The organism is Alteromonas sp. a30 (assembly GCF_026788005.1).
Classification (GTDB): domain Bacteria; phylum Pseudomonadota; class Gammaproteobacteria; order Enterobacterales; family Alteromonadaceae; genus Paraneptunicella.
Genome location: NZ_JABEPE010000007.1, coordinates 57672 through 173014, shown reverse-complemented (window position 1 = coordinate 173014; position 115343 = coordinate 57672). Strand labels below are relative to the sequence as shown.

Genomic DNA, 115343 nt, shown 5'->3' with positions numbered 1-115343 from the left:
CAGCTTTATGCAGATATTAACGCCATAATTGAATGATTATTTGTAGGAAATACAGTGCTGATTTTCAGGTTTTTCAAAAATGCTGTGCTCATTGAGTGATGCCACAAATACACCTTGGCGGCTTCGAATCAACTTGGTGATGCCAGTGTTAACCAAGGTCCAATTCATTTGCATTAGGTTTTCTTTAGGCACGCCTAAATAAGACTGCGCCAAATAAGAAATAGGACCACCGGAGGTAAAAATAAGCACGTTTTCTTTGGCCTGCAAATCGGCAATAACGCTCTGTATCCCAGACTGTAATCGAGCGGTAAATTGTAACCATGTTTCGCTATAGTCAGTATCATGCTCGCCGCTCATCCAGCGAGCCACTGCGGCATTAAATAAGTTTAAGAAGGTTTTTTCTGGGTGAGAGCTGTGCTGCAAATGCGCTTTTATACCTGCTGCCGTGGCAAAACGCGTATCATATGCACCCAGAATTTCTTGGTGTGCGTATTCGTTCCAGCATGCTTGAGAAACTGGTTCAGGCAAATCCACGTCATCTTGAGCAAACGCTGCTAACGCCTGTTGTGCCGTTTGTTGATGACGCAACATGGTGCCAGTCAAAATACGTGAAGGCCGCGCCATTTTTGCGCGCAAGCTTTCACCCACCAAACGCGCTTGCACTTCCCCCAAACTTGAGAGCTTGTCATAGTCATCATCACCAAAACTTGCCTGCCCGTGACGGATCAAATACACGCTTGCCATTAATTTCCTCGCTTAATTAGCACTTCTTTTTAATTATCAGTCACCTACGGAGATTTAGCTCTTGTTTTTAATGACGCGTTTTGCTCGCCACAACAAGTAATGAACAAACACCCAAAAGTGCTTATATGCCGGGTTTCGGGTTTGTTTATGGTGATAACGATAGTAAATCTGCTGCACAATCACCGCTAAACGAAACAAGCCGTAGACTTCATAAAAGGTGAAGTCGCCTTTAGGCACATTCATTTTGTCGCAGTAATATGTCACCACCTCGTCGCGCGTCATCATACCTTTTAAGTGCGTAGGCTGTCGGCGTACCATTTGCGACATAACGTCATCGTCAGCTTGCACCCAATACGCGAGGGTGTTACCTAAATCCATAAGAGGATCACCAAGGGTTGCCATTTCCCAATCTAAAATGCCGCGAACTTCGCTTAAATCGTCTGGGTTTAACACTGCGTTATCGAAGCGAAAATCGTTGTGGATCAAGCAAATACGCTCTTTTTGTGGCATGTTATTTTGTAGCCATTGAATCACGTAGCGCCCTGACGGTACATTCCATGTTTTCGCTTTTTGATAGCGTCCTACCCAGCCGTCAATTTGACGCTGCGCATAGCCGCTACCTTTGCCCAAATGCCCGAGGCCGGCGGCTTCGTAATCCACGCTATGTAATTCAATTAAACAATCTAAAACCGCGCGACACATCGCTCGAATGCTAGCTTCATCGGTTTTTAAATCGCGTGGCAAATTCTTACGTGGGATCACTCCGCTAAGTTTTTCCATCACGTAAAATTCAGTACCAATAACAGAGGCATCATCGCAGCAAGCCAGCATGGTTGGTACGTAATGATAATGCGGCTTTAACGACTTTTGAATACGGTATTCACGCCCCATATTGTGCGCGCCTTCGGCTTTGGTGCCAGTGGGCGCACGACGTAAAATCAGCTCGAATTTGGGATAAGCCAAGCAGTAAGTCCAGTTCGACGCACCACCAGAATACTGGGTGACGTTAGGCAACTCGCTAAAGTCGTAATCGCTGCCTTGCATCGTTTGTTTCAGCCAATAGTTGACGGCGTCAATATCTAACTCTTCACCTACGCGAACTTGGCCGGCTTTATCCAATACGCCTTTTCCTGTGTTGTTTTGCTTGGTATCCGCTGTTGGCGCTGCGCTACTCATGCTTTATCTACTCGCTATATTTATCGTGTTTGAATATGTTTATTTAACAGCCTTTTTAACGGACTTAGTGCGGCCACCTTTTTCTCTGAACTTCGATGTTTGTTTTTCCATCATGCGTAAATACCATGATTGCGGCAACCAACGGCGCAACCGTGTTGCACGCCGACCTTCTTTGTGAGTTTGTATCATAAACTCACCCTTCTGTACGCCCTGAAACGCCATTTCTGCGACTTGTTCGGCTGTTAACGTACCACGCTCCAAAAGCTTGTTAACCACGCCATGCATCACAGGGTTGTCGCTACGCATGGATTCATGCAAATTGGTTCGGAAAAACGCCGGACACAGTACACTCACACCGATATTGTCATCGACCAACTCTAAACGCATCGATTCGGAAAAGCTGACCACCGCCGATTTCACCGCGCAATAGCTGCCCATTAATGGCATGGGCGTTAACCCCGCTTGCGAAGCCACATTGAGAAAATAGCCACGGCCTTGCTGCTGAAAAATTGGCGCAAACACTTGGGTCATGCGAACCATGCCAAATAGATTAATTTCAAACACCCATTGCCACTGCGGCATGGGCTCGTCGGCAATCGAACCGCCGGTAGCAACACCCGCATTGTTGACAACTACATCAACGCCTCCCCACTCCTGCATCAGAGTGTCACGCAGGGCTTCTACGTGAGATTGCTGAGTAATATCGCACTGACAAAACAGCACATCCGCAGCGCTATTTTTCAGTTCGGTCATGGTGGCTTCGCCACGCTCGGTGTTGATGTCGGCAATACACACTTTTGCGCCAGCATCGGCCCATCGATAAGCCAGAGCCTTGCCTAAACCTGAGCCGCCGCCCGTAATTAATACACGTGTTGGTGAGGATGTTTGCTTCATTGGTATTTTTTCAACTCCAGTCTGGAAACCATGCCCATATGAACTTCATCAGGTCCATCGGCTAATCGTAATGTGCGCGCCATGGTGGCAAAGAAACTCAGTGGCAAATCGCCTCCCACACCTGCGCCACCATGCATTTGAATTGACATATCAACCACGCTTTGCAGCATATTTGGAACAACCACTTTAATGGCAGAGATTTCTGTCATAGCGTGTTTTACCCCAAGATTGTCTATTTTCCACGCCGCATTGAGCGTTAATAAACGCGCTTGGTCAATGGCCATTCTAGCTTGTGCAATGCGCTCCTGATTACCGCCTAATTTAATGATGGGTTTTCCAAAAGCGATACGTGACAAACCACGCTTTATCGCCAACTCCAAGGCGCGCTCGGCTGCACCAACGGCTCGCATACAGTGATGAATTCGACCCGGGCCTAAACGCCCTTGAGCAATCGCGAAACCTTTGCCCATGCCCATAATGAGGTTGGATTTTGGCACGCGTACGTTATCCAAAAGCATTTCACCGTGACCTAAATGCGCGTCGTAATCGCCACACGCAGTCAGCATACGCTCAACGGTTAACCCCGGTGTATCGAGTGGCACAAGCACCATCGCATGACGACTGTGTTTTTCCGCATCTGGATTGGATAACCCCATAACGATGGCGATTTTGGCGTTCGGATGCCCCAAGCCTGTGGTCCACCACTTGCGGCCATTAATCACTAATTCATCGCCATCTTCTTCGATTCGACACGCCATATTCGTTGCATCCGATGACGCCACTTCCGGCTCAGTCATGCCAAATACTGAACGTATTTCACCCGTTAACAGTGGCATTAGCCATTGTTGCTTTTGCGCATCATTGCCAAAGTGATACAAGACTTCCATATTACCGGTGTCGGGCGCATTACAGTTGAACACTTCGGACGCAAACGACACCTTGCCCATTTCTTCGGCCAATGGCGCATAATCCACGCAAGATAAGCCTTTCGCCAAATCGGCATCAGGCAGAAATAAGTTCCATAACCCCGCTGCTTTTGCTTTTTCTTTTAGGGCTTCGATTTGCGGATGGATCACCCATTTACGCCAGTCGCCATGCCCATTCATTTCGTGGTTTTCGCGGGTGATTTGCGCTTCCACCGGAAAGATGTGCTCTTGCATAAAGGCTTTTACTTGGGAGAGATAATCTAAACAACGTTCGCTGTGCTCAAAGTTCATGACAAACTCGTTAGTAATTTTATTCGCGTATTGTCATATTACTGCGTTTATATCATGAATGAAGTGAAATATACTCTCACCCAATAATGAATTATATTCACAAAGAGTAAAGCATTTAACGAACGGATAAAGGCCAACTATGCAACAACTGGATTTAAATTTGCTCAAAATATTTGAAAGCCTTTATCAACAACGCAACATGACACAAACTGCACAAGTGCTTAATCTCACGCCCTCGGCGGTAAGCCATGCCGTAAAGCGCCTGCGAGAGTCGTTAAACGACCCGCTATTTGTTCGGCAAGGCAGTAAAATGCAGCCGACCCCCGCGTGCAGACGTTTAGCGCCACAACTGTTGGCTCATTTACATCAGCTTCGGCAAACCTTACAACAATTTACCCATTTCGAACCTGCTAACACTGAACAAACGTTTCATATTGCTATTCATCGCGCTCTTGAGCCGCTCATTGCGCCAGTTGTTTTTCGTGAAGGCCGTATGGCTGCCCCTAAGGCAAACTGGGTATTTATGGGATTGGACCGACAACAGGTGAAGCGCCAAATGACCGCCGGACAAATCGATTTCGCTATTGATATTGCCCAGCCGCTAGGCGCTCCGTTTTTGCATCAGCCGTTATTTAGCGACCCGTTATGTGTGATGTTTGACCCTGCGCAGCAGCCATGGCAAGCGGATGCTTTTTCGCAATCGGTGTATTTAGCGGCTGAGCATATTGCGGTATCGAATCGGCCGACTGGGATTGTGATGGAAGATTTTGAGCTGCAACAGCAAGGGTTTGTGCGCCATATTGCGCTGCGATGCCAGACGTATTTGGCAGCGACGCAGATGTTGCAGCAGACGTCTTTGTTGCTCACTCTGCCTCAAGGTATGGCGCAAGATTATTTGTTGAATGAACAACGTCATGAGGCAAATTCAACGTCTTTGGCGGTTTTGCCGTTGCCTTTTGCAACCCAACCGATAGAAACGCATCTTTATTGGCATGAGAATGCGGAACATGATGCTTCGTTGAAGTGGCTGAAGGATGTGTTGGTTGGCTGTTTGAATATGCGCTTGTGATGAATGGCTGAGCGCTCGACCTTCGCCTTGTTCTACAGTGTTCCTGTGACTCTGTATTCTGGTGAAAGTTAGCCATAGAAATTTGTCGCTGACTCGCCGTAAACCCACACTGGCTGCAAAACCTTTCGTATTCAGCCTTGTGAAACTTGCGCTGACTACAAGTTCTTTCACCTTGCTCAAAGCAATTCCAGTGTTCCTGTGACTCTGTATTTTGTGAAAGTTAGCCATAGAAATTTGTCGCTGACTCGCCGTAAACCCACACTGGCTGCAAAACCTTTCGTATTCAGCCTTGTGAAACTTGCGCTGACTACAAGTTCTTTCACCTTGCTCAAAGCAATTCCAGTGTTCCTGTGACGCTGTATTTTGGTGAAAGTCAGCCATAGAAATTTGTCGCTGACTCGCCGTAAACCCATCCATGGGGGCTCCACAGCCGCTTCCCTGCGGCTGAGGGTCTGCTCTCAATTTTCTATGGCTAACTCATGGTTGGGTGCTGATTCTAGCTTCAAAGCCTTTCGCCCTCGTGCTTGGGAAACTGGTTCTAGCCGCAAATAATAAGCTAGAAGAAGCACCTAAATTTGTATATAAATCAAAATATTTAACGTCATTGACTTATCGACAAAGAAAAATAAACAACCTTTTCAAATTTGATCGCCTTTCAATCCAACAAAACAAAGGAAAAAGCTTATATCTCACTAATTGCTCGAAGCGCTTCACTCTGTATTGCGTAAATTGGAATACTCTCTGCTACTTTTGTTGCAAATTCAATATTTCCTCTTTCCTTTGCCTTTAAAGCTAAAATTTTGAGCGAATCACTACGAACGTCATATAGCGGGATTGACTTTGATATTGTATAGGAAATATTAAAGTCTCCCCTATCTTCTGCTTTGCGAGACAGCTTCTCTAACGCAAAACTTCTATCAGAATACAAAGATATTTTTAATGCCGCTTCATATTTAAGTTGTATTTCCTGCCTTACTTCCGCATCCGGTACTTGCTTAGTTCCGTCTTTAAAATGATCGCCGTTATTCTTGATAACTTCAGACTCGGAACTATAAAAGGTAGCCACCGTAAAACCAGTTCCGATAATGGCTGAAATAGCGGCCAAATTTGATAAATATTTCATTAAAGCTCCATATAAAAAACAACCCCCTTAACTCTAGGCTAACTAACGTTGAGAGGTTTAGCTCATTGACAGACGCTCGAAAACTACTTGGAACACCAACAATTGGATAATAATAATGGCAAATCTACAATTATCAAAGGCAACAACTAGGTAAACTATTCAATTTTAAATTTACAAACATAATCAAATAAATAATGCCTGACGGTTCAGGATAATGGGAAATCGAAAAATATTGGCGAAGACTTCAATAAGAGGCTTCCTGCCGATCTCTAACCAAGAACGATAAAGCGCTCACTTTTAAATCTCAGTTCTATGACATTCTTAATATGAACCAGACAAATTGATCGAGCTTTTAAATACCACGCTTGATGTCTCGATAAAAGTTTTTATGGGAGCCTAAAACCATGAGTTTTAGTATCAATTTACTTTCATCAAAACTAGAGCCAAGCAAGGTTAATTGTTTATTCATTTTAAATTTATAAATATGCAAAAAGGATAAATCCCCCTTTTTCTGGTCGCCTAGTTTTGGTTCATCTATTAACGCCCTAATTGCGGCATCTAAATCTTTCTTTTGATTTGACTTCAACTTTTTTGCTGCTCTGCTAGAAGAGAGTACCCGAAAACGGCTGAAACCTTAGCCAAAATCGTATTCCTCTAGTTTTCCAGCTTCTTTCTTTGCTTTAGCAATAATAACTTGTTTAACAAATTCATAGGGTAAATCGGGATTCTCTTCCATCATCTCGCCAATTTTAGCCCAATGTTCAATTTGTTTAGGCGGTGTTGTATTCAACAAGATCTCGTTATCGGTTTCACTGGCATTTATAAAACTCCCCCTACACTTTCTTCTCTTGCAAAAACGCTTTGAATGCTTCCACAAATTGCGCTACGTGATAGCCATCCATGAGGGCGTGGCTTACCGACACTGCCACTGGCATAACACGCTTGCCATTTTCTTCTCGCATTTTGCCGAAGGCAAATTTGGGCACGGATTCTTTTTCGCCTAACACCGCTTCTTTGTGTCCAGTGAAGTTTAGCCACGGCAGCGCTGAGCAATATACGCAGTCTTGGGAATTACGCGGCGGGAAAAGGTCGTTGCTTTTAAATACACGCTGTTTTTCTGCCTGAAACGCTTGGTGAAATTCTGGCAAGTTTTCGCTGTATTCGATAAAGGAAAAACCAAAGGTGTTATTGGGGCGTAATACGGTTGTTGAAGCGTGAATAACGTCGTGAATGACCACAGTATCTTCGCCTTCAATGCGATAGCGAAACGGCTCGATGGCGTTCACAGCGCGCAAGCAATCGTGCAAATAAACGCTGAAAAAGCCGATGTCGTTGGCTTTTGCAAAGGTATAAGCTTGAGTGACATCTAATTCGACAGTTACCGCGAAATAAGGGTCTTGAAAGGTATTATAAAATTCGAAGTGGGCTTTACGATTCCACTGTTCAATGTTGAGGGTTTTCATAAGGCGACGACTTTGCTGGCGTTAGTTGTTTAATATTCGCTATTTGATTTTAGCCAATTGAAAATGACTGAATACGGCGGTTCGAAAACAATTCACATTCTCACTTTTTGAGCTGTGTGCCTATGCTACTGTTTTCAGTTGGCTTTCGCCATGCTGTTATTCAGCGTTAACTTTTTTGACTATTACCCTCATGACGCGAACTACGCCGACATTGCTTGTCACGTTTTGTTGGTTGAAACCCCTTTCGCATTTTGGAAAAATGCCTCACATATCATTGGAAAACCAGTTAATTCAACACGGATTGAAATACGTCATGTTTAAAAAACTCCTTGCTTCTGTGGGCATTGGTAACGCCAATGTCGATTTAATCATTCTCAGCCATCACCTTATTCCGGGTGAAAATTTCGATGTGGAAATTCGCTTCAAAGGCGGCAATGTCGCTCAAGAAATTAACGGGATTACACTGGCGTTAATGACCCAAGCCAAATACGAGGAAGAAGATGCTGAAGGCGAAGAATATAGCGCCTACAAAAACCTGATTTTACAGCAGTGGGACATCGAATGGGCTGGCACAGTTGAGCCGCATCAGGAATACGCCGAACGCTTTGAGTTAGACTTACACCCCGAAACACCGCTTACTACCATCGGCGACAAGCTCAACCAATCTCGCGTTTGGATTGAAACGGGCTTAGATATTCAAAGTGGCTTAGATGCCTCCGACAGAGACTTCCTTGATGTTTCCCCGCTTCCTGTGCAATACGCGCTGTTAGCCGCAATGGAAAGCTTGGGCTACTATCTGAAAAAAGTCGACGTTGAATTGGGCCAGCTTCGTTATTCCGGTGCAAACTCATCACTTAATTGCTATCAAGAAATTGAGTTTGGTTTACGAGGTTCTGGTTTGTTTGGCATCAAAGAAGTGGAAGTGACCTTTATTAACGACGGTCATGAAACGGAAGTTGTACTAGAAATCGATCGAACCTTTGGCAGCGACACCTACCGAATGTTAGTGCTGGATAATCATCTAACCGACATCAACGAGATCACAAGGAAATTACAAAGCGCGTTAGCATAATAGATGGCTGCTAATCCGCTAAAGCAAGGAAGGTTCCGCTATTTTGACGAGCCATGCCATAAAGACATGGCTTTCAATATTGCCCTACGTTGACAAGGGGTGTCTTTGCGCTAACTTCCTGAGAAGCACTGCCTGTTGTATTGGTTACTTCAGCAGGCACCAACAGCCTCGGCAGCCGATGATTGAGCTGAACCCATACAGCGCGTGAAAGCGTCTATCGCTTCCAGCTCTACTTGGGTGCAGTCGTAACATAATCCAGCTTCTTGGGATTGTGCAATACCGCAACAAATGGCGATAAATGTAAGAGAATTAAATGAGAAAAAACGCCTCGTGATACCTACTAGCTCTACCGATAATCACCCGAGATAGGAGATTACTGCCTCATATTTTGATAATGATGTAGGTCAACTGAACTTACAATAAATGTGAGGCGTAGTTTCACGCTTTTTCATAAAAAAACGGGCTATAAAAGCCCGTTTTGTATACTTCGCTGACAACCTAACCTTATTTTGATTACTATCCAATAAGGTCATTAGCCCAATTTAGGATGCAAAATATTTAGCTAATTCTTCGCTTCCCCCAATGAGCTTACCACCAATAAATACTTGGGGTACGACATCGGAACCGGATACCGCTTTCAAAGTGGTTAGTGTCGCGTCATGGCCCACTGAAATTTCTTCATATTTCAAGCCTTTCTCATCTAACAAATGCTTAGCATTTGTGCAGTATGGGCAGCCATGTTTAGTGAACACGGTGATTGGCTCAGGTGCTTTAGCCTCTTCATTGATGTATGCCAGCATGGTATCGGCATCGGAAACCTCAAACGGGTCGCCTTCTACATCTGGTTCGATGAACATTTTGTCGATCATACCGTCTTTAACTAGCATAGAATAACGCCAGCTACGCTCACCAAAACCGAGTTCTGTTTTATCAACTAACATGCCCATGCCGCGAGTAAAATCGCCATTACCATCAGGTAATAGGGTCACGTTTTGCACGCCTTGATCATCCCCCCAAGCGTTCATAACAAAGGTATCGTTTACCGATACACAGACGATTTCATCTACACCGTTTTCTTTGAATGTTGATGCCAGCTCTTCATATCGCGGCAAATGTGTAGATGAGCAAGTTGGCGTGAATGCACCCGGTAAGGCAAAAACAATAACAGTACGACCACTGAAAATACTATTGGTTGTGCGTAAGTGCCATTCGTCATTATCGCGAATTTTAAACACCATTCTTGGAATGGGTTGGCCTTCTTTGTTGTGTAAATTATGCGTAGTCATACAAGTTCCTCTTTAATTGCACCGAAGTAAATTTTAAACACGAGTACAGTGTAGTCAATCTTTCTAATTTAAGTTAGAGATTAATAACTATCTTATTAATCTATTTAAACAATTAAAACATCATTCGCCAATTTGTGAAATATTCTAAGCTTTCAACATTGCAGTTCCGCCTTGAGACTCTTACACTGAGTGAAAAAGCAAACTCGACTCCACCTTTATGAGTACCTTAATTACAGATATTTCCAGTTTTGTTGGTTTTAATTTATGTCGTAAGCTGCTATCAAAAGGTGAAAATGTTATTGGTTTATACGCCAATCCAGCACGGATTGAAACCTTAACTAACTCTGCTAACGCACATCATTTGACCCTTATCAACGTTGCACTGAATGATGAGCAAAATCTGCAACAAATCGTACATGAATACCGCCCCTCTACTCTATTTCATTTTTCCGATTTTGGTAGAGTATCCGCTCAAGCCGCGAGCGCCTTATCACATTTAATGACCGTGCTAGAAGCCTGTAAAAACAGCAGTGTGACACACTGTTTATTAAATTCCAGCAATGCGGTTTATTTGCCTCACCAATATTCAACCATGGCTTCCAATGAGTTGAGTGAGCATCCGCAAAACTTGGCCGCAGCAACCGCTCGCTCGTGCGAATTACTCAGTCACGCTTATAGTTTTCAATATGCGCTACCCTGCACTGTCGTGCGATTTTTCGAAGTGTATGGAAACGCCGCTGACGAGGATAATCTGGTTCACTCACTGTGGCAAAAAGTAGCACAGCATCAATCCATCGATTTGAATGATTACCCTATTGATTTGCTTGATTTTACTTATATCGACGATGTGTGTAATGCGCTACTGCGCTTACAAGAACACCCAGCCAAACCCAACCCAGACTGGCAACTAGACGAAGACTTCATGGACAGCAGCACTGCCCCGTGGCGCATTTACAACATTGGCACTGGCGTGGGCACACCTGTACTGTCATTGTTAGAAATGATCGCGGAAGTGCAGGGTCAACCTTTGCACTTCACAACACAACAAACAGCTACAGCGCCATTTCGACGAATTGCCGATGTTAAGCCCCTGCTAAGAGAAACCGGTTATCAACCGAGGACCAGCCTTTACGCTGGCCTTCGCCAAATGTTAGCTCGATCTTACTGATGCTTAACAATTTCGTTAATGATATTGGTGGTTGAAATGCCATCCTCAAAATTCAGCACTTTGACTTCACCGCCATTAGCAATCACTTGTTTTCCACCAGCGATGTCTTCAGGTTGGTAATCACCACCTTTAACTAACAAATCTGGCAAAATTTCACTGATTAAACGTTCTGGGGTTTCTTCGCTGAATGGCACCACCCAATCAACCGAGGCTAACCCCGCTAATACCGATAAACGGCGCTCAAGATTGTTAATAGGACGCCCTGCACCTTTTAAACCTCTTACCGACTCATCGCTGTTAACGGCAACAATCAGCCTGTCTCCAAGCTGCGCAGCATTTTCTAGATAAGAAACATGCCCTGCGTGGAGAATATCGAAACAACCATTAGTCATCACGATTTTCTCGCCGCGCAATTTAGCAGTTTTCACCGCCATTTTCAGTTGCGATTCCGTCATCACTCCAAGTCCGATGTCTGTGTCGGCAGCCACCGCTTGCGTTAACTCATTAACATTCACTGTAGACGTACCCAACTTGCCAACAACCACACCTGCTGCGGCATTAGCTAACACACACGCATCTGGCATCGATGCCCCTGCCGCCAAAGACGAGGCAATAGAAGCCACAACGGTGTCGCCAGCGCCGGTCACATCGTAAACTTCTTTCGCTTTTGCAGGTAAGTGCAATTCGGTTTGGTCTTTTTGAATCAATGTCATGCCATGTTCTGAGCGAGTCACTAGAATGGCATCGAACTCATAGGTTTGAATAAGCTCTTGAGCCCGAGCCACGATGGTTTCCTCATCTTTACAAAAACCAACCACGCCTTGGAACTCACTCATGTTTGGCGTTAATAACGTGGCACCACGGTAACGAGAAAAGTCTGTGCCTTTGGGATCAACAATGATGGGCAAACGGTAGGATTTTGCTAGCTGAATAAAGGCTTGCGGCTCACTCAAACACCCCTTTGCGTAATCGCTTAGTACCAGTGCGCCAGCTTCTTTCAGTTGTTTTTCTAACAAGGCTATGAGCGGCGCTTTACTGGTACTTTCGAAACTTTGTTCAAAATCAAGACGTATAAGTTGTTGGTTGCGGCTCAGCACGCGCAATTTGGTAATGGTATCTTGACCTTCGACTCTATCGAAGAAGCATTCAATACCCACAGATGACAACACGGTTTGCAATGTTTGCGCGGCTTCATCTTGTCCGCATAAACCGCCCACCGCTACATTCGCGCCCAAAGCGGCAATGTTTAAAGCGACGTTAGCTGCCCCGCCCGGCCTATCTTCATTGCCTTCGATTTTAACAACAGGAACAGGGGCTTCAGGGGAAATACGGCTAGTCGGGCCGAGCCAATATCGGTCGAGCATAATATCGCCGACCACCACAACATTGGCTTGAGAGAAAGCAGGTATTTGCATGATAAATCCGCTTGAGGGTGTTTATAAACAAGAATGGCGGGAGTTTACCACGGGGACTTCAAGACTCAACTGCATTGCACGTTCTTGATTTCCATCAAAGACGGTTTCTAATACTTGCTGCGCCCAAAGTGGCAGGGATTGATCGATTTCATAATAAAGCCAAAGTTCGCATCTGCGCTCTTTCACCACGCCTTTGTTACGCAATAAAACCAGATGCCGGGATACCGTTGATAACTTCTCGTCCAATGCTTGCGCTAAGTCGCACGAACATAATTCGCCTTCATGCATTAACATCAAGACAATATTTAAACGCAGAGGATCAGCCAAACATCGGAAGAATTGTTCAGTATGTAATTTCATCATTTTCGCCAAAAATTAGAAACCACTTACAGCCAACTACAGTGGTTTATAAAGCTTTTACTTTCTGGATGCCATCGCTAAATACCTGTTCCAAATTATCATTCACTGACTACAGCGAGTTTGCGATAAATCGCCGTAGGTGACTGACAATGAAACACAACTATTTAGGCGTACTCCTAAATTAGTGGGCTGAAAAGTACGCGAGAAATATGAAAGTTATATGAAATGTAGCCAATTTAACGCATAATTTTGTATATATTTTTTCTCTTTGCGGGACTAATGCACGACATTTCAGCAGTTCGGTACAAGGTAATCGAGCCCTAAAATTTATTTCACACCAGCAAACCGCGCAAAATTAATGCGATTCCAAGGCTGATTGTCAGCTCAATGCTGGCCACACCAATATTATGTTGTTGATCTATTTCTTGCTCTAAATTTACACGGTACAACACAATACGTTTAGATAACGCCGCAAGAATAGCCTGAGTAATGGCCAACCCTAAACCTAAGATAAACCAACTCGTAACATTGCTAACGTAACCATGAGGCAAATATTCCAACATATGTCCGGTTGCCGTCACAGCCATTGCGGTTCCAAGTAAATTCCCTGAATGTTGGATGGCAACTGCCAACTGCCCCTTTTCCAATGCAGCTTGCAATGCGCCAGAACGATTATGCTCGGAAAAGCGACGCTCAAAAATACGAGTCATAGTTAATAGAATGGCTTGTGTTACAAAGAAGCCTGAAATCACAGCAATCATTGCGTTTGCGTCCAATCCTTTAGCCCATAACATGACGCTTTGAATGATTAACGCCGTAGCAATGGAGCTAGACGCATCAACCATCGCAACAGCAACGTTTCTATCTTGAATGTTCTGCTCTTTATCAAAGCGGTTTAGAATAATTTTATCGTGGGCAAAGCGTCCGATTTTAATCAACACGATGCCTATCACACCGTAAGTTAAAATAGTGATAGTGGACTCTAAAAAGTCATCGGTTTTGGAATTCATTACGGCACCAACCAGCACAATACATAGCGCTAACATTCGGCCGGCAACACTAATTCCATAAGCGAAATTGTCTTTCTTGGTCAGCTCGTTAGTGGCTGAGCCACCTTGCAATAAGGAGGAGACCCACCACATGGCGCTCAACAATATGATGGCTATGCCTATATCAATGGCAAAATACCAGATGAGATCCGAAGAAACAGGTATCAGGTTAACTAGTGTGCTCATTACAACCTAACTTCTTAATAAAACGTTATTTTTTGATTTAAGTCATTTAACAGAAACGTGTCAAATAAAACCGCTTTTTATGGCCACGATTCATTGACACATTGGCGTTTTCTCGGTTTGATAACAGCAGTTTTAACTCGAGTACCGCTGATCATGTCACCATTGCTTAAAAACCTTGCCCAAACTCACTGGGAAAAGCTCGCAGCAGTTGCCGACCTGTCAATATTAACCCATACACAGACGCAACAACTCACGCATGTTCTGGCGTTAAGTGACTTTGTGGCCCGTCAGCTTATCTCGGCCCCACACACCCTGCCTCAGCTACTCGAAATCACCCCGGAAACTTGCACATTTGAACATTATTATCACAGCATTTCCAAGCAATTGGAGGAATGCCAAGACGAAACTTCCGGGCATGGCGTCATAAGACGCTTTCGGCACTTACACATGATGGCAATTGCGTGGTGGGATCTAACTAACATGCAAGAAATTGACACCTCTTTACTGCAAGTCTCCCATTTAGCCGATGCCATTATTAAAGCAACTTACGACTGGTTATATCAAATGCTGTGCGAGAAACATGGCACTCCGATGGGCGAGTTGGGCCCGCAACCCATGTTTATTATTGCAATGGGTAAGCTAGGTGGGCGTGAGCTTAACTATTCTTCCGATATTGATTTGATCTTTTGTTACCCGCAACAGGGTGAAATAACGTCGGGCAGAAAACCGATGGAGCATCAAACCTTTTTTACCCGGCTTGGACAGCGGCTGATTACGGCTCTCAACCAAACCACAGTTGATGGACAAGCTTTTCGTGTAGACATGCGATTGCGCCCATTTGGAGAAAGCGGCCCACTTGTCACTCACCTCGCCGCTATTGAAGACTATTATCAGGAACAAGGCCGTGAATGGGAGCGTTACGCTATGGTCAAAGCGCGAGTTGTTAACGAAGACTCGCCTTATGCCCAAGAGTTACAGGATATATTGCGTCCCTTTGTTTTTCGCCGATACATCGACTTTGGTGTGATCGACTCACTCCGTAATATGAAGCGGCTTATTCAACAGGAAGTACGTCGACGAAAACTGAATAACAACATTAAATTGGGACGTGGCGGCATTCGTGAAGTGGAATTTATCGTACAGAGTTATCAATTAATTCGCGGCGGCAGAGAACCCGAATTGCAGGAAAAAAGCCTGCTTCGCGTACTACAACAACTGGTCGATAAGCAGATTATGCTCTCTGATGAAGCGGAGTCCTTACGCTATGCTTATTTGTATCTGCGTAAGGTAGAGCATTGTCTGCAACAGTTTAACGATGAGCAAACCCAAGATTTACCGCAAGATGAGATAGCACAAGCGCGCTTAACCTTTGTTATGGAGCAGGAGAGCTTTCCGCGTTTATTAGAAGAAATAGACAAGCAAACCACTGTCATCAGTAATGCATTCCAAACCATCATTGGCGAAAACGACGAAGAGGACGACGACCCTGAACTTGAACACCTAAAAGATTTATGGGTACTGACCGTAGATAAAGAATTAGAAGAAGAAGCCGCTCACGACATTTTGGCAAACTGGCTGCTTCAAGAACAGCAAGTGCAGTGTTTTCAGGTGTTAACGCAATTCAAATCCGAGCTTGGGAAAAAACCAATTGGCACTCGCGGAGCAGAAACACTTGATAAACTCATGCCTAAGCTCCTGTTGGAAACCTTCAAATTCTCCCCTAAAAATGCCAGTAACTTGTTAAGTAGCTTAATTCAAGTCATGGATCAGATTCTACAACGAACCGCCTATATGGAATTGCTGCTAGAGAACCACGGCGCACTGCAACAACTGGTGAAGCTTTGTGACTGTAGCCCGTGGATTGCCAATCAGCTACAGCGCTTCCCTATCTTGTTAGATGACTTGCTAAACCCTGCCGATTTGTATAATCCAACGCCTCCAGAACAGTACCCTGCCATGTTACGTCAGGTGTTATTGCGTGTGCCGCAAGAAGATTTGGAACTGCAAATGGAAACGTTGCGCCAGTTCAAACTTAGTCAACAATTACGTATTGCAGCGGCAGATGTCACAGGCGCACTGCCGATTACTCAGGTTAGTGATCATTTAACCGCTTTGGCAGAAACCTTGGTAGCAGAAACCGTTAATTTAGCTTGGCACCAAATGCTCGAGCGCTACGGGTTGCCCGACAACGCCACGCAGGATAACAAAGGTTTTGCGGTAATCGCCTATGGGAAATTAGGCGGTATTGAACTGGCCTATGGCTCAGATTTAGATTTGGTATTTTTGCATGATTGCACTAGCCAAGCCCAAACGAGCGGACCGAAAACAATCAGTGCGAAGCAATTTTATGTCAAGTTATCGCAACGTATTATTCATATGTTTACCACCAAAACGTTGTCTGGAGATTTATATGAGGTAGATATGCGCTTGCGACCTTCTGGCAATTCAGGTCTGCTGGTTTCGCACATCGATTCCTTCGAAAATTATCAGCAAACAGAAGCGTGGACATGGGAACATCAAGCCCTAATGCGAAGTCGTTGTATTCTTGGGGATGCCGCCTTGCGAACACGATTTGTTCACGTCAGAGACAGTATTTTGCAACGTCAACGGGACCTTTCCACGTTGCGTCAGGACATCTTGTCCATGCGCGAGAAAATGCGAACACACCTTAACAAGGGTAACGCTACGCAGTTCGATTTGAAGCAGGATATTGGCGGCATAACCGATATTGAATTTCTAGTGCAATATTGGGTTTTGGCGCATGCACATGCGCAACCAGCGCTAACCAAGTGGTCAGATAATTTACGTATTTTGAAGCAACTTAATCAGTTGGGGATAATTGAGGCGGATGAAGAGTCTGTTTTAATTGAAAGTTATCTGGATTACCGTCGCCGAGGTCATCGCTTGTCTTTGGCGCTTCAGCCTGCTTTGGATGATAAAGACGAATTCACATCGCAGCGTCAACACATCGCCCACATTTGGAATAAATACCTTGGAAATGATTTAACGATAGCGGACTAATCCACGCGCTTATTAATCGCCGCTAGGTCCGGCTAATACACAATAGGTTTTAAGATAATCGGACTCTTTTTCGGTGATGACTAAAGAACGATTACGAGGGCAAATGTAAGCTCGCACAGTCCCATCAAAATTGCTGTCCACGGTGCGCGCAATTTTATGTAACGAGCCCACGATAGTGTCATCCATTTGGAAATGATCTTTGACGATAAAATCCTGATCCAACTCCCAAATGACCTGCATTCCTTCTCGCTGAGCAAAATTGGTAATCGACTCTCGTAATGTGCTACCTGCTTCAAAAGTGCGAAATTTATGCTCACCCACCCAACGTCCTGTTACCGGTGTTTGTGTGCTTTCCATATCTTTTAAACGCGCCCCCAGCGGTTGATCATCGGTATCATTGAGCTGCATGACAAAGTCGCTTGTTTCTTCTTCGATAGGCTTGGTTGATGACTGACGGTATTCACTGTAAAAGTCACTGACATTCGCAGAGATTTCCTTTGGCTTAGATGGATCAGCCGCTTGCGGCTCATTGTCTCTGGAGCGCTGCATACTAATAACAACCACTGCAACGATAATAAGTACCGCAGCAAGACCAATGTGCCTCGCCCAAAATACAGCATTGGAAACACGCTTAACCGTCATATTACTTATTGCCCGCCTTTGTCATTTTCACATGCACTCTTTATATCTGATACACATTGAATAAACCAGTTCCAATTTTCTCAACTATGAATACAACGACGCATCTTCTTTTTTGGGTCGTGTTTTGTAGCGTTTATGCATCCACAAATATTGCTCAGGGTATTCAAGGATCATTTGCTCAATCTTCTGATTAACCTTCGTCATATCTTTTATATCGTCCTCACTTGGGAAGTCCTTTAGGCCGGGATAAAACTTCACTTTGTAACCTGTTTTGGTTCTGATTGAAGCAATAAATACAGTTTCACAATTCGAACGACTCGCGATAATTTTCGGTCCCAGTGTCGTCGCCACCTCCGGTACCGCAAAAAACGGTACAAACACACTGGAGCGCGGACCATAATCTTGGTCCGGTAAATAGAAACAGATTTCCTTATTATTTAAGGCAGTAAACAACGACCTTAAATCGCGTTTATGGATCAGGTAACGATTTGAGCGGGCTCGCCCACGATATTGTAGAAATTCAATGACGGGATTATCATGACGCCGATAAAATGCCACAGAAGGCTGTTTTAGTCCCGCCACCCTACAGCCAACTTCTAAAGACATATTGTGTGTAGCTAACCCCAAAACCCCTTTTCCTTTAGCGAGGACAGCTTCAACGTGTTCAAATCCTTCCACTTCGCCAATCCGACGAATACGCCAATCAGGCCACCACCACCCCATAATTGTTTCAATCATGGCAAGACCAGCACTTTCAATGTTGGCCTGTAAAATAGCCTCTCGTTGCGACTCTGGCATATCAGGAAAGCTCAAAGCCAAATTTCGGCGCGCCACTTTTACCCGAGACTTAGCTAATTTTTGCAATAATTTTCCCAAGCCCTTGCCCAAGTATTTAAGTATGGGGTAAGGCAACCATGAAATTAAATACGCCAATCCAACGAAAAACCAAGTTAACCAATGTTTTGGATGCAACAATTTCATTTCAAATGGCGGGGGCTGAATATGCAAAGAAAACCTCTAAAATAAAATACGGATAACAATAAGGCGCTAATCATAATCGAAGCGTTGTCCCTATCCAATAAGGAGAACGGACTTCGTGTCTGTTTATTGACTAAATCCTTTAAGAATCTCACTGGTGGCTTTACATGAGAGGAACTTGCAGTAATATCCTAAGTACGGATGGCGATGTTTCGATAGCCGAAGCTCCACTATACGGATCCAATTTAAAGCGAGTATCAGCGAAAAATGACCCACGAAAGCACCAACAATGTGCAAGCTCTGTCGCAACTCAAAACCATTATTGATCACACAGCATCAGGTGTGATGCAACTTGACCGAAAAGGCACGATTTTATTCGCCAACAAGTCCGCATCTCGCTTATTTGGATATGAAAGCCAAGAATTGTTTGGCCTTCCCTTAGACACCCTCATTCCGGGTCAGTTTGTTGGAGCAAGTGAGGATGTATATCACAACTTCCTCGCTCAATTCCCCGTTGAAAAAATCGGTCAAGGTACCTCTTTAAACGCCTTTAAGAAAAATGGCGACATAATTTTTGTGTCTATCGGCGTGTCTGTTGTTCCCTCAACAACGGATGCATCAAGCGCGGATGCCATTGAAGAACAACTTGTGCTAACCGTACAAGAAGCATCTCAATTACGTGTTGCGGAAGAGCGCTTATTTAAACTCAACAAGAAATTTGCCATCGCCAAAGATTCAGCCGGAATTGGCCTTTGGGAATACGATTTAGTAAGCGGTTCCCTTGAGTGGGATGATCAGATGAAAACCTTGTACGGCGTTAATGATCTGATGTTTTACGGCAAACTTGAGAACTGGATAGAAAGAGTTCATCCAGCAGATATAAACCGTGTTGAAGTCGCAATTGATGAGTGTATCGAAACCGAGCAAGTTCTTGATATAAGCTTCCGCATTCTGACGCCGACTGGAGCTGAAAAATACATTAAGGCATACGCAAAAGTAAACCTTAATGATTATGGTGAACCACAAAGTATTATTGGCGTTAATTACGACCTCACTGACCGTTATCAGGCAGAACTGCAACTAGAAAGTAGCACCCGGGAAAATGCCCTGTTAGCCACCGTTACCCGAGAAATGAACGATGGCGTGATTGTAACTGATACTGAACATCACATTATATGGGTTAATCCGGGCTACGAAAAAATTAGCGGCTTTGATATGCGCGATATTATTGGTCTGCCAATTGAACAGCAACTTTATGGCGATTTGACTAACTCGGAAACCAAAGCACGTATCAACGAAGGGTTACTTGACGGCACAGGCTTTATCGAAGAAATCATCAATTACAATAAAAACCACAAACCTTATTGGATTAAGGCTAACGGTCAACCCGTTTATACTAACGGGGTTATCTCCGGTTTTATGTGCCTTGTTAGTGATATTACCGACCAGAAGAATGCTGAGCTCAAAGTTGTGTCGATGAATCGCCTGCAACAAGCTATTTTGGACAGCGCCAACTTAATGCTGATTTCGACCGACGCCGAATTTATCGTCAAAACCTTTAACCGCTGCGCTGAAAATCTACTTGGCTACAACGCAAGCGAAGCGATTAATCAACTTAATTTAATGGACTTTTTCGATCCTCAAGAGTTGATTATGGGAGCTCAGAAATTAAGCCGAGCACTCAACATGAATCTAAAACCGGGCGTTGATACTTTCATGGAAAAGGCCAGACAAGGCATTAATGTTGAACAAGAGTGGCAATTAACCGCTAATAATGGTCGATCTTTTCCAGTCATGATGTCCATCGTAACATTGAGTGGAGAAGAAGGTAATGCAGGTGGATACTTAGCCATTGCCCGCGACATCAGCCAGTTAAAAGCCGTCGAAGCAGAAAAACAACGTAACCAAGATTTGCTCGAAACCACGGGAACAATGGCCAAACTCGGAGGCTGGGAATTTGACCTGCGCTCGAATCAGCTAACGTGGTCAAAAGAAGTGTATCGAATCCACGAACTGCCTGTCGGTGAACCTATTGATTTGGGTGATTCCATCAATTACTTCGCCCCTGAAAGTCGTCCCATTATCCAAAGAGCAATAGAAGACGGCATTGTTGAAGGCCGAGGCTGGGACTTACAACTCCCCTTTATCACCGCTAGAAATCGACGCATTTGGGTACGTTCGGTTGGCTTCGTAGAGTACGCCGATGGCGAACCCGTGGTATTGCGAGGCGCGTTCCAAGATATTACCCAACTTAAACGCGCGGAAGAGAAAGCCAAGGATGCCAGCCGTATTAAAAGTGAGTTTCTAGCCAACATGAGCCATGAAATCCGCACACCGATTAACGGCATCATCGGTATGAATGATTTATTGCTCAAAACACAACTTAATGAAAAGCAACGTCATTACGTCAAACTCGCGCAAGCAAGTGGCGAGTCCTTGTTACATCTCATTAATGACATTCTGGACTTTTCTAAAATTGAGGCAGGGAAACTACAACTGGAAGAAATTAAGTTTGATTTATACAAACTATTAGCGGAGATTGCCGACACTTTTGCACTCAAAGCGGAAGAAAAGCGCCTAGAGTTTGTTTACTTTATTGATAAGTCAGTACCGCAATATATACGCTCCGATCCAAGCCGCATCCGTCAAATCATCACCAACTTGGTCTCCAACGCCTTAAAGTTTACTGAAACCGGTGAAGTTATCCTCAAAGTTAAAGAGGTGGGCTTAAATCGACTGCGTTTTGAGATCATTGATACTGGCATTGGCATTCCACAAGACAAACTCGATAACTTGTTTAACAAGTTTGTTCAAGTTGACGCCTCTACAACGCGAAAATTTGGTGGCACCGGTTTAGGCTTGGCAATCTCAAAACAATTATCCGAGATGATGGGGGGACGCATAGGCGTTACCAGTGAACATGACAAAGGCTCAACATTTTGGTTTGACATTCGATACGGCGAAATCCTAGACGAAGTCATACTGGAAAGTTTCGTACCAGACCTCGCCAACATTCGTTTAATGTTGTTGGACGATAGAGAGATTAATCACGAGCTCGTACAATACCTATTGCAATCAACAGAGGTTGATCTTGTGTGCGTGCGTTCTGCCCCTGAAGCCATGAAAACCCTTCGCGCGGAAAATGCCGAGGGAAACCCAATTGATTTAGTTTTGCTCGACACCAATATCCCAGGCATTAACGGTATTCAATTAACCAAAGCGATTCGTCACGACACTTCATTACAGCAACCGCTTATCATTTTAATGACGCCGGTGGGCTCATCCCACAGAGAAAGTACATTAAAAGGATTAGACATTAATGGTCGTTTCCACAAGCCCATTAAACCCCATAACTTTTATCGAGCATTGGGCAATGTGATGGGCCAGTATGTAGAATTAGAAGCCGACCCTGATGATGAAGATGCACCTACCCCCACCTTAGGCGAACATCGTATTTTGTTGGTTGAAGATAATTACATTAACCAGCAAGTCGCCATGGAAATGCTCAAAGACTTGGGCTGCTTTGTACAAGTGGCGGAAAATGGAGAACAAGCTTTAGAAGCACTAAAAAGCACATCAGAACCTTTCCAGCTTATTCTGATGGACTGCCAAATGCCGGTGATGGATGGTTACGAAGCCAGCCGAATTATTCGCGCCTCGAAGCACCCTAATATCGATCCGAATATTCCCATCATTGCGCTAACAGCCAACGCAATGAAAGGTGATGAAGAAAAGTGCATAGAAGCGGGAATGAATGATTACATGGCTAAACCCATTGTAAATACCGCCTTGCGTAAAGGTATTGATAAATGGTTGAACCAGAAAAACTCGGCACCTCCGATAGCTGTGCAGACGGTAATAAAATAATCATCGAGGTATTTATGCTTGCCTCGCTATCACCGCACCTTAGAAATGTGTACACTTGCCTGAGCGCGCAAAACGCTGACATTAACAATCCCTAAACTTTTACGAAAGCTCAAACCACGATTATGTCTGAAGATAGACTCTTTTTCCTTATGCATCTCGGCCACCATGCCATGTTTAAACTTGCTGATAAACGATGCATGACCCGTTTAAATATTAGCTGTGTGCAATTGTCAGCGTTATTGTTTTTACAGAAAAACGATGGCTGCTTGCTTAAAGACTTAAGCGCTGGACTCGCACTCAACAATTCAGCCATTACGGGCTTAGTAACGCGAATGTTGAATACCGACCTAGTGAAAAAAAGCCCCTGCAAAGACGATGCTCGCTCTTACCGCATTTATTTGTCCGATAAAGCTAAGGACATCTTACCCAAAGGCTACGAGTTACTGCGCGAATTTAATCAAAAAATTGCAGCTACTTTTTCCCCAGAGGAAATGCAAGTCGTCACCCGCTTTTTAGCCTCACTCACCCAAGTTGAAGATCGCTTCCCTGAAGAATCCACATTAGATAACTGAGAATTGCTACACAAAACATTGAAAATGCACGCGACAACCGCTATTCAATGCCCTATAATTTGCGCCGAATTTTGCACTCAAGGCAATGATTAATCGTTAAATTGGCGGGAAAAGTGATTTTAGCCGCGCTATATCTCAGACAAGGAATCTATTGTGAATAAAAAACCACCTGAATCGTTGATCCGCACTTGGGTTTGGATGATGGCAGAGTCTAATAATCCTGACCTTATCGAACGTGGTAGAAACAATCTTATCTCGGCTTTTGGTAGCATGAAAGAAGCCATTGAATATATAGAAAAAGAAGCCAGCAAAGAAGCAGCCGACTAAGGTCACGCTAGCCTCTTTTCTGTAAGACTGAGCGTTTAGTAATTTTCATCTATTCGCTTGAGTTTTAGTTCGAATTGATGACGTTGTTCTTCATTACTGTACTGAAAGTGATATTGGTTATGGAAACCAAATTGCAACGTCACATTTGCATCATTGATGTAAAGCGTATAGCCGTCGAAGTCTGTGGTAGCATAAATGCCTTCCAACAAATACTTATCTTCTGTCTTTTCTCCATGCTCACGAATCTTTTCAAATACACGTAAGATCAGTTTATTATCGAGCTCATTTTTCATTGTTCCCCCTAGACAGATATAAAAAATCTGACATATTGATAAACTTTATTCATAATAGCGAAGAGTTCAGCTTCATATTTCTTTATTAGACAGGCTAGGTTACGGAAAAAGCACTAATAGGCGAAACGGACTATGATAAGACAACGACCGATCGTATTATCGCTGACTAACTTATTGAAAAAGATAGCAGAATATAGCATTTTTGCACTTATTCTGTTGTCTCCTATTGCGCATGCTGTCAACACGACATCCACCACCAAACTTCCAAAATCATTGACCTTTAGCACTAGTTCACATGCGGCCGTAGAGCATTATTATCAACCTCTTATTCAAGCAGCTTATCAACGCTTAGGAATTGATATTGAATTTTTACAGCTCAATGAAGAACGCTCAATCCGATTGCTGGACCAAGGTTTATTGGATGGCGATACTATTCGAACAGAAAATATCCATAAATCAAATAGCCACTTTATTCCTGTGCAAATGCTGGGAGAAGCCAGAATCTACCTTGTTTGCCAACCCCATATTGAGTGCAACGCAAACCTGCTGGAACAGAAGAAATTCTCGCTAGGTTCTGTAGGAGGTAGCTCACATTTTGATGATTTATTGGCCGACAGCGAAATCACTCAATTGCGCTATACCAATTACCACTTACTCAAAACCTCTTTTGAGCAGGGTAAGATTGACGCTTATATTGAGATCATTAGCGCTCATTACCACCAACAAGCTTTTCCCCAAAAAGCGAACACTGCATACTTAGAAACCATCCACGGTTTCCATTATTTACATGAATCGCATGCGCGTTTAGCACCTCAAGTGGCCGCTGCCATTAAAGAGATTCAGAACCAAATTCACAAAGAAGACGATAGTTGCTGGAAAGCGTTTCAGAAACCCAGCAACTAGCCTGCTTTAATACGACGGAAACCCTAATCAATTAGCGCCGTTAAAAATAGTATTCTAAATTTAGCTGTATAAAATCATCTCGCCTAAAGGCATACACTAAATCTGTCGGTTCATCAGCACTAAAGAACCAAGCATCCAAACTCCATTTAAGCTGGCTATTGATTCTGCTTCCAGCTTCAATGAAAGCGGAATAACTGGATGAGTCGTCTAAATCTTGTACATATCCCAGAAGCACTTCGGTTCCATCAACATCATTAAAAACGATGCGACTCCCAACAAATAAGTCATTTTGTCCCGGCCCAGTTGCGCTTTGGTCACGGTCGTCAAACTGATACTCCATTAACCAGCCTACATCCATTACAGAATCCATAATGCCGACCTGCGTATATTCAAACCCACCTGTCATAGCAAAAAAGCGGCCTTCGCTGGTATCCCGGCTTATTCCTTCAAACTTTAATAACCATGAATCCACTACTGAAAGCAGGTCCACGCCTATCTGTGTCATTTGTAAATACCAAGGACGCAATACCGGTGCGGCTCCGCTGGTATCTGCAATAAAGAATGGCTCTCTAGAGGTGCCATCGAAATACGATAGTCCAACATCCCAATCACCAAGGGTATGGCTGTAACGCGCGGCCCAATCAATATGGTGTCGCTCCTGAGAAGATTCATAGATGGGATTATCTGTATCCACTAACAGTTGTGGGCGTATTCGTCCTTCAATGCCCGGAAATGTTCGCTCTCTAAAATAAGGTAAGACAAACAGCGATGTTGTTCCCCAATCTCGAATCAAGGTGCCACTCACCATTGGTTGACCGAGTTTATCCTCGCCATCCACCGCTTCAATAGAGTCGGTTTGGTTGATCACATCCACTAAATGTTGCGATTCGGTTTGCCCCCAAAAGACCTTGCCCATCCCGGCTTTAACTTCCCAATCTGAACCAAACTGAAACCAAGTAAGTTCGCGAATGTCGCCATGCGTTCGCTCCGAATCTTGTTCATCTAAGCGTATGAAGGGTTTAAAAAGCAAGGCGTTGTCGCCGTCATTCCACTGGGTGTAGATTTCTGGTTCAAACAGTATTGACGTTTGATTATCGCCTTGTCTTGGTTCGGCTGCATCTTGTAAGAAAAAGCGGTGCTCTAAAATGACTTTACCGGTTAGTTCAATGTCGGCCTGAGCCGATGAAACATGGCCCAATAACAAGCATTGCACAGCCATTGCAGCGAAGGTATTGAGCCTACCCGCTACACTCGAATGAAAAAAAGCACTCATTATTTCTCCGTTTTATAGACTTCTCATAGACAGTGTTACACGAGCTTCACGGTGAGTTAACTGTCCTAAGGTGCATCATATTCCACTTGATTAACGAGATAAAATTCTTTATCACTACCATCTCGGTTATATTCTCTTTCCAAATAATGAATAAAAATTCATGAACATACTCGTGAAACACAACATCCAAACTTTAGCGACACTTATGCTGGCAAGTGCTTTGACGGCCAATGCTGCGCCAAGCCAGGAAGCTATCGCCCTATCACAGCACAATATCATTATCGACTCGCATATTGATGTGCCTTACCGCCTCCATAAAACCTGGGGTGACGTAACACAAGCCACTCAGGACGGTGACTTTGATTATCCTCGAGCAATTTCTGGCGGGTTAAACGCTCCTTTTATGTCAATTTATACACCTGCGTCCTTAGACAATTCCGCACAATCAACGGCAATGGCCAATGAACTGATTGATTATGTGGAGGCGATTGTAGGTCGTGCACCCAATAAATTTGCGATTGCAAAAACCGTCACAGATGTCCGTTCTCAATTTGATAAAGGATTAATTTCCCTTCCCTTAGGCATGGAAAATGGTTCGCCGATTCAAGGCGATTTATCGCTACTATCGCATTTTTATCACCGAGGTATTCACTACATTACTTTGGCTCACTCCCAAAGCAACCATATTGCCGACTCTTCCTATGATTTGCGTCGCAAATGGAAAGGGCTCAGTCCCTTTGGAAAAAAGCTGGTTAAAGAAATGAACGATATTGGCATCATGATTGATATTTCTCATGTGTCCGATGACGCTTTCTATCAAGTTATTGAATTAACCAACGTTCCGGTTATTGCTTCGCACTCTTCTTTACGCAAATTCACACCAGGGTTTGAACGCAATATGGATGACAAAATGCTGAAAGCCATTAAGCATAATGGCGGGGTTGTCATGATCAACTTTGGGTCAAGCTTTGTCTCTGCTTCATCAAATTCATGGGTTTCTCAATTCAACAAAAAACGCGATGAAGTAAAAGAAAAGAACAGCAACGACGAAGCGCAAGTGAAGGCGTTTGAAGACAAATACCGCCAAAATAACCCATTCCCATTTGCTGATATTGATGTGGTATTAGATCACATCGACCATGTTGTAGAAGTCGCGGGGATTGATCATGTGGGCATTGGCTCTGATTTCGACGGTGTGGGTGACTCTCTGCCTGAAGGATTAAAAGACGTGTCGACCTACCCTAATCTTGTGCAAGGTTTGCTAGATAGAGGCTACAGCCATAAACATATCAAACAAATTTTGGGTGAAAACTTCTTAAGAGTTTGGTCAGCAGTAGAAAACTACGCGCAAGCCCACTAACTTTTGTTTTCCCATTTTCCCATAGAGTAGCGAGCTAACCCTTGTGTTTTAGCTCGCTGCCAAAACGGCTTTCTCAGCTTTCTCTTTCAACTCCTGACTTAACACTTCTAACTCAAGCACCTCACTGTACTGCTGAAAGATGTGTTGCTGCTCGCCGCCAAGACGTTGATCTTTTAGCAAATCATAGGCTCTGGCTGCATTCTCTTTTTGTAAGCTATCAAGCATCCCTTGCTCTTTGAGCGCAGAAAGCACTTTGAGGACATTCATTGCGATAGGTTTGCTGTGGGGTGAGAGAACAAAGGCTTTGCTAAGCTCCATATAAGCAGGCATATAACGCTTATTGCGGTAGTGCTCGGTTGCCATTTCAGTTAATTCTTTGGGTGAGAAATGGATGTCTTTACGTTCAAGCGCTTCTTGCTCGATGTATTGCTTAATCACACTCCCTGCAAACGAATCATCTGCAATTTGCGCTTTCAATTCATCTAATAAACGCAAACATTCTTCTCGATAACCCAGTGCATGAAATGCCTTCACTTTATCAAGGTTATCTTCCAAAGACTCCAACAGCTCTTTACCCACTTCTTCTTTGAGTAACGCTTCGGCTTTTTTCTTTTCATCACGTAAACACATCATACGAACTTGAATTACATTGATCTGTTCTTTCAGCTCAGCTTTTCCGTATTCTGCTTCAAGTTGTGAAATCAGCCGCTCAGATTTTTGCAATATTTTTGATGCTTCCATTTCAGAAAGTGTAGATGCTAGATCGAGTCCTGAACGAATAACATTTAACATTAGCTCAGGTGAGTCATGAATGGAGTTTTTGGCATATTTGGCCATGTTTTGTGTCGCAACGTACTGGCCTTTCTTATCGTGATTTAACCGCGCCAAATTACACGACTTTTTATTCCTATCAATATTACGAGGCGCCAATTCAGTAGCCATTTTTATTTCTTCATAGGCTTGTGCATAATTCTCGTGCTCAATGTAATATTGCGCTAGTAAATCGTAAGCCATGAAACAGGTATCTTTACGCCCTTTTAATTCTCCAATTAGCGCTGCCGCTTCTTGCTCTTTTTCTTGCTTTAGTAACGCCCTCGCTAAGGCAATTTTTACCCAACCATAATCTAAATCTTGCATTAAGTTTTGATAGAAAATTTCCGCATCATGATATTCACGTAAATTCATCAAACATTCGCCAATTAAGCGTTTAATGTGTGGATGATAAGTAGCAATAGAATTATCGGTGAGTTGCCTTTCTCCGATGTAAATAGCCGAGGCGTATTCTTGGTGATCAACACAATAGTGCAAACGATAGAGCTTTCGTTTAACCAACAGCACTTGCTTTAAGCGCTCCAATACTTTTTTACGGTCCAGCGGTTTAACCCAAAAGTCATTAGGTTGTAGCTCTATCACGCAATTGACTAAAGATGATGAGGTTTCTGCGCTTAAGAAAATCACCACGGTACTCTTGGTGATATGGCCTTTAAGCTTGAGTTCTTCAAGAAGATGAAAACCGTCTTTATCGCTCTTAACGTTGAACGAAATGATAATAATATCGAAGGTTTCTTCAGCACATAAACGTGCTGCATAGTAAGCATTTTCAGCCGTACGAACCGAGCCGATGCCCAATTCAAGCAATGCTGATTTAATCACATCATGCACCAAGCTTTGATCATCGATCACCAAAGCTTGTTGCTCGCTAATTTGTTTAATCGGAGGAATTTCTATCAACCTACCCAACCCTACGTTACTACCATCCTGTCCCTTTTAGTGGCAATATTTTTAACATCCTGACACTCGTCACATACCGAGCACTAATATTGCCAACCACCTATTTTCGATTGGCTTATGATCACCAACCTACTTAAGTATTTATCGTTTAAAATATAGAAGTATTTAACTAAATCGTCATTAAATTTGTTTATTGAAGCATCCCGCTTGCGAAACAAAGTTTTACATATTGAAAAAGTCACTACCTATATCCGTTATAACCAATTTCAGGCAAAATAGCGGCCCCTACGATTTGAATTTTAACGTCATGGCTCAACTTTATTTTTACTATTCAGCGATGAACGCTGGCAAATCCACTACCTTGTTACAATCAGCATATAATTACCGGGAACGTGGAATGCGAGTAGAAATATTTACTGCCGCACTAGATGATAGATATCACGTTGGCAAAGTGGCTTCCAGAATCGGCCTTCAAGCTGATGCCCATTTATACTCTGACGACACCGATATGCTTGCGGCGGTAGAAAAGATTCAACCCAATGAAAACAAACGAATTGATTGCTTGCTCATTGATGAAGCACAATTTCTCACCAAGCATCAGGTACAACAGTTAACCCATTTAGTGGATGATTTAGGCATTCCTGTATTGGCATACGGTCTACGTACTGATTTTCAAGGTGAAACGTTTGAGGGCAGCAAGTATTTGTTAGCTTGGGCTGATAAACTTGTGGAGCTAAAAACGGTGTGTCATTGCGGACGTAAAGCAAATTTTGTTGTTCGTAGAGATGAGACCGGAAAACCCATTCGAGACGGTGAGCAAGTTCAGGTAGGTGGTAACGATAGCTACGAGTCAATGTGTAGAAAACACTTCAGAGAACTTATTTGGTAGCCCCATTTTAATGGGATTTATCAACCAGCTAACGACACTTTACTTCATACTTACCGTTTAATTTCAGCATAGTAAAGCTTTAATACAGGTAAAAAACTTGATGTCCCGAAAATCTGCATTTTCCCCTATTGCGGTTGCATTAGTTGTTGTTATCGCACTTTTGATTTATCTGAATCTTCCAGAAGCTCAGAAGCAAGGTAATCAGAATCGACCTGCTCCTCCAGTAAAATTGGCGGCAGCGTCAATGAAAGCGCTTCCTATTGTTGTTGAAGCGCTCGGCACAGCCCGAGCCAATGAAGCATTGACAATTACTGCACAAGAAACCGATACAATTTCGCAAATTTTGTTTGATGATGGCGATTTAGTTAAACAAGGTCAGGTGCTTGTTAGGCTTAACTCTAATGAAGAACAAGCTAAAGTAGAAGAGCTTCGAATTAACTTAAAAGAACAAAAACGCCAGTTAAAACGTATTGCCGACTTAGCTCAAACTAATTCCGCTTCTGCGCAATTGCTCGATGAACAACAAGCTAACGTGGACGCCTTAAAAGCCCAATTGGAAATTGCCAAATCACAAATTTCGGACCGTATTATTTATGCTCCATTTTCTGGACTTTTAGGTATTCGCCAAGTGAGTCAAGGCGCACTGGTGCGCCCCGGAGATGTTATCACCACATTGGATGATCTCAGCACAATCAAACTGGACTTTACTATTTCTGAAGAACATCTACCAAGCTTGGCTCGCAATCAATCCATTACAGCAACCTCCGTTGCTTATCCCGGAGAGATATTTGAGGGCAAAGTTAGCAGTATCGCATCCCGTATTGACCCTGTGACTCGTGCAGTACAGGTACGAGCGTTAATTGCAAACCCAGAACTCAAATTACGCCCGGGCATGTTGCTCAAAGTAACCGTCGAAAAACGTGTGCTGGATGCATTAATGATTAACGAAACCGCGGTAGTGCCGATTGGCGACAAACAGTATGTTTACCGAGTTGATACAGATAACAAAGCTCAACGCGTGGAAGTGGTTGTTGGTGAACGACGCCCCGGTAGCGTGCAAATCATTTCAGGCTTAAATGAAGGCGATAACATTGTTGTAGAAGGCGCTTTCCGTTTAAGCGATGGTGCGCCTGTTAACCCTGTAGGAGAGTAATCACATGCTACTCTCCGATATTTCTGTAAAACGTCCGGTTTTTGCAACGGTTGTTAACCTCATTTTGCTGGTTTTCGGCATTGTTGCTATTAGCTTGCTTTCCTTACGTGAATACCCCGACATCGACCCTCCCATTGTATCAATTAATACTAATTATCCGGGAGCATCAGCCAACATCGTTGAGTCCCGAATTACGCAGCTTCTCGAGGACCGCATTAGTGGTATTGAAGGCATAAAGAATATTACGTCGACTAGCCGAAATGGGCGTTCGCAAATCAGTATTGAATTTGACTTATCACGCGATGTAGACGCCGCAGCCAATGACGTACGCGAACGTGTCAGTAGAGCGCTAAACAACTTACCCGAGCAAGCTGATCCGCCAGAAGTGTTCAAGTCGGATTCGGATGAAGATGTCATTGTCTGGTACAACCTACGTAGCACCAATTTAGACGTCATTGAACTCACCGATTACGCTGACCGTTTTATTGTTGATAAATTATCGACGGTGGATGGTGTCGCCCGAGTACGTTTGGGTGGCGGACGCGAATACGCGATGCGTGTTTGGTTAGATCGTGATGCAATGGCTGCTCGTGGCATTACAGTGACCGATATTGAGCAAGTGATTCGCTCTGAAAATGTGGAACTTCCTGCCGGTGAAGTCGAGTCAAACTCTCGTGACTTTGAAGTAAGAGTTGCCCGTACTTTCTTGACTCCTGAAGACTTTGCTCAACTCGCCATAAAACAAGGCTCAGATGGCTATTTAATTAAATTGGGTGAAGTGGCCCGCGTTGAGCTAGGCGCCGCAGACGACGAAACCGAATTCCGTGGCGATGGCAAGAATATGATTGGCCTTGGCATTATCAAGCAATCTAAAGCCAACACGCTAGCCGTGGCAAAAGCGGCAAAAGATAAAATTGCTGAAATTCAGGCTGGACTCCCGGAAAACATTTACATAGTTGAAAGTTACGATTCATCTATTTTTATTCAAGAATCCATTGATGAGGTATACAACACCCTAGGCATTGCCATGGCAATGGTTGTTTTGGTGATTTTCCTTTTCTTAGGTAATGTTCGCGCCACTATTATACCGGCGATTACCGTGCCAATTTCCTTGGTTTCCGCCTTTATTGTGATGTACGCCTTAGGCTTCTCGATTAACTTGTTAACATTGCTTGCGTTGGTCCTTGCTATCGGCTTAGTGGTCGATGATGCGATTGTTGTACTAGAAAACATTTACCGTCGTATCGAAATGGGGGAACCTCCTATCCTTGCGGCTTACCGTGGCGCACGAGAAGTGGGTTTCGCGGTTATTGCTACCACGCTTGTATTAATTGCGGTATTCGTTCCGCTTGTCTTTCTGGAAGGGAATATTGGACGGCTGTTCACTGAATTTGCTCTCGCCATCGCCGCTGCCGTCGCTTTTTCCAGTTTTACGGCGCTGACTTTATGTCCCATGTTGTCATCCAGAATTCTTTCGAAGAAGAGTCGCGACAGTGGTCTTAGCGGCAAAATGGACATGCTGTTCAATCGATTAGAAAAACGCTACTACAACACATTGGGTAACACCATTCATCAACCCATTATTACCGTGTTACTTATTGTTGGCAGCATAATTGCCCTCTACGGCTTAGTAAAAGAAGTACCTACTGAGTTTGTTCCCAAAGAAGATAGAGGCAACTTCTTTATTTCAATGCAAGCAGCAGAAGGCGCAAGTTTTGAGAGCAATGCTGAGAATTTGAAAAAGATTGAAGCCATATTGCTTGAGTACGGCGAACGCGATGAAATCGAACGCGTGATTGTGCGCACGCCCGGCTTCGGTGGAAGTGCCGGTATTGCTATTGTCGGCGGGCTATCTTGGGAACAACGAACACGTTCTACTTTCGACTTAATGCAAGAGATCAGCGCTAAGTTGTCAGTTTTCCCAGAGATTCAAGCCTTTACTATTATGCGTTCCAGTCTAGGTGGTAGAGGATTAGGCCGCCCAGTTCAATTTGTGCTGCAAGGTAATACTTATGAGGAACTGGCTCGTTATCGCGACATTATTTTGAAAAAAGCTGCTGAAAACCCCGGGTTACAGCGTTTGGATTCCGACTACAAAGAAACCCTGCCACAACTTCTAGTCAATATTGATAGAGAAAGAGCTGCAAACTTAGGAGTCTCCATCGGCGATATTGGTCGCACATTGGAAACCATCTTAGGTCAACGCCGGGTCTCTACCTATCTTGATAGAGGGGAAGAATACGATGTCATTCTACAAGGTGAGAAAAGCGATTTTCAAAGCCCAAACAATATAGAGAACATCTACGTTCGATCTAGTCGAAGTGGGCAATTGATCCCATTAGATAACCTGTTAACTCGCAGCGAGAGAGCAACATCATCGAGTTTAAACCGCTACAATCGTATGCGTAGTATCACTATCACAGCAAACCTTGCAGATGGTTACACGTTAGGCGAAGCACTCGAATATTTGAACCGACTTGCGAAGGAGAACTTGCCAGAATCCGTTGGCATTGACTACCGTGGTGAGTCTCAGCTTTATCAAGAATCAGGTAACTCCATCTTATTTGTTTTTGCACTGGCTTTAACGATCACCTTCCTTGTTTTAGCGGCACAGTTTGAGAGCTTTATCCACCCTTGGGTGATTATGCTTACCGTACCACTAGCACTATTAGGCGCATTTGCCGGTTTATATTTCGCTGGTATGAGTATCAACATCTACAGTCAAATTGGTTTAGTTATGCTCATTGGGCTGGCGGCGAAAAACGGTATTTTGATTGTGGAGTTTGCCAATCAATTACGCGATGAAGGCTATGAGTTCGAAGAAGCCTTGCGTAAAGCATCTGCCTTACGTTTACGCCCAATCGTAATGACAGGCTTCACGACCGTGTTCAGTGCAATTCCACTTGTATTGGCTTCTGGCCCGGGCTCTGAAAGCCGAGCCGTAATTGGCATGGTTATTTTTGCCGGCGTATTAGTGGCAGGGTTTATGACATTATTTGTTGTGCCTACGGCGTATTACTGGCTAGCTCAGAAAACGGGCTCACCCAATAAAACCGCTAATGAAATTGCGGCGCTAGAGAAAAAACACCCGTACACTAAAGGGGAATTGAAGTAATATTACTTTAGGCTGTGTCACTCTGGCACAGCCTTTCACTTAGTTGCGACTAATATAGCGCTGCATCGCTTCGGAAAAAGTTTCTTTAAAGCGTCCATCTGGCAACTTCTCAATAAACAATGCGGGGATATTTTCCTTATTCGCCAGTGCCATCGCTTTTTCGTGCCCTAAAACCATAAAGCTGGTTGAAAGGCCATCGGCGATCATACAGGAAGGATGAAGCACCGTTACCGAGACTAACCGGTGATTAATTGGCTGGCCGGTTTTTGGGTCAATAATATGGGAATAACGCTTACCGTCCCGTTCAAAGAAATTACGATAGTCCCCCGAAGTGGCTACGCCGTTATTACCCGGTTGCAAAATACGTTGCACGGTTTGCACGGTTGATATCGGCTTTTCGATAGCAACACGCCAAGGTTCCGCATGCGCTTTGGTTCCCTTCACTCTTATTTCGCCACCAATTTCAACTAAGTAGTGGTGAATACCATTTTGCTCCAGTACCTCAGCAACCTCATCAACACCAAAACCTTTCGCGATAGTCGATAAATCAACATATAACAAAGGTGTTTCTTTACTAAGCTTGCCGTTTTGTAAATGCAACTTACTAATGCCTGAACGCGCCCTTGCTTGCGTGATCTCCTCTGGCGACGGCGTTTTGTTAGGCACTTTATCGGGGCCAAATCCCCACAAATTGACTAATGGACCCACTGTCACATCCAAGGCTCCGCCAGTAAGCTCCGCCAAATTAATCGACTCTGCGACCAATGTATTTAAATCTTCTGATAATGCGACAGGCTCATCACCCAAGCTTTGATTAAATAGCGAGAGTTCCGAATCAGGAATATAGGTTGATGCAACCTGATTCACTTCTAATAAACGCTGCTTAATTTGCTGATGAACATCGGATGTGACTTCATCATCACTCATCTCGGAATTCGTGGGGTAATAACTAATGCTGTATGTGGTTCCCATTGTTTCTCCATGGAAAACCACACGTTGCTGGGTCGATGGCGAACACGCATTCAGGAAGCTAAAGCTAATAATTAGTAGAAGAAAGGCATATTGCCGATATTGATTAAAACAGGAGTGAAACCGATACATTACGCGTGATCCAAATTCAAAAGTGCCATAATCTTAAGGACAAATAACGTAAAGTAAACCTGAGAATGTAGTAAGCCCAAAATAGGCTTGTATCGGATCATTTGCGCCAAATCAAATCAAAGATACACACCAAAGCTTCTGAGTTTATTCATCTCTCATCAAACGGCTAATGCATCGAAACACTTGTTGCCAAGCGACTTCGAGTTCTTTAGAAAAAGTCTCACCTTGAACGTCTTGTAGCATCATGATTAATGCCTTTTCGACGATCTTATAATGCGCTCTTTGCACCCCATAACCTACATGGCGCGCCCCTAAGATTCGAAGATCATCGGCAATAGAATCCAAGTCATACAAGCTATTCACCGCCATCGCTAAGACCTTCATCAACATAACACCTTGCACATGAATGTCGTTTTTAAAAAGTGCTTTTAAACTGGGGTCGAGTTCGAATAAGCGTCGGTAAAACGCAGCAGAGCAGGAAACGGCATGAGGCGCAACTTGTGTAAAAGAGCGCTGAACAAGTTCAATTTGCCGATGATTGATGGATAGATGACTCATATAACAACTACATTCCCTTATATAATGTAAGTTTAGCAGTAAATTTTTAGTTCACTCGTTGCATTTCCAAGATTTGTGTTTGTCATTATTTTGCAATATAGATAATAAAAGATTAGTGAAAGCTCACATTGATAAGACAGGATCATTTTGTGTCTGATAAACATCAACAACAAAAGCAAGCCACACTGCTTAAGCATCTTTCCCAAATTAAACAGGAATTGGCGTTGCAAGCGCATTTAATGACTTTAGAAGTAAAAGATGAGTGGCAAACCATCGAAAAGCGTTTACATGAAATTGAGCGTCAAGCAGAGCACTCTTTAGAAGAGCTGATTCAGAAAGTAGGACAAGCAGAAGAGCGCTTCTTCGTAGCTAACGAGCAAGAGCTCGATGCTTTAGTTGAAGAATTAAAGGCACTGAAATCTAAGCACGAAAAACCAAGAACTTAATCCCACCTCTCCTTTCAATGAAAAACACAAAAAAGCCAGTATCAAAGTACTGGCTTTCGTATGTCATCATGCGCTTTTATTTTTCACCAAACGACTGACCCAGCGAAGCTAACTTAATCGCGCCTAAGTCTATTTGAGTCGCTTCTCTTTCCACATTTTCTGCTTGGCGAAGGTTTTCTTGAGACACTTCATGAATATTGTGAATGTTGCGGCCAATTTCTTGTGACACGGTGCTTTGTTGATCCGCCGCTGCTGAGATCTGCATGGTCAAATCAGCAATATCAGAAATGGCACTATAAACTTTCGACACTAACTTTTGTGTAGCCTCTGTATCGGACAGACATTCGTCGGCAGCATCTTTACCTGCCCGCATTGTGTTAGACCACTGTAATAACGTTTGCTGAATTTCGTTAATGGACGATTGAATTTGTTCGGTTGCATCGTGAGTACGTGATGACAGCGCACGTACTTCATCTGCCACCACAGAAAACCCGCGACCATGCTCCCCTGCTCGCGCAGCTTCAATTGCCGCGTTAAGTGCAAGTAGGTTGGTTTGGTCTGCAATCCCTTGGATTTCTTGCATTACCGTCCCGATACGCTCGGCTTCTTCGGCTAATTCCGCCGCTGCTGATGCTGACTTAGCTACTTCTGATGCTAAGTTCACTACTTTGCCCATGGTTTGATCCATAGACGATGAAGCGGAGTCACAGTCGGCATGTGCTTGTTTTGCTTTTTGAGAAGTATCCGATGTGCTTCGAGCAACGTCTTCAATCGTGGAGACCATTTCTTCGATTGACGTCGCCACTTGATGTAATTCATGCGACTCATCAGCAACACCCTGTTTGGCTCTGACCGCTGCACTTTTTAAATTATGAGCACCGGCATTAAGCCCTTTGGTGCTATCGACCACGCGACCAATGATGGTTCTAACTTTCCCTTTTTGCATAAACAAATGGTAATCAGACACACTTTTGGCATCACTACCGCTATACACAAGGCGAGAAACACTATCGTACTTCTGCAACAAGTCACTGTTAAAAGACGGTACTGAGATGATTTCTTGTCGGTAAATAAGGAAGGGTAAAATTGGAGCAACCAGTAATGGCAACCAACTGCCAGATAATGCACCGATGACAATTAATGCAATACTAATTGCTGCAAAAACACTGTGACGCGCTTTAATGGAATTTAATGGACTAACTAGGCTCTTACCATTGTTAACCGCTTTATAGGCACTTTCCGCGCGTTGGCGAATTTTTGGATCTAGCCTGCGACGTACAGATTGATAGCCAACGAGTTTGCCCTCGTCGTAGATAGGGGTAACGAATGCGTCAACCCAATAATATCGGCCATCTTTGCAACGGTTTTTAACGGCTCCACGCCACGGAACACCAAGTTTAATACGATCCCATAGGTCCTGAAATGCCGCTTTTGGCATGTCGGGATGGCGCACGATATTATGATTCTTGCCAACTAACTCTTCGACTGCGTAGCCCGCAACTCTGCAAAAGACATCATTGGCATAAGTAATCACACCTCGAAGATCAGTTGTAGAAACTAATTCTTCGTCTAAGCCAAACGTGACTTCCTCGTCGATCACATTTTGATTTCTTCGATTCATATGTACTTACCGAAAGCTCCAAATATCAATGAGTGGACTTTAAGTGGTAGGTTTGCCCCAAGCTATTATGAGGAGCAAACTTACGTGCCACATTGCGTGCGTTTATCATGCACTCTATTTTTGTTTTAAGTTCGCAAAAGGCGCTTCAATCAGCACCATTGGGACCAACCATTACAGCGATTCCAACAAGAAACCTCTAGTCCCTCACCGTCCACTACAAAATAATTGTTATATGCGGCAGCGGTCATACAAGCATGGTTAGGCATTATGCGCACCAAACTTCCGATAGCCAATATATCAAACATCGCTTCGTCCGTGGTGTTAATCACTCCGTGCTCCTGATTAACCTGACTCACAATCAAATTAGATAGTATTGGCTTTGCGTCTACGCTACAAACCAATCCATAACCAAAATCTTGCTTTTGGTCGCAAGTACTCCTATCTTTAGATAAAGCGAGCCCACCTGCATCAATAAATATGCGATTCTGTTTACGGTGATGACCAATAACACGGGCCAAAACCGTCAAGGCAATGTCGTCCATACTACATACCCCTAATCCCATTTGAAACAGGTCGAAGAACACATACACGCCTGGGCGAATTTCCGTTACATTCTCGAAGCTTTGTGCCGCCACAACCGTTGGTGTTGAGCCAATACTAATGATGGGGCAATGAATTTCCGCTTGCCGTATTCGCTCAGCGGCTTTTACACATTGCTCTCGCTCCAACTCAGCATGCTGTCTGGCCTGCTGCATATCGGCGCAATAATAGGCCCCGCCACCATGTGTCATTACACCGGATAATGTAACATGAGAAGCTTCTGCTAGAATACGCGCTAATACTAACAACTGTGCATCATCGGCTGCAATGCCTGCTCTATGTCCATCTGAGTCAATTTCTATCAAGCATTCTACAGGACACGTTTCAGCGCTAGCCCACTCTGCCAATTTTCTTGCCACTTCTACATCGTCAAGAATGACCTTGAGCTTGATACCTTTTTGATAAAGTTTTTTAACTCGGAGAAATTTACTAGGCTCGATACTGACTGCATACAGAATGTCGTCATATCCAGCTTCAGCGAAATACTCAGCCTCTGTTAACGTCGAAACCGTTACACCGGTATGGCCATATTTCTTCAGCAAAGCGGCGACATCAACGCTTTTCGCGGTTTTCAAATGCGTTCGAAGTTGAACATCATGACTCAATGCTTTGTTATGCATTCGTTCAATATTGCGCTCAAGTATGTCTTTATCCAATAACAAACATGGCGTAATAAGCTGCTCGAAAGCCTCAGGATTCACTTTGCCCACTTTTTTAAAGTCTCAATTAGTTAATGACCCGTTTCAACGGGATGAGCCTCATTTGTACCCCATTCTGACCATGAGCCATCGTAAACAGCGATATTATTGTAACCGGACTCACTGGCTGCAAGCGCCAAAATACAAGCGGTTACACCTGAGCCACAGCTAAAAATGAGTTTGTCGTCGGATGCGACCCCTAATTTGATAAACCGCGCTTTTAAGTCTTGTGCGGGCAACAGATGCCCATCTTTTTGTAATACAGAAAACGGCAAATTTTTTGCTTTTGGAATGTGTCCTGACTTTACATTCGGACGAGGATCTGGCTCCTCACCCGAAAAGCGCGCAGCAGAGCGAGCATCTAAAACCAATGCTTCCTGCGTATCCAAGTTGGCTTTAATCTCAGCTAACCCAAGCATCTTGTTTGCTTGAGGACGACTCGCAAAATTTCCCAAGGTGGCAGTTTCTTCAGACAGGCGACTCACTGGACCATGAATCGCTTTCCACGCTGGCAACCCACCGTTAAGCACATAAACCGACTCACACCCCATAGACTTCAACATCCACCAAGCACGAGGAGCGGAGTACACCTCCATATTATCGTAAACCACCACAACGCTATCTTGGTTCACTCCTAGCGCCCGCACTTTTTCTTGAAAATACGCTGCCGTTGGCATCATGCAAGGTAAGTGAGAATCAAGATCACAGATGTTAGTTTCGAAATCAAAGTGCCTTGCGTGAGGAATAGACTCCTCACCGACTTCATTCGTTTTCCCCGGCAACGGGCGTTTCATACTCGCTTCGAGGATAACCAGACTTGGGTCGTTTAGATGCTCCAGCAACCATTCTGCTGAAACGAGGTTTCCGTTTGGTTTCATAGGGCCTCTCTTATGAAATGTCATCACACTATAGAGATTTATCGTGCAAAGTGAATGCTCGACTTCATGATAAGTGAAAACAAATACATACTCTTGAGTTAAAATGTATAACTATATGGAAGCAAAGAGCATTGACGCTTATCTGTAGCGCAACTTTAAGGTTTGTTAACACAGCTCAACCCTTTAACATATGCACCTTACACTGAAATGATTTTTACGCTCGAAGTCATCGGTTTTTCAGACACTCCCTGAATACGATAAATATATGTTTTTGTTTCGTTAACAACAGGGAATAAACGCCCTACCGCGCCCAAACTAATATAATCGCCAGCTTTTAAAGCTTTGTTGTGACGTTTTAATTCGGAAATTAACCAAAGAACGGCATTGAAAGGATGTTGCATTAAGTTTTTTAACGGTGCTGCCTGAATTACATTGCCAGAATCATCAACAAACTCTGTCTGAGCAAGAGCGAGCTTTTCCACAAACTCAGGAGTGGCTTCTATTTTTACGCCTTCGCCGAGTATCATTTTAGTTGCCCCAACATTCAGTGAGATCAGGTCATTACTAGTGAATAGTTTGCCTAAAGGGAATTGAATCGTTGGCATTTCAATAAACGCATGTAGGGATTCCAACCCTTCGGCAACATCAAGTAAGGTAGTTGCTTGCATAATATTTTCACTTTTTACCCTAACCATTAAATCAGGCTCAATCATGGGGCGATAACCAAAATCAAATTTAATATCGCTTTGACCGTTTTCAATCATGCCTTGCATTAACACGCCATAAGCAGGATGCGGTATGCCAAACTTTTCTTGCCCAGCTTTACCCGTAAAACTCACTTTATAACCAACAATTTTTCCTTGCTCACTGCCAAGCTTTTTAGCCAATGCTTCAACATACATTTGCTGTGAGCAATACGCCTCTTCTAGGTTCTTCGTTTTGGGTAAATCAATGACGGGGTGATGAGGATAGGTGGAAACTAGGCGCTCTGCGTCTTCAACATTCATGCACTCAGAAAGCGCCGAGCTAGAAAAGAACATAAAAAAGGCTGATATGAAAAGCTTCTTGGTTGGCGACATAGCATTAAAAATCAGTATTAGGAATAAACCTATCCTACTCAATTACGCAATCTTTACCACCCTGTATAAGCGTTTTTATCTCTAAAACTAAAAAGCCGTTCGTGTTAGTTCGTGTTACCTAAGTCGGTACAAACGGCTTATTGCTATAGTGAGCAAACTATGCAGCTCCACCAGCTTCTTTTTTTAACATCTCGTAAAGTGAATCTTTTAAAAATAAACGCTTTTTCTTGAGCTCTTCTAAGTATTCATCGGATGTATTCTCTACGCCACTTTCAATGCGATGAATTTCGTGATCGACCTCGCCATATTCATCATGAAGACGACTAAAGTGGTTATCAGTCATTTTCAAATTATGAATTTGCGTCTTAAATTCTGGAAGTTCATTCGCAAGACTATGGTTAGTTACTGGCATTTCCTGCCTCCTTACACTGTATTTCTATTAACGGGGTCTGCTTGAGTTGATGAGTAACCTCCAACTCTTAGCTTAAAAACAGTGTAACCAACCTCAACCATTCATAATTTGATTCAGGTCAGAAAAGCAAACATGAAATGATAAAAATAACGCTACCTAGCGGATTTGACCTTTTCTAGCTCAACCACTTCAGCTTCGTCATCTTTTAGCACAGAAGCTACATCTGCCCCTTTATACAACTTAGCCACGTTATCCTTATTCTTAGACAACATAACGGACAATTGTTCCATAACCTTTTCTTCGAGAGAAATGCCTTTTGCCTCAATAAATTCAGCTAGATTGTCGGCCACTTCCAACATTTTGTCGTACTTATCTGCTTCTTTTTTATCCGTTGTTACCAATTTCTCAACTCCTTTGTGTTCAACCACATATTTGGTAATCACCGCCATAATTATGCTCCCAGATTCGTTTTAGCTGTACCTACCGACTACAGATAGCAGTCGCAATAGTGAAACCATAACACACACTGTTTATTTGTACAGTTAAAATTTAATCAATTATCCACCTATCGCATTTGCACTTTATTTGCCTTCGTTGGTAGGCGTAAACCCAACCTTGGTACAGGTAACTCATTAAAATATTTACATTTGTTTAACACTTCTTATTATTGTTGATTACTTAGCCATAAAACACTGAAGGACACGCCAAACATGTTGGATAACTCTACTGCTATTACGCATACCAAAGTCGTCACGCCTGAGGGAGTGAATAACCTTGCTGACCTACTTGAAGACAGCTTTCAGAAGTTTGCTACATTACCTGCCTACACATGTTTGGGAACCAGCTTAAGTTATGCCGATATTGATAAACAGTCGCATTCACTTGCCTGCTGGCTGCAACACCATTCGGGTTTACAAGCTGGCGATAGAGTTGCCATACAACTTCCCAACTTATTGCAGTATCCCATAGCGGCTTATGCTGTGCTGCGGGCAGATATGGTTATTGTCAATACAAACCCGCTTTACACCCCCTCAGAAATGCAGCATCAGTTTAAAAATGCAGGGGTTAAAGCAGTGATTATTTTGGATGAACATGTCTCCAAATTAACGCAAATTATTGACGACACCGATATTGATACCGTTGTTGTAACCCATGTCGGGGAACTATTGGACGACTCAAAAACGGCTCCAAAAGTGGCACCTATAAATGCAACTAGCAGCAGTATTTCGTTTACTCAGGCATTACTGGATGGGCAAGGTCAAACGCTTGCCCCCAGAAACGCCGGAATGGATGATATTTGCTTATTACAGTACACAGGTGGAACAACAGGCGTATCGAAAGGTGCCGCGCTTGATCATCGCAACATGTTAAGCAATGCGGTGCAGTTAATTGATCGCTTTGGCGAACATTGCCAGCAAGGCCGAGAAACGTATATCTGCCCTCTACCGCTTTACCATATTTACGCCTTTATGGTGAATGTCATCACAGAAGCCAGCATGGGCAATCATACGGTACTGATTCCAAATCCTCGTGATCTAGACAGTTTTATTGTTGCCATGAGTAACGTTAAATTTACTGGCTTTGCGGGCATCAACACCTTGTTTGTGGGGTTATGCCAACATCCTGAATTCCCCAAATTAGATTTTTCCCATTTAAAACTCACCATTTCGGGAGGCTCAACATTAACCAGCGCTACCGCCGAGCTATGGCGAAAAGTCACCGGTTGTACGATTTCCGAAGCTTACGGATTATCCGAAACCTCTCCTGTATTAACGTTTAACTTCCCCGGAAAAGAAGAAATTGGTTCTGTAGGATTTCCCCTTATTGGTACCGAGATCCAGTTTTGGAATGACGATGATGAAGCCGTTGCGGATGGCGAAGAAGGGCAACTTGTTGCCAGAGGACCACAGGTAATGCGAGGCTATTGGAAAATGCCAACGGAAACCGAAAAGGTGCTCACGGCAGATGGTTGGTTCAAAACAGGCGACATTGGCAAACGCTTACCTAGCGGGGCAATAAAAATTGTTGATCGATTAAAAGACATGATCATTGTTTCCGGTTTTAATGTGTACCCGAACCAAGTAGAGGACGTTCTCACTCAACACCAACACGTGCTTGAAGCCGCCGTCGTGGGAGAACAAGATGATAAAACAGGTGAACGTGTATGCGCCTATATAACCGTATCTCAACCCATTTCCCAAGAAGAAATGATCGCTTTTTGTCGTGAACAACTAACGGCATATAAAGTCCCGAAAAAAGTCATCATTTTGGACGAACTTCCAAAGTCCACTGTAGGTAAAATATTACGTAGAGCACTTCGTTCTGAATAAATCTTAAGGAATTCTTAATAATTTAAACTCATTATTTGCTTAACCGAAACAGCATTTTCCGGCAAGTAACGTGAACTTAATGTATTCTTGAAATATCTATTTATATACAAAGTCTTATGAGTTAACTAATGAGAATTCTCCTCGTCGAAGACGATCTGCAACTTGCAGAAGGACTAAAGCAATCTTTGAACCGCGAAGGATTTATTATTAATCATGCGGTTAAAGGGAGCAGCGCTATTACCAGTATTGCTGCTGGCGATTGCGATATGGTTATTCTGGATTTGGGTTTACCCGATATGGACGGTATGCAGGTTTTAAAAAGTGTTCGGGATAAAAAGTGCCATTTACCGGTTCTTATATTAACCGCACGTGATTCAATTGACGAAAAGGTAAGAGGATTAGATACAGGGGCCGATGATTACATTATTAAGCCCTTTGACATGAAAGAGCTACTTGCTCGCTTACGCGTAATTGAACGACGCCTTGGCACCGCTGAGCAGTCTATTATTTCCGTAGGCAATGTGACCGTAGATATCGCATCCCACAGTGTATCGGTTGATAACACACAAGTTGAGCTCTCAAAAAAGGATTACATCGTTTTGCGTGCCTTGATGGAAAATGCCGGTCGCGTGGTTTCAAAAGACAAGTTGGAATCACGAGTGTATGAGTGGGGGGAAGAGATCGCCAGTAATGCCATCGAGGTGCGCATTCACCACCTTAGACGTAAACTGCCAGAAGGGTTTATTAAAACGATTCACGGCGTTGGGTACACTATCCAAAAGTCATGACCTCGATTACCCGCTTTTTGGTCGTTATCATCATTGCCATTTTTACTCTGGTTACGTTTTCAGCGGCTATTCGTGGTTACAAGGAAAGCATGCTGCAAGCCACCACTTTATTCGACCAAGATTTAGAAGCACTCGCGGCAACATTAAGCGTTATGCGACATGATTCTGCTTTAGTACCTGTGCCCAATCAAAGTCATTTTGCGTTCCAAGTTTGGCAAGATGAGCAACTCGTTTCTCGCACCGAAAATACCACGCAAACCGCTATTGCAGCATTCCAAGGCCGTTTCACCGAACAAAATTTTAGCGGCAAACGTTGGCGCGTTTTAGCGCATCATAATCCAGAAAAACAACAATGGATATTGGTGGCACAATCCATTGCAGATCGCTTTCAAGTGGCAGAGCAGCTTATTATTGTATCGATGCAACCACTGGTCATTAGCATTCCAATTATTGCGATTCTAGTGCTTTTATTAGTTAAAGCCGGGTTGCGCCCACTGAAGAACCTATCGAATTTACTTGATAAAAAAGCCTCCGATGACTTTAGTCAGGTAGATGTTGGCACCACTCCCGTTGAACTCAACCAAGTCATTAAAACGTTAAACTCACTATTGAACCGTTTAGGTGCTGCATTCAACCGGGAAAGGCGCTTTGCCTCAGATGCAGCCCATGAATTACGTACACCACTAAGTGTATTGAAAATTTCTTTACACAACTTAGAGCAAGCGTTGAAAGAAGCCAATTTGAATTTGCAACAAACTCAAGCGCTAGAGCAAGGCGTGGAGCGGATGGGCCACGTAATTGAACAAATTCTCATGCTAAATAGAACCAACCCAGAAACCTTGCAGCTGCGCTTCAAACCTGTCAATCTGACCGCCGTTTTACGACAGCAAGTTGGCGACATCTATCCTCGATTGGCGCAAAAAAACCAGCACGTGTCGGTTCATGGAGATGAATGGAAAGTCATCGGTGACGAATCCGCTTTAAGCATTTTGGTTTTTAATTTAATCAGCAACTGCAATAAATACATTCCCGATAACGCCGAAATTCGACTGAGTATCATGCAAACAACGGATACCGTCCGTTTAGTAGTAGAAGATAGCGGTCCGGGCATCGCTGAACCGGAAAGAGAGAAAGTCTTTCAACGATTTTATCGAGTCGGCGGCGATCAACACACCTCAAATACAGAAGGGTGTGGTTTGGGTTTAGCCATCGTCAAACAAATTGCCGATCTACATCATGCTGCAATCACCTTAAACCGCTCTCAAACGCTTGGCGGCTTACAGGTCATACTCGATTTTCCGATACCCAAGGAGGATGCTGCATGACGCGCAAGTCGCAACGCCTCTATTTACTTCAAGTTTTGCTCTACTTGAGCACGCCTGTTTTTGCTGCCATTCCAGAATTCAGGCTAACCATTAAAAATAACCTGTTTTACCCCACAGAAATGCAGGTACCTGCAAATGTGAAATTTCGTCTGGTTATTGATAATCAAGACAACGAGCCCGAGGAATTCGATAGTTTCGATCTCAATCGCGAAAAGGTTATCTTTGGAAAACGTAGCGCCACAATCTATGTTGGCCCACTAAAACCCGGTGAATACCACTATTTCGGTGAATATAACCCAAATACCGCACGCGGAAAGCTCATTGTTGTCGCGCCGGAAGCAATGCCAAAGGAAGACGTTCAAAAAGGAGAATCCCATGTTAATTAACACGGTTGTTCTACTTCTACGCGACGCTTTGCCTACCTTCGTATTAATCGCGTTACTGTTAAATACGGCTAAATCGCCGTTAAATCAGCCTCTACTATTAACTGTTAGCAGCATTCTTGGCGCTGTGTTTTCCATCATTTTGATGCAACTTGTGGTGACAACAGCAGATTGGTGGGCAGGGACCGGTAATGAAATTCTCTTTAGCGCCATTTTACTTGTCTTCTACGGTATTGCCTGTTTACACCTTGTGAGTCGTCAAGCCTCTCCACAATGGTATGAATTTGCTTTAGTGCTCTCACTCATCAGCATTAGCATCGCACTAAACGGCTCAAGCCTATATACCTATTTATACAGTTATTGGTCTCGAGGTGAGGGCAATATCATGATATTAGGCACGTTACTTGGAATTGGTATAAGCCTCTGCGTTGCAGTCATTCTGTACTACATCGCACAATGGCTAACCCACATACAGCCTTATGCCGCCAAAGCACTCTTAACCTTCCATGTTGCTGGGCAGATGAACCAAATCATCTTGTATTTAGAACAAGTTGGCTGGGTTTCCATTAATACCCCGATTTGGGACACCCAGTGGCTAGTTTCGGAACGTTCAGAGCTTGGACACCTACTCACTGCTCTCATCGGTTATAAGGAAGCGCCTTCTGCTTTCTATCTTGGGCTATTTGTCCTTTGGATTGCCATTCCAACCTTGTGGCACATGTTGTATCAATATAGGAGTCGCACCTTATGATTTTGCTTCGCCTGATCTCCCTTGCTGCAATTATGCTAGCAATAGGTTTTCCCGCATTAGCCGACGATGCCATCGTCGATAAAGTGTATCACCCGTATGTGCTGCCAAACGAAAGAGAGTTGGAATGGCGACTGGTTTCGCGTCAGTTAGATTCAGGTAATGTACTCATGCAACGATTGGGTTATGGCTATGCCGTGCGTGAAGATTTATCCATTGAAGTTTATTTAATTGGTGAGCGCGATGATAAAGAAAACTTTGATTTGGAAGGTTACGAAGTAGAAGCACGTTGGATGCTAACAGAACAAGGTAAATACTGGGCAGATTGGGGCATGCTGTTTGAGGTTGAGAAAGAGCATGAAGAAAGTAACTGGGAAGCATCCGCTGCATTACTTTTCGAGAAAGAATTCGGTCGTACTAGCCTAACGGCAAACGTTTTCGCTGAATATGAATGGGGAAGCAGCATAGAAAATGAATTCGAAACCGAGCTAAGAGTGAACTATCGCTATCGTTGGAAACCGGCCATTCAACCTGCCATTGAAATATATGTGGGCAAAGGCTTTGTTGGCATTGGCCCCGCCATCACAGGCTTATACCGCTATGAAAAACAAAAGCAATTGAAGTGGGAACTAGGCTTTATCACTGGCTTAAATGGCAATGACAAAGATCACACCCTAAGGCTTGCACTTGAATGGGAATATTAATACTCCTAATTAGTTAATTCAATTAGACGTACGTATTTTTCGATATGTTGTTTTTCTCCACAACTAAACCAACACCATAAAAATCAAGTAATCATCACACTTTACGCTGCACAAACTATTCTACTAAAACGAACAATACTGCCAAATTAATCCACTATTTTACTATTTTAAAAATCTTTATAGTCAGTTCACATCTATCCAAGAACAATTAAATGGTTAATTTTTTATGCGAAAGGTATTATACTCCATTTCGATTTTGTGAAGGATAGGTAAAAATTTATCTTAATCTAACTTTCAATTTCAGAGTAAAAAAGAGCGAAGCATATGGGTTTATTAGTCGAAGGCAAATGGGTTGATAAGTGGTACGACACCGATTCTACTGGTGGTCGTTTTGAGCGCGATATCAGCCGTTTCAGAAACTGGATAACGCCGGATGGCAGTGCAGGTCCTACAGGGCAATCGGGTTTTAAAGCCGAGGCTGACCGCTACCATTTATATGTATCTTTAGCGTGTCCTTGGGCCCATAGAACATTAATTTTCCGCAAATTGAAAAAGCTAGAATCCTTCATTCCCATCACCGTTGTGGAAGCGCATATGCTAGAAAATGGCTGGGAATTTAAGCGTCCTGCGGACAAGTTCAACGGTATCCATGTTCCGGGCGCACAAGAAGAGCCCTTGTATGGCTTCGAATTCACCTATCAGCTTTATCAAAAGGCACATTCCGAATACAGCGGTCGGGTAACGGTTCCCATCCTTTGGGACAAAAAGAATGAAACCATTGTCAGCAACGAATCTGCCGACATCATTCGCATGTTTAACAGCGCCTTTAATGATGTGACAGGCGATCAAACCGACTTTTATCCAGAAGCATTGCGCGCGGATATTGATAGCATCAATGATTTTGTTTATCACAACGTAAACAATGGCGTGTATAAAACGGGGTTCTCAACGACGCAAGACGTTTATGAAGAAGAATTCAGACGCCTATTCTCTGCTCTCGACGAGCTCGAATCCCGACTTGGTAAAAATCAATGGCTTGTTGGCGACACTCTAACCGAAGCCGATTGGCGTTTATTTACCACGCTGGTCCGTTTTGATGCCGTTTATGTTGGTCACTTTAAAACCAATAAGAAACGCATTGAGGACTACCCCAACCTATCGAATTATACACGAGCGTTGTACCAACATCCGGGCGTAGCAGAAACCGTCAGTATTGAGCATATCAAAGAGCACTATTACTACAGCCACGACATGATTAATCCAACTCGCGTTGTTCCAAAAGGCCCGGAATTAAATTTCGACGCGCCTCACAACCGCTTTGATTAAAGGTCAGTATTCATGCTCATTACCCGTTCAGGCGAAAAACGAGGTCTCAGCCAATATGGTTGGCTTAAAAGTTACCACTCTTTTTCATTTGCAGGTTATTACGACCCTCGCAATATGGGAGTGTCGGTTTTACGCGTTATTAATGACGATACTGTCGCGCCGGGTGCCGGTTTCCCAACACACGGACACCGCGACATGGAAATTATCAGTTACGTGATCGAAGGTAGTATTCGCCATAAAGACAGTGATGGGCATGAAGCTGTGTTGTCCGCCGGTCAATTCCAAGTGATGACCGCAGGTACGGGCATATCGCACAGTGAATACAATGATTCAAATGTTGCCCCGTTGCACTTCCTGCAAATTTGGATTTTACCCAACGCGCGAAACCTTGAACCGCGTTATGAGAAAAAATCCATTGAGGATACACAAGGCATGACATTAGTCGCTTCTGGACAAGCCCATAGCAATGCCCTTTTTATCAATCAGGATGTCAATTTGCACCTTATCCGACTTTCTGCGGGCACCTCTCAAACAATCACGCTTGATCCTGAACGCATCGCTTATTTCCACATTGTGAAAGGCGACGCCTCACTAGAATCGCAACGTCTACTTGGGGGAGATGCCGGCATCATAATCGAACAGCAACAAACAACCCTTCATGGTGAGCAAGATGTTGAAGCCATCTTGTTTGATCTTCCAAGGGCATGAACAAACTGACATCAATTTAATATCCAATACATTACCCCAATTGGGGACGGGAAACTTAGACATGACATCAACAACGCAGCAGTACATTCAATTTATTGAATTTATCACTGACGATTTTGAAAGCATCCGTCACACGATGGAGCAGCTTGGCGTAAATTTAGTTGCTTCACATCGTTTCAAAAAAATCTACTTATTTGAAGCGAACCACGTGGCACTTGTGGTGAACTGTGAGATGCAAGAGTATGCCAAAAAGCACTTTGAGTCTCATGGCTCTTCCATTTTAGGTGTAGGATTGGTGTTAAATGAACCTGAAAAGGTACTCGAAACGGCTCTATACACAGGCTACCAAACTCAAAATTCCGTTAATTCGTTATCGGGCTTGAGTATGCCTTCTATTCAAGGTGAAGGTGGTGTGCTCACGTATGCGTTTAGTCCTGAGCAGTGGACGGCAATGATGCAAGAGGAGTTTGACTACACGCCAAACCAACCTCAAGAGGGCGCCACTATCAAATCCATCGATCACATTGCGATTAATGTGAAAAAAGGTCAGTTAGAAAAATGGCGTTACTTCTACGAAGTTGTGCTTAATTTGAAAGAAACATCGAACTTCATTATCGATGGCAAAAAGACCTCTTTCCGTTGTAATCCACTCGGCTCGGAATGTGGCAACATTCGGGTAGTGCTTAACGAAGACTTTGAAGATGGTTCACAGATTTCTGAATACATCAAAGTGAACAATGGTCCGGGTGTTCAACACATCGCCTTTGATACTACCGATATTTACCACGCCATTGAAAGCCGCAAGCATAGCCAAGTGCGCTTTATGACAACACCTGACACTTACTACAACTTAATCGACAAACGTATTAAGCATCATGGTGAAGACCTAGAAAGAATGCGTAAAAACCACATTTTGATTGATAACGACAAAATGAATCAGGACAAAATACTCCTGCAAATTTTCACCGATACTATGATTGGTCCTATCTTCTTTGAGTTTATTCAGCGCAAAGGTAACAATGGCTTTGGTGAAGGAAACGTTAAAACCTTATTCGAAGCGGTTGAAATCGACCAAATGGAACGAGGCGTATTAGCTTAAGTATTAAGATAATCAATGCCGCATATTGCGTAAATAAACAACAGGGGTAGAAGGAATCATTTCACACTACCCCTTTTTATAAATTAATAACTTATTGTTTATAAAAGATTTTATAAACTCCACCTCTCTTTTCTCCACGCTTTTTACACATATTTATCTCCCCTAAGATTTACTTAAGAAGTCTTCACTATTCTAGCTAACATCAACTGATACCGAGTGAACTTCACATGTTTGATGCAGCTTTACATTACCACGTTAACACCTTGTCTAATGACAGAGTAAAAGTACCGACTAACGAGAATATCGAACCGGTGCTCTTAGGTGTTGCCGGTAAAAATCACCCGCTGCGAGAAGAAGTTGAAAACTTTATCCAAGCTGGCTTTAAACGCGCCCACAGTGCAGAAATTCACTCATTTTTGCCGAATTTGTTCTATTTGAAATTCGGCAAAATAAAAACCGCGTTGGGCGTAAGAAGTGCCAAAGAAACATTGTTTCTAGAGCAATATTTACCCTCCCAACATAATCCATCAACACTGCCTAACGTTGCCGCTAAATCCGAACTTGAGTTAGCACTTCAGGAAAAAGGCATTGTCGCCGCGCGTCACCAGATTGTGGAAATTGGCAACTTACACAGCACATCTAGCCGCTTCACTCAGCAATTGTTACTTTGCACCGTGTTAACGCTTGCCCTATGCGACAAAACGCACATTGCATTCACCGGCGTTCCAAACGTGATTCGCATTTTCGATAAGTTTGGCATTCCACTCACTGCATTATGCCAAGCGAGCGAAACCGCAGTAAAAAGCGGCCCGGACAAGTGGGGAAACTACTACAAAGAGAACCCTCAGGTAATGGTATTGGATATTGCCGATGCCGTGAACGCCATTGAACAAACGCCAGCTTTGAAGTCATTACGTCATACATTGAGCTTGCAAATTTTTGCCAATCACCAACAACTCAAAGAGGTGCTTGCGTAATGTTTCCAATGCAATCATGGGTTAACAACAACAAAACCGCTTTCACCGAAGTGAGTGCCTCCGGGAAAACGCTGGAAATCAGCTATCGCGCATTTTATGACTTGGTGCAATCTCGCGCTAAGTGGCTAAAAGAAGTCGACGCTAAATCCGTTGCTTTAGCGCTAGATAACACTATTGAATGGGTGGCTTTCGATTTAGCTTGCCTGCAAACTGGCACACTTTGTACCCCTTTACCAGCGTATTTTTCTGACGCACAAAAACAACATGTGCTTGAGCAGAGCCAAGTTGAGTGGATTATTTCGGCGCAAACATCGCCGCTTAAACGCGCGGTAACAGGTCGAGCCAATGCCCCCGAAGGGACACAAAAGATCACCTTCACATCAGGCTCAACAGGAACCCCAAAAGGCGTATGTTTAAGCACGGAACAACAATTAAATGTCGCTCGAGCCATTAGCCAACGAGTGGGCTTAACAGCCCCCACATTTTTAAGCCTTTTGCCACTCCCGACCTTGTTAGAAAACGTGGCGGGCATTTACGGCACCTTATTGGCAAATGGTCATGTTGTGCTGGCAGATGAAGCCTCACGAGGTTTTGAAGGCAGCCGATTAACCAATCCAGACAACATGTTGACGTTGTTAAGCCATTTTGAGCCTAATGCCATCAACTTAGTACCCGAATTACTACTGATTCTAGTGGGTGCGTGTCGTCAAGGCTGGCAGCCTCCTAAATCATTGAACTTTATTGCCGTAGGCGGCAGTCGAGTTGACTCCAACCTATTAAACCTCGCACAACAATGCGGCTTACCGGTTTTTCAAGGTTATGGCTTATCGGAATGTGCATCCGTCGTGGCGTTAAATTCGCCTGCACATAACAACCCTCTTAGCGTTGGCAAGCCACTAGATCACGTCAATGTTGACATTGAAAACAACGAAGTAGTCGTTACAGGCAACACCTTCTTAGGTTACTTAGGTGACGAAGCATCTTGGTATCCAACCAAAGTTAACACCGGCGACTTAGCACGTTGGGAAGGCGACGACTTAGTGATCGAAGGTCGTCGTAAAAACTTGTTAATTAACTCCTTCGGTCGAAACATTGCCCCAGAATGGCCAGAGTCGGTGTTAATGGCATCGGGACAATTCAAACAGGCTTTTGTTTTTGGCGATGGTAAACCTGCATTGGTTGCCTTAGTCACGCCAATCAACCCAGCAGCAAGCGACGCGGAAATTCAACGCGTCATCACTCATATTAATCAACAACTACCCGACTACGCGCAAGTGAAGTATTGGCTAAATTTAGGCACTGGACTCACCCCTGAAACGGGCTTAGTCACGGATAACTTCCGTCCGAAAAGACCAGCCATTTTGGCGCATTTTGAATCGCAAATCGATTCCCTTTATTCCAATTCTCATTGACCCAAATAGGATGTCGAATCATGAGCCTATATTCCCGTTTAGTGAACGAAACTCAAAATGAAAAAGCCTACTTATTGTCAGCGCCAATTATTAAGCGCTGTTTTCAAGGCAACATTAATGTAAATGACTATGTTGCGTTTTTGCAGCAAGCATTCCACCACGTTAAGCACACAGTACCGTTGTTAATGGCTGTGGGCGCTCGTATTCCATTTGAAAAAGAATGGCTGCGCGATGCAGTCGCCGAATATATTGATGAAGAAAAAGGCCACCAAGAATGGGTGCTAAACGACATTGCCGCTTGTGGATTTGATAAAGAGCAAGCGCGCCATAGCCAACCAGCTATCGCCACTGAGCTAATGGTTAGCTACGCCTACGACTCTGTGCATCGTATCAATCCGCTTTGCTTCTTTGGCATGGTATTCGTGTTGGAAGGCACCAGTATTGAAATGGCCGATGCTGCCGCAAGCAGCATTAATGACAACACCAGAGTACCCGCAAAAGCCTTTTCTTACTTGCGCTCACACGGCGCACTAGATCAGGAGCACATTGTGTTTTTTGAAAATTTGATGAATCAAATCACCGATGAGAAAGAGCAAGATTTAATCATACACAGCGCCAAAGTGTTCTTCCGTTTATACGGCAACATTTTCCATGAATTAACCGCAGAGCATGGGTTAGCGAGCGCGGCATAACCCGCTTCTCTCCCATGCAACACAAGGCAGGCTTAATATAATGCAGTGGAATCAACAAATATGCTTTTTAACCGGAGCTTCTGGCGGCATTGGTCAGGCTATCGCTCATGCCTTAGTCAATAAAGGCGCAAAGCTCATTTTAAACGGACGCAATGAATCCCAGTTGCGTGCGCTTTGCGCCAAACTACCGGGCACTCACGAATACCTTGCGGCAGACCTTTCCGACAAAGCACAACGCGAGATGGTGATTGCTGAGCTAAATGCGCGAGACGATGTCACCATGCTAATTAATAACGCTGGTGTAGCAGGGTTCAACCCTATTGAAAACGTCACTGGCGACAACTTAGAAACGTTACTCAACATTAATTTGAACAGTCCTATTCAACTGATTCAAGGCGTTTTACCCAGCCTAAAGCGCCGCGATAAAGCTAGCATTATTAACGTAGGTTCAACCTTTGGCAGCATTGGTTTTCCCTGCTTTTCAACCTATTGTGCAAGCAAATTTGGGTTGCGTGGATTTACCGAAGCACTGCAACGTGAATTAGCCGATAGCTCGGTTAACGTGTTGTACCTTGCCCCAAGGACAACATCCACCAGCATTAATAGCGCCACCGTCGATGAAATGAACCAAGCTTTGGGAAATCAGGTCGACTCACCCGATGTTGTCGCGCAAGCATTAATTCAACAACTCGAATCAGGCAAACTCAGAGTGTTTGTGGGTTGGCCTGAAAAACTCTTTGTGAAAATAAACGGGGCTTTCCCGAATTTGGTGGATAACGCCTTATTGAAAAAGCTCCCCATTATTAAAAAATTCGCAAGCAAAATCCCTTTGGAGGCCAACTCATGAAATTACTCGCAACCGCAGCCTTAACGTTAAGCTTATTCACTGGCGCCAGCTTCGCAGAAGACATGAGCGCGAATTCATCGTTACTCGATATTCAACATCGTTGGGCACAAGCAAACTATCAGCTTGAAGATGAAAAAGAAAAAATCGCCGCATTTGAGAAACTAATTGCAGATGCTGAAAACTTAACTCAACAATCACCGGAAAACGCCGAATACTGGATTTGGTTAGGTATTAGCAAGTCAACATTTGCAGGGGTAAAAGGTGGATTAGGCGCGCTTGGTTATGCAAAAGAAGCCAAAAAAGCTTTAGAAAAAGCACTGGAACTCGACCCGCAAGCCCTCAACGGCTCTGCCTATACCAGTTTAGGCACACTGTTTCACAAAGTGCCAGGTTGGCCAATTGGTTTTGGTAGCGATAAAAAAGCAGAGAAAATGCTGAAAAAAGCGTTAGAAATCAATCCAAATGGCATTGACCCTAATTACTTCTACGGCGAATTCTTATACAACGATGGCGAATATCAAGCAGCGAAAAAGCACTTGATGATGGCAAAAGCCGCTGCACCTCGTCCTACGCGTCCACTTGCTGATAGTGGTCGTCAGGAAGAGATCGATGCTTTGATGAGAAAACTGCAAAAAAAGCTAAATCGCTAAATAAATATAAGTGATAAAAAGAACAAAAAGAGAAGGCTGAAACCTGCAAAATAACTCGCCGACATGCCCATTCGGGAGTATATTGTCGCCTTCTCTTTTTACCTACAGGATACCGAGCTTGAACGCTATTCCGTTTGTTAACGCTTCTAACGGGAACGACTCCACCAACGACGCGCTTTTCAACCAAATTGCTAATGACCTTCGCAATCAAGGCTACAGTATTAAGCCAAATGCGCTGCCAGAAACACTCGCCAATGCCTTATTGCAACACCAATATGATATGGATGATTCGCAGTTTAAAAATGCTGGAATTGGCCGTGGTGATAAATATCTAAAAACGGATTTTGTCCGTACGGATGAAATTTGTTGGATCACTGGAGACTCGGAAGCTGGGCAGGAATGGCTAAAATGGGCCTCAGCATTGCAATCGTTTTTAAATCGTCGCTTATTTTTGGGCTTGTTCTCTTTCGAAAGTCATTTTGCACATTATGCTCCGGGTGATTTTTATAAGCGCCATTACGATGCATTTAAAGGGGAAGCGAACCGCGTATTATCTTTGGTGACTTATTTAAACCCTGATTGGCAACAGAATGCGGGTGGGGAATTAGTGTTGTACCGTGACGAGCACGATAGAGAAGGCATTAAAGTCACACCATTACATGGCACTATCGTCGCTTTTCTCAGTGAAGATTTTCCTCACGAGGTGTTACCTGCAACACGAGATAGGTTCTCCATTGCTGGTTGGTTTAGAATAAATACCTCCATTGCGGGTCAGCTTGATCCACCGAGCTAATTAGACCTTTACCGCATGATAGCAAGCGAGCGTTTAGCGTGAAATTAACCACGCCAAAGCTCACTAATCTTGCTCACCGAGCATGATGCCTAAAGACACCGCAACCGCTTTCCTGCGGCCACGAGCCTGCTTTAGAACCTTATAGAAATTCACGCTCTTCCTGATGGTACTGGAGCACGATGTCTGGCACCTGAAAACGATTACCATAAGCATGCGCCAATTGCTGACAACGCTCTATGAAACGACCTAAACCATAAGTGTTCACAAATTGAATATAACCGCCTGTCCATACCGGTGCGCCAATACCTAGAATGGCGCCAATGTTGGCATCTGCAACACTACTCACTACACCTTCTTGCAAACATTTTAAGGCTTCAATCACGTTGCGGAACAACAACCTGTCCTTAATATCCTGATCGGGTATCGCTACGCTGGCATTATAATATTCCTGCACAACGCCTTGCCAAATACGCTTTCCTTGGTCGGTATAGTCGTAAAAACCGCCACCATAATGTTTTCCTCCTCGAGCATGATGCTCGCTAACAAACGCATTCACTTTCCATGCGTCTGGCATTGCCTCATTTTCCGCTTGGCGTAAGCCTAACGAGATTTGAGTATCTCGAATATGAGACAACAATTTCAGGCTCACCTCATCCATCATGGTTAACGGTCCAACAGGCATACCAATGGCGACACCTAAGTTATCGACTTTCACTGGATGCACCCCTTCGGCAATTAACTGCGAGGCTTCGGTTAGCTGAGCTTCAAATGTGCGTGACGTATAAAAACCGACTTTGTCTTTTACCACGATGGGGGTTTTCCCCAACTGTTGTACAAAATCGAAGGCTTTGGCCAAGGTTTCATCGCTGGAATTGTCGCTACAAATCAGTTCAACCAGCGGCATTTTGTCGGCAGGTGAAAAAAAGTGGATCCCGATAAAATTCTCAGGACGGTCGCTTGCTTGCGCCAACAAACCAATAGGTAGCGTCGAGGTGTTACTACCCCACACCGCCTCTTTTGAAAGTCTCGGTTGAATTTGTTGTGTGATGCGCTGCTTTAGTGCTTTGTCTTCAAACACCGCTTCAATAACCAAATCACAATCCGCAAAATCCGCTGCGTTTTCGGTAGTTGTAATACGCGCCAACAATTCGCTCATTTCTTCAACGCTGACCTTGCCTCGCTCAACGCCTTTTTGCATGGCTCGCTGACTGTAAGCTTTTCCGGCTTCGGTTTTTTCCAACGAATTATCCATTAACACACATTGTATGCCAGACTTCGCTGCGGCATAGGCAATGCCCTGTCCCATCATCCCAGCCCCAACAATACCGAGTTTTTTCACATTAAACCGCGTTGCTATATCGGGACGACTTGTTCCTTGCTTCACCGTATTCATTTGGAAAAAGAACGCCTGCATCATGTTCTTGGCCTGCGGCGTGGTGATTAAATGTGCAAGTTTGCGGCTTTCCACCACAAGTGCTCGGTCAAATGGCAAACGCGCAGCTTCTGCCACCATATCGATAATTTGCTCAGGTGCGGGCAGTAAACCTCTTGTTTTTTGAAAGGTTTGCGCACTTGCGCCGGTGATAAATAAGGCATTTTTTGGGTGATTTATATCGCCACCGGGAATGCGGTGAACCTGACCATGACGTTTTTTGTCTAAATCCCACGGCTGTACCGCGGCTAGAGGTTTATCTGCATTCTCTTTGAGCCATGCTTTAGCTTGCTCAACTAACGCCTGATTAACTTCATCTTGATTCTGCTTCGTTGCCTCAATAGCAATCAGCTCGTCAATCAAACCTAACTTATGGGCCGACTTAGCGGATTGCTTTTTGCCTTCTAACAGCAGAGGCAGAGCAGTTTGCACACCTAACAAATTAACACTTCGTACAATCCCTCCGCCACCGGGCAATAATCCAAGCTGCACTTCAGGCAACCCCACCACGGCATTGGGCGCGGCAATTCGATGATGGCACGCTAAACACAACTCAAAACCACCGCCTAACGCAGCACCGTTAATGGCGGCAACCACGGGAACAGAGAGCTGCTCAAGTTGTCTTAACTGGTGTTTAATATTCTGTAAAAACGTATACGCTTCGGCTTCCTGCCCTTGCTTAATACCCGACATGTAATGCAAGTCTCCACCTGCGAAAAAGGTTGTTTTAGCGGATGCAATTACAACTCCCGTTAACTCCGTTTCTGCTTGGAGCTTGCCCAACGCCTCTTGCATCAAGACAATAAACTCGGCGTTCATGGCGTTAACCGCCCCCGACATATCCATGCTTAGGGTAACGATACCTGCATTGTCTTTAGAATAATGAAATTGTCCCATTTGCCGACTCCTTACACGCGCTCAATAATAGTGGAAATGCCCATGCCGCCGCCAATACACAGCGATACCATGCCCCGCTCTAAGTCGCGTCTTTCTAGCTCATCCAACATGACACTGACTAACATAGCCCCCGTTGCCCCTAGAGGATGCCCCATCGCAATAGCGCCGCCGTTTACATTGGTGATATCGTGCCCGATATTTAAATCACGCATGTAACGCATAGCAACGGAAGCAAACGCTTCGTTAATTTCCCACAAATCGATGTCGCGAGTATTCATACCGGCAATTTTTAAGCATTTATGGGCGGCAGGACCGGGGGCTGTAAGCATAATAACGGGGTCATTGGCAGTTACCGCCCCCGCGATAATCCGCGCACGGGGAGTTAAACCGAGGTCATTTTTTGCCTGCTCATTACCAATTAATATGGCTGCGGCACCATCTACAATACCTGATGAATTCCCCGCAGTGTGGACATGATTTACTCCTTCAATTTGCGGGTAACGAGCCACTGCCATATCGTCTAAGCCACTTGCTCCCATTGCCGCGAAAACAGGATTTAACCCAGATAAAATCTCTAACGTGGTATTCGGTTTAATGAAATCATCTTTTTCTAAAATGGTCATACCATTGAGGTCTTTTACTGGTACAACGGATTTATCGAAGTAGCCACTATCACGAGCAAAAGCAGCTCGACGTTGCGACTCAAGTGCGTATTGGTCCACATCCTCTCGGGAATATCCATCAAGCGTCGCGATTAAGTCTGCACCAATGCCTTGTGGCACAGAAAGCTGTTCAAATTTGAACTGAGGGTCGAAAAATAGCGCACCACCATTACTGCCCATTGGAACACGCGACATGGATTCCACACCACCTGCAACCACTAAATTGGACCAACCCGACATCACTTTTTGGGCCGCAAGATTGGTTGCTTCTAACCCTGAACCACAGAATCTATCCAATTGCACACCAGCAACGGATTCATCCCAACCTGCGTGCATAGGAATCGCCTTACCCACATCACTGCCTTGCTCACCTATCGGTGTAACACATCCAAACAACACATCATCAACATAGGCAGTATCAAGCTCATGACGACGCTTAAGCGTGTTAAGTAAAGTTGCGCCTAAATCCAGCGGTTTCACCTCCGCTAACGAACCGTCTTTCATTCGCCCCTTGCTACGAGGGGTACGGACTGCATCAAAAATATACGCGGTGCTTTTCATGTAAGATCTCTTTCTCATTTTAAGCGTTATGGCGGTAGGCTAATGCAAACGAGGTGTTAAGGCATTGACCAAAGCTGTCAACACATTGACCAATGACGCCTAAATCTGGTTTCATTAGTTATCATTATTTCTGTAGGTTTACCGAGTTAATGCCAAACAAACCACAGATGAACTTGGCAAAAGGTCGATAACAAATCGATGACACAACTTCCATTAGTGAAACACTCCATTCATCCCAAAGCACTGGCGCTGCTACTTGCAGGTTATCAACAAAAAGGCCACTCGGTGCCAGCGCTTTTAGCCAGTGTTGGGGAGCCTACGGACTTCTTTCAACGCGAAAACACGCGTTTACCTTCCCATAAATTAGGGAAGGTCTTCTTACAGATCATTCACCAGCTAAACGATGAAACGCTCGGGTTTTTAACCCGTTCAACACCCCGAGGTTCAATGGATTTAGGGTTAACCGCAGCAATGGGCACTCGCTCGTTGCAAGGAGCCATCAAGCGCCTCGCGGCATTCTTCCATCTCATTCATGAAGACATGACGTTTGAGTTAATTGAAACAGACAAAGAAGCTCAACTTAAAGTCCATTTAAGTGCCGCTGCGCCAGCAACGCAAAACCCTAATCTTTTTATTATTATTATGATGCTGTTTCTCGTACGCTGGATGTCTTGGTTAGTCAATCAGCAGGTGATGATTAACCAAATAACCTTACAAATGCAAAAACCGGTTTTTGCAGGTGATATGGACAGTATCTTCCCGTGCTCCCACTTCTTTTCTCAATCGCATAACTGCATTATCTTTAATAAAGACTTTTTATTACTTCCATTGGAACGCAAACTCACGGATGTAAAAGGTTTCATTGCAACATTGCCCGATTTACTCACCCGCCGATTTATTGATTCCAATTTAACGGGACAAATCAAACGTATGTTGAAAAGCAAAGATAACATTGCCTCCTTATCTCTAAAAACGATCGCTGAAGAACTCAACAAAAGTCCGCAAACCTTGCGTAGACGCTTAAAACAAGAGGGGGGAACCTTCGCAGAGATTAAAGAAAACGTGCGAAGAGACATAGCTATTTATCATTTAACGCATGAAGACATGCCAATAAAAAATATCGCTTATCGTGTAGGTTTTTCCGAGCCGAGCGCTTTTATTCGGGCTTTTAAAAATTGGACTGGGTCGACACCAGGTGAATACCGTGGGGCCTTTAAGGCAAAACCGAATACATAATTTTAACCTTATCGTTTTTAATTATTTTAGTGCATATTACATAACTAAAAGATTATATTTTAATCAATGATGAAATAAAGATATAATAATAGTTCAAGTTTGTGCATACCTATTTAATTTTTAACATACTCATAAATCATTATTTTCACAAAATAACCAAAACTTAACCCTCACAAACAAAAAATTTATACATTTTATATTTTTATCCCAATAAGCCTGCCCTAAAGATTTAGATAAAATCTACGCATATTTCCATTTCCTCCTTGAACATAAACCCTTTGTGTGACATTTTTACTAATAATTTCATTGACCTATTTCAAAAAAATGAAATCATGTTTATTTATACTAATTTTAGAGAGAAACCAATACAACTACCATACTGGTAAATTATTTGCTTTCCCCTATAAAGGTGAGTATTCTCCTTTTCTTAGGTATTGAGATTGGATATTTGTGGAAAAGTGGGGACCACAAACCGATTTAAACACATGAACATGTCAACATTATACTGGGTAATATATTTATCCCAATGAAAATTAAGATGACAGGTTTAACAAATACGAAAATTCGTAACAATTAAACATATAAAGATAGTGTTTAAATGCGTCCACATGAGCGAGCGATGCGCTCACTTTCCAAGTCAAAAATCAACGGATGCTTCAATAGGTGTAGTTTGAGTTATGAAAGTATTGTTATTTGACTTTAAGACTATCGTTATTTTCGCTCTTCATAATAGGGATATAATGAATATCCTCTTCTCTAGCCTCTTAACTTCCGTATTACTCGTACCCAAAATCAAAATGAGAACTCATTCCAAGTATTCAGTCTGTTAGTTCAATAAAATTTACAGGAACCATGTTATGTCTGAAACAATCAAGGCAAAACCAGAAGACGAAGCACAATCCGGTATCTCTCTCAACAAGCGACAGCTTGGACTATGGCTGATCCAACAAAAGTCACCGCAGAACGGCAGTTATAACGTAAGTACGGCATTTCGTATAAAAAGCGAGCTTCCTCTGGAAACTGTTAGCGAATTAGTTATCGACATGTTTAATTTTTTCCCCGCATTCCGCACAGAAATTTATGTTGATAAAGGCACACCGATGCAGCGTGTTTTGCCTCGATGGACTGGCGCAGTAAACATTTTTCCTCTTAGTAAAAAACTCACCATTGAACAACAGTTAGAAAAACTCAACGGGTTCCCTTTCGATTTCAATTCCGAATTACCCTCGCGGATAAACCTAATTGAAGGCAATCCCGGTGAAATTGTAATTCAAGTTGTGTTTCACCATATTGTCGCCGATGGCACAACGGCAAGACTCATCGCCCAACGTCTATACGAAAACTTCCAAATTCATATCAATAACGCCGAAATTGAATCTCTCCCAACTGCGGTTGATACTTATTTTGAAGCGGTACAACGTCATGACAACCTTGCACCAGAAGCCATGCAATATTGGAAGGATAAACTCACCGGTATTAGTTTGCACGTTGACCTTGCCAGCCAAGCAAATGCTCAAGAAGGCGTCAGTAGTTCCAGCGATAAAAGCCCTATCGGCAGCCTTGAATTTGAATTGGATTCACGTACCTCCGCAGACATTTTATCCTTTAGTAAAAAGCATCGTAGCACCCCATTTTGTTTTTTCTCGGCGGTATACAGCATTCTGATCAATCGTTGTTTTAGAGCAAACGATTTTGCGCTGGGTTATTTGCGAGACATCCGCGCTAAAAAAGACGCTCGCATTGCTGGCTTTTTTGTTGAGCACATTCCTTTACCCGTCAGTATTACCGATGAATTAACCGGCATTGACATGCTACAAAAATTTCGCCAAGACTTGCTTGCACATCGCAATGAAGGTGACGTTTCAGCCGTCGCGGTGCTTGAGCAATATCGAGAAGGCCAAGCGCCCCGAGGGCGAGAACTTAACGTGACTATTGGTGCAACTATTTTTAGTAGTTATACCTTCGGCGACCCCGATAAAGATGGCTTTAGCATGACCTCACTGCCGATTAGCACTGGGGAATTAGAAGCCGATCTTGCGCTGCTGTTAGATACGTCTAGTAAAAATATGCGTTTCCGCATCAACTACGATGCCAATTTGTTTAACAGCTTCACAATTCAAGCCATGGAAACCACCTTATATCAGCTAATCGAAGAAATGCTGTACAAAGGCGACCAACCGGTGAATTCGTGGGAACTGATTAACGAAGATGAAAAAGAATTGCTCCTCCCCGGTTATGGTTTGGTTGAGCGCGATTTTGGTGACTATAAAATTTTCCCAGAAGTCTTTGTTGAGCGGGTGCAAGAGCAACCTGATGCACTTGCCATCATTGATGGCGATGACTATTACACCTATCAGCAGGTTCATGAACTCGTCAATGTGGTGAGTAATACGCTAATTCAAAGCGGCATCAAATCAGGCGACAACGTTGCCTTATGTATGCAACGCGGCATCCGTATGGTGACATCCATTCTAGGCGTGCATAAAGCAGGTGGCACTTATATTCCATTGGATCCCACCTTCCCGCCAGAACGTCTTCACATGATTCTAGACGACAGCGAAGTAAAAGCCGTTGTTCTGCAAGAAGATTTCCGCGAAAAGCTCAGCAAAATAGTTAACGATAATGTGCCGATGCTAAACGTGCAGGACATGATGGAATCGGATGATCCTGCACTGTGTAAAGACTCCCCAATGATTAACGATAACCCTGTAGCAGTTGTCCTTTACACATCAGGCTCGACAGGTCGTCCAAAGGGCGTTGAAATTGGTCATTTGGCGTTATTGAATATTCTGCACGACCTTGAATACCGTTTCCCTATGGAACAAGGTGACAGGCACTTACTGAAAACCAATTACGTGTTCGATGTGTCCATTAACGAAATGTTTTCGTGGTTCATGGGACGCGGGACTTTGGTGATTTTACCACCTGATACTGAGCGTGATTTAGAGTTTGTTATCAACTATGTCAATGACATGGACATAACCCATGTCATATTCGTGCATTCCATGTTAACCGCCATCATTGATTACCTCGCAGATAAACCCCGCTCGGTGATGTTCCCCAAGGTTAAACACCTAACATCAACAGGCGAAAAATTCACGCGCACCACATTCGACCGTATTAAAGAGCTCGGCTTCAATCACCTTTCTATCGAAAACCTCTATGGTCCAACAGAAGCCGCTATTTACTGTAGTCATTACCCTATTTTGGAATGGACCAAAAACAGCCGTAACGTTCCCATTGGTCGCCCAATAGCCAATATCCGTAACTACATTGTTGATGAACAAATGAAGCTACTGCCCCCCGGTTTTGCGGGTGAGCTTTGTGTCGCCGGTGCAGGTTTAGCGTTTGGCTACCGTAATTTGCCAGAAAAAACCGCAGAAGCGTTTGTCGATAACCCATTTGCGATTGGTAAAGACACCCGTTTATACCGTACCGGCGATTCGGTACGTATCATGGAAGACGGTAACATTGAGTATTTTGGCCGGATTGATACGCAAGTTAAAATCCGCGGGTTGCGTATTGAACTAGGCGAAATTGAAGAGCGCATGCGTCAACATCCGATCGTCTCGGAAGCCGTTGCAGTGGTAAAACAAACCAATACAGGCCCTGCAATTGTTGCTTACTATTCCAGTGACGACGGAGAACAAACTCGCCAAGTATTAACCGATTATTTAAATCAGTACCTAGCGCCTTACATGATTCCTCAATATTTTGTTTATATTGAGAAAATGCCAACCACAGCCACCGGTAAGCTAGACCGTAAAGGTTTAGAGCTTATGCCGTTGGAAGAAAAGCAATCTGATATTGAAGTCGACGAATCCGATGACGCTGGCGGCGCCCCGGTTAACACGGTGGAGCTGGAAAACAAACTGCTGCAAATATGGCAAGAAGTGCTTCAAAAGAAGAGTGTGGGTGCCAACGACAACTTCTTCGAACTAGGTGGTCACTCTTTGTTGATAACCAAAGTGACACAAAAAATCGAAGAAAAATTGGGCATGGGAATTTCCGTAACCGACTTCTTCCGTTTCCCTAATATTCGTGAATTAACCTCTTTCCTTGCCTCTCAACACGATGTTTCAGACATGCCGGTACAGGCAACACAAGATACTCTGCGTGATAAAGAAGAGGACATTGCAGTTATTGGCCTAGCGTGCCGTTATCCCGGCGCAAAAGATGCCGACGCCTTCTGGGACAACTTAGTCAATGGTGTAGAAGGCATTTTGGAGTTCACAAACGAGGAATTATCTTCCAGTGGAGAGCTTCCCACTCTTTACAAACACCCTAACTACGTCAAACGCAAAGGCATGATTTCCGGCGCCAAAGAGTTTGACGCAAACTTCTTCAATTACAGCCCAAGAGAAGCTGAGATTCTCGACCCACAACAACGCTTATTTCTAGAAGAAGCCTTCCATGCATTGGAAGATGGCGGCTATGGCGACATTAGCCAAACGCAAAATGTGGGAGTTTACGGAGGCTCGGGCTTCAATTATTACACCGATAATCTAAACGATTATATGCGACACAATAAGAGCGTGACGTCGTATCAGGTGATGGTGGGTAACGCCAACGATTTCCTATGTACGCGAGTCGCCTACAAGCTCAACCTTTGTGGCCCTGCCATTACCATGCAAACCGCTTGTTCCACCTCCTTGGTTGCCATTGAAAGAGCCTGTGCTGATTTACGCGAAGGCCGCTGTGATATGGCGCTTGCTGGCGGCGTATCCTTAATCAGTGGAGTGGAAATCTCGGGTTACATGTATCGTGAAGGCATGATTTTATCGCCGGATGGTCATTGCCGAACGTTTGATTCCCAAGCGAAGGGAACCGTTCCAAGTCAGGGAGTTGGCTTAGTGTTGTTAAAACCGTTAAGCCAAGCCCTCAAAGATGGCGACCACATTCGTGCTATCGTAAAAGGCGCTGCCATCAATAATGACGCCAATGCCAAAGTTGGTTACACCGCGCCAGGCATTGATGGTCAAAGAGATGTGATTCGCACAGCACAAATTCGTGCAGGTATCGACCCTGCCAGCATAAGTTACATTGAAGCGCACGGCACAGCCACGCCAATGGGCGATCCTATCGAAATATCAGCACTGTCCATGGCCTTTAATGAAAGCAAAGAGAAAATCGAACGCGCTAGCTGCGCTATTGGCTCGGTTAAATCTAACATTGGTCACAGCGACACCGCTGCGGGCGTAGCAGGCTTAATCAAAACAGTATTGTGTTTAGAGCATGGAACCCTTGTACCAAGCTTGCATTATAAACAACCCAATCCCAATATCGATTTTGGTCCATTCCACGTCAATACCGAAACACGCGAATGGACAACAAAAGCCAACACCCCTCGCCGAGCGGGCGTAAGCGCTTTTGGTATTGGGGGAACCAATGCCCATATTGTCTTGGAACAAGCCCCAGAGAAAAAAGAAAAGCCAACCAAAAACAAGGCAAAAACGCCCTTTGTTTGTTTGCCTTTATCTGGCGCTTCAAACATTGCCCTAAACAGCAATGTTAATCAGTTAAATGCCTTTTTAGATAAAGGACGATGCGAGTCACTTGAGGGCTTAGCCTATACCTTGCAGCGAGGGCGTCACCCTCACCGCCACCGCAAACTGGCTCTGGCGCCTTATCTTGATAATGTAAGTGCATTGACGTCCAGTCAGCTCATTATGCGTACAGAAAAAGACGCGCGCTTTAACGACGGTGATAGCATTGCCTATGTCTTCGCCGAAGAGCCTTCCGAGTCGCACATTAACACTTTGCAGCAACTTGCATCCGAAGTGCCGGTTTACCAAGCCTACGTTCAAAAGTTAGTGAAGTCGTTAAAGCTGAAGTGGCAGACCCAAATGGCTAACTTAATGGAGTCAGCCATTTCTGATGACATTGCGCAAAAAGCCTGTTTGTCCGCCATCTATAGCTTGGCTTTAGCCAATTTGATGCGCGATTTTGGCTTGCAGCCCAAGGCAATTGTTGGTTCAGGTTACGGGCAAATCATTGCTGCGGTATTTGCCGGACTCATCAAACCGGATGTTGCACTGAGTCTCTTTACCGATGGCGAGGTAACAGACACGCAAATTAAAGCCAATGCGTCTGCTCCCATCTACTTTAGTGCTTTGGAAATGTGGCACTCAGGTCAAGTCGAACTCGACCTCAACTCGTTAAATGTAGCGGCGAAGGTTAACATTGACCAAGCGCTCGTCGCGGAACATCTTGGTGCAGACCAAACCATTCAACTATTCAATCCAACAGTGAATACGGAAGCGCCTGTTGAAGATTTATACCATTTATTTGCGGATGTCTGGTGCATGGGGGCCGAAGTCAATTGGGATGTGTTCTATCAAAATCAACACCCACAACGCGTGAAAGCCCCGCTTTATGCATTCGATAAAAAGCAATATTGGGTGGCAGATCCAAAACTGACGGGGCCAGATCGCCAACTGTGGTCGGCACTGGTCAATCGCACCTATAGTACATTGGTGGAAAATGAGGGCCTAGTGAACAACATGGCTTTCATACAAAAGCAAGCCACTAAGCACGATGCCGCTTTAGTTTTTATGGCTAGAGCCCTAAACCGTATTGCTCATTCCCCGGTTGAGTTTGGGCAACCTTACTCTGTTGAGCAACTCAACCTGAATAGCGTTGTTGAAAAATACCAACCGTTGGTAGCCGATTGGGTAGATGAACTTAACACTTATATTGATCGCGTACACAGCGCTGAACTGCAAAAAGCCATTCAATCGGATGAAGAACTTGAAAGCTTTATTGTTCAGTTACGCCAACTTTGGGATGACGAACAAGCCTATATTTCCCGCATCATAGACTGCGGCCACTTACTTTCCGATATTCTAGACGGAAAAGTGGAAGCCATTAATGTGCTTTCGGTGGAGGGAGAATACTTCAATGCCTTTGGTGACGAGAAGCTCGTTGAAAACAGCCCACAAATTCAATATTGCAATTTGGCTGTGTCTTCCATGCTTGATAATTTATTACGTCAACTGCCCAAAGATGTCTCTTTGAAAGTGCTTGAAATTGGTGGTGGCTCAGGTTACGCCACTAAAGAGATCATGCCCAAACTGACAAAGACAAGTTGTCAATATAGCTTCACCGACACCAACGACATATTGCTTGAACGGGCTGGTAAGCGTTATGCAGAATACGACTACTTCACCAGTTCGCGTCTGGATATTGAATTCTCACCACAAGCTCAAGGCTATCCAGAAAACAATTACGATGTTGTGGTTGTCGGTAACTCTTTATATAACGTCAGAAATATTGACGAAGCACTAGCGCATGTGCATTCCCTATTGGCACCGGGAGGGATGTTGATCATGTGGGAAATCACATCACCTCAACTTGAGTTTGCTATTACCGAAAGCCTGATGATGAATCCAATTCACGATGGCCTTCGCTCACAAGCCAATCCTTTTATTGGTGTTGACGCGCTACAAGAAAAACTCTACGCCACCGGTTTTGAACAAGTTGAGCCTCTAACCCCCGCTGAACATTCAGCGCACAGTGTGTTGATAGCAAAGGCAGGCGAGCCGCAGGTAAAACGCGCTTTCTCCTACTCCACTGGGAAGGACTATCGACTACAAACGAACTTTGTCGGCTGCGATATTACCCCGTTAAATAGTACACAAGAAGAAAGTGCTTCTTCTCACCTAAGCGTGGCAGAAATCATTGCTAATCTGTGGTGCGAACATTTTAATATTGAAGAAGTTAACCCTGAAGACAACTTCTTCGACTTAGGCGGCGAATCCTTGATGGCGCTGGGGTTGATCGATGATATTAACGAAGCATTCGAGTTAACGGTTGCCGTTAATACATTATATGAGGTTCCCACATTGTCTGCGTTATCGGAGTTTGTTGCCGGCCAACTCCCTGAAACTTCGCATCAAATAAAGCAAGATAAACCGAAATCAACTCAGGATAGGGTGAACCAACTTTGGCTTGAGCATTTGAATTTATCGGAGCTGAATCCAGACGATGACTTCTTTGATCTCGGCGGGGATTCTCTTATTGCGCTTGGTATGATTGAAGACATCAACAACATCTTCTCAACCGATATTTCTGCCAATATCCTTTACGATAATCCGACATTGAGCAAACTAACAGAGTTGGTTCAACACAACCAACAGCAGAAAACCACAAAATCAGCGGCAGCGAAAGCGCCTAAAGCCGCCCAGAAACCGGCTAAGTTCACGCCATTGGTCCAGTTACAACAAGGAACCAATGAAGACTTACCGCCAATATTCTTTGTACATGCTGCTGGCGGTGGCTTGATTTTGTTCTCACGCTTAGTAGCCGCTCTAGGAAAAGAGTACACCGTGTACGGTTTTGAATCGCCACCGGATTTACCACAAAACTCAATTGAGGAATTAGCAGATACCTATCTCAATGCTTTAATGCAAAAATTCCCGTTCAAACAATCCTTTATAATTGGCGGGCATTCATTTGGTCCTGTGGTAGCACTGGAGATCAGTCGTAAGCTTATTGAGTTTGGTAAGACCGTTGAATCTATGATCCTCATTGATCCTCCGGGTCCGGGTAAGATGCCAAAACATCCTGAAAACTATACGGACATCTTGCTTCACCTGAACGACGATATTGTTAAGTTAGATAAACAATATATGTTGGCACTGCCGTTGGAAGAACAGATTAGCTACTTCCACCAACTTGCAGGGGAAACACTCTGGAAGAAGCATTTCAGCATTATTACACCGGCGTTTGTGACAACCTTCAAAAAGCAGCTTGATATGTTGCAAAACTACACATTCGCACCATTAGATTGTGAAGGTATTTACTTCACACCGTCACAATCAATGCCGTTGCTTCCCAAGGACATGTACACCGCATGGGAAAGTATTCTTGAGGGTCAATTAGAAGTAGTTGAAGTGGAAGGCAATCATATATCTATGATTGAGAATCCAGGGGCTATTACTATCGCCGATAGAATAAAAGCCAAGTTTAGCTAAACCAAGCTAAGCAATGATGATAATAGCTCAACCTCGGTTGGGCTTTTTTATTGCTCGAGCATTAGGGCGTGTTGATGTTGCCGTAGCTAGCTGGACTGACGAAGCTGTAGCAAAGAGGGCGAGGAAAAAAGCAGGGGTTTAAAAAACCTCCCACTCCAAAGAGCGGGAGGTTAGGTATTAACAGCCTAAGTCAATTTTCGCTTGCGCGTCATTAACAGGCGAACACTGACCAGAAGGCAATGATTCTGGTACATAACGTGTTAAGTTTGGATCGTATAACGCTTCTTCTAGGAAAACAGTAATGAGATCAATCTCTTCATCTGTTAAACCAAGCGGAACGAAACGAGGGTCCAACGTTCCTTCAGGAAGCACTTTTTGCGGTACAGCTGCGTTTTTATAAGCAACCACATCACGAACATTGTCGAATGAACCACCGTGACCAAAAATATTAGTATCGGTTAAGTTATACAACGTTGGTACTTTGAACTTAAAGAAATCCTCTTCTTCGCCAGTAAAGCCACCACGACCACGCGCATCAGCTATACCAACGCCACCGGTTACGGCTGGGTTGTTTACATCAAAATCTTCAAAACCTAAGGCAAAGAACATTTCATCTTCTGTTGAGCCTACAGGCGAGTTCAAGCCCGGACCATTATGACAATCGGCACAACCCGCTTTACCAAAGAACAAAGTTGCACCTTGCATTTGTGCTTCTGTCATGGCATCAGCTTCACCGTTCAACCATTTTTGGAACGGTGCTTCGTTGGCAAGAACAGTACGCTCAAACGCGGCCATTGCTTTACCGGCATCTTCCAAATGATCGCCAGCACTATTCGGGAAGGCAGCATCAAATAAGGCGATGTATTCTTCGTTAGTTTGCAAAATGGAATCATTAAATGTTCTTAAACGGTGAACGCCCGTACCAGCAACCGCTTGAATTTCAAGACCTGCTAATTCACGAACGTTTTCAGCTTTAGGTGTACCCGGCGTTGCAAGAACGTTGTCTTCTAAGCCAACGTTCACTACACCATTTACCGCATTACCGAACTGACCATTCCACAACATAACCTCTTGGTACGCGGTGTTTAGGATAGTTGGCGAAGTGAAAGGCTGCACGTCTGGCACAAGTGTTGGGTCAGCAGAAGCTTTATCGAAGTTCGCAGCAAGCACACGACCTTCCCCTTTCTCACCAAAGCCAGAGCCACCTTCACCGATACCTTGCAACACACCTGACTTAAAGCCAGCCGCAGCATGGTGACAACTTGCACAAGACCAAGTGCCGTTAAGGTTGCCATTAACACCTTCCGTAGCAAGCGCTGTTTCATGGAATAACAACTTACCTAAAGCGACTTTTTCAGCCGTAAGTGGGTTGCTTGGATCTTGAGGAATGTTGTCGAAGTCGTCACTCGCTGGCAATGTGAAAGCCGCTGCTCCCCCTAAACCATCAAGCGTGTTTGTTAGGATTTCCGCTGCTGTCGGCTCTGCCGGCGGCGGTGGCGGTGGTGGATCGACAGGCAAATTATTGTTGTCGCTACCACAACTAGCGAGCACGAAGGCCGCACCCACCAGAGTAAGCTTTTTCATCATTGGCATTATTAACTACCCCCAATTAAATAAACGGTAAATAAGTTATGACTAAAACCTTTTTACAAGATAATAGTTATTTCTAAATCAGCATTTTACCCAGGTAAATTTATAACCCTTGGTTTTGCGAGGATACCAGTAACGGGAAATAATCTCCACCAATAATCACGAAGATTTCACGATGAACAGATTGAATTGAATTAGTTAACCCATTTCCTTATAGCGACATCCTAACCATGTTAGGTTACTCCTAAACCACGTCCTTTATAAACCATACCTTAACCATGTTAAAGGCATAATTTAATTAATATTTTCTTCCGTGAACCAGATCTCAAACTTTTTGAGAATCGTTATATATACCATTTGTTAACTTAGAAAATATACTACCCATTAGTCTAGTATTTTTCTTATGCATATTAACTAAACAACCCGTGTGATGTGATTTTTTTGTGATATACACGATTAATTTACAAACAATATCATACAGCTAAATTTAGGCCATAAATATAGCTTCAACAATGTTTTTATATTGACTAATTCTTAAATCCGGTAATGAAAAATCCCAAAACATGGCAAAAAATTTGTAATACGAGAAAAAGTGGTAGGTTGAAAAAACATTATGCTCAAGCTAGATGCGAATTTATCAGACTAATAATTTACTAGACATTCATGCAAGGTAAGGCAAAATACCGAATCTAAAAAGCATCACACAAAGCGCGACCATTGTTATTGGCTTGTCACATTTTCAAACATAAACTGATGAATGCTCAAACCCCTTACCCCCTCGCACAACCTCACGATCCACTTCACGAAGTTTTACCCAATATTTATCGGGTTAGAGGGTCAGTCTCGGTTCGCGCCCCTTTTATCAAATACGGGCCTTTAACGCTGTCCTTTAGTCGCAACATGTATGTTGTAAAGGATCATGACGATTTAACCTTGATTAACTCTGTCAGATTAAATGAAGCAGGTATGGCGCGTTTGTCCGCGCTGGGGAAAATCAAAAATGTGATACGCCTTGCAGGCTTTCACGGTATGGACGACCCGTTTTATCGCTCCCAATACGGCGCAACCGTATACTCGGTTGATGCCCCCTACACCAAAGGCATGAGCAAAGCCCCTAAACCGGGTGATATTTACTTTCAACCCGATGTGGTGTTAACGCCAGATTCACCGCTCCCTATCAAAAATGCACTTTACACCGAGATTCGTTCGGCAACGCCAAAAGATGGCTTACTGATTCTACATCGAGATAAAAACATCATGATTTCAGGAGACAGTTTCCAACATTGGCCCAAGCCCGACCCGCTTTTCAATGTCACCGCGAAAATTCTAATGCGTCTTGCTGGTTTTTTTAAAGAAACCAGTATTGGGCCGGGCTGGCGCAATTATGCTAAGCCCGATATTCAAGAATTGATTCATATTGCCAATACAGAATTTGATTGCTTACTACCGGGACACGGCGAGCCAGTGCTCAAAGACGCTAGTCAACGTTTCTTGCAACGTTTACAGAAAATGCGTTAACCATCCGCAAACAGCAAATAAGAAACGCGATGAAAGGGGAAGATGAGCCGACAAACTTTCCTTTATCGGCCCAGAGGTTGCTATTCTACCTGTGCTTTATGAAATAACCGATAAAGCGCGGGCACAACAAACAAGGTTAACAAGGTGGATGAAATCACGCCGCCAATCACCACCGTTGCCAGTGGTCTTTGCACTTCTGAGCCAATTCCAGTATTCAACGCCATTGGCACAAATCCCAGTGACGCCACCAATGCGGTAGTCAGTACCGGCCTTAACCGTGATAACGCGCCTTGAATAATGGCGGTTTCTAGCGCCAAATTGCCAGCTCTTAAAGAACGAATAAAAGACACCATCACCAAACCGTTTAAAATCGCGATACCAGACAGCGCAATAAAACCAACCGCCGCAGAAATGGAGAAGGGAATATCTCGCAACCATAACGCCAACACGCCGCCAGTAAGGGCTAATGGCACGCCGGTGAAAATGATCACTGCATCTTTTAATGAGCCTAGTGCCAGTAACAACAATCCAATAATAAGCACCAAGGTAATGGGCACCACAATGCTTAATCGCGCTGATGCCGATTGCAATTTCTCGTATGTGCCGCCGTATTCAACCCAGTATCCCGGCGGAATATTCACTTTGGTATTAATGACGTGTTGAATGTCCTGAACAAAGCTGCCCAAATCACGTTCCCTTACATTTGCAGTCACAACGATTCGACGCTTACCATTCTCGCGATTCACTTGGTTGGCACTATTGACGTGCTCAATGCCCGCTAACTCCTGCAACGGCACATAACCACCATCCGGCAATGCGATAGGTAAGCGCGACAAGCTGCGAACATCCTGACGCATGTGTTCAGGCAAACGCACCACAATATCAAAACGTTTATCGCCTTCATAAAATTTGCCTACTTGTTCACCGCCAATAGCCACTGCCACTTGTTGTTGCAACTCCGTGGTGCTTAAGCTGTATAGCGCTAGCATGGTTTCTTTAGGGATTAAGGTTAAAATAGGCAATCCACTAATTTGCTCCACTTGAATATCGCGAATGCCTTGTACACTTGAAATGGCCTGACCTATTTCGGCGCCAACGCGAGCCAACATGTCAAAATCATCACCAAAAAGTTTAATTGCCAGCTCAGAGCGCACACCCGCGAGCAATTCATTAAAACGCATTTGAATCGGCTGTAAGAACTCATAACGATTTCCCGGGACTTGATTCACTATCGTTTCAATATCTTTGACTACCTGAACTTTTAGTTTATCCGGTTGCGGCCACTGTTCACGGGGTTTAAGGATGATAAAAGTATCGGCGACGCTCGGCGGCATAGGATCGGTTGCGACATCCGGCGTGCCAATTTTCGAAAACACACGCGCCACTTCCGGCACTTCTTTAATCTTTGACTCCAAAACGGTTTGCATTTGAATGGATTGTGTAAGCGATGTACCCGGAATACGTAGCGCATGCATGGCAATATCACCTTCATCCAAGTTGGGCGCAAATTCACTGCCTAAGTTAGCGCTTAGCGCAACAGTGCCTATCACTAACGCTGCGGCAACGCTTACCACCAACCATCGCGCTTTAATGACAAAACGCAATATTGGCTGATACAGTGCCCCACTAGCTCTCATGATGGCGTTCTCTTTTTCTACCACGGGCTTTTTAAACATCAGTGCAATCATGGCTGGCACAAAAGTGATCGATAGAATCATGGCACTAACCAACGCCATCACCACGGTAATCGCCATTGGATGGAACATTTTTCCCTCCACGCCAGACAACGTGAAAATAGGCAGGTATACGGCGGTGATAATAAACACGCCAAATAATGCTGGACGAATCACTTCTTGGGTGGCTTCAAACACCAAATTCAAACGTGTACTTAACGGCAATGTCTCCGTTTTGCCTTCTCTAGCTTCGTCGCTCAAGCGCCGCAGACAATTCTCTACAATAATAATGGCACCATCGACTAATAAGCCAAAGTCTAGTGCGCCAAGACTCATTAAGTTGGCAGAAGTGCGGGTTTGCACCATGCCTGTCATGGTCATGAGCATGGCAAAAGGGATAACCGCTGCCGTTAACAATGCAGCGCGCACATTACCCAATAACAAAAACAAAATAACAATAACCAGTAACGCCCCTTCAATTAAATTGGTTTTCACCGTATCAAGGGTTTTGTCCACCAGCTTAGTGCGGTCATAAACCGGATTGAGAGTGACGCCCTGTGGCAAGCTGGCACGGATAGTCTGCAAGCGTTGTCCTACCTCTTTTGCCACTTTCTGGCTGTTTTCGCCAATCAGCATAAACACCGTACTGAGTACCACTTCGCGACCATTCTGCGTTGCGGCTCCCGAACGCAATTCTTTACCTTCACCAATTTGAGCAACATCCCCGACTCGTAAAATTTGTCCGGTTTGAGTCTTCAACGGCACTTGCGCAATTTGGTTTAAGTCACTCAACTGCCCCGGAACTCGCACTAAATATTGCGAACCGTTTTGCTCAATAAACCCTGCGCCTTGATTTTGATTATGCTGCCGTAGTGCCTGCATCACGTTTTCTTGGGTGAGGCCAAATTGCAATAGTTTTTCAGGTAAAAGCGCCACTAGAATTTCCCGCTTAAATCCACCTGTAGGATTGACCTCAACCACACCTTCCACTTGCATAAGTTGAGGCCGAATAATCCAATCATGTGCGGTGCGTAGTTGAGTCGGTGTAATGGGGGAACCATCGGGGTTCGTAGCACCGGGAATAACATCCACTGTAAACATGAAGATTTCACCTAAACCAGTGGCAACAGGGCCAAGCATAGGCTCTATCCCCATAGGCAATTCCGACTTTGCCGCGCTAAGGCGTTCACTAATGAGCTGTCGTGCAAAATAGATGTCGGTATCGTCGCTGAATATGGCAATCACCTGAGACAAACCATAACGTGAAATTGAGCGCGTATAGGTTAAGTTGGGCAATCCTGCCAGCGCTGTTTCTAACGGGTAGGTAATGCGCTGCTCCACCTCTAATGGCGTGTAACCCGGCGCTTCAGCGTTGATCATTACCTGTACATTTGTGATGTCTGGCACCGCATCAATAGGCAATTTTGTGAAGTTGTACAATCCCAAACCCGCCAGCGCAAACACCAAAACCAGCACTAGCCGTCGGCGCATGATCGCAAACGTTAATATCTTATCTAACATAGCTTTTCCTTTTTGCGATCTGAATTAATGGTCATGAGCTGCGCCGGACTTTTCGATGTCGGCCTTAATCAAGTAGCTATTTTCAGTAACATATTGAGTATTCGCATCAATACCACTTAGCACTTCTATCCATTCACCCGATCGACGCCCTAACTCCAACATCCGTACCTCATAAGTTTCCCCCACGCGCGCATATACCACGGTAAAATCGCGGAATGACTGCAAGGCTTTGGTTTTCACTGCTAAATCAACTGGATACTGGGCGGTTTCAATTTCTGCGCGAATAAATTGTCCGGCTTTAAAGTCACCTTCTTTGTTATTGATTTTTGCTCGAAAGATTAGCGCCTGCTGAGCATTCACTTGGGTGAGTACATCAACAATACGACTCTCGACAAAAGTCGGGGTGGCTCCTGCTCCCTGCGCCTGCGCTGGTTGCGGTAAGGCAATACGCACAGGATTGCCAATATCAATATGAACAGCATCCATTGGGTACACACTAAGTTCAACGTAAAGCTCATCCATATTGGTGATAGTAAGTAGTGATTGCTCACTTGCTTGCTCTCCGTTGCCAGCCTCTAAAAAAGTAATTACACCTGAAATCGGTGCCTTAATAACGTAGTTCTGCAAGCTTTCATTACTTTGCACAATAACCAGCACCTGACCTTTTTCTACCTTTTGACCTAAGCCCACTTTCACCGACCGAATTTCACCGGGAAAGCGTGCGCTCACATGACGCATGGATGCTGGTGGAACGGTCAGTTTTCCGTAAACCGTTACTCGCTCAATGAAGTTTTTCGGCCCAACCAATGCGGTTTCAACGCCCATGCTTTGCGCCATATCCGAAGCTATGCGAGTGCGGCCTTCAAAATTATCATATTCCCATTGATAATCTTTACCCTGATAGCGAGCACTCACTTTCACTTGAAATGAATGCGGTTCATATACCGTCTGTTCTCCTTTAAGAAAGTCGCCAACAGACGTAAACGAAATTTCCTCAATTTGGTTGCCCAGTCGAATCAATGTCATGCTTAACGAGACTTGCTCTGGGGGTAAGGGTTTACCTTTAACACTAGGGTAAACTCGCCATTCAGGTGAAGTGCCTTGCTCAAAAATTTTCAGTTCTAAAGCAAAATCTTGATCTGTTAACAGGCGTCCATTGTGTACACCTTTCTCGAAAGCATCCGCTTGCATTGCATGACCATGCCCGCCACTCGCTAACGCGAATAAGCTGAACATTGAACATAAAAACAGTATCGTGGTTTGGGTGATAAAAAAGGAAATTCTGCGTTGTCGATTCATCATGATTGTACTCACTGGGAAATGGACGCGCCCGTTAGGCGCTCAAGTTCGATGTTGATAAATTGCATGTTGGCATAGGCAAGGATCAGCTCATCTTGAGCATCGATCAGCTCTTGCTGAATGGCGTACCAATCTGTATAGCGGTAGTTACCAATTTGATACGCTTGCTGCGCTTTACGTTCAGCACTCTCAAGCGCGGGAATGACTTCATTGGATAAGCTATCAACCACATGATGGTTATGCTCCAAGCGATGTATAAGCAATAACACTTGAGTTTCTAAACGTTGATATAGCGCTTCAGACTCAGCCTGCTGCTGTTGTTTTCCTGCTTGCAGTGCGCGTATTTTTCCTTGATTTCGATTCTCAACACCAAATGGAATCGACAAGCGAGCAACAAACCCAACATCATCGTTTGCCTCATTCCTGCGAATGCCTGCCGTTACCCGCCAAGATGGCACTGCCGACACCTTCGCTAAGCTTATTTCCGCCTCTGCCACTCGTTGCTGAGTTGCGAAATAACGTAATTTGGGGTTCGATTTGAGCTTGTCATAAGCTGACTCAAGTTGAGTCATATTGGGGATATTGTCTAAAGACCCAATCGCCACAAAGTGGCTACTTCCGTGCCACTGAGCAGCAAGTTGCTCCTTGCTTGCTTCTATTTCATGCAACAGGTCTTCTACTACTAATGATTTTTTTGATAGGTATGCAGTTGCCCGCAGTTCGTCAATTGCATTCAATTTACCTACTCGAACGCGTTTCTCAATTTCCGCTAACATTTTGCGAGCCTGAGATTGTGCGAGTTTGGCTAATTGCAGCTCTTGTTTTTGCGACAATAACGTAATAAAAATAGTGGCGGTTTCTGCTGCTAAATCTAAAGCGTTAATTTGTTTTTGCAGATGAGCTAACTCCGCTTTTTGTGTTGCTACGCCGACTTGAGATTGCAATAGTTTATGCTCTAACAACCACATTAAACTCAGCGTGGTTTGCATCCGAGAAATACCAGAATAAACGCCTGTTCCCAAAGCGTCTTCAACTTCGATATCCATACTTAACGGCGTACCAACAGCGGCCTGCTGTACATATCCTTGTGCGGCGTCTTGCATAAAGCCATAAGCGCGCATTTCGGGATGCTGTGCTAATGTTTTTTGCACAGCTTGCGTCAACGTCAGCGTATCTTGTTGCGTCGCCTGCTCTTGGGCCGCTCCCACTTGAAAAGCCATAATCAATAAGGACCCAGACAACAATGTGCTTGTCGCCCACTTTCTTTTTTCTATTACAGCGCTAAGAAACCGAGAGATAATCGGTTTTCCCTTGGTGCGCAATGTCAGAGGCATAAAGCCTTCCCCCTCATATCAAACACGATGGGCTCGTTTGTACCATCCAGTTATTAAGAATTACTTATTAAAAACCGATTGATGCTCGGTTCTTTTCTTCTAAAAAAGCTTCCTGAGAAGCTATTTCGCACTTTTACGTAAAAAGCCATCCGGCGTTAATGCTTGAACAAGGCTTCCATTAAGTACAAAACGCCATCAACCGAGGGCAATGACACACTTAGGATTAACAACATAAATAATGACGTAAAGCGCTTACTAATGGGCTGTAATTCTAATTTACCCAACAAAAAGTAAACCCGTTGTTGCAACATGTCGTCGGCAAAATTGGCCACCAACTCGGAATATTGCATAGGTGTGGCGGTAATATTTAAGCGTGCAACTTTCACTAATGTACGTGCCATAAATGTAGGCTCAACATCTTGTTTAATCACTTGTGCATCCGCTTCTTGTTCTGTGCTTAATGTCATCAACATACGCAAACGTAACGCGAGTACAGGAATGAAAAACGCAGTTAAGAAGCTATATATCCACTTTTTAATGGGATCATTGGCACGTAAATGTGCATCTTCATGCAACAAAATGGCGCGTTGTTCATCGGGAGATGTGTGTGCTAACAACCCTGAACTGATAAAAGTATGCTTCTTAAAAAAACCTGTAGTAAAAGCAAAAGCATTGGCAGATTGCACCACCAAAATACCATCAGAAGAAGAACGACTCTGTTGTAATAGACGTGTTAACTGTGCTCGGTGCTGCCGAAGTTCACGACTCTTTTTCAACACAACATAAGCGCAAAATGATACGGCGGTTAACAAAGCAAAACCACGCCAACTCCACCAGTGAAACTGCTGAATATGATGCAACTTCGCGCGCTCACTGTAATTAGACTCATAGTGCCAATCAATTAACATGAAGTTGTGACTATGATTAGACTGAAAAGCAATAACATCAAAGCAGCAATTTAAGAATAATAAGGCAACTAGCAAGCTAATTGTCCAAGGCGCAGAGGCCAAAAGCCATAACACCCGCTTTCTGGAAGCAATATCGCTGCGAAGCATGCTCTTCCCAAATAAGGATACAAATACGGAAATCGCAGTGCCGGAAACAGCAAACGCTAAGGTAGCAATGGCTAACATATTTAGGACGATAGCGGGATTGCCTTCAATCATGTTAGTTGTCGCCTTGCTTCAGTTTTTGACGCTGCTGTTCAATGAGAGTTTCTAACTTCGACAACTGTTCTTCGTCAAACTCCGAGGACATCGAAGAAAATGCAGCAATTAAGCTACTGTCATCATCAGCAATAAAGTCGCTAGTAATGGATTTAATCAGGTGACCAATAAGTTCGTAACGTTCTACTTTTGCTTGGTATTGAAAAGCGTGACCTGCTTTATATCGGGATAATAAACCTTTTTTGAACAACCGGTCGAGGGTGCTTTGATATGTGTTTAAGCTGCCACCACGGCGCGTTTCGAAATACGCAAAAACTTGTTTTACATCAGCAGATTCGTGCTTCCACAAATAATGTAAAACCTGCTTTTCTAAATCACCTAATTTCACTGTTTTACTACCTGATAAATAGAATTGGGTAAGACCACGGACAAAAAACCCATTGTCGATAGGTTTTATATGTTAGAGAGAGAAAAACCTATCGTCAATAGGTTTTGATAAAGTAAAAAAGTAAAACTGAAAAGCCATCCAAACGCCTCTATTTTTCGTTTACTATACATCCGCACTGATTTACGCCAAATAAATACGACGTTCAACGACACCCATCGGACGTTAACCCTTAAGAGGAATGCTATGCTGCTTTGGATTTTGCTTGCTGTTGGATTAATCATTATTGCTGGACTGGCTTGGTACGCAGGCACCTTGTTAATGCAACTTAAGCATCAAACAGAAACACAAAAGGCGATTGAAGCAGAGAACTCGCGCAAAATTGAACAACGGAATCAAAATATCGCGCAAAGCATCGACACCATTATTGCCGCCATGTTGGAGGAACAATGTGATTATTCAGAGGGCACTATTCGTTTATGTGTATTGCTGGATCATATGCACTTAGGTGAAGCAATTGACGTGCGTGTTGAATACCCAGAATTACATCGTTTCTACGATAACATTAAGCACATGGCAACGCACAAAGCGCGCGCAGACCTGCCGAAAAAAGAACGAATGAAGCAGGATGTTGAACGCCTTAAACACGAAGCAGAAAGCCAACCCATCATTAAAGAACACGAATTACCGGCGCTTAAGCGTTTTATTGCCGCCTATTTGTAGGCGGTAAGCCCATCCCAATAATTATGTGTTCCAACCTACTTTCCTTAGGTCCAGCTAAACTCATCGGTTATGGGTTAACAAATGTAATACACTTTTTTAACGAGAATAAAACTAGCCAAAAATGAGAATGTAGGCACAATAGAATGCTTGTGTAATCAAACAAAAACTATTCACATTGTTGTAGGTAAGAACATTATGAGACAGGCTCAACGAGATATCACTTTGCGCTTTTTGGCTGAGCCACAAGACGTAAACTTCGGTGGCAAGGTACACGGTGGAGCCGTCATGAAATGGATAGATCTCGCAGCTTATGCTTGTGCCGCCGGTTGGAGTGGTCAATATTGTGTAACCGCCTACGCTGGCGGTATCAATTTCATTTCCCCGATCCACGTTGGCAGCTTAGTTGAAGTTGAAGCTCAAGTTATTTACACCGGTAAATCTTCAATGCATATTGCCTTAGAAGTTAACGCATGCGACCCCAAATCCCTTAACCGCCGCCTTACGACATCTTGCATTGTGATTATGGTTGCCGTCGACCAACACGGGCATCCAGCAACGGTTCCGCAATGGGAGCCGCAAACCGAAAAAGACCAAAGGCAGCTCGAAGCAGCAGTGAAGTTAGTGGAGATCCGTAAACATATCTCCAAAGAAATGCAGATATTTTTCCAACAAGATGCCGAGTAAATCGCCCCTTGGTTTGTATCTAAAATTAAAATCCGTGTATATTCCTACTCGAAATTAAAACAACGCAAACTTTTCGATAGGAAAAACCGAATGCCTTTAGTTCAACCTTTGCCCGCCGACTCTAACCCCGAAGTAGCCGAAATGGCGAAATTCTTTAATGAAACACTTGGCTTTTGTCCTAACAGTGTTTTAACTATGATGCGCCGCCCGGCGATTGCTAAAGCCTTTATCGGCTTGAACATGGCAGTCATGGAAAACCACGGCCGCGTCACCAGCGCATTCAAACGCTTAATTGCCTATGTTTCGAGTAATGTAACAGGTTGCCGTTATTGTCAGGCGCACACTATTCGCGCGGCAGAGCGCTACGGTGCTGAGCAAGAGCAAATGGATAATGTTTGGGATTACAAAACCCACCCTTCTTTTAGCGACGCTGAGCGTGCTGCGCTCGACCTTACCGTGGCAGCCTCAAACATTCCAAACGACGTTGACCAAGCACTCATTGATGAAATGAATAAACACTGGGATGAAGGTGAAATCGTAGAAATCATGGGCGTTATCGCCTTATTCGGTTACTTAAACCGTTGGAATGATTCTATGGGCACCACTATGGAGTCCGGTGCCATTGAATCCGGTGAGAAACTGCTTTCCAACACTGACTGGGAAGTAGGCAAACACCAATAAGCCACATCCAAATGAGCGCCAGTAATGCGGTTGGCGCTTTTTCCCTTCCCCTTATCAAGGTATACCCCCTGTGCAAGATACAAGTGTGCAATGGTCCAGCAAGCGGGCTTTTCTTTATGCGGCGGTAGGTGCAGCCGTCGGTTTAGGTAATATTTGGCGCTTTCCTTACATGGCAGGTGAAAATGGTGGTGGCGCGTTTGTCTTAATTTATTTATTTTTTGTGGCTTGTTTATGTGTGCCTTTGGTTGTAACGGAACTTTACATCGGTCAACAAGGTAAGCGCAGCCCCATTGGCTCAATGCGACAACTCTGCAAGCAATATAACGTGAATCCGGTGTGGACACTGATTGGCATTAATTGCTTACTCATTAGCTTCTTAGTATTCAGTTTTTACAGTGTCATTGCTTCATGGTCGATGGACTACATCGCCAGTTATTTGTATCAAGGACAAGAGGCCATCGTCCGAGATGCTCCCGCACATTTTAAAGGCTTACTTGCCTCTCCTGAGCGTTTAATTGGCTGGCAATCGCTGTTGATATTTGCCACGGCGGCTATCGTTGCATTTGGTATTCGAGGCGGTTTAGAGAAAGCCTTAAAATTATTGGTTCCGGGACTGTTTTTTATTCTGATTTTGCTGGTTATTTTAGGGGCATTCGTTGGTGACTTTGCAGCCAGCGTTGATTTTTTACTTAAACCAGACTTTTCCAGAGTCACCGCTCAAACATGGTTGATGGCGCTGGGTCAGGCTTTTTTCTCGGTGGCGATTGGCGGCGGCTCTATGATGGTTTACGGCGCATATTTGCCAGAACCAAAAGCCAACACCGCTTCCTCATTTTCGCTAATCAAACTTGCCGTGATCATCTGCATCGCCGACACACTCGTAGCGCTACTTGCCGGATTCGCTATTTTCCCATTTGTTTTTGCTAATCATATCGACCCTCAAGCCGGAGCCGGTCTTATTTTCATTGCGTTGCCCACGGCGTTCGCCGAATTTGCAGGCGGACAATGGCTTGCCTTAACCTTTTTCGTGCTGTTAGTTTTCGCAGCCTTATCCACCACCATTGCCTTCCTCGAACCTTTAGTTGCTTACTTCAAAGAGCGTTTCGCCTTAAGCAGAGGGAAGCTAGCTTGGCTCATCAGCATTGCCATCTGGCTTGTTGGAATTTTGCAATCCTTGTCTTTTAATCACTTAAAAGATTGGCATCCACTCGCATTTTTACACTTATTTGAAAATATGAACTTGTTTTCAGTGACGGATTTATTCGCCTCAACCTTACTCTTGCCCTTCAACTGTTTGCTTATAGCGTTATTTGTGGGTTGGGTATTACTGAGAAAACAAACCGGGACACAGCCATTACCAAAGGCATGGCTATCTGTGGTGAAATACCCTGCGCCATTCGCCATTGTTGCGGTATTGGTGTTTGGCTTGCTACAGCATTAACAGCACTGCCAAAAAGCAAGCCTTAAATACAGACAAGGAAGAGAGCAACCGATGTTGCTCCACATTAGATTTAACTTATTAGGTTGCAGAGGTATCCCTTGGAGATGGCAACGCTTCTGAGGATGCCACTCCATGCTGATACAAATGCACATCGCGCTGAGGAAAAGGAATGGTAATATCTTCTTCGTCTAGTTTGAGTTTAATCTTTTCTAACATTGCGAATTTCACTGACCAGTAATCGGAGGAATTCAGCCACATCCTTACCGTGAAATTAACTGAGCTATCGGCAAGCTCACATACCGCAACAAGAGAAGAAGGTTCAGGTAATACCCGCTCTTCTTCTTCCACTAGCTGTTGCAATACTGTTTTGACCTTTTTCAGATCATCGTCGTAACTCACGCCAACTATCAGGTCTAGGCGTCTTGTTGGATTTGCAGAAAAATTCACTAAATTATCGTTGACCAATGATGCATTTGGGATCACCACGATTTTATTATCAACCGTTTTTAAGCGAGTATTGAGCATGGTAATTTTATCAACAAAGCCTGAAACACCTGCACCTTCAATGAAGTTTCCTTTTTTAAAGGGGCGTTGAGAAACCAACAAAATGCCCGCCGCAAGATTCTCTAATGATCCCTTTAACGCCAAGCCAACGGCTAAACCTGTTGCACCTAACACCGCAATCAAGGAGGTAGTATCAACACCGAGTTGATCAATAACACTGATGAATACAACGACTACAAATATGACGTACAACACCTGATTGATGAAGTTAATAGCGGCTTCATCCATCTGTTTACGTTTAAGTAAACCTTCAATGACACGCACTAATCGCTTGACTAGCCAAAGTCCAACCACCAACGTAATAACAGCGGGAAGAATACTTTCACCCCACTGCGCTAAAATATCGAGCCATTGATCGCCAAATGGATTTGAAAATGCCATATAAAACCTTTTGTCAGTATAAGAAATGAAACATGCACGTGCGTGCACTTATCACTATCTGAATGATAGCGAAAAGGAATGAAATCGCCCAGCAAGATTCGCGTGCAAGTTGCAAAAACCAGCACGCCTATTCGAAATTAAAACCATATTATGAACAACAAACCTCGTTAGCTATTCATAAACTCGGAAAGATGGTCTACATGTTCTTTGGTTTCGTTAATCAATGAACTAATTTCTTTTGCCGATTCAGTTGTGGAAAGTGCTAAATTTCGAACCTCATCTGCTACAACAGCAAAACCACGCCCAGCCTCACCTGCGCGTGCAGACTCAATGGCAGCATTCAATGCAAGTAAGTTGGTTTGATCAGAAATACCGTTAATCGTCTGAATAATATTGCCAATTCGGTCTAATACCTGTGACATAGCTCCGTGGGTCTGGACAATAACGCCGTTACGCTCGGAAACATCTGAACCATAAGCCAGCACTTTCACAAGCTTACCTTCAACATCAAATACGGGGGAAAGTGACAGCGCCAAATTGATATCTTTTCCTGAATCCACGCTAATAATCATATTTGTCATAACAACCCGCCCAGATTTCAATGCTTGCCAGTCATCATTCTCAATCCGGCTTTGAAGGTTTTGTATTATTGTATTTACCCCTGCGAGGGAGTCAGTATTAAATGATTGAATGGCAAGGTCGTTCGCATAAGAAAGCTCTCCAGAAGCCTCAAATTCAAACACCAAATTTGTACGACGAATTGCTTCTAAACGAATGTCATTTTCCAGCGCTTGTTTTTTCGATTCATCAATATTGGTTTGAATTGAAACATATTTAGATAACTGGCCTTTATCGTCGAAAACGGGGTTAATCGCTAAACTAATCCAATGTGGATCGCCCGATTTTGTGTAATTTAAGATAACCAAGTGAAACGGCGTTCTTGCTTTTAAATTTTTACGGATCTGCTCCACTGTTGCTTTATCCGTATGAGGGCCTTGAAGCACGTCTCCTGGTTTCCGACCAATGATGTCTTCCGGCTGAAAACCTGTCAGCTTGGTGAAACCGGGGTTAACATACTCAGCATATCCGTCAGCATTGGTAATGATGACAGAATTATCGGTTTCATTTGCCACTAAAGAAAGTTCAGAAAAACGCTGCTCATTTTCAACTTCTTCGGTAATATCCGTGGCAAATTTCACAATTTTAATCACTTCACCATTGGTCGAAACAATTGGATTGTATGTTGCTTCAATCCAAATACTGTCCCCATTTTTGCTAATTCGCAAATATCGTGCAGCCTGAAACTGTCCGTTACGTAGAGCCTGCCAGAATGCTTGATAGTCCTGACTTTTTTTATCTTCATCTCTGACAAATATCGAATGATGTTTGCCCACAATTTCATCTAATGTGTAGCCCAAAGTACGACAAAAGTTATCGTTCGCCGTAATGATTTGACCATTGGGTTCAAACTCAATTACCGCTTGTGATTTGGAAATAGCGTCGACTTTGCCTTCGTAATCCAATTGTTTAATTTTGTCTTCAGTGATATCGGTGGCAAATTTAATGACCTTTACTACCTTACCATGCCCATTTTTAATCGGGTTGTAAGTTGCCCTCAACCAAACAGGCTCGCCTTTGCTATTAATACGCTTAAACACGCCCTGCTTAAACTCGCCTTTTGCTAAATCTTGCCAAAACTGCCGATATTCCTGAGAATTGCGCTCTTTTTCATCAACAAACAATTTATGTTCTTGACCAATAACTTGATGTTTTTGATAACCCATGGCATTCAAAAAATTATTATTGGCATTTTCTACTTTACCGTCTGGGGTAAATTCAATAACGACCTGTGAGTGATTTAATGCCTCGATAATGGCAGCAGAGGTCTTACTATCGAATCCTGCAACTTTTCTTTTCTGAAAAAATAACATTACTAAGTTTACTCACTATTGCTTAACAAGTTTTGACAACGCTAACATCATCCCACCGATGCAATGATCCATCCTGCAACTACGGCAATATTTAATTTTGGACAATATCATTTAACGATAAAAAGTATCAGTTACTATGGTAGACGTTTTTTTGATAACTTTCTAAGCTACCAAAAATATGCTGATATTTGCCGAGGGTAACATCATATAAGCAAATAATGTTAAATGTGCATTTATTTTTCCGAGAATTTTCAAATGTATGCGTCACAAACTCAAGCACGGGTCGATGCATTATCTCCCCGGAGTCTTGAGTTTCATAAAACGTGCTTATATATGATTAGGCATTCACATCAACCACTAAACGCCCCGTTATTTTACCTTTTAGTAACGACTCTGCTGACGATATACAATCACTTAACCCGATGACTTGAGCAATAGAGTCAATATAACCATGCATATCCATATTACTCAGGCGTTCCCATGCTTCCACTCTATCAATCAGAGGACGCATCACACTGTCAATACCAAGCAAAGCCACACCTCTCAATATAAAAGGAGCAACCGTAGCTGGAAAATCCATTCCCTGCGCTAACCCACAAGCTGCAACCGCGCCACCATAACGAGTACTCGCACACACATTTGCTAACGTGGTACTGCCGACAGAATCAATTGCTCCTGCCCAGCGCTCTTTCATCAGAGGTTTGCCCGCTTCGGACAACGTAGCTCTATCAATAATTTCTGCTGCGCCTAACGATGTAAGGTAATCTGCTTGGTCCTGACTACCTGTTGATGCTAATACGCGATACCCCAGCTCGGAGAGAATTTTTACAGCCCAGCTCCCGACTCCACCTGTAGCTCCGGTCACTAAAACATCCCCACTTTCAGGGCGAAGTCCTTGCTTTTCTAGCGCAATAACGCACAGCATTGCCGTGTAACCTGCGGTGCCAATCGCCATTGCATGTTTAGGAGATATAGATTCTGGCAACGCGATCAACCAATCTCCATTCACTTTTGCCTTTTGCGCTAAACCACCAAAGTGCGTTTCTCCCACGCCATATCCATTTAATAAAACCTTATCTCCGGGCTTAAAACCTAGGTGCTCACTACTGGCTACAGTACCAACAAAATCGATGCCCGGTACCATGGGAAATTGTCGAATAACTGGCGCCTTTCCCGTTATGGCTAACGCATCTTTGTAGTTAATGGTGCTGTACGACACATCAACCAACACATCCCCTTCTGTGAGAAACGCTTCCGATTGCTCCGTGAGTTGAGTGCGATACCCTTGCTCATCTTTCTCGATTAACAATGCTTTAAACATCTTCTTCGCTCCTTAAAATTATTGATTAATTATTTTAGACTGATCGTCTATTAAATAAGAAAATTTTTTCAGCTGATTAAACTGAAAAAATTCTCGATGAAGTTATCCATTGGCGAGGTATTTTTGACGAGCTTACTTCTGCTTACAGCCCCTTCCCAACCAATCCAAAAAAATATTGCTACAGACTCACAATTCACCGTAGCGCGAATTAAATTTTGTTCAAGAGCTAACGCAAGGCATTGTTCAACTTTTTTCTGCCATTGCGCATAAACCTTATTGAGCGCTTGATGATAACTCTCTGATAAAAGTGTAATTTCTCGCTCTAAATTGCCAATTAAGCAGCCTCGTTGAAAATTGTAACGAGACATACCTTCTTTTGCATCCTGCACAAAATTATTTAATCGTTGCAGAGGTAACACCTTATCATTTAGCAAATGCGTGTCTAGTTTGTTAGCGAAAAAACGGTTGTAACTGTCTATAACCGCAAGGCCGAAGGCTTCTTTACTTTCAAAATAGTAATAGAAAGAGCCTTTAGGGACACCTGCTTGCTTTAATACCTGCTCAATGCCCGAAGACGAAAAACCAAACTCGGTAAAATAGGCTAATCCACTTTGAATTAACGCCTGTTTTGTTTCACTCAGCGAACGACCTGACTTTGAAGGCCGACCTCGTCCTCTTGGTGCATTATGTTTGTTATTTTCACTCATTATCGACTTCTAATTAAACCTTAATTCAAGCTCATATCGAACGGTATCTTAAAGCAATTACTCATTACCATTACTATAACGTTGTTATCGGATCACTTTTTTAGATGAAATGTTTTTCCATTTCAACGTTACTTGTGAAAATATGCGAACAAAATTTTTATTTCGTGTAATCATTATCAACCAAACCAAAGGGGAAATACGTGAAGCGACAGCACTTCATTATTGCTTTTTCAATCATTCTACTCACTCTATCGGGGACGCTTTCAGCCGCTCCTAAACCTTCACCCAACTTACCCAAAGTCATTTTTTTTGATGTTAATGAAACACTCTTAAATTTAGGAAATGTCGGGAAGTCTATATCCAACGCTCTGGGCGGTAGAAGCGATTTGGTGCCTTTATGGTTTCGCACGTTGTTACATTACTCTTTAGTAAGCAATGTCACCGGTGACTATCACCATTTCGGTGAAATTGGCGTCGCAGCGCTCAAAATGGTGGCGCAGCAACACAATATTCCATTAACCGACGAACAAGCAGCTAAAGCCGTTAAAACACCCTTTAGAGATTTGGCACCTCACAACGATGTTATTGAAGGTTTGAAGATCATTAAAACGCTTGATGTAAAAATGATCACGCTAACAAATTCCTCTGATGCAGGCATTGCCGCGCAACTAAAAAATGCAGATTTAACCACGTACTTTGATGGCTCACTAACCGTGCAACAACTGCAAACATTTAAACCCGATTTGCGCGTTTACCATTGGGCCACGGAGCAAATGCAAATTAAACCAGAAGAAGCAATGTTAATTGCCGCACACGCGTGGGATATTGCTGGAGCAGATAAGGCCGGATGGCAAACAGCGTTCATCCAACGTCCGGGGAAAGCCACTTATCCACTTGCTGACAAGCCTGATTTAACTGGCAACACGTTAATCGAAATTGCGAATCAGTTAAAAGCAATGCAGTAATAGTGTATTCAGGCACGTTTTTCTAAACAGTTGTGCTTAATTGTCAGTTACCTACAAAGGTTTAGCGTTTACCTTGAGTTGCGCTTTTCTTTATAGGCGTTTGATAGTCTATAGGTAACTGACAATGTGGAGCAGATATCTAACGCTTTTTCGAGGGTTTACTTCTCACTTGAACAACCTCGGTTGCGCGAGGATTTAACTTCGGTTCATGTGTATCTCTTAAATTTGCTACCACCGATACCGTCGAAGGTAACTTATGTTGCTGCTCAAATTGACTCAGACTCGATACTTGACCAGCCGTTGCCTGAAAGCGGGGACTCATATTTTGCGGCGCAAACACCACACTGCCTAATGAATTGGGTTGAATACCTTTGAAAAGGTGCTGCTTAGCTCTCCCTGAAATACCAATTTGATTCGCCGCTTTGGTTTGATCAACATTGATGATTTCCGAGCGTAACTTTTTCTTATCCTCCTCAACAACCGACGCGCCTAACACCTCATTCGTGGTGTTTTTGTCTACATCAAACCCTCGAATAACGGGCCCTGCATCACCCCACGACCCCATTCTTTGCTCAGCAATAACGCCGCGAGTTTGCACACTTGCCGTATTAAATAAGGTTGAATCTTTAGGTGTGTATTGCCCGCGAGTTTTTTGAACTTCGTGCGCTCGAACAGTGGTTTTTACCGAGGAATAACCATCCGCTTGGCCCCCTCGCTTCTCACGTCGCGCTTGCATCATCTTAGCAACCGCAGCCGCTTCTTGAGCAATGCCATAAGTTTGTTTTAAGTCTGATTTAATGATCTGTCCTGAATACGTTGCCACATAATGTTGGGCGCGACGTGCATCACCAAAATTCACCCACGTTTGTTTAGTTGGGCCTTCTGCGGCAACCACTCGCCCGCTTGGCTGCTGATGAATATCTTTGAATTTACTTCCCGGTGCAGCAGGCGCAAATACCGTGCTATATGCCCGATAAGACTCCTTACCATGACCATTGGTGAGTTTACTTGAGTCAACATTAACTACTTTTTTATTACGAACCGACTCTCCATCAACTTGATGAACAAAAGGCTTTAACGGGCCGTTACCATTTTGACCATCCATACCAGCTTCTCGTACTGTTAATCCAAAACGTATGGGTAAAAAGTACAACAATTAAGCAAATAAAGCCCTCAAAAAATGACCCAAAGAAGAAATAACCTATAGACCCACCGTTGCGTAATGCATACAATTCATAATAACAAAACAATTGACGACAAATCACATGAACGTTCGTGATCTAGAAACATTAAGTATTCGCTCGCTATCCATCTTCGTGACTTCCTGTCAAACGCTGAATTTAACGCAATGTGCTGAGCTTATGGGCTTACCAAAATCCACCGTAAGTAAGGAAATTACCAAACTAGAGGCACACTTCAAAACCAAACTATTAGAGCGCTCTACCCGTAATGTTTACATCACAGAACCTGGCCGCATCGTGTATCAACACGCACTCCAAATGCTTGATGGTTTACACATGTTGCAAGAGGATGTACGCACCATGGAAGAACAAGTTCAAGGCTTGCTCTACATTAGCGCGCCACCCGCCTTGGGATCGGTATTATCGGAACTCATTATCCCGGGATTCTTAAAGCGCTGGCCTAAAACCAGCATCCGGCTGAATTTGTCTTACAGTTTTGAAGACTTATTTGCAGGAGGGGTCGACTTAGCTATTCGTGTTGGAAAAGTGCATGACGAACGTTTAGTGAGCCGGCAAATTGGTGCTTCCACACGTTTGCTCGCAGCCAGCAAATCCTACGTTCAACAGCATGGCGCGCCTCAAATACCAGAAGACCTTTCTGCTCATAATTGCCTGCGCTTTGAGTTCAACCATACAACGACTAAATGGGCGCTGGTGTCAGGCGAAAACACCAAACTAATTGATGTTAGTGGCAATTTCTTTTGCTCCAACATTCCGGCATTAAGGCAAGTTACTTTGCAGGGCTGCGGCATCGCTCAACTGCCCATTAGTGCTGTTAAAGAGGATGTGGTAAAAGGCGACTTAGTTCGCATCCTTCCCGATTGGCATTTATCCGAAAACCCAATATTTGCGGTGTATCGCGGCGGCATTAATCGTCCAAAAAAACTCCAAGCCATGTTGGATTATTTATCCGAGCATAAAGATGTTTTCGCACTCACTTGTAATTGTTTCCATAATTACAACAGTGATTTTCAAATTTAAACATTGTTTCTTTTTGTTTGCATCCCTACTTTCTATTCCAACGAAATGAATGATCACCTTTGGAGCTTTTATGTCTGACTTATCGTTACTTTCCCCCATTACATTAGGCGATGTCGAATTACCTAATCGCGTATTAATGGCACCGCTGACGCGTACTCGCGCCGATGGCGACATGCCTACGCCCATCATGGCAGAACATTACGCTCAGCGCGCCAGTGCTGGGTTATTGATTGCCGAAGCTACCGCCGTAATGGAAGGCTGTGTAGCGTTTTACAACGGTCCCGGTATTTATTCAGCTGAACACGCCAAGGCATGGAAAAACGTTACCGATGCGGTCCATGCCAAAGGCGGTCGTATTTTCTTACAACTTTGGCATGGTGGTCGTGCATGTCATCCCGCATTAAATGATGGCAAAACACCCGTTGCTGCCAGCGCTATCGCGATTACTAACGATGAGGTCCACACACCAGGAGGCAAAAAAGCCTATACCGTGCCTCGCGCACTTGAAGTCAGTGAAATTCCAAGCATCGTTGAAGGCTTTAAACAAGGCGCCCTTTACGCTCAAGAAGCCGGTTTTGATGGCGTGGAAATCCACGCTGCTAATGGTTATTTACTGGATAATTTCCTACGTGATGGCTCAAATTTGCGTGACGACGAATACGGTGGCTCTTTAAAAAACCGAGCGCGTTTGTTGTTCGAAGTATTAGACGCCGTAGTCGACGTCTGGGGCGCAGGCAAAGTAGGTATTCGCACCTCGCCACTCAACAGTTTCAACAGCATGAAAGACAGCGATCCGGTTGGCTTAACTAGCTGGTTAGGTGAGCAATTTAATCGCTACAACTTGGCTTACTGGCACTTAATGCGCGCCGACTTTTTCGGTGAACAAACTGGCGACGTGATTTCTGCCGCAAAAGCCCACTACAACGGCAATTTGGTTGGCAACATGGGCTACAGTAAAGAAGAGGCAGACGCTTCCATTCGTGAAGGTCAACTTGCAGCCGTTGCATTTGGCGTGCCTTACATTGCCAATCCAGACTTGGTTGAGCGCTTCCAAGCAGGCGCTGAATTGAACCAAGCCGACCCTAACACCTTCTATGTTGGTGGCGAGAAAGGCTATATCGACTACCCCGCTCTCAAGTAATTGCGTTTCATTGTCAATCTCCGGTAGAGACTTATCGCAAACATCAAAAACGGTGGCTGATTCACTTTCGAAAAGCATACTTTTCAGTGAGGGGTGAAAAGTTTTGAGCGAGCACGGATGCGAAAGCGCCTTTGGATTGCTTTAATTTTTCAAAGCTTCGCGCAAAATTTTTCTGCATCGCGCTAAGTGCGGCTTCTGCGCTAAGTGCGACTTCTTCGCTAAGTGCGGCTTCTGCGCTAAGTGCGGCTTCTGCGCTAAGTGCGGCTTCTGCGCTAAGTGCGGCTTCTGCGCTAAGTGCGGCTTCTGCGCTAAGTGAATGCCCTTTTAAAACACGCTTTTCGTCATCCATGACCGCTGCACCTCGACTTCCTGTCTCGGAGCGTTTTAAAAGGGCATATCACTCATCGCTTCTAAGGATAAATCCACGCTTCCGCGAAGGAAGCGACGGGATAGGCGCTGGAAAAGGGCAACAGTGCCATCGTTTCAATCCACGCTTCCGCGAAGGAAGCGACTTTTCTTATGTTGGTTTTCCATTAATTTATTCCTGTTTCAATCCACGCTTCCGCGAAGGAAGCGACGATTTAGCCGCAAAATTACAGTTATACCTAAATAGTTTCAATCCACGCTTCCGCGAAGGAAGCGACACCCGTACCCTTATAATCAGGGTCAATTTCGACGGTTTCAATCCACGCTTCCGCGAAGGAAGCGACACTCCCCAAAAGAGGGATACTTAAAGGAAGAAAAGTTTCAATCCACGCTTCCGCGAAGGAAGCGACCCGCCAGACGTTTGATTAATGCCGCACTCTTTGGTTTCAATCCACGCTTCCGCGAAGGAAGCGACGCCGGCGCTTGTGGTATCTGTCCCGTCACGTTTCGTTTCAATCCACGCTTCCGCGAAGGAAGCGACCATGCGAGCTGGCATAAAACATTGATGTCGCCTGTTTCAATCCACGCTTCCGCGAAGGAAGCGACCCTACACCTAAACCGTCTTTATCAATTGCAATATGTTTCAATCCACGCTTCCGCGAAGGAAGCGACCGGACAAAATAGATTACGCGAAGCTGGAGAAATTGTTTCAATCCACGCTTCCGCGAAGGAAGCGACTGGGATGATCTCACAGCCCTGTTTAGTGATATTGTTTCAATCCACGCTTCCGCGAAGGAAGCGACGTTTCATAAAATGCCTATTCAATAATTTTTATTAGTTTCAATCCACGCTTCCGCGAAGGAAGCGACGCCGGGAGATCAAGCAACGCAAAGCGAGAAATCTGTTTCAATCCACGCTTCCGCGAAGGAAGCGACTAACCGAAATTCCTCCTCCCCTTCTTCCAAACAGTTTCAATCCACGCTTCCGCGAAGGAAGCGACTGCCCCTTCTACAAGCCTTAACATGCAAGGGGCGAAACTGCATTTTGCGCTAACCTCGGTTTTTAGGCACTTTTTCAGCGTTCATTTTTCAATCGAAAAAATTAACTGTTTGTTTTATAAGAAAATTTAGTTAGCGCTAGACCCCTAGGGTTTTCATGTGAACCAAGGGTTAGCGCAAACTTCAAAAGATTTGGAAGGATTGAAGCAAGACAAAGCATAGTTTTCAGGAAGAAAAGTCCTGAGTGAGCAGGGATGCGCAAGCGTCTTTGAGAAAGTGAATCAGCCGCCGTTTTTTGAATTTGGATACCGTAGTTTCAAAGTTATCGGTAGAGAATTAGGAGCAAACCCTCAGCCGCAGGGAAGCGGCTGCGGAGCGTACATGGAGGTATTCACAGCGAGTTTGCGATAAATATCTACCGGTGACTCGAAGCCGAAGTCCATCTAAAAATCCGCTTGGAGTGCAAACGCCCAAACTCAAAAACGGCGGCTAAGAGTTGCGCCTAATTCTCGACCTGTGGCTTTGCAAGCATAATCCAAGCGTTCGCATAATCGGGAATATGCTTATTTTCTCGATGATAATCCGACCAGCCATAATAGCTGCCCACCAGTAAATCGAGCTGGAATAAATTATCGGTAAATGCGCCGCCTTCGTCTGCCAATACCGCCAAACGACTTTGCTTAAACGAAGAATCGCCCGCGTCCTTAGCAAAATCAAATAAAAACAACTTACCTAACCCCAACTGCTGCACATTGCCCGCCACACTCACTTGCGCCGCTAACGGAATTTTTTCTTCAATGCGCTTGCCATAGCCCATAATTCCCGGTACTTCAGCAAAATACCAATAGCGTGCTTGCTCGTTTTTACCAAGGTGATAATCGTAAGCAATAGCATTGTTACGATGCACATTAAAATAGCGCGTTTCGCCTGCTACTTGCAGCACGCCCGTGCCTTGCAATAACACATCGTGCAACGCCTCTTCAGTGATCCACACCAACGGCTTCGCAAGGTTTGTATTTAGCAGCGCACCATCAATAATTTGCTGTCGAGTAAAGGTAAAGCGCGTTAATGCGGATTGGTTTGCTTCAGCTTGCTCAGGAGACATCCCCTGCTCATCAAACGGCAATGCATACAAGGCTTGGTTGTATTTAGGTGTTCGTTTGGCGCTGCCCTGCAACATTTTAGTGTAATACTTGGTGAGGAAAATTTGCTGCGCCGGAATGTTGTTAAGCAAGCGCGTTTTCACGTCATTGGTGCTTTTTTTCGCCACTTTATTTGCCTTTTCTTTGTCGGGATACCAACGAATAAAATCAAAATTGGCTTTCAAAAATTCGGCATCGTTTAAGCGCGATGGTGTGCCCGATTCCACATCACTTTCATACACCTCACAAATAAATTCCAGCGTGTATTTCACCCGAGCAAGACTCGCACCGCGCTTTGCAACCACACCATCATGCACCGCGTAAGCGTCGTCTGGATGTTGATTCAAATACGTCAAAGTGTTGCGCGCCACCGCACAAAGCTGATCGGCATCGAATTGCACTGAATCGGAAAAGGCAGGCGCAATATCCTGCTCAAAACGCGGCGCGGCATGAAGATGCGCTGAGGAAAGGGAAAATATCAAAAAACAAGACAAACAAAAAATGGCTTTCATGGAATCAATTAGGTTAGCTAAGCGGATGATTAGTATAGGCAATTATGGGCAATAAGGGGAAGGAAGTTATGTTTTATGCTCACCAATAACAACACCTAAAAGTGCTTTTATGTCAATTCGTTCAGAGCAATCATGACTAATATCGAACGGCACGACTTTTAAACTTAGCTGACGCGCCTCATCGTAATAGAAGTCATGGATTAGCGGCGCATCAAACTGGCTAGTTTTCGGGTAAATTAACACCATTTTGCCAACGCCATTTAAATACTTGTAACCATAACCCAGCATTTGGTAAAAGTCGGACTGGGCCAAGCCAAACTTGCCTTTGCGAGAGGTTTTATCCGAGTTTATCAACTTCCACTTGGTATCTAGAATCACTTTGTCATTTTTTAGGCCATTTTCCGGATTATTTTCTAAGCTACTTTCTAATCCAGTCAGGTACAAATCCGGCTTTAACCGAAAATACCCTTGACCATCAAAGCTCACTAAGTGGTGCTTTTGCACTTGGGTAGAAAGCGTTAATGTTTTAGGCAAAATTTGCTTTAAATGCTGTGCTACAAAGCTTTCAAAAATCGCTTCCATCGGAAACAACAACGAAAATGCATGATGCTCACCCAACATGGTTTGCGGCGAGAATCCAAATAAAATCAACTTCGCCCAACTTAATGGAACTTGATAATGCTGCATTCCTCGTTGAGGCGTTATTGCGTCGAAATCCTGCTGGTAATCTTGGCTCAACTCAATGCCATCGAAGGCAAATAAAAGCTCGTGTACTAAACGCTTATTGCTGTTCAAGCGTGTGTAGCTGGCAACGGTTTTTAACGCCGAGTGCAGCAACTTATTTTCCACTCGATCGGCAACATAATTGTTGAATTCAACGTAAAACTTGTAACGATGAATAAAATTATGTTTGAGCTGTTTAGCGTGCAATAACTTGCCTTTTAGGAAGGTATTATTACTTTGTTGGCGCTGATAATCGTGTTTAATGCCCTTTTTCACTAATTCCTTTACGGAATTCAAAAACTGCGAGATGAAGATTTCAAGCAGCGGCATTTTTTGTTGATTGATGTTAGCGCTGTTGGTTTTGATATGGCGAAATTGCTTTAACGACTGCAACATCTTTAATAACGACTTTCTCGCCAAAACACTGGCATCTTCTTGAGCGTTATGTCGTGCAACTTTTGGCAGGATTTCAATTTGTGTTGCATCAGGGCAAAGCACTACGCCAGCGTAGTTTTGAACCTGCAACATTTCCATCCCTCGCGAAAGCCTAAGTTGTAAAAAGCGGGATTCCGACTGCTCTGATAAACAACGTTTCTTTAGGTATTCAAAAGCGGAGTTAGAAATCCAGTGAACTTTCTTATTACCCACGCTGATTGACTGCTTGGCTTTTTCATCCGTGCTCACATAGTCGTATTCATAAAGGGTGACGTCCGAAATGGTTTTCGAATTCGATTTGGCAAACGGCGCGCTTTGATTACGCGCTTTACTACTTATCTTCAGGCTGCTTTTATCACTGCCTTTACCACTGCTTTTACCTATCGAAGCCATGCTTAACTCTCGCGGTGGATCACAACAACATTAAGCACGTATATCGTACATGCGAATATAAGTCAGCGCATTTTCCAATTGTTCAGAAATATCCGTCGCAAGCTGATAATTCGCAATGTGCTCGTCGAATGCCTCGAGTTCATAGCTTTCACCAAACAGGTCATGGATATTGTCGCTCTGCTTTTCGATAAGCGTTGGAAGCGCTCGCAACGCTTTTTGATTATCTGCCAACACCAAGCGGATTTTCTCCCAATCTTCAAAGAAATACTCAGCTAAAAGCGGAATGATTTTGTTTTTAAAACAAAGCGCGAGTTCTTGTATTGCCGCTTGATGATCGTTCTCGATAATGCGCTCAATAACAGGCATGAAAAAAGCGTGACCCAAGGTGTGTTCCCTGTCGTAGAGGGCAGTAATACGCTGATTTAAACGTGCTAACAATGCACTTAAATCTAGCTCTTTCCCATCTTGAAAAATGCAATACGGCGTTCCCGTATCATCCGCCAATTTGCTGTAATCGGACATCATTTCAACAAAATCGAAACGACGTCGTAACGCGGTATCCATTAACGCCAAAGAACGGTCTGCGGTGTTCATTGTGCCAATAAGATAAAGGTTATCTGGCACAGAGAAGGGGTTTCCTGAATAGGGTAACACCACTTGTAAACTTTCGTTTTGCCCGGCTCTTTTGGAAGGTTCGATTAAGGTGATGAGCTCACCAAAAATTTGCGAGATATTGCCTCTGTTGATTTCATCAATAATGAGGACGAAGTTTTGTTTTTCGACTTGTACTTTTTCATTTGTTTGCGTTGGTAGATGCGCTCTAATTTCATTTAACGCACGAATAAAATACGAAGCATGTTGTTTGGCTAACCCCGATACAACACTCGACTGCTTAACCCCTTGCCTATCTTTTACATCTTCTAAATGCAGCGCTTTCAAGTCCTCATATTTCATTAAAAATGAGGATTGCCAATTTTCTCCTCCGTATCGAAAGCCATCGGCCTCAATGCTTAATATCGCGCACGACTCTGTTAGCGGAAAAGAGTCTATTTCATCAAACATAGACAACTTAAAGGCGTCTAACGCTTCAATAAATGCTTGCTCTTTACTCAGCTCAACCTGCGATTTTTGACTGTCCTTGAGGTTTTGCTCAGCCGCATAACAAATAGTTTTAAAAATACCCTCTTTCTCAAAATAGCTAAGTTGTCCGTCATGTGTTTTTGCGCTCAACCCCTCAACAAATTCTTCATAGCCATAGCTTTGGTGGAAGGTGACAAAACGAATACGGCCTTCACGCATTAAATCGTCGTATTTTTGTTTATAGGATTTTCGTTTTTGTGCTTCTCCCTCACCTTCGGGCTGAAACGTTGGCTCGGCGGCATCAACTGCCAACTTAACCGTGTGATAGGTTTTTCCTGTGCCCGGCGGGCCATAAAGAATTTGGTTTAATCCCATGGAAAGCATATTGTCGTCATCCTGATATTGAGGTGTATTTTCAGCAATCTGCTGCGGGCGATTCTCACCGCCATTTTGCTTTTTGCCCTGTAAAGCGGGAACGGAGAATTCATAAAGATACCAAAGCAAAATATTACGGGTAATAACGTCAATTTCTTGCGGCAAATACGGCGCGGTTTTTTCAATGAGCTGCGCATTATCATCTAGCCATAAATTGGTGCGTTTTATATCAATTTGAAAGTGTTCTCTTAGCAACGGAAAAAGCTTATTCAGATAGCTATCACCAACAATACTCGTTAAGTGTACAGGGTCAGCAACGGCAAATACTCTGCGGATCACAGCCCACAATACGCGCTCAAAACCCGCCTCATTTTTCCATTGACGAAGGACGGATTGATAGCATTCTTTAGTGGGGTTATTAAGAATATCAAAGGTGATTTGTTTTAAGAATTGGTGACTAGCTTGGAACTCCCTTTTGTACATAAAACCGCGTCCAACACTCGCCACGCCATTGGCTACTTTTGCCCAGAGCTTTTCTAACGTTTTGTCGCTAAGCGTGTTGGTTTGTTTTATCTCCTGGGCAAGTTCACACGCTTGGGCATAGCCTTTATACCAGCCATCTTCACTGAATTCCTCTTGTTTTAACCACTGTAGGTAAAGCGCCAAACTGTGTTGCGATTCACCTTGTTCCCAAAGCTTATCAAGCGTAGTTTGGTATTGAACCTGAACGGCATCGCCCGATGCAATTGAATGCCAATTCTGTTCAGGGCAAGTCACTTGCAATAACACTTGTGGAATACAGCCTTGTTCACAATTTTCACGAACAGACTCCACTTTGAAACGAATAAAGGTTGATTGCTGCTCGGGATTATCCCAATTCGTTGCGGAATACGCGGCTTTAATAACAACGCCTTTCATGAATAAACCGTTGGGAAGGCCAGCGTCATGAGGAACTTCTCTCTGCATCATATAAACGCTATCGCCAATAACAGCTTGTTTGATTTGTTCACTGTTGCAAGGCCACTCAACTTCATCACCAACATTGTATTTACGCTGTTTTTTAGACTGACCATTTACATCAATCGTATCAGTGCGATGCCAAGTAAGCACAAAAGAAGCCATGGGTAAGTCCTTGATTTACAATATAAATGCAGAGTAGCTAACAATTGCCTAATAAAACGAGTGCAGCTATGGAAAAATTAAATTTTGACACCTTATCTTTTGCATTAAAAGCTTTTCAAAAAAATGAACAATCAATATCATTAAATATTTACAAAGTCAGGAATTGGTAATTTTTAATTACATAAATATAAATAAGCTTAAAACCGTATAAAACGCAACTCCTCAATATCCTTAACAATCGGAAGCTATTACCTTAATTTAAACAGGCGTTAACGTTTATTTGGAAATAGGTTATTTAACGCCCAAACACACTTTATAAAAACCAAGTTAACATTAAGCTCTTTATACGAATTTTTGCAGCTTATAAAGGTTTGTACGCTGCTTAGCGCTTTATTTAGGCTTTCTTAGTTAATTCTTAATTTACAAGGATTAAAAATGAAAACTAAATTATCACTACTCACTACCCTTTCTGGTATTTTGATCTCTTTCTCATCACTCGCATTAACAACCAGTGTTGAGTTTAAGAACACCACATCAAAAGCAGAAACCCTGATCGATGGTCAAAATGTGAGCGGGTCAATTACCCCTTCCGTACCGAATCCACTTCAACCATTTAGCTCTTCTTTCCATCTTTCGAACACGCCCGGCACTTCGGTTGAAGCAGGCGTCATTCGTTTTTCTTCATGTCGTTTTAATTGGTCGACAATTAATTTAGGTGGGATCTATAGTTTTTCGCGAGGAGCGGAACCTTCATCTGACTGCGCTGTAGAGGTGTTACAACAAAATGTATTTACCGGTGAGCATAACGTAAGGTTTATCATTAAATAACTAAGGAATTGGATACAGGCACTGCATTTGTGCCTGTATTAATTTGAATTGAAAGCGATTTGTTCCAATCGATTAAACGCATGAGCATTCCCGTTTTTGGCGTTATCCACTACCGATTGAGCCCGTTCAAATAGGCTGAGTAAATTGTCAGAATCGATATTAGGATCGTTATGAATTCTGGCTTTAAACTGCGCTTTTTCTTCGATATTAAAGTCGTGTTCCCGAAGTGCATCTAAAAGCGTGGAAGTAGAACCTGATTTATTAAAATCCTTCGGCTCTTCGCCCTGCTTTTGGGCTTCTGCTTCATACAATGGAATTGCTAATTCTCTTTGCCCCTTATAACGCTCAGAATTTCGTTCCTCCGGCGACAACGAATCTAAATAGTTAATATAGTTCTCATAGTAATTTTTTAAATCTGGTGGTGATTGTTGGGCATATTTTCCGAACGCGTCAAACTCTCGCTGACTAATTTGATTCGCAATCTCACTTTTCTGCTGAGAGGTTAACCCTGCTTCGTTGTCTAATCTGGCGGCTAAATTGCTTGGAGTAGCGGCATTGGAGGATTGATCCAATAGTGTTCTAAATATTTTTTCTCCACTGGATTTCAGCAGACTTTGTGTTTTTTCTGAAAATTGCGCTTTATTCAGCGCTAACAATGCGTCTTCAGAAATGTCCGCTTTATCTAACAGCGAAATACGAGCGGGCTCTTGTTTATCGGAAGCGGTCTTTTTAGGAAAAAGAGTATCGTATAACGCCGATGCGGAACCCTGCTGATCGGTTTTATTAGGATAGTGAGTAATATTCATAAGAACTCCTAACCGAAAATACACCTAACTTAATCGGCTGATGTTAATTCATCGTTATGCGTTTAAGCGCCAAGTCGTATAGAGAAACAAAAAGCGCTATATAAATTTTTTGACACTTACCTTTAAAATCAAGCATCAACTATGCCATTTTGCTTAAAAACTTCCTGAACCAGATTAACGACAGCGAGAACAGTATTGCCCCGATAATGGTGAGCGCTAAAAACTGCGGCCAAACAATGGTTAATCCGGCACCGCGATACAATATTGCTTGAGCAAGGGCCACAAAGTGGGTGGTTGGCGCAATTTGCATTATCCACTGAATTGGTTCTGCCATACTTTCAAACGGTGTCATTGAGCCGGAAAGAATTTGCAGAGGTAATAACACCATAAACATCAGCAAACCAAATTGCGGCATGGAGCGCGCGATAGTTCCTAAGAAGATACCAAGAGAGGTTGAGGCAAATAGGTTTAACGTAACCCCAAGGAAAAACAGCCCTAATGAACCTGCAATCGGCACGGCAAGCAGCCATTGAACCACCACCGTAAGGGAGAAAAACGACGCCAATATAACCACAAAAGCCATCGCCCACACCTTGCTCACCATAATCTCAAATGGCGTGACTGGCATCACCAACAAATGCTCAACGGTGCCATGCTCCCGCTCTCGAATCAGCGCTGCGCCTGTCAATATAATTGACAGAAGGGTAATGCTATTGATGATTTCCATGACTGATGCAAACCACACATTGCTTAGTTCTGGGTTAAAGCGCGCGCGCAATGTTAGGTTAACGGGCATGGCGCTATTAGAACGATAACCATTTAAATATTCGTCAATTTCTGCATTGACGATGGATTGGATGTATCCACTTCCGGTAAAGGCTTGGCTCATGCGGGTTGCGTCAACATTTAATTGAATGACAACTTGCTTCCCTGCCAATATATCGCGCTCAAAGTTGTTCGGAATATATAATGCAAAGGTATCTAAACCCGCATCCATTCGGGCGTCCATTTGCTCCGCAGAAATGACCTCGGGTGATAAGAAGTAAGGAGGATAAAACGCATCTGTAATACGATGTGAAAGCGTTGACCTATCTTCATCAACAACCGCTATCGTCGCTTTGTTCAGGTTTTCCGGCATGGATGTCGCCTTTGTATAAACCGAGAAGGTAAAAGCAAACAGAATCAATAGCAGCATTATCGGGTCGCGCAGCAAACTGCGTAATTCTTTAATGCCTAACTGATAAATGTTACGTAACTCCCTTCTCATCACGATTCCTGCTTCTTCAATAAAATGACGGTAAACCCTATTAAAATGGGAACGGATAAGAGCAGCGGAACGAAAGAGGCGTAGAGATCGGCAAACCCTAATGCTTTTGAAAATGTTCCCCGAGCGATGGTGACAAAATGGGTTGTAGGATACACCTCGCCAATAAAGCGTCCTGCGCCAGACAAGGTGGAAACGGGATGTATTAACCCTGAAAACTGAATTGCCGGCAACATGGTAACGATAGCCGTGCCAAAAAGTGCTGCAACTTGGCTTTTCACAAAGGTCGACATCAACAACCCTAGCGCTGTTGATGCTGATACATACACCAATGCTGTTACACTTAGCGCCAGAAAACTGCCTGTTATTGGCACCTCAAACACGGTTAGCGCAATCACCACCAACAACAAAAAGCTCAGCCACGACAAAGCAATGTAGGGCAACTGCTTGCCGATCAAAAATTCTAAACGGCTAATTGGCGTCACATAAAGATTGATAATGGACCCGAGTTCTTTTTCACGAACAACGGATAACGCGCTGAGAATGGCGGGAATCATCATCAACAAAATCGGAATAATCGCAGGCACAATCGCAGGCAAACTGTTCATTTCAGGGTTATAGCGAAAGCGAGTTTCGATTGTTGCATTCGAGGCTGCCGCCGCATCGCCATAAATTTGGCGTATCTTCGCTTTAAGCCACTGTGCATGAATGCCAACCATATACCCGCGCACTGTTTCAGCTCGCTGCGGCATACTGCCATCTATCCACGCGCCAATTTCAACATTGTCGCCGTGGGCTAAATCCCGTGCAAAATTCACTGGAATCACCAATGCTAAACTGATCTCGCCGCTTTTCATGCGTTTGTCTATATCGTCATAGCGCTGTAAAGGCGGCATTTGCGTGAAATACCGAGAACCGGAGAGGCTTAAAACATAATCTCGACTGGTTGCACTTTTATCTTGGTCAAGTACCGCAAATTTCAGGTTGTTTACATCCATATTCAAACCGTATCCAAGCACCAGCATCAAGATAACGCTGCCTAATACCGCCAGCGACATGCGAATGGGATCACGAATGAGCTCAAGTGTTTCCCGACGGGTATAACTGAACATGCGCCGCAAGCTTATTTTTGAGACTTTTCGTTCAGTAATGTCGCTCGTCAGCATGTTCGTGCTGTTTAATTCAGGCGCGTCTGGTTCTGTTTTATTTTCTTCAAGCGCTTCTTCAAGATGACAAATAAACGCATCTTCAAGGCTTTCTGATTGTTTCCTTTGAATAATCGCATCAGGCGCATCACTCACCAACACTTTCCCAGCGTGCATAAGGGATATACGGTCGCAACGCTCTGCCTCATTCATAAAATGTGTGGAAATGAAGATGGTGACATTTTCATCCCGCGCTAGGCTAATCAGAATACGCCAGAATTCATCACGAGCGAGCGGGTCTACGCCTGAGGTTGGTTCGTCCAAAATCAACATTTCAGGCTTGTGGATCATGGCAGACGCTAAGGAAAGCCGTTGTCGCTCCCCTAACGGTAATGCACTCGGCAAGCTATTTTTAACCGAATGCAGACCAAATTTTTCAACCATTTCATGCGCACGCTCAAACACCTGTGATTCTTCTATCCCATATAAACGCGCGTGCAGCTCCAAGTTCTGCCACACTGTTAGTTCTGAATACAATGAGAATGATTGAGTCACATAGCCCACACGACGCCGCGTATCTAAGTCGTCAGGGTCAACCGCTTGACCAAACAGCCACGCTTTCCCTTCCGAAGCCGGTAATAGCCCGGTTAGCATTTTCATGGTGGTGGTTTTGCCGCAACCATTGGAACCTAAGAAGCCAAAAATCTCACCTTGATGAATTGAAAAGCTAACGTTATCAACGGCGGTAAAATCGCCAAAACGCATTGAGAGATGCTTAGCTTCAATGGCTATATGTTGACCATCCGACGCTTGTCGCTTTTTAACTTCAACGGGTTTGTATCCCGCCGTTTTAGACTCAGGCAACAAACGAATAAAGGCTTCTTCTAAGCGCTGACTTTGAGTTTGCAGGAGCAATTCTTGTGGCGTTCCAGTTGCTAATACTCTGCCTTCATCCATTGCCACAAGGCTGTCGAACTTGGCGGCTTCTTCCATGTAAGCTGTAGCAACCAATACGGTCATATGGGGGCGATTTTGCCGAATACGCGCTATCAACTCCCAAAATTGCCGACGTGATAATGGGTCAACGCCGGTTGTCGGTTCATCTAAAATCAATAACTCGGGATCATGAATCAGCGCACAGCATAAACCCAACTTTTGCTTCATCCCGCCGGATAATTTGCCAGCGGGACGTTTTTCAAAATCTGCTAAGCCAGTTGCTTTTAGTAGATCGTTAATACGGCGCTTGCGCTCACTTGCGGCATGACCAAATAACCGGCCAAAAAAATCGAGGTTTTCAGTAACCGAAAGGGTTTCGTACAGGTTTTTCCCCAATCCTTGGGGCATGTAGGCTATCGTAGGGCACACCCGCCGACGATGGCGCGCATCAGACATGTCACCACCAAAAACATGAACCTCGCCTTTTTGAATTGCCCGAGCGCCAGAAATCAAAGACAACACACTTGATTTGCCCACACCATCAGGCCCGATTAAGCCAATCATTTTTCCTGAAGCAATATCTAAAGAAATACTATCGAGGGCAACGCTATCGGCGTAGCGCAAGCTAACACCCTTTAACTGAACCACCCATTCACTATCGGTTTTCATAACGCAAACTAATTCAATAGATTATGTTGTAGTGATTCTGGCCAAGGCTGCGCGGCGTCGACTTTAATGTAAACAGCACCGGGGAGACCCGTTTTCACTTTTTGAATATATTTCTGTAGCAGCTCTGGCGATATTCTGGCTCTCACTCGGAACATCAGCTTTTCGCGCTCGTTCTCTGTTTCCACCGTTTTAGGCGTAAACTGCGCCACATCTGCAATGAACGAAATAGAGGCCGGAATAACATAATCCGGCGCAGCATTTAGAATCAAACGCACTTCGTCGCCCATAGCGAGTTGCCCAGCATAACCAGCAGGCAAGAAGAAGTTCATATAAACATCGGTTAAATCAACAATATTAAGTATGCGCCCACCACCTGCAACCACTTCTCCGGGACGAGCAACAATATATTGCACACGGCCGCTGGCATGGGTTTTTAAATGCCCATCATCAATTTCTAATTGAATTTTTTGAATCGCGGCTTGTGCTGCTATTACAGAAGATTTTGCGCTATCGATTTGTGTTAATGCGGTTGATATAGCGGCCTCGGCCGACTCAGCCTGAGCTTGTGCCGCTGTTAAGGCCGCTTTTGCGCTCTTAACACTGTCTTTTGCATCGTCAATGGATTGTTCGGACGTGAATCCTGATTTAGCAAGCTTAATCAGTCGGTTAGCCTTATTCTTGGCGCCGTTGAGTTCGGTTTCTCTTTGCGCAACGATGGCTAGCGCAGATGCTTTTTCGCTTCGACGCAATGAAAGCTGACTTTCTGCCGTAATAACAGCGGTTTCGGCTTGTTTAAGCTGCGCTTTCGCTTGAGATAATTCTGCCTCGAGCGAACGAATATCCATTAAAGCAACAACCTGATCCGTATCAACAAACTCACCTTCACTCACCAGAAGGGATTCTAAACGTCCACTATTTTTAGCGGCAATATCAATTTCAACGGCTTCAATTCGACCATTACTTTGAATAACATAATGAGGTAGCGACTCTTGTTCGAAAATTCTCCACCCCAAAAACGCTAACACAGCAGCCAGTAAAACCGCCACCAATCGTACGATGATACGATAATCCATTGTCAGAGAGTCTCCATCAAAAATGACTGATACTTGTCCGCTAATTTTATAGCTCAGATAGCGCAAACACTACATCTAAAACGTGATCCAAAATAAGGAAAATGGCAATAAACTGAGATTCGAGTGCTTACTTAACCGGAAACCAAGTCTCTCTGCTTTTGACTTTCGAAGTGGTTATGTCATTAACTTCACCAAACTATGTAATTTATTCATGATTTAATGAAATTAAACCATTTTTATTCATGGAATATGGCGGGTATAAAAATAAAGGTCAGCACGTTGCTAGTTTAGCAATCAGCTAAATACCCGTTCCAAACTATCAGTCACCTGTAGAGAATTAGGAGCAAACCCTCAGCCGCAGGGAAGCGGCTGCGGAGCCTACATGGAAGTATCCACGGCGAGTTTGCGATAAATCTCTATGGGTGACTGATAATTAAACACAGCTATTTAGTTTGGCAATCACTAATGGAAATTAACGCAAGATTATCTCAGCAAACGAAGTACCGAATCATGAAAACAGCAGACTTTACCTTTACCATTAAGCGCGAAGCATTCGATGAGCATTATCAGCCATCGAGCAACACGCGAATGACTACCAACTTTGCCAATTTAGCGCGAGGGGAAAGCCGCCAAGCGAATCTGCGTAACGCATTAAAGATGATCGACAATCGGTTTAACGCCTTGGCGCATTGGGATAATCCTAAAGGCGACCGTTACGGCGTTGAGCTTGAGATTATTTCTGTGGAGATGACTATTGAAGGCAACACACAAAGCTTTCCGTCCATAGAAGTGCTGAAAACCAATATTGTTGATCATCACACCAACGAGCGTATTGAAGGCATTGTTGGCAACAATTTTTCTTCTTATGTACGCGATTACGATTTCAGCGTGTTGCTGCTTAATCATAATAAAAACCAAGCGCAATTTAGCATTCCCGATGGCTTTGGCGATTTGCATGGCAAGCTGTTCAACTATTTTGTGAACTCACAAACCTACCGGCAACACTTTAGCAAGCCACCGGTTATTTGCTTAAGTGTTTCCGATAACAAAGTGTATCGTCGCACCGAAAATCAGCATCCGGTTTTGGGGTTTGAATACTTGCCGAATGAGTCGTCTTTAACTGAGCAATATTTCAAAAAAATGGGCTTGCAAGTACGTTATTTTATGCCGCCAAACAGCGTTGCGCCGCTGGCGTTTTACTTCTTTGGCGATTTGCTCAACGACTACACCAACCTTGAGCTGATTAGCACTATTAGCACCATGGAAACCTTCCAGAAAATCTATCGTCCCGAAATTTATAACGCCAATGCGCCTGCGGGAAACTGCTATCAGCCTAATTTGAAGAACGTGGACCACTCACTCACGCAAATTGTGTACGACAGAGAAGAGCGCAGCCAACTTGCTATTGCCCAAGGTAAGTTCACAGAAGAACACTTTATTAAGCCTTATCAAGCGATTTTGGCGCAGTGGTCTGAAAATTATGCGCTTTAAAGACTTGTCCCCAATAATCTATCACCTGTGAAGAATTAACAATGAAAACACTATTACCCACGTCTACCGCGGGCAGTTTGCCTAAACCGTCTTGGCTTGCCGAACCCGAAACCCTTTGGTCGCCTTGGAAACTGCAACAACAAGAACTGGCAGATGGCAAGCAAGATGCGCTGCGGGTGTCGTTACACGAACAACAACTGGCAGGCATCGACATTGTGAGCGATGGCGAACAAACTCGTCAGCACTTTGTCACCACCTTTATTGAACACTTAAGCGGCGTCGACTTTGAAAACCGCAAAACCGTGAAAATTCGCAACCGATACGACGCCTGCGTGCCGGTGGTGGTAGGTGAAGTATCGCGCCAAAAACCGGTATTTGTGGAAGACGCCAAATTCCTACGTAAACAAACCACTCAACCAATAAAATGGGCGCTGCCCGGCCCCATGACCATGATAGACACGCTTTACGACGACTATTATCACAGCCGCGAGAAGCTCTCATGGGAATTTGCCAAAATCCTCAATCAAGAAGCTAAAGAATTGGAAGCAGCGGGCGTGGATATTATTCAGTTCGACGAACCCGCCTTTAACGTTTTTTTCGACGACGTAAACGACTGGGGTATCGCTACATTAGAGCGCGCCGTAGAAGGGCTGAAATGCGAAACTGCGGTGCATATTTGCTATGGCTACGGCATTAAAGCCAACACCGACTGGAAAAAAACTTTAGGCTCAGAATGGCGACAATACGAGGAAATTTTCCCCAAATTACAAGCCTCGAACATTGATATTATCTCGCTGGAATGCCAACACTCGCGCGTACCCATGGAACTGATTGAACTGGTGCGCGGCAAAAAAGTGATGGTGGGTGCAATCGACGTAGCCAGCAACAACATTGAAACCCCAGAAGAGGTTGCCGACACCCTACGCAAAGCTTTGCAATACGTGGACGCCGACAAACTCTACCCCTGCACCAACTGCGGCATGGCCCCGCTATCGCGCCATGTGGCAAACGGCAAGTTACAAGCGTTAAGCACCGGAGCAGAAATTGTCAGGAAGGAGTTGTTGAAGTAGAGGGGAATTCCCCTCTTTTTGGTTTAGATGAATACAGTTAGTGACTCTAATTATGATGGAATCGCCCAAACCAGTATGCAATTTTTCGCTCAAGTGCAGAACAAAAGAAATAGGCTTATCTCTGTTTGGTTATTAGGCTAATTAAACAAATACAATAAAGTCCGATGAGATTTCGCAAACGAAGTGGTGATGGATCAACTTGGTAACAATACCAAAGAGAAAGCGACTCAACAAACAGCCTCTAACTCTGTCACTATAATAACAATAATATCCAATTTTACGCTATAATTGATACCAAGGTAGCAATTTAAGAGGCGTGTATGTTATCCCTTTATACTGCTTATGATTTGCAGATGGAACTCAAAGAGTTTATTAAATCCGCTCGGAAAAAAGATAAGCTCAGTGTTCAGAAAATGGCCGACCTCTCTGGTGTGCCTTACGCAACAATCCGAAAGTTTGAGTCATCTGGCAATATCTCGTTGCGTCAGTTTCTCATGCTTTATGAGACAGTCGGCGACTTGAAAAAAGTGAAAGAGCTGACAAAGGCGCCTGATCCTGAATTTAAATCAGTAGAGGACGTGCTCAAACATGCTTAAATCAGCCCTAACCGTAAAACGAACCCTTAGCACAGGTGAAAAGGTGCTTGTCGGCAAGCTCGTTGAAAATAGTCAGCACAGCTTCTTTCAATTTGATAAGGCTTATTTAGACGCTCACCCAACCTCTCTGGCTCCGTTCAACTTAAAGGCTGATACAAGCCTACAAGTTGCGCCTAAAGAGCCGCATTACGGCATTCATGGCGTTTTTGGCGATAGTCTCCCCGATGGCTGGGGACTTTATCTCATGGATCGTGTACTTCGGCAGAACAATCATAACCCCAAGGAAGTGACCGCCCTAGAGCGATTGGCTTATCTAGGTGACAGATGCATGGGTGCGTTGAGCTATGAGCCCGCATTAGATTTACTGGATGAGTCCAAGGAGTCAATTGATATCATTGCCCTTGGTCGCGCTGCGATTGAAGAGTTTGAAGGCACCGAATCTGCTTTGCTTGAGCATTTGATGAAGACGGGGGGATCGGGTGGTGCTAGACCCAAAATGAACATTACACGTTTATCAAATGGGGAATATTCAACATTAGATGAAGCGCTAGGAACAAAACTTATCGTCAAGCTGACATCTGAAAAATTTGACTTGAAGCACTCTGAATCATTAGTCGAATATTGCTACATGCAGATGGCCCGTAATGTCGGTATTGAGGTGCCTGAGTTTACTTTAATTGACGCGGGTAATGGACAATTTTGGCTAGAACAGGAACGATTTGATTGCACTGAGCAAGGCGGTCGAGTCCATATGATTTCTGCATGTGGGTTGTTAGACGCTCCGTTTCGAGAGCCTTCATTGGACTATGTTGATTTAGTGAAAGCGACGCGCATCATGTGCAGTGTTACAGAGTCTCAGAAGCTCATTAAGCGCTGCATCTTTAATTACCTCACGGTTAACCAAGATGATCACAGTAAGAACTTCAGTTTCCTTGCCAGTGACGCCGATAACTGGACGTTATCGCCTTTCTACGACATTGTTTACAGCCCTAACCCTTACAAAGAACATATGACGGCATTTGCTGGTAATGGTCGAACACCAAAGAGCGCACTAGACCAGTTAGCTGCTCAGTCTGGGTTATCTTCAAAGAAAGCGATTATGCTTATGGCTGAGGAAATATTTGAAACAACACGTTCATTTAGTCATGAAGCCAAACATCTAGGCTTATCACCTAATCTAATCAAGGAAATTGATAAAGATATGGTGGAAAAATATAAGGCGTTGTTAGCGGAAGACATTTGTTGATAGCTTTCAACGCTTGGGCATGAATACCCTAGGTTATGGTCTCCCCACAACAATAAACCAACTCAAACCAAATTTTTTAGGTACTTTTGAAGTCATCAGGTAGTTTGTGAATATCAAAATTATAGTAACGCCACCAAAAGTAATACATTCACTTTTTGGTAAGTTAATTTATTTTTTAAAATTCTTTAAATACACTACATTAGATGAGCCAAGATCATCCTGTGAAGCAGCTTCGTTCACATCCCTAAGATACTCACTTTTAACCAAACTTTGACAATAGGCTAATAGCTCCTTTACTGGAAAAGACCTGCTCTTTACGCTTGGTTTCTTTCTTTGTTATGCGTTTTACAGAAGTGTTTAGATAAGTGGCTAACTCAATTGCTTGTTGGGCTGATAACTCAGAGACACCTTGCTCTCTTACAATTTGCTCAATCCAAAGCCCCGCATCACTAATATGCCCATTGATACTTAAATCAGTATTTTTGACCCACTCAACATTAAATATTAGGTCTGATAAATCACTCAATAACAGGGCTATTTCGCTTCTAGGCATTCTTCCATAAGCGCTTTGATAGCTTTCCAATGCTTCCGCCAACATTGCCTGCCACTCCATAGTGAGTAACTTAGTTAACTCATCAAGAGTTAAGCGTGTCGTAACAGGTATGAAGAAAATGAAGCGACTATTGGCCTCACAAACAATAATGGTCTTTTCATAGGACTTATATTGGTTATCAATAATATGAGCTTGCCAGCACATAGTTGCGCTATCTGACTTCAATGTATTAACACCCGCTTGCTTACCCTCAGGCGTGGGTAATCTCGGCAGCTCGGCTTTTAGCCATTTGTTTAATGCATTGGTGGCTGAGAACAGTAACTTCATCAGGCTTTCTTTTTCACATTGGGCTGTTTTACTGCCATTTCTGAACTACTGAGGTAAGGCACTTTTCCAGATGGCACTAAATTAGCTGCGGCGTCCAAGTGCACATCTTGATCATCAAAAAAGATGTGAGGGTTAAAGGCTTTTAATACTTTATCTTTACTTACGCCGCCTAAAAAGAACGCTTCATCAACATAAACCCCCCATTCCCGCAGTGTTTTAATTACGCGCATTTCTGATGGGCTATTTCTGGCGGTAACGATGGCTATTCGAATAGGCGAGTATTCAACTTTAATGGGAAGTCTGTCTTGTAGTTTTGACAATTTCCTTAATAAATTAGCATACGGGCCGTCTTGCATCGGTATATCTTGCTTTTCATCTTCTTGAGCATGAAAAGCTTCCATACCTTGCGTTTTATATACCAATTCGCTTTCGTCAGAAAACAATACCGCATCCCCATCAAAAGCAATTCTGACCTGACCTTCAGGTATTTTAGGCGCATTTATTGGAGGATTTTTCAAAATAGCCGCGGCGCACTGGGTTGAATCAATGACGCGCTGCGCATCATCAATATTAGTGGTAAGAAACAAATCTACGTCAAAGGCGTCGAGGTAGTCTGCAACCGACTCTCCTGCGGTAAAGGCTGAGCGAGTAATATTGAGTTTGTCATGGCGAATCGTATTAAGTACCTGTAAGCCCGTATCTGGGCTATTGCGCGACATAACCACTACTTCCACTAGCGGCGAACGATCATCTGCATCTTGGTATTTATTTAAAGCAAGCAGCGCTTTAATTAAGTAGTAACCCGTCCCCGGTTTTAGCGGTTCGTCTTCATGCTTGAGCATATAATCCCGATACGCTTCAATCGCCGTATCGGGATCTTCTTCATAAGTTTCGCGAAATATTTTATCTGATGCACTCATATCAAAAAGTGCGGTTGCCGAAATGCCCACCACTAAGGTATTACGTAAATCAAGTGCCATTAGTCTTCCTTATTATTCTTGTGTTAGGTTGAGAGCTATAGTTCGCCAGCGAATGCTTTTTGGCTTAGTGAGTTGAAAGCATTTGATGCTTCTATTAATGATTTTTGCATTGCTAATTTAGACTTTCGTACTTTGACAACTGCATCGTGATATTTATCCACGAGCTTTTCATCAGGCACTAGTACATTAAAGTTTTTCAATTCCACAGGCGAAATATGTGGCACTGTTGTCTCCGTCGGGCAACAGTGCTTTTCAAAAGCCTTAGACAATATGCTGGCATACAAAAAGTCAGTATATTTTGGATTTTTGGGTCTTATTCTCGCTACACGCTGGACAAGATACGTATCCCTTTCATTTTCTGGAAATACACAAACTTTCAATCCACTAGAAATCCACGGACGATCCATTGCCAAAATGACATCTCCAGCCTTTATTTTATAATTTTGAATTCCAGCTAATTTTTCTTTATTCCAATAGGCTGTATCTTTCCAATCGAAATACCCTGTCAAGGTATTGGCTCCGCGACAAAGCCTTACCGAATCTTCACCATCTTCAATATATTCAGCGCTTTTAAACACATATCCAGAAATTACGTCTGAGAGTTCAGTTAACTTGACTTGAGGTAAACTCTTGGGATTGGTAACAGGATCACCAAACATATCTAGGAAGACGCTGCGGAGGAAGTCGTCGGCGAGGTCGATAGCTTGTTGGCGTTTGCGGCGCACGCTGTCTGCTTTATCTAAAATCGCGGCGATACGTTTTTGTTCTTCAAGTGGTGGAAGTGGAATTTGCAGACTGCGAATGTTTCCTAGTGAAACAAACTTCTGTGTTCCCCCCCTAGAATTACTTTGAAATTGACGAATAGCCAAATTGCTATTTAAAAAATGATAAATATAACGATTATAGACTGCTGTACCCTTAGTAAACTTAAAGAGTGCTACATTTTTAATTGAAAACTCTCGCGACTTTTCAACTATAACTGGATTACCTATAGTACCAATCATTGCATAAAGGATATCACCATCATCAACTGATGAACGCTTAGAAATAGCTTCATGATCTTCCATTGAAATCAAGTTACAGGTTGAGAAGTCAATTTTTCCTCCAACAAGATTTTTTGAAGTTACAAGAGGTATACCTTCGTTTACAGCCTTAGGAGAATCATGAGTACCATCTCTAACATCCATTACGTCATTTGCTTCAACCCAGCGCCAATTATTAGGTAACGATTCATCGCATCCCAATTTAATCACAGCATCGCCTCCAGCGTCGTTCCTGCGCATCCATGCGCCCACGACATTAGTGCTTCCCTGCATGTCATCTTTAAGGTCGGCTTTAAAACAGCTTTCGTCATTAGATCATTTCCTCAAGTTGTTTTAAGTCATTAAGAATTTCATTCTCCAATGACACTAACTTGCCTAAGATCTCTTTTGGCGGATCGTATTCCTCTTCTTCATAAATCACTTCTTTGTAGCGGTTAATAGAAAGGTCATATTTGTTTGAGGTGATTTCGTCTTTGCTTACCCAAAAAGCCGCGCCTGTACGTCCTGCACCCGCGGCATTAGTGCTTCCCTGCACGTCAGCTTTTCTCGCTTTATCTTGTTCTATCGCTTCGGCTTTATCACGGGCTTTAAACTGTGCAACTAAATCAGGCAGGTCGTTATCTTTAATCGGTGTGCGTT

94 protein-coding genes, 1 pseudogene and 1 CRISPR repeat array (2 of these 96 cut by a window edge) are annotated in these 115343 nt (G+C 43.8%); of the genes and pseudogenes, 45 read left to right on the top strand and 50 right to left on the bottom strand.

Annotation, left to right across the window (positions count from 1 at the left end; all coding sequences use genetic code 11):
- A protein-coding gene (locus HJG39_RS09180) for an SDR family oxidoreductase (protein WP_268408645.1) crosses the window boundary here: on the top strand, positions 1 to 36 show its end. 1725 nt of this gene lie to the left of the window's left edge; only the last 36 of its 1761 coding nucleotides appear in the window; the start codon falls outside the window, past its left edge; its stop codon occupies positions 34 to 36.
- On the opposite strand, the gene HJG39_RS09175 is transcribed toward HJG39_RS09180, so the two are convergent.
- Genes HJG39_RS09175 through HJG39_RS09160 form a run of 4 tightly spaced genes read right to left on the bottom strand, consistent with a single transcriptional unit; the run spans position 37 to position 4031 of the window.
- A complete protein-coding gene (locus tag HJG39_RS09175) occupies positions 37 to 744 on the bottom strand; it encodes a histidine phosphatase family protein (protein WP_268408644.1) in 708 nt (235 codons plus the stop codon).
- A gap of 54 nt (positions 745 to 798) precedes the next feature.
- Positions 799 to 1920 (bottom strand): phosphotransferase family protein, encoded by a 1122-nt coding sequence (locus HJG39_RS09170; protein WP_268408643.1) that lies wholly within the window; start codon positions 1918 to 1920, stop codon positions 799 to 801.
- A 39-nt stretch (positions 1921 to 1959) separates the two neighbouring features.
- A complete protein-coding gene (locus HJG39_RS09165) occupies positions 1960 to 2814 on the bottom strand; it encodes an SDR family oxidoreductase (protein WP_268408642.1) in 855 nt (284 codons plus the stop codon).
- Positions 2811 to 4031, bottom strand: a complete 1221-nt coding sequence (locus HJG39_RS09160; protein ID WP_268408641.1) for an acyl-CoA dehydrogenase family protein — start codon at positions 4029 to 4031, stop codon at positions 2811 to 2813. Before HJG39_RS09160 ends, HJG39_RS09165 begins: the two co-directional genes overlap by 4 nt.
- 139 nt (positions 4032 to 4170) lie before the next feature.
- On the opposite strand from HJG39_RS09160, the gene HJG39_RS09155 reads away from it, so the two are divergent.
- Positions 4171 to 5100 carry a LysR family transcriptional regulator gene (locus HJG39_RS09155; RefSeq protein WP_268408639.1) on the top strand — a complete coding sequence of 310 codons (930 nt, stop codon included), beginning with the start codon at positions 4171 to 4173 and terminating at the stop codon, positions 5098 to 5100.
- Positions 5101 to 5782: 682 nt separating this feature from the next.
- On the opposite strand, the gene HJG39_RS09150 is transcribed toward HJG39_RS09155, so the two are convergent.
- The 4 genes and pseudogenes from HJG39_RS09150 to HJG39_RS09135 all read right to left on the bottom strand — a co-directional run bounded on the left by HJG39_RS09150 (position 5783) and on the right by HJG39_RS09135 (position 7686).
- On the bottom strand, positions 5783 to 6223 hold the full coding sequence (locus tag HJG39_RS09150; protein ID WP_268408637.1) for a hypothetical protein: 441 nt from the start codon (positions 6221 to 6223) through the stop codon (positions 5783 to 5785).
- A gap of 352 nt (positions 6224 to 6575) precedes the next feature.
- Positions 6576 to 6809 carry a type II toxin-antitoxin system RelE/ParE family toxin gene (locus tag HJG39_RS09145; protein ID WP_442781018.1) on the bottom strand — a complete coding sequence of 78 codons (234 nt, stop codon included), beginning with the start codon at positions 6807 to 6809 and terminating at the stop codon, positions 6576 to 6578.
- A gap of 48 nt (positions 6810 to 6857) precedes the next feature.
- A pseudogene (locus tag HJG39_RS09140) lies at positions 6858 to 7013 on the bottom strand (TA system antitoxin ParD family protein); the annotation flags it as partial.
- A 43-nt stretch (positions 7014 to 7056) separates the two neighbouring features.
- Positions 7057 to 7686 carry a CatA-like O-acetyltransferase gene (locus HJG39_RS09135; protein WP_268408635.1) on the bottom strand — a complete coding sequence of 210 codons (630 nt, stop codon included), beginning with the start codon at positions 7684 to 7686 and terminating at the stop codon, positions 7057 to 7059.
- Between the two features lie 313 nt (positions 7687 to 7999).
- Between HJG39_RS09135 and HJG39_RS09130 the strand changes: the two genes are divergently transcribed.
- Entirely contained in the window at positions 8000 to 8758 is a 759-nt protein-coding gene (locus HJG39_RS09130; RefSeq protein WP_268408634.1) for a sporulation protein, read from the top strand.
- A gap of 542 nt (positions 8759 to 9300) precedes the next feature.
- Here HJG39_RS09130 and HJG39_RS09125 read toward each other — a convergent pair.
- Positions 9301 to 10044 (bottom strand): glutathione peroxidase, encoded by a 744-nt coding sequence (locus tag HJG39_RS09125; RefSeq protein WP_268408633.1) that lies wholly within the window; start codon positions 10042 to 10044, stop codon positions 9301 to 9303.
- Positions 10045 to 10261: 217 nt separating this feature from the next.
- Between HJG39_RS09125 and HJG39_RS09120 the strand changes: the two genes are divergently transcribed.
- Entirely contained in the window at positions 10262 to 11212 is a 951-nt protein-coding gene (locus tag HJG39_RS09120; RefSeq protein WP_268408632.1) for an NAD-dependent epimerase/dehydratase family protein, read from the top strand.
- On the opposite strand, the gene hldE is transcribed toward HJG39_RS09120, so the two are convergent.
- The 3 genes from hldE to HJG39_RS09105 all read right to left on the bottom strand — a co-directional run bounded on the left by hldE (position 11206) and on the right by HJG39_RS09105 (position 14222).
- Entirely contained in the window at positions 11206 to 12627 is a 1422-nt protein-coding gene (gene hldE, locus HJG39_RS09115; protein ID WP_268408631.1) for a bifunctional D-glycero-beta-D-manno-heptose-7-phosphate kinase/D-glycero-beta-D-manno-heptose 1-phosphate adenylyltransferase HldE, read from the bottom strand. The genes HJG39_RS09120 and hldE overlap by 7 nt on opposite strands.
- Positions 12628 to 12648: 21 nt before the next feature.
- Positions 12649 to 12987: a metalloregulator ArsR/SmtB family transcription factor gene (locus HJG39_RS09110; RefSeq protein ID WP_268408630.1), complete on the bottom strand. Its 339-nt coding sequence runs from the start codon at positions 12985 to 12987 to the stop codon at positions 12649 to 12651.
- 332 nt (positions 12988 to 13319) lie between these two features.
- Positions 13320 to 14222, bottom strand: a complete 903-nt coding sequence (locus HJG39_RS09105; protein WP_268408629.1) for a DUF350 domain-containing protein — start codon at positions 14220 to 14222, stop codon at positions 13320 to 13322.
- A 153-nt stretch (positions 14223 to 14375) separates the two neighbouring features.
- On the opposite strand from HJG39_RS09105, the gene glnE reads away from it, so the two are divergent.
- Positions 14376 to 17243: a bifunctional [glutamate--ammonia ligase]-adenylyl-L-tyrosine phosphorylase/[glutamate--ammonia-ligase] adenylyltransferase gene (glnE, locus tag HJG39_RS09100; protein WP_268408628.1), complete on the top strand. Its 2868-nt coding sequence runs from the start codon at positions 14376 to 14378 to the stop codon at positions 17241 to 17243.
- A gap of 12 nt (positions 17244 to 17255) precedes the next feature.
- Here the strand turns inward: glnE and HJG39_RS09095 are convergent, their stop codons facing one another.
- Both HJG39_RS09095 and lpxL read right to left on the bottom strand, forming a co-directional pair.
- Positions 17256 to 17885 carry a TcpQ domain-containing protein gene (locus HJG39_RS09095; RefSeq protein ID WP_268408627.1) on the bottom strand — a complete coding sequence of 210 codons (630 nt, stop codon included), beginning with the start codon at positions 17883 to 17885 and terminating at the stop codon, positions 17256 to 17258.
- An 84-nt stretch (positions 17886 to 17969) separates the two neighbouring features.
- The gene (lpxL, locus tag HJG39_RS09090; RefSeq protein ID WP_326849251.1) at positions 17970 to 18893 is read right to left on the bottom strand and encodes an LpxL/LpxP family Kdo(2)-lipid IV(A) lauroyl/palmitoleoyl acyltransferase; all 924 of its coding nucleotides are present in this window, start codon (positions 18891 to 18893) and stop codon (positions 17970 to 17972) included.
- 237 nt (positions 18894 to 19130) lie between these two features.
- Here lpxL and HJG39_RS09085 point away from each other — a divergent pair, with 237 nt between their 5' ends.
- From HJG39_RS09085 to HJG39_RS09075, 3 genes are all read left to right on the top strand, one after another.
- Positions 19131 to 22730, top strand: coding sequence for a PAS domain S-box protein (locus HJG39_RS09085; protein WP_268408626.1), 3600 nt, complete (start codon positions 19131 to 19133; stop codon positions 22728 to 22730).
- 122 nt (positions 22731 to 22852) lie between these two features.
- On the top strand, positions 22853 to 23302 hold the full coding sequence (locus HJG39_RS09080; protein ID WP_268408625.1) for a MarR family winged helix-turn-helix transcriptional regulator: 450 nt from the start codon (positions 22853 to 22855) through the stop codon (positions 23300 to 23302).
- Positions 23303 to 23455: 153 nt separating this feature from the next.
- Positions 23456 to 23629, top strand: a complete 174-nt coding sequence (locus HJG39_RS09075) for a hypothetical protein (protein WP_268408624.1) — start codon at positions 23456 to 23458, stop codon at positions 23627 to 23629.
- A 35-nt stretch (positions 23630 to 23664) separates the two neighbouring features.
- Here HJG39_RS09075 and HJG39_RS09070 read toward each other — a convergent pair whose 3' ends face one another.
- Complete coding sequence (locus tag HJG39_RS09070) at positions 23665 to 23922, bottom strand: DUF3081 domain-containing protein (protein WP_268408623.1); 258 nt, start codon at positions 23920 to 23922, stop codon at positions 23665 to 23667.
- Positions 23923 to 24054: 132 nt separating this feature from the next.
- Between HJG39_RS09070 and HJG39_RS09065 the strand changes: the two genes are divergently transcribed.
- Positions 24055 to 24825, top strand: coding sequence for a hypothetical protein (locus tag HJG39_RS09065; protein ID WP_268408622.1), 771 nt, complete (start codon positions 24055 to 24057; stop codon positions 24823 to 24825).
- Positions 24826 to 24865: 40 nt separating this feature from the next.
- Here HJG39_RS09065 and HJG39_RS09060 read toward each other — a convergent pair whose 3' ends face one another.
- Positions 24866 to 26098, bottom strand: coding sequence for a hypothetical protein (locus tag HJG39_RS09060; RefSeq protein ID WP_268408621.1), 1233 nt, complete (start codon positions 26096 to 26098; stop codon positions 24866 to 24868).
- 160 nt (positions 26099 to 26258) lie between these two features.
- Here HJG39_RS09060 and HJG39_RS09055 point away from each other — a divergent pair, with 160 nt between their 5' ends.
- Entirely contained in the window at positions 26259 to 27458 is a 1200-nt protein-coding gene (locus tag HJG39_RS09055; RefSeq protein WP_442781017.1) for a dipeptidase, read from the top strand.
- Positions 27459 to 27506: 48 nt separating this feature from the next.
- On the opposite strand, the gene HJG39_RS09050 is transcribed toward HJG39_RS09055, so the two are convergent.
- Positions 27507 to 29189, bottom strand: coding sequence for a response regulator (locus HJG39_RS09050; protein ID WP_268408620.1), 1683 nt, complete (start codon positions 29187 to 29189; stop codon positions 27507 to 27509).
- Positions 29190 to 29496: 307 nt separating this feature from the next.
- On the opposite strand from HJG39_RS09050, the gene HJG39_RS09045 reads away from it, so the two are divergent.
- The 3 genes from HJG39_RS09045 to HJG39_RS09035 all read left to right on the top strand — a co-directional run bounded on the left by HJG39_RS09045 (position 29497) and on the right by HJG39_RS09035 (position 34346).
- A complete protein-coding gene (locus tag HJG39_RS09045; protein WP_268408619.1) occupies positions 29497 to 30078 on the top strand; it encodes a thymidine kinase in 582 nt (193 codons plus the stop codon).
- 100 nt (positions 30079 to 30178) lie between these two features.
- On the top strand, positions 30179 to 31231 hold the full coding sequence (locus HJG39_RS09040) for an efflux RND transporter periplasmic adaptor subunit (protein ID WP_268408618.1): 1053 nt from the start codon (positions 30179 to 30181) through the stop codon (positions 31229 to 31231).
- A 4-nt stretch (positions 31232 to 31235) separates the two neighbouring features.
- A complete protein-coding gene (locus HJG39_RS09035) occupies positions 31236 to 34346 on the top strand; it encodes an efflux RND transporter permease subunit (protein ID WP_268408616.1) in 3111 nt (1036 codons plus the stop codon).
- Between the two features lie 39 nt (positions 34347 to 34385).
- Here the strand turns inward: HJG39_RS09035 and HJG39_RS09030 are convergent, their stop codons facing one another.
- Positions 34386 to 35318 (bottom strand): FAD:protein FMN transferase, encoded by a 933-nt coding sequence (locus tag HJG39_RS09030; RefSeq protein ID WP_268408614.1) that lies wholly within the window; start codon positions 35316 to 35318, stop codon positions 34386 to 34388.
- A gap of 273 nt (positions 35319 to 35591) precedes the next feature.
- On the bottom strand, positions 35592 to 36005 hold the full coding sequence (locus tag HJG39_RS09025) for a globin domain-containing protein (RefSeq protein ID WP_268408613.1): 414 nt from the start codon (positions 36003 to 36005) through the stop codon (positions 35592 to 35594).
- Positions 36006 to 36154: 149 nt separating this feature from the next.
- Between HJG39_RS09025 and HJG39_RS09020 the strand changes: the two genes are divergently transcribed.
- A complete protein-coding gene (locus HJG39_RS09020) occupies positions 36155 to 36451 on the top strand; it encodes a hypothetical protein (RefSeq protein ID WP_268408612.1) in 297 nt (98 codons plus the stop codon).
- Between the two features lie 76 nt (positions 36452 to 36527).
- Here the strand turns inward: HJG39_RS09020 and HJG39_RS09015 are convergent, their stop codons facing one another.
- From HJG39_RS09015 to HJG39_RS08990, 6 genes are all read right to left on the bottom strand, one after another.
- The gene (locus tag HJG39_RS09015; protein ID WP_268408611.1) at positions 36528 to 38072 is read right to left on the bottom strand and encodes a methyl-accepting chemotaxis protein; all 1545 of its coding nucleotides are present in this window, start codon (positions 38070 to 38072) and stop codon (positions 36528 to 36530) included.
- Between the two features lie 149 nt (positions 38073 to 38221).
- Entirely contained in the window at positions 38222 to 39373 is a 1152-nt protein-coding gene (locus tag HJG39_RS09010; RefSeq protein ID WP_268408610.1) for an alanine racemase, read from the bottom strand.
- A gap of 29 nt (positions 39374 to 39402) precedes the next feature.
- Complete coding sequence (locus HJG39_RS09005; RefSeq protein WP_268408609.1) at positions 39403 to 40248, bottom strand: sulfurtransferase; 846 nt, start codon at positions 40246 to 40248, stop codon at positions 39403 to 39405.
- Between the two features lie 197 nt (positions 40249 to 40445).
- Positions 40446 to 41255 carry a 2-keto-4-pentenoate hydratase gene (locus HJG39_RS09000; protein WP_268408608.1) on the bottom strand — a complete coding sequence of 270 codons (810 nt, stop codon included), beginning with the start codon at positions 41253 to 41255 and terminating at the stop codon, positions 40446 to 40448.
- A 229-nt stretch (positions 41256 to 41484) separates the two neighbouring features.
- Positions 41485 to 41739: a YdcH family protein gene (locus tag HJG39_RS08995; RefSeq protein ID WP_268408607.1), complete on the bottom strand. Its 255-nt coding sequence runs from the start codon at positions 41737 to 41739 to the stop codon at positions 41485 to 41487.
- Between the two features lie 152 nt (positions 41740 to 41891).
- Positions 41892 to 42188 (bottom strand): YebG family protein, encoded by a 297-nt coding sequence (locus tag HJG39_RS08990; protein WP_268408606.1) that lies wholly within the window; start codon positions 42186 to 42188, stop codon positions 41892 to 41894.
- A 261-nt stretch (positions 42189 to 42449) separates the two neighbouring features.
- On the opposite strand from HJG39_RS08990, the gene HJG39_RS08985 reads away from it, so the two are divergent.
- From HJG39_RS08985 to HJG39_RS08915, 15 genes are all read left to right on the top strand, one after another.
- Positions 42450 to 44069 (top strand): AMP-binding protein, encoded by a 1620-nt coding sequence (locus HJG39_RS08985; RefSeq protein ID WP_268408605.1) that lies wholly within the window; start codon positions 42450 to 42452, stop codon positions 44067 to 44069.
- A 128-nt stretch (positions 44070 to 44197) separates the two neighbouring features.
- Positions 44198 to 44857: a response regulator gene (locus tag HJG39_RS08980; protein WP_268408604.1), complete on the top strand. Its 660-nt coding sequence runs from the start codon at positions 44198 to 44200 to the stop codon at positions 44855 to 44857.
- The gene (locus HJG39_RS08975) at positions 44854 to 46182 is read left to right on the top strand and encodes a sensor histidine kinase (RefSeq protein ID WP_268408603.1); all 1329 of its coding nucleotides are present in this window, start codon (positions 44854 to 44856) and stop codon (positions 46180 to 46182) included. Before HJG39_RS08980 ends, HJG39_RS08975 begins: the two co-directional genes overlap by 4 nt.
- Complete coding sequence (locus HJG39_RS08970) at positions 46179 to 46568, top strand: cupredoxin domain-containing protein (protein ID WP_268408600.1); 390 nt, start codon at positions 46179 to 46181, stop codon at positions 46566 to 46568. The genes HJG39_RS08975 and HJG39_RS08970 overlap by 4 nt, the downstream gene beginning before the upstream one ends.
- A complete protein-coding gene (locus HJG39_RS08965; RefSeq protein ID WP_268408598.1) occupies positions 46558 to 47316 on the top strand; it encodes a hypothetical protein in 759 nt (252 codons plus the stop codon). Before HJG39_RS08970 ends, HJG39_RS08965 begins: the two co-directional genes overlap by 11 nt.
- The gene (locus HJG39_RS08960) at positions 47313 to 48017 is read left to right on the top strand and encodes a hypothetical protein (protein ID WP_268408597.1); all 705 of its coding nucleotides are present in this window, start codon (positions 47313 to 47315) and stop codon (positions 48015 to 48017) included. The genes HJG39_RS08965 and HJG39_RS08960 overlap by 4 nt, the downstream gene beginning before the upstream one ends.
- Before the next feature lie 324 nt (positions 48018 to 48341).
- Entirely contained in the window at positions 48342 to 49343 is a 1002-nt protein-coding gene (locus HJG39_RS08955) for a glutathione S-transferase family protein (protein ID WP_268408595.1), read from the top strand.
- A 12-nt stretch (positions 49344 to 49355) separates the two neighbouring features.
- The gene (locus tag HJG39_RS08950; protein WP_268408594.1) at positions 49356 to 50051 is read left to right on the top strand and encodes a pirin family protein; all 696 of its coding nucleotides are present in this window, start codon (positions 49356 to 49358) and stop codon (positions 50049 to 50051) included.
- Positions 50014 to 51150, top strand: a complete 1137-nt coding sequence (hppD, locus tag HJG39_RS08945) for a 4-hydroxyphenylpyruvate dioxygenase (RefSeq protein WP_268408593.1) — start codon at positions 50014 to 50016, stop codon at positions 51148 to 51150. Before HJG39_RS08950 ends, hppD begins: the two co-directional genes overlap by 38 nt.
- A 227-nt stretch (positions 51151 to 51377) precedes the next feature.
- Positions 51378 to 52127, top strand: coding sequence for a thermostable hemolysin (locus HJG39_RS08940; RefSeq protein ID WP_268408591.1), 750 nt, complete (start codon positions 51378 to 51380; stop codon positions 52125 to 52127).
- Positions 52127 to 53539 (top strand): AMP-binding protein, encoded by a 1413-nt coding sequence (locus HJG39_RS08935; RefSeq protein WP_268408590.1) that lies wholly within the window; start codon positions 52127 to 52129, stop codon positions 53537 to 53539. The genes HJG39_RS08940 and HJG39_RS08935 overlap by 1 nt, the downstream gene beginning before the upstream one ends.
- Before the next feature lie 20 nt (positions 53540 to 53559).
- Positions 53560 to 54231, top strand: a complete 672-nt coding sequence (locus HJG39_RS08930) for a TenA family transcriptional regulator (protein WP_442781016.1) — start codon at positions 53560 to 53562, stop codon at positions 54229 to 54231.
- Between the two features lie 40 nt (positions 54232 to 54271).
- Positions 54272 to 55078 (top strand): SDR family oxidoreductase, encoded by an 807-nt coding sequence (locus HJG39_RS08925; protein ID WP_268408589.1) that lies wholly within the window; start codon positions 54272 to 54274, stop codon positions 55076 to 55078.
- Positions 55075 to 55728, top strand: a complete 654-nt coding sequence (locus tag HJG39_RS08920) for a tetratricopeptide repeat protein (protein ID WP_268408588.1) — start codon at positions 55075 to 55077, stop codon at positions 55726 to 55728. Before HJG39_RS08925 ends, HJG39_RS08920 begins: the two co-directional genes overlap by 4 nt.
- A gap of 118 nt (positions 55729 to 55846) precedes the next feature.
- Positions 55847 to 56521: a 2OG-Fe(II) oxygenase gene (locus HJG39_RS08915; protein ID WP_268408586.1), complete on the top strand. Its 675-nt coding sequence runs from the start codon at positions 55847 to 55849 to the stop codon at positions 56519 to 56521.
- A 139-nt stretch (positions 56522 to 56660) separates the two neighbouring features.
- On the opposite strand, the gene HJG39_RS08910 is transcribed toward HJG39_RS08915, so the two are convergent.
- Both HJG39_RS08910 and HJG39_RS08905 read right to left on the bottom strand, forming a co-directional pair.
- The gene (locus HJG39_RS08910) at positions 56661 to 58850 is read right to left on the bottom strand and encodes a 3-hydroxyacyl-CoA dehydrogenase NAD-binding domain-containing protein (RefSeq protein WP_268408585.1); all 2190 of its coding nucleotides are present in this window, start codon (positions 58848 to 58850) and stop codon (positions 56661 to 56663) included.
- 11 nt (positions 58851 to 58861) lie between these two features.
- The gene (locus HJG39_RS08905) at positions 58862 to 60073 is read right to left on the bottom strand and encodes an acetyl-CoA C-acetyltransferase (RefSeq protein ID WP_268408584.1); all 1212 of its coding nucleotides are present in this window, start codon (positions 60071 to 60073) and stop codon (positions 58862 to 58864) included.
- Positions 60074 to 60271: 198 nt separating this feature from the next.
- Between HJG39_RS08905 and HJG39_RS08900 the strand changes: the two genes are divergently transcribed.
- From HJG39_RS08900 to HJG39_RS08890, 3 genes are all read left to right on the top strand, one after another.
- Positions 60272 to 61309 carry an AraC family transcriptional regulator gene (locus HJG39_RS08900; RefSeq protein ID WP_268408583.1) on the top strand — a complete coding sequence of 346 codons (1038 nt, stop codon included), beginning with the start codon at positions 60272 to 60274 and terminating at the stop codon, positions 61307 to 61309.
- Between the two features lie 857 nt (positions 61310 to 62166).
- A complete protein-coding gene (locus tag HJG39_RS08895; RefSeq protein WP_268408582.1) occupies positions 62167 to 70284 on the top strand; it encodes a non-ribosomal peptide synthetase in 8118 nt (2705 codons plus the stop codon).
- 13 nt (positions 70285 to 70297) lie between these two features.
- Positions 70298 to 70426 carry a hypothetical protein gene (locus tag HJG39_RS08890; RefSeq protein WP_268408581.1) on the top strand — a complete coding sequence of 43 codons (129 nt, stop codon included), beginning with the start codon at positions 70298 to 70300 and terminating at the stop codon, positions 70424 to 70426.
- A gap of 35 nt (positions 70427 to 70461) precedes the next feature.
- On the opposite strand, the gene HJG39_RS08885 is transcribed toward HJG39_RS08890, so the two are convergent.
- Positions 70462 to 71877 carry a cytochrome-c peroxidase gene (locus HJG39_RS08885; RefSeq protein ID WP_268408580.1) on the bottom strand — a complete coding sequence of 472 codons (1416 nt, stop codon included), beginning with the start codon at positions 71875 to 71877 and terminating at the stop codon, positions 70462 to 70464.
- Positions 71878 to 72627: 750 nt separating this feature from the next.
- Between HJG39_RS08885 and HJG39_RS08880 the strand changes: the two genes are divergently transcribed.
- Positions 72628 to 73392: a hypothetical protein gene (locus HJG39_RS08880; protein WP_268408578.1), complete on the top strand. Its 765-nt coding sequence runs from the start codon at positions 72628 to 72630 to the stop codon at positions 73390 to 73392.
- Positions 73393 to 73472: 80 nt separating this feature from the next.
- Here HJG39_RS08880 and HJG39_RS08875 read toward each other — a convergent pair whose 3' ends face one another.
- The 5 genes from HJG39_RS08875 to HJG39_RS08855 form a co-directional block, all read right to left on the bottom strand.
- Positions 73473 to 76586 (bottom strand): efflux RND transporter permease subunit, encoded by a 3114-nt coding sequence (locus tag HJG39_RS08875; protein WP_268408577.1) that lies wholly within the window; start codon positions 76584 to 76586, stop codon positions 73473 to 73475.
- 24 nt (positions 76587 to 76610) lie between these two features.
- A complete protein-coding gene (locus HJG39_RS08870; protein ID WP_268408576.1) occupies positions 76611 to 77888 on the bottom strand; it encodes an efflux RND transporter periplasmic adaptor subunit in 1278 nt (425 codons plus the stop codon).
- An 8-nt stretch (positions 77889 to 77896) separates the two neighbouring features.
- Positions 77897 to 79219, bottom strand: a complete 1323-nt coding sequence (locus HJG39_RS08865; protein WP_268408575.1) for a TolC family protein — start codon at positions 79217 to 79219, stop codon at positions 77897 to 77899.
- A 155-nt stretch (positions 79220 to 79374) separates the two neighbouring features.
- Positions 79375 to 80385, bottom strand: coding sequence for a M56 family metallopeptidase (locus tag HJG39_RS08860; RefSeq protein WP_268408573.1), 1011 nt, complete (start codon positions 80383 to 80385; stop codon positions 79375 to 79377).
- A 1-nt stretch (position 80386) separates the two neighbouring features.
- On the bottom strand, positions 80387 to 80773 hold the full coding sequence (locus tag HJG39_RS08855) for a BlaI/MecI/CopY family transcriptional regulator (RefSeq protein ID WP_268408572.1): 387 nt from the start codon (positions 80771 to 80773) through the stop codon (positions 80387 to 80389).
- 243 nt (positions 80774 to 81016) lie between these two features.
- Between HJG39_RS08855 and HJG39_RS08850 the strand changes: the two genes are divergently transcribed.
- The 4 genes from HJG39_RS08850 (at position 81017) to HJG39_RS08835 (ending at position 84299) form a co-directional block, all read left to right on the top strand.
- On the top strand, positions 81017 to 81493 hold the full coding sequence (locus HJG39_RS08850) for a DUF2489 domain-containing protein (RefSeq protein ID WP_268408571.1): 477 nt from the start codon (positions 81017 to 81019) through the stop codon (positions 81491 to 81493).
- A 195-nt stretch (positions 81494 to 81688) separates the two neighbouring features.
- Positions 81689 to 82177 carry an acyl-CoA thioesterase gene (locus tag HJG39_RS08845; RefSeq protein WP_268408570.1) on the top strand — a complete coding sequence of 163 codons (489 nt, stop codon included), beginning with the start codon at positions 81689 to 81691 and terminating at the stop codon, positions 82175 to 82177.
- Positions 82178 to 82267: 90 nt separating this feature from the next.
- Positions 82268 to 82858: a carboxymuconolactone decarboxylase family protein gene (locus tag HJG39_RS08840; protein ID WP_268408569.1), complete on the top strand. Its 591-nt coding sequence runs from the start codon at positions 82268 to 82270 to the stop codon at positions 82856 to 82858.
- Between the two features lie 70 nt (positions 82859 to 82928).
- Positions 82929 to 84299, top strand: a complete 1371-nt coding sequence (locus HJG39_RS08835) for a sodium-dependent transporter (RefSeq protein WP_268408568.1) — start codon at positions 82929 to 82931, stop codon at positions 84297 to 84299.
- 78 nt (positions 84300 to 84377) lie between these two features.
- Here the strand turns inward: HJG39_RS08835 and HJG39_RS08830 are convergent, their stop codons facing one another.
- From HJG39_RS08830 to acuR, 4 genes are all read right to left on the bottom strand, one after another.
- Positions 84378 to 85244, bottom strand: coding sequence for a mechanosensitive ion channel family protein (locus HJG39_RS08830; protein WP_268408566.1), 867 nt, complete (start codon positions 85242 to 85244; stop codon positions 84378 to 84380).
- 167 nt (positions 85245 to 85411) lie between these two features.
- Positions 85412 to 87175 carry a PAS domain-containing methyl-accepting chemotaxis protein gene (locus HJG39_RS08825; RefSeq protein WP_268408565.1) on the bottom strand — a complete coding sequence of 588 codons (1764 nt, stop codon included), beginning with the start codon at positions 87173 to 87175 and terminating at the stop codon, positions 85412 to 85414.
- A gap of 337 nt (positions 87176 to 87512) precedes the next feature.
- Entirely contained in the window at positions 87513 to 88496 is a 984-nt protein-coding gene (acuI, locus tag HJG39_RS08820) for an acrylyl-CoA reductase (NADPH) (protein ID WP_268408564.1), read from the bottom strand.
- A gap of 68 nt (positions 88497 to 88564) precedes the next feature.
- Positions 88565 to 89203 (bottom strand): acrylate utilization transcriptional regulator AcuR, encoded by a 639-nt coding sequence (acuR, locus tag HJG39_RS08815; RefSeq protein WP_268408563.1) that lies wholly within the window; start codon positions 89201 to 89203, stop codon positions 88565 to 88567.
- Positions 89204 to 89403: 200 nt separating this feature from the next.
- Between acuR and HJG39_RS08810 the strand changes: the two genes are divergently transcribed.
- Positions 89404 to 90168 carry a haloacid dehalogenase type II gene (locus HJG39_RS08810; protein ID WP_268408562.1) on the top strand — a complete coding sequence of 255 codons (765 nt, stop codon included), beginning with the start codon at positions 89404 to 89406 and terminating at the stop codon, positions 90166 to 90168.
- A gap of 139 nt (positions 90169 to 90307) precedes the next feature.
- On the opposite strand, the gene HJG39_RS08805 is transcribed toward HJG39_RS08810, so the two are convergent.
- Positions 90308 to 91273 (bottom strand): hypothetical protein, encoded by a 966-nt coding sequence (locus tag HJG39_RS08805; protein WP_268408561.1) that lies wholly within the window; start codon positions 91271 to 91273, stop codon positions 90308 to 90310.
- Between the two features lie 160 nt (positions 91274 to 91433).
- On the opposite strand from HJG39_RS08805, the gene HJG39_RS08800 reads away from it, so the two are divergent.
- Together HJG39_RS08800 and HJG39_RS08795 are read left to right on the top strand one after the other, a co-directional pair.
- Positions 91434 to 92390, top strand: coding sequence for a LysR family transcriptional regulator (locus HJG39_RS08800; RefSeq protein ID WP_268408560.1), 957 nt, complete (start codon positions 91434 to 91436; stop codon positions 92388 to 92390).
- A gap of 70 nt (positions 92391 to 92460) precedes the next feature.
- On the top strand, positions 92461 to 93531 hold the full coding sequence (locus HJG39_RS08795; RefSeq protein WP_268408558.1) for an alkene reductase: 1071 nt from the start codon (positions 92461 to 92463) through the stop codon (positions 93529 to 93531).
- Between the two features lie 61 nt (positions 93532 to 93592).
- Here the strand turns inward: HJG39_RS08795 and HJG39_RS08790 are convergent, their stop codons facing one another.
- From HJG39_RS08790 to HJG39_RS08775, 4 genes are all read right to left on the bottom strand, one after another.
- A complete protein-coding gene (locus HJG39_RS08790; protein ID WP_268408556.1) occupies positions 93593 to 93880 on the bottom strand; it encodes a hypothetical protein in 288 nt (95 codons plus the stop codon).
- A gap of 65 nt (positions 93881 to 93945) precedes the next feature.
- A CRISPR array of direct repeats spans positions 93946 to 94897; the repeat unit is 32 nt; unit sequence GTTTCAATCCACGCTTCCGCGAAGGAAGCGAC.
- Between the two features lie 500 nt (positions 94898 to 95397).
- Complete coding sequence (locus tag HJG39_RS08785; RefSeq protein WP_268408555.1) at positions 95398 to 96549, bottom strand: MltA domain-containing protein; 1152 nt, start codon at positions 96547 to 96549, stop codon at positions 95398 to 95400.
- Positions 96550 to 96615: 66 nt separating this feature from the next.
- On the bottom strand, positions 96616 to 98100 hold the full coding sequence (locus HJG39_RS08780) for an McrC family protein (RefSeq protein ID WP_268408554.1): 1485 nt from the start codon (positions 98098 to 98100) through the stop codon (positions 96616 to 96618).
- A 30-nt stretch (positions 98101 to 98130) separates the two neighbouring features.
- Entirely contained in the window at positions 98131 to 100677 is a 2547-nt protein-coding gene (locus HJG39_RS08775) for an McrB family protein (protein WP_268408553.1), read from the bottom strand.
- A 435-nt stretch (positions 100678 to 101112) separates the two neighbouring features.
- Here HJG39_RS08775 and HJG39_RS08770 point away from each other — a divergent pair, with 435 nt between their 5' ends.
- Positions 101113 to 101505, top strand: a complete 393-nt coding sequence (locus HJG39_RS08770; protein ID WP_268408552.1) for a hypothetical protein — start codon at positions 101113 to 101115, stop codon at positions 101503 to 101505.
- Positions 101506 to 101543: 38 nt separating this feature from the next.
- On the opposite strand, the gene HJG39_RS08765 is transcribed toward HJG39_RS08770, so the two are convergent.
- The 4 genes from HJG39_RS08765 to HJG39_RS08750 all read right to left on the bottom strand — a co-directional run bounded on the left by HJG39_RS08765 (position 101544) and on the right by HJG39_RS08750 (position 107398).
- The gene (locus HJG39_RS08765) at positions 101544 to 102311 is read right to left on the bottom strand and encodes a hypothetical protein (protein ID WP_268408551.1); all 768 of its coding nucleotides are present in this window, start codon (positions 102309 to 102311) and stop codon (positions 101544 to 101546) included.
- A 139-nt stretch (positions 102312 to 102450) separates the two neighbouring features.
- The gene (locus HJG39_RS08760; RefSeq protein ID WP_268408550.1) at positions 102451 to 103578 is read right to left on the bottom strand and encodes an ABC-2 transporter permease; all 1128 of its coding nucleotides are present in this window, start codon (positions 103576 to 103578) and stop codon (positions 102451 to 102453) included.
- Positions 103578 to 106325: a ribosome-associated ATPase/putative transporter RbbA gene (gene rbbA / locus HJG39_RS08755; RefSeq protein ID WP_268408549.1), complete on the bottom strand. Its 2748-nt coding sequence runs from the start codon at positions 106323 to 106325 to the stop codon at positions 103578 to 103580. Before rbbA ends, HJG39_RS08760 begins: the two co-directional genes overlap by 1 nt.
- Positions 106326 to 106333: 8 nt before the next feature.
- Complete coding sequence (locus tag HJG39_RS08750) at positions 106334 to 107398, bottom strand: HlyD family secretion protein (RefSeq protein ID WP_268408548.1); 1065 nt, start codon at positions 107396 to 107398, stop codon at positions 106334 to 106336.
- A gap of 510 nt (positions 107399 to 107908) precedes the next feature.
- On the opposite strand from HJG39_RS08750, the gene HJG39_RS08745 reads away from it, so the two are divergent.
- The 4 genes from HJG39_RS08745 (at position 107909) to HJG39_RS08730 (ending at position 111801) form a co-directional block, all read left to right on the top strand.
- The gene (locus tag HJG39_RS08745) at positions 107909 to 108889 is read left to right on the top strand and encodes a DUF1852 domain-containing protein (protein WP_268408675.1); all 981 of its coding nucleotides are present in this window, start codon (positions 107909 to 107911) and stop codon (positions 108887 to 108889) included.
- Positions 108890 to 108930: 41 nt separating this feature from the next.
- Entirely contained in the window at positions 108931 to 109959 is a 1029-nt protein-coding gene (locus HJG39_RS08740; protein WP_268408546.1) for a methionine synthase, read from the top strand.
- 320 nt (positions 109960 to 110279) lie between these two features.
- Entirely contained in the window at positions 110280 to 110555 is a 276-nt protein-coding gene (locus HJG39_RS08735) for a helix-turn-helix domain-containing protein (protein ID WP_268408544.1), read from the top strand.
- Entirely contained in the window at positions 110548 to 111801 is a 1254-nt protein-coding gene (locus HJG39_RS08730; protein WP_268408543.1) for a type II toxin-antitoxin system HipA family toxin, read from the top strand. Before HJG39_RS08735 ends, HJG39_RS08730 begins: the two co-directional genes overlap by 8 nt.
- A gap of 259 nt (positions 111802 to 112060) precedes the next feature.
- Here the strand turns inward: HJG39_RS08730 and HJG39_RS08725 are convergent, their stop codons facing one another.
- The 4 genes from HJG39_RS08725 to HJG39_RS08710 form a co-directional block, all read right to left on the bottom strand.
- A complete protein-coding gene (locus tag HJG39_RS08725; protein ID WP_268408542.1) occupies positions 112061 to 112681 on the bottom strand; it encodes an amino acid adenylation in 621 nt (206 codons plus the stop codon).
- Positions 112681 to 113661, bottom strand: coding sequence for a 5'-nucleotidase (locus HJG39_RS08720; protein WP_268408541.1), 981 nt, complete (start codon positions 113659 to 113661; stop codon positions 112681 to 112683). Before HJG39_RS08720 ends, HJG39_RS08725 begins: the two co-directional genes overlap by 1 nt.
- Positions 113662 to 113696: 35 nt before the next feature.
- A complete protein-coding gene (locus HJG39_RS08715) occupies positions 113697 to 114944 on the bottom strand; it encodes a restriction endonuclease subunit S (RefSeq protein ID WP_268408540.1) in 1248 nt (415 codons plus the stop codon).
- Between the two features lie 70 nt (positions 114945 to 115014).
- A protein-coding gene (locus HJG39_RS08710; RefSeq protein ID WP_268408539.1) for a type I restriction-modification system subunit M crosses the window boundary here: on the bottom strand, positions 115015 to 115343 show its 3' end. 1297 nt of this gene lie beyond the right edge of the window; only the last 329 of its 1626 coding nucleotides appear in the window; its start codon lies beyond the right edge, outside the window; it ends in the stop codon at positions 115015 to 115017.

Coding starts and splice junctions, on each gene's coding strand:
- HJG39_RS09175 (WP_268408644.1), bottom strand. CDS start 744: ATGGCAAGCGTGTATTTGATCCGTCACGGGCAGGCAAGTTTTGGTGAT.
- HJG39_RS09170 (WP_268408643.1), bottom strand. CDS start 1,920: ATGAGTAGCGCAGCGCCAACAGCGGATACCAAGCAAAACAACACAGGA.
- HJG39_RS09165 (WP_268408642.1), bottom strand. CDS start 2,814: ATGAAGCAAACATCCTCACCAACACGTGTATTAATTACGGGCGGCGGC.
- HJG39_RS09160 (WP_268408641.1), bottom strand. CDS start 4,031: ATGAACTTTGAGCACAGCGAACGTTGTTTAGATTATCTCTCCCAAGTA.
- HJG39_RS09155 (WP_268408639.1), top strand. CDS start 4,171: ATGCAACAACTGGATTTAAATTTGCTCAAAATATTTGAAAGCCTTTAT.
- HJG39_RS09150 (WP_268408637.1), bottom strand. CDS start 6,223: ATGAAATATTTATCAAATTTGGCCGCTATTTCAGCCATTATCGGAACT.
- HJG39_RS09135 (WP_268408635.1), bottom strand. CDS start 7,686: ATGAAAACCCTCAACATTGAACAGTGGAATCGTAAAGCCCACTTCGAA.
- HJG39_RS09130 (WP_268408634.1), top strand. CDS start 8,000: ATGTTTAAAAAACTCCTTGCTTCTGTGGGCATTGGTAACGCCAATGTC.
- HJG39_RS09125 (WP_268408633.1), bottom strand. CDS start 10,044: ATGACTACGCATAATTTACACAACAAAGAAGGCCAACCCATTCCAAGA.
- HJG39_RS09120 (WP_268408632.1), top strand. CDS start 10,262: ATGAGTACCTTAATTACAGATATTTCCAGTTTTGTTGGTTTTAATTTA.
- hldE (WP_268408631.1), bottom strand. CDS start 12,627: ATGCAAATACCTGCTTTCTCTCAAGCCAATGTTGTGGTGGTCGGCGAT.
- HJG39_RS09110 (WP_268408630.1), bottom strand. CDS start 12,987: ATGAAATTACATACTGAACAATTCTTCCGATGTTTGGCTGATCCTCTG.
- HJG39_RS09105 (WP_268408629.1), bottom strand. CDS start 14,222: ATGAGCACACTAGTTAACCTGATACCTGTTTCTTCGGATCTCATCTGG.
- glnE (WP_268408628.1), top strand. CDS start 14,376: ATGTCACCATTGCTTAAAAACCTTGCCCAAACTCACTGGGAAAAGCTC.
- HJG39_RS09095 (WP_268408627.1), bottom strand. CDS start 17,885: ATGACGGTTAAGCGTGTTTCCAATGCTGTATTTTGGGCGAGGCACATT.
- HJG39_RS09085 (WP_268408626.1), top strand. CDS start 19,131: ATGACCCACGAAAGCACCAACAATGTGCAAGCTCTGTCGCAACTCAAA.
- HJG39_RS09080 (WP_268408625.1), top strand. CDS start 22,853: ATGTCTGAAGATAGACTCTTTTTCCTTATGCATCTCGGCCACCATGCC.
- HJG39_RS09070 (WP_268408623.1), bottom strand. CDS start 23,922: ATGAAAAATGAGCTCGATAATAAACTGATCTTACGTGTATTTGAAAAG.
- HJG39_RS09065 (WP_268408622.1), top strand. CDS start 24,055: ATGATAAGACAACGACCGATCGTATTATCGCTGACTAACTTATTGAAA.
- HJG39_RS09060 (WP_268408621.1), bottom strand. CDS start 26,098: ATGAGTGCTTTTTTTCATTCGAGTGTAGCGGGTAGGCTCAATACCTTC.
- HJG39_RS09055 (WP_442781017.1), top strand. CDS start 26,259: ATGAACATACTCGTGAAACACAACATCCAAACTTTAGCGACACTTATG.
- HJG39_RS09045 (WP_268408619.1), top strand. CDS start 29,497: ATGGCTCAACTTTATTTTTACTATTCAGCGATGAACGCTGGCAAATCC.
- HJG39_RS09040 (WP_268408618.1), top strand. CDS start 30,179: ATGTCCCGAAAATCTGCATTTTCCCCTATTGCGGTTGCATTAGTTGTT.
- HJG39_RS09035 (WP_268408616.1), top strand. CDS start 31,236: ATGCTACTCTCCGATATTTCTGTAAAACGTCCGGTTTTTGCAACGGTT.
- HJG39_RS09030 (WP_268408614.1), bottom strand. CDS start 35,318: ATGGGAACCACATACAGCATTAGTTATTACCCCACGAATTCCGAGATG.
- HJG39_RS09025 (WP_268408613.1), bottom strand. CDS start 36,005: ATGAGTCATCTATCCATCAATCATCGGCAAATTGAACTTGTTCAGCGC.
- HJG39_RS09015 (WP_268408611.1), bottom strand. CDS start 38,072: ATGAATCGAAGAAATCAAAATGTGATCGACGAGGAAGTCACGTTTGGC.
- HJG39_RS09005 (WP_268408609.1), bottom strand. CDS start 40,248: ATGAAACCAAACGGAAACCTCGTTTCAGCAGAATGGTTGCTGGAGCAT.
- HJG39_RS09000 (WP_268408608.1), bottom strand. CDS start 41,255: ATGAATGTTGAAGACGCAGAGCGCCTAGTTTCCACCTATCCTCATCAC.
- HJG39_RS08995 (WP_268408607.1), bottom strand. CDS start 41,739: ATGCCAGTAACTAACCATAGTCTTGCGAATGAACTTCCAGAATTTAAG.
- HJG39_RS08990 (WP_268408606.1), bottom strand. CDS start 42,188: ATGGCGGTGATTACCAAATATGTGGTTGAACACAAAGGAGTTGAGAAA.
- HJG39_RS08985 (WP_268408605.1), top strand. CDS start 42,450: ATGTTGGATAACTCTACTGCTATTACGCATACCAAAGTCGTCACGCCT.
- HJG39_RS08980 (WP_268408604.1), top strand. CDS start 44,198: ATGAGAATTCTCCTCGTCGAAGACGATCTGCAACTTGCAGAAGGACTA.
- HJG39_RS08975 (WP_268408603.1), top strand. CDS start 44,854: ATGACCTCGATTACCCGCTTTTTGGTCGTTATCATCATTGCCATTTTT.
- HJG39_RS08970 (WP_268408600.1), top strand. CDS start 46,179: ATGACGCGCAAGTCGCAACGCCTCTATTTACTTCAAGTTTTGCTCTAC.
- HJG39_RS08965 (WP_268408598.1), top strand. CDS start 46,558: ATGTTAATTAACACGGTTGTTCTACTTCTACGCGACGCTTTGCCTACC.
- HJG39_RS08960 (WP_268408597.1), top strand. CDS start 47,313: ATGATTTTGCTTCGCCTGATCTCCCTTGCTGCAATTATGCTAGCAATA.
- HJG39_RS08955 (WP_268408595.1), top strand. CDS start 48,342: ATGGGTTTATTAGTCGAAGGCAAATGGGTTGATAAGTGGTACGACACC.
- HJG39_RS08950 (WP_268408594.1), top strand. CDS start 49,356: ATGCTCATTACCCGTTCAGGCGAAAAACGAGGTCTCAGCCAATATGGT.
- hppD (WP_268408593.1), top strand. CDS start 50,014: ATGTTGAAGCCATCTTGTTTGATCTTCCAAGGGCATGAACAAACTGAC.
- HJG39_RS08940 (WP_268408591.1), top strand. CDS start 51,378: ATGTTTGATGCAGCTTTACATTACCACGTTAACACCTTGTCTAATGAC.
- HJG39_RS08935 (WP_268408590.1), top strand. CDS start 52,127: ATGTTTCCAATGCAATCATGGGTTAACAACAACAAAACCGCTTTCACC.
- HJG39_RS08930 (WP_442781016.1), top strand. CDS start 53,560: ATGAGCCTATATTCCCGTTTAGTGAACGAAACTCAAAATGAAAAAGCC.
- HJG39_RS08925 (WP_268408589.1), top strand. CDS start 54,272: ATGCAGTGGAATCAACAAATATGCTTTTTAACCGGAGCTTCTGGCGGC.
- HJG39_RS08920 (WP_268408588.1), top strand. CDS start 55,075: ATGAAATTACTCGCAACCGCAGCCTTAACGTTAAGCTTATTCACTGGC.
- HJG39_RS08910 (WP_268408585.1), bottom strand. CDS start 58,850: ATGGGACAATTTCATTATTCTAAAGACAATGCAGGTATCGTTACCCTA.
- HJG39_RS08905 (WP_268408584.1), bottom strand. CDS start 60,073: ATGAAAAGCACCGCGTATATTTTTGATGCAGTCCGTACCCCTCGTAGC.
- HJG39_RS08900 (WP_268408583.1), top strand. CDS start 60,272: ATGACACAACTTCCATTAGTGAAACACTCCATTCATCCCAAAGCACTG.
- HJG39_RS08895 (WP_268408582.1), top strand. CDS start 62,167: ATGTCTGAAACAATCAAGGCAAAACCAGAAGACGAAGCACAATCCGGT.
- HJG39_RS08890 (WP_268408581.1), top strand. CDS start 70,298: ATGATGATAATAGCTCAACCTCGGTTGGGCTTTTTTATTGCTCGAGCA.
- HJG39_RS08885 (WP_268408580.1), bottom strand. CDS start 71,877: ATGCCAATGATGAAAAAGCTTACTCTGGTGGGTGCGGCCTTCGTGCTC.
- HJG39_RS08880 (WP_268408578.1), top strand. CDS start 72,628: ATGAATGCTCAAACCCCTTACCCCCTCGCACAACCTCACGATCCACTT.
- HJG39_RS08875 (WP_268408577.1), bottom strand. CDS start 76,586: ATGTTAGATAAGATATTAACGTTTGCGATCATGCGCCGACGGCTAGTG.
- HJG39_RS08870 (WP_268408576.1), bottom strand. CDS start 77,888: ATGATGAATCGACAACGCAGAATTTCCTTTTTTATCACCCAAACCACG.
- HJG39_RS08865 (WP_268408575.1), bottom strand. CDS start 79,219: ATGCCTCTGACATTGCGCACCAAGGGAAAACCGATTATCTCTCGGTTT.
- HJG39_RS08860 (WP_268408573.1), bottom strand. CDS start 80,385: ATGATTGAAGGCAATCCCGCTATCGTCCTAAATATGTTAGCCATTGCT.
- HJG39_RS08850 (WP_268408571.1), top strand. CDS start 81,017: ATGCTGCTTTGGATTTTGCTTGCTGTTGGATTAATCATTATTGCTGGA.
- HJG39_RS08845 (WP_268408570.1), top strand. CDS start 81,689: ATGAGACAGGCTCAACGAGATATCACTTTGCGCTTTTTGGCTGAGCCA.
- HJG39_RS08840 (WP_268408569.1), top strand. CDS start 82,268: ATGCCTTTAGTTCAACCTTTGCCCGCCGACTCTAACCCCGAAGTAGCC.
- HJG39_RS08830 (WP_268408566.1), bottom strand. CDS start 85,244: ATGGCATTTTCAAATCCATTTGGCGATCAATGGCTCGATATTTTAGCG.
- HJG39_RS08825 (WP_268408565.1), bottom strand. CDS start 87,175: ATGTTATTTTTTCAGAAAAGAAAAGTTGCAGGATTCGATAGTAAGACC.
- acuI (WP_268408564.1), bottom strand. CDS start 88,496: ATGTTTAAAGCATTGTTAATCGAGAAAGATGAGCAAGGGTATCGCACT.
- acuR (WP_268408563.1), bottom strand. CDS start 89,203: ATGAGTGAAAATAACAAACATAATGCACCAAGAGGACGAGGTCGGCCT.
- HJG39_RS08805 (WP_268408561.1), bottom strand. CDS start 91,273: ATGGATGGTCAAAATGGTAACGGCCCGTTAAAGCCTTTTGTTCATCAA.
- HJG39_RS08800 (WP_268408560.1), top strand. CDS start 91,434: ATGAACGTTCGTGATCTAGAAACATTAAGTATTCGCTCGCTATCCATC.
- HJG39_RS08795 (WP_268408558.1), top strand. CDS start 92,461: ATGTCTGACTTATCGTTACTTTCCCCCATTACATTAGGCGATGTCGAA.
- HJG39_RS08790 (WP_268408556.1), bottom strand. CDS start 93,880: ATGGATGACGAAAAGCGTGTTTTAAAAGGGCATTCACTTAGCGCAGAA.
- HJG39_RS08785 (WP_268408555.1), bottom strand. CDS start 96,549: ATGAAAGCCATTTTTTGTTTGTCTTGTTTTTTGATATTTTCCCTTTCC.
- HJG39_RS08780 (WP_268408554.1), bottom strand. CDS start 98,100: ATGGCTTCGATAGGTAAAAGCAGTGGTAAAGGCAGTGATAAAAGCAGC.
- HJG39_RS08775 (WP_268408553.1), bottom strand. CDS start 100,677: ATGGCTTCTTTTGTGCTTACTTGGCATCGCACTGATACGATTGATGTA.
- HJG39_RS08770 (WP_268408552.1), top strand. CDS start 101,113: ATGAAAACTAAATTATCACTACTCACTACCCTTTCTGGTATTTTGATC.
- HJG39_RS08765 (WP_268408551.1), bottom strand. CDS start 102,311: ATGAATATTACTCACTATCCTAATAAAACCGATCAGCAGGGTTCCGCA.
- HJG39_RS08760 (WP_268408550.1), bottom strand. CDS start 103,578: ATGAGAAGGGAGTTACGTAACATTTATCAGTTAGGCATTAAAGAATTA.
- rbbA (WP_268408549.1), bottom strand. CDS start 106,325: ATGAAAACCGATAGTGAATGGGTGGTTCAGTTAAAGGGTGTTAGCTTG.
- HJG39_RS08750 (WP_268408548.1), bottom strand. CDS start 107,398: ATGGATTATCGTATCATCGTACGATTGGTGGCGGTTTTACTGGCTGCT.
- HJG39_RS08745 (WP_268408675.1), top strand. CDS start 107,909: ATGAAAACAGCAGACTTTACCTTTACCATTAAGCGCGAAGCATTCGAT.
- HJG39_RS08740 (WP_268408546.1), top strand. CDS start 108,931: ATGAAAACACTATTACCCACGTCTACCGCGGGCAGTTTGCCTAAACCG.
- HJG39_RS08735 (WP_268408544.1), top strand. CDS start 110,280: ATGTTATCCCTTTATACTGCTTATGATTTGCAGATGGAACTCAAAGAG.
- HJG39_RS08730 (WP_268408543.1), top strand. CDS start 110,548: ATGCTTAAATCAGCCCTAACCGTAAAACGAACCCTTAGCACAGGTGAA.
- HJG39_RS08725 (WP_268408542.1), bottom strand. CDS start 112,681: ATGAAGTTACTGTTCTCAGCCACCAATGCATTAAACAAATGGCTAAAA.
- HJG39_RS08720 (WP_268408541.1), bottom strand. CDS start 113,661: ATGGCACTTGATTTACGTAATACCTTAGTGGTGGGCATTTCGGCAACC.
- HJG39_RS08715 (WP_268408540.1), bottom strand. CDS start 114,944: ATGCGCAGGAACGACGCTGGAGGCGATGCTGTGATTAAATTGGGATGC.